This window comes from Candidatus Binataceae bacterium (assembly GCA_035500095.1).
Lineage (GTDB): Bacteria > Desulfobacterota > Binatia > Binatales > Binataceae > JAKAVN01.
In genome coordinates this window covers 1-114103 of the sequence record DATJXN010000145.1, presented here as the reverse complement: position 1 = coordinate 114103, position 114103 = coordinate 1, and the positions used below count along the sequence as shown (strand labels likewise).

At 65.2% G+C, this 114103-nt stretch carries 109 protein-coding genes and 1 riboswitch (1 of these 110 cut by a window edge); of the genes, 61 read left to right on the top strand and 48 right to left on the bottom strand.

Annotation, left to right across the window (positions count from 1 at the left end; translation table 11 throughout):
- Both glmU and VMI09_16300 read right to left on the bottom strand, forming a co-directional pair.
- A protein-coding gene (gene glmU / locus VMI09_16305; GenBank protein ID HTQ26251.1) for a bifunctional UDP-N-acetylglucosamine diphosphorylase/glucosamine-1-phosphate N-acetyltransferase GlmU crosses the window boundary here: on the bottom strand, window positions 1-649 show its 5' portion. Its footprint begins 779 nt before the window's first position; only the first 649 of its 1428 coding nucleotides appear in the window; its start codon is at window positions 647-649; its stop codon lies off the left edge, out of view.
- Window positions 646-954 (bottom strand): hypothetical protein, encoded by a 309-nt coding sequence (locus VMI09_16300; GenBank protein ID HTQ26250.1) that lies wholly within the window; start codon window positions 952-954, stop codon window positions 646-648. The genes glmU and VMI09_16300 overlap by 4 nt, the downstream gene beginning before the upstream one ends.
- A gap of 83 nt (window positions 955-1037) precedes the next feature.
- Here VMI09_16300 and VMI09_16295 point away from each other — a divergent pair, with 83 nt between their 5' ends.
- The 12 genes from VMI09_16295 to dapA all read left to right on the top strand — a co-directional run bounded on the left by VMI09_16295 (window position 1038) and on the right by dapA (window position 13864).
- Window positions 1038-1940, top strand: a complete 903-nt coding sequence (locus tag VMI09_16295) for a tyrosine-type recombinase/integrase (GenBank protein HTQ26249.1) — start codon at window positions 1038-1040, stop codon at window positions 1938-1940.
- On the top strand, window positions 1927-2481 hold the full coding sequence (gene hslV / locus VMI09_16290) for an ATP-dependent protease subunit HslV (protein HTQ26248.1): 555 nt from the start codon (window positions 1927-1929) through the stop codon (window positions 2479-2481). The genes VMI09_16295 and hslV overlap by 14 nt, the downstream gene beginning before the upstream one ends.
- Window positions 2482-2552: 71 nt before the next feature.
- Complete coding sequence (gene hslU, locus VMI09_16285; GenBank protein HTQ26247.1) at window positions 2553-3917, top strand: ATP-dependent protease ATPase subunit HslU; 1365 nt, start codon at window positions 2553-2555, stop codon at window positions 3915-3917.
- Between the two features lie 106 nt (window positions 3918-4023).
- On the top strand, window positions 4024-4905 hold the full coding sequence (gene argB, locus VMI09_16280; GenBank protein ID HTQ26246.1) for an acetylglutamate kinase: 882 nt from the start codon (window positions 4024-4026) through the stop codon (window positions 4903-4905).
- A 126-nt stretch (window positions 4906-5031) separates the two neighbouring features.
- On the top strand, window positions 5032-6237 hold the full coding sequence (locus VMI09_16275) for an acetylornithine transaminase (protein ID HTQ26245.1): 1206 nt from the start codon (window positions 5032-5034) through the stop codon (window positions 6235-6237).
- A gap of 2 nt (window positions 6238-6239) precedes the next feature.
- Window positions 6240-7250: an ornithine carbamoyltransferase gene (gene argF, locus VMI09_16270; GenBank protein HTQ26244.1), complete on the top strand. Its 1011-nt coding sequence runs from the start codon at window positions 6240-6242 to the stop codon at window positions 7248-7250.
- 31 nt (window positions 7251-7281) lie between these two features.
- Window positions 7282-8514: an argininosuccinate synthase gene (locus VMI09_16265; GenBank protein HTQ26243.1), complete on the top strand. Its 1233-nt coding sequence runs from the start codon at window positions 7282-7284 to the stop codon at window positions 8512-8514.
- 223 nt (window positions 8515-8737) lie between these two features.
- Window positions 8738-10186 (top strand): argininosuccinate lyase, encoded by a 1449-nt coding sequence (argH, locus tag VMI09_16260; protein HTQ26242.1) that lies wholly within the window; start codon window positions 8738-8740, stop codon window positions 10184-10186.
- The gene (locus VMI09_16255; protein ID HTQ26241.1) at window positions 10186-10701 is read left to right on the top strand and encodes a hypothetical protein; all 516 of its coding nucleotides are present in this window, start codon (window positions 10186-10188) and stop codon (window positions 10699-10701) included. Before argH ends, VMI09_16255 begins: the two co-directional genes overlap by 1 nt.
- A gap of 112 nt (window positions 10702-10813) precedes the next feature.
- Window positions 10814-12082 (top strand): diaminopimelate decarboxylase, encoded by a 1269-nt coding sequence (gene lysA / locus VMI09_16250; protein ID HTQ26240.1) that lies wholly within the window; start codon window positions 10814-10816, stop codon window positions 12080-12082.
- Window positions 12082-12975 carry a diaminopimelate epimerase gene (gene dapF, locus VMI09_16245; protein HTQ26239.1) on the top strand — a complete coding sequence of 298 codons (894 nt, stop codon included), beginning with the start codon at window positions 12082-12084 and terminating at the stop codon, window positions 12973-12975. The genes lysA and dapF overlap by 1 nt, the downstream gene beginning before the upstream one ends.
- 16 nt (window positions 12976-12991) lie before the next feature.
- On the top strand, window positions 12992-13864 hold the full coding sequence (gene dapA / locus VMI09_16240; protein HTQ26238.1) for a 4-hydroxy-tetrahydrodipicolinate synthase: 873 nt from the start codon (window positions 12992-12994) through the stop codon (window positions 13862-13864).
- A gap of 25 nt (window positions 13865-13889) precedes the next feature.
- On the opposite strand, the gene VMI09_16235 is transcribed toward dapA, so the two are convergent.
- The 5 genes from VMI09_16235 to VMI09_16215 all read right to left on the bottom strand — a co-directional run bounded on the left by VMI09_16235 (window position 13890) and on the right by VMI09_16215 (window position 19259).
- Window positions 13890-14741: a hypothetical protein gene (locus tag VMI09_16235; protein HTQ26237.1), complete on the bottom strand. Its 852-nt coding sequence runs from the start codon at window positions 14739-14741 to the stop codon at window positions 13890-13892.
- Window positions 14742-14930: 189 nt separating this feature from the next.
- Complete coding sequence (locus VMI09_16230) at window positions 14931-16016, bottom strand: Zn-dependent alcohol dehydrogenase (GenBank protein HTQ26236.1); 1086 nt, start codon at window positions 16014-16016, stop codon at window positions 14931-14933.
- A 22-nt stretch (window positions 16017-16038) separates the two neighbouring features.
- Window positions 16039-17169: a Zn-dependent alcohol dehydrogenase gene (locus VMI09_16225; GenBank protein HTQ26235.1), complete on the bottom strand. Its 1131-nt coding sequence runs from the start codon at window positions 17167-17169 to the stop codon at window positions 16039-16041.
- A gap of 248 nt (window positions 17170-17417) precedes the next feature.
- Window positions 17418-17933, bottom strand: coding sequence for a hypothetical protein (locus VMI09_16220; protein ID HTQ26234.1), 516 nt, complete (start codon window positions 17931-17933; stop codon window positions 17418-17420).
- Window positions 17934-18092: 159 nt separating this feature from the next.
- Window positions 18093-19259, bottom strand: coding sequence for a redoxin family protein (locus tag VMI09_16215; GenBank protein ID HTQ26233.1), 1167 nt, complete (start codon window positions 19257-19259; stop codon window positions 18093-18095).
- Between the two features lie 170 nt (window positions 19260-19429).
- Between VMI09_16215 and trxA the strand changes: the two genes are divergently transcribed.
- On the top strand, window positions 19430-19762 hold the full coding sequence (gene trxA, locus VMI09_16210; GenBank protein HTQ26232.1) for a thioredoxin: 333 nt from the start codon (window positions 19430-19432) through the stop codon (window positions 19760-19762).
- Window positions 19763-19802: 40 nt separating this feature from the next.
- Here trxA and VMI09_16205 read toward each other — a convergent pair whose 3' ends face one another.
- Window positions 19803-20375 carry a CvpA family protein gene (locus VMI09_16205; protein ID HTQ26231.1) on the bottom strand — a complete coding sequence of 191 codons (573 nt, stop codon included), beginning with the start codon at window positions 20373-20375 and terminating at the stop codon, window positions 19803-19805.
- Window positions 20376-20485: 110 nt separating this feature from the next.
- Between VMI09_16205 and asnS the strand changes: the two genes are divergently transcribed.
- Window positions 20486-21784 carry an asparagine--tRNA ligase gene (asnS, locus tag VMI09_16200; GenBank protein HTQ26230.1) on the top strand — a complete coding sequence of 433 codons (1299 nt, stop codon included), beginning with the start codon at window positions 20486-20488 and terminating at the stop codon, window positions 21782-21784.
- Window positions 21785-22318: 534 nt separating this feature from the next.
- Here the strand turns inward: asnS and VMI09_16195 are convergent.
- Window positions 22319-22447: a hypothetical protein gene (locus VMI09_16195; protein HTQ26229.1), complete on the bottom strand. Its 129-nt coding sequence runs from the start codon at window positions 22445-22447 to the stop codon at window positions 22319-22321.
- Between the two features lie 296 nt (window positions 22448-22743).
- On the opposite strand from VMI09_16195, the gene VMI09_16190 reads away from it, so the two are divergent.
- On the top strand, window positions 22744-23454 hold the full coding sequence (locus tag VMI09_16190; protein HTQ26228.1) for a hypothetical protein: 711 nt from the start codon (window positions 22744-22746) through the stop codon (window positions 23452-23454).
- Between the two features lie 92 nt (window positions 23455-23546).
- Here VMI09_16190 and rpsU read toward each other — a convergent pair whose 3' ends face one another.
- A complete protein-coding gene (gene rpsU / locus VMI09_16185) occupies window positions 23547-23744 on the bottom strand; it encodes a 30S ribosomal protein S21 (protein ID HTQ26227.1) in 198 nt (65 codons plus the stop codon).
- A 464-nt stretch (window positions 23745-24208) separates the two neighbouring features.
- Between rpsU and VMI09_16180 the strand changes: the two genes are divergently transcribed.
- Window positions 24209-24979, top strand: coding sequence for an SDR family NAD(P)-dependent oxidoreductase (locus VMI09_16180; protein HTQ26226.1), 771 nt, complete (start codon window positions 24209-24211; stop codon window positions 24977-24979).
- A gap of 5 nt (window positions 24980-24984) precedes the next feature.
- On the opposite strand, the gene miaB is transcribed toward VMI09_16180, so the two are convergent.
- Window positions 24985-26337 (bottom strand): tRNA (N6-isopentenyl adenosine(37)-C2)-methylthiotransferase MiaB, encoded by a 1353-nt coding sequence (gene miaB, locus VMI09_16175; protein ID HTQ26225.1) that lies wholly within the window; start codon window positions 26335-26337, stop codon window positions 24985-24987.
- 167 nt (window positions 26338-26504) lie between these two features.
- On the opposite strand from miaB, the gene VMI09_16170 reads away from it, so the two are divergent.
- Window positions 26505-27242, top strand: a complete 738-nt coding sequence (locus VMI09_16170) for a 2OG-Fe(II) oxygenase (GenBank protein HTQ26224.1) — start codon at window positions 26505-26507, stop codon at window positions 27240-27242.
- Between the two features lie 58 nt (window positions 27243-27300).
- Window positions 27301-27513, top strand: a complete 213-nt coding sequence (locus VMI09_16165) for a hypothetical protein (protein ID HTQ26223.1) — start codon at window positions 27301-27303, stop codon at window positions 27511-27513.
- 123 nt (window positions 27514-27636) lie between these two features.
- On the opposite strand, the gene VMI09_16160 is transcribed toward VMI09_16165, so the two are convergent.
- Window positions 27637-28038 carry a PPOX class F420-dependent oxidoreductase gene (locus VMI09_16160; GenBank protein ID HTQ26222.1) on the bottom strand — a complete coding sequence of 134 codons (402 nt, stop codon included), beginning with the start codon at window positions 28036-28038 and terminating at the stop codon, window positions 27637-27639.
- A gap of 317 nt (window positions 28039-28355) precedes the next feature.
- Between VMI09_16160 and VMI09_16155 the strand changes: the two genes are divergently transcribed.
- From VMI09_16155 to atpC, 8 genes are all read left to right on the top strand, one after another.
- Window positions 28356-28910, top strand: a complete 555-nt coding sequence (locus VMI09_16155; GenBank protein ID HTQ26221.1) for a polymer-forming cytoskeletal protein — start codon at window positions 28356-28358, stop codon at window positions 28908-28910.
- A gap of 162 nt (window positions 28911-29072) precedes the next feature.
- A complete protein-coding gene (locus tag VMI09_16150) occupies window positions 29073-29525 on the top strand; it encodes an ATP synthase F0 subunit B (protein HTQ26220.1) in 453 nt (150 codons plus the stop codon).
- Between the two features lie 27 nt (window positions 29526-29552).
- On the top strand, window positions 29553-30215 hold the full coding sequence (locus VMI09_16145; GenBank protein HTQ26219.1) for a hypothetical protein: 663 nt from the start codon (window positions 29553-29555) through the stop codon (window positions 30213-30215).
- Window positions 30212-30748 carry an ATP synthase F1 subunit delta gene (gene atpH / locus VMI09_16140; protein ID HTQ26218.1) on the top strand — a complete coding sequence of 179 codons (537 nt, stop codon included), beginning with the start codon at window positions 30212-30214 and terminating at the stop codon, window positions 30746-30748. Before VMI09_16145 ends, atpH begins: the two co-directional genes overlap by 4 nt.
- Window positions 30749-30772: 24 nt before the next feature.
- Complete coding sequence (gene atpA, locus VMI09_16135) at window positions 30773-32311, top strand: F0F1 ATP synthase subunit alpha (GenBank protein HTQ26217.1); 1539 nt, start codon at window positions 30773-30775, stop codon at window positions 32309-32311.
- A 31-nt stretch (window positions 32312-32342) separates the two neighbouring features.
- Window positions 32343-33215 (top strand): ATP synthase F1 subunit gamma, encoded by an 873-nt coding sequence (atpG, locus tag VMI09_16130; GenBank protein ID HTQ26216.1) that lies wholly within the window; start codon window positions 32343-32345, stop codon window positions 33213-33215.
- Window positions 33216-33262: 47 nt separating this feature from the next.
- Window positions 33263-34690: a F0F1 ATP synthase subunit beta gene (gene atpD, locus VMI09_16125; protein ID HTQ26215.1), complete on the top strand. Its 1428-nt coding sequence runs from the start codon at window positions 33263-33265 to the stop codon at window positions 34688-34690.
- 15 nt (window positions 34691-34705) lie between these two features.
- Window positions 34706-35128, top strand: a complete 423-nt coding sequence (atpC, locus tag VMI09_16120; protein HTQ26214.1) for an ATP synthase F1 subunit epsilon — start codon at window positions 34706-34708, stop codon at window positions 35126-35128.
- A gap of 99 nt (window positions 35129-35227) precedes the next feature.
- Here atpC and aroA read toward each other — a convergent pair whose 3' ends face one another.
- Entirely contained in the window at window positions 35228-36520 is a 1293-nt protein-coding gene (aroA, locus tag VMI09_16115) for a 3-phosphoshikimate 1-carboxyvinyltransferase (protein HTQ26213.1), read from the bottom strand.
- Between the two features lie 375 nt (window positions 36521-36895).
- Here aroA and VMI09_16110 point away from each other — a divergent pair, with 375 nt between their 5' ends.
- Window positions 36896-37966 (top strand): lytic transglycosylase domain-containing protein, encoded by a 1071-nt coding sequence (locus tag VMI09_16110; GenBank protein ID HTQ26212.1) that lies wholly within the window; start codon window positions 36896-36898, stop codon window positions 37964-37966.
- 35 nt (window positions 37967-38001) lie between these two features.
- On the opposite strand, the gene VMI09_16105 is transcribed toward VMI09_16110, so the two are convergent.
- Window positions 38002-38676, bottom strand: a complete 675-nt coding sequence (locus VMI09_16105) for a glutathione S-transferase family protein (GenBank protein ID HTQ26211.1) — start codon at window positions 38674-38676, stop codon at window positions 38002-38004.
- 155 nt (window positions 38677-38831) lie between these two features.
- On the opposite strand from VMI09_16105, the gene glnE reads away from it, so the two are divergent.
- Window positions 38832-41795, top strand: coding sequence for a bifunctional [glutamate--ammonia ligase]-adenylyl-L-tyrosine phosphorylase/[glutamate--ammonia-ligase] adenylyltransferase (glnE, locus tag VMI09_16100; protein HTQ26210.1), 2964 nt, complete (start codon window positions 38832-38834; stop codon window positions 41793-41795).
- 12 nt (window positions 41796-41807) lie between these two features.
- Here the strand turns inward: glnE and VMI09_16095 are convergent, their stop codons facing one another.
- Window positions 41808-43889 (bottom strand): TonB-dependent receptor, encoded by a 2082-nt coding sequence (locus tag VMI09_16095; GenBank protein HTQ26209.1) that lies wholly within the window; start codon window positions 43887-43889, stop codon window positions 41808-41810.
- Window positions 43890-44004: 115 nt separating this feature from the next.
- A riboswitch (cobalamin riboswitch) is annotated at window positions 44005-44169 on the bottom strand.
- A gap of 76 nt (window positions 44170-44245) precedes the next feature.
- Between VMI09_16095 and cobU the strand changes: the two genes are divergently transcribed.
- Window positions 44246-44767, top strand: coding sequence for a bifunctional adenosylcobinamide kinase/adenosylcobinamide-phosphate guanylyltransferase (cobU, locus tag VMI09_16090; GenBank protein ID HTQ26208.1), 522 nt, complete (start codon window positions 44246-44248; stop codon window positions 44765-44767).
- Here the strand turns inward: cobU and cobS are convergent.
- The 8 genes from cobS to VMI09_16050 form a co-directional block, all read right to left on the bottom strand.
- Window positions 44760-45569 (bottom strand): adenosylcobinamide-GDP ribazoletransferase, encoded by an 810-nt coding sequence (cobS, locus tag VMI09_16085; protein HTQ26207.1) that lies wholly within the window; start codon window positions 45567-45569, stop codon window positions 44760-44762. The genes cobU and cobS overlap by 8 nt on opposite strands.
- Window positions 45566-46642 (bottom strand): nicotinate-nucleotide--dimethylbenzimidazole phosphoribosyltransferase, encoded by a 1077-nt coding sequence (cobT, locus tag VMI09_16080; GenBank protein HTQ26206.1) that lies wholly within the window; start codon window positions 46640-46642, stop codon window positions 45566-45568. Before cobT ends, cobS begins: the two co-directional genes overlap by 4 nt.
- Before the next feature lie 207 nt (window positions 46643-46849).
- Entirely contained in the window at window positions 46850-47371 is a 522-nt protein-coding gene (tpx, locus tag VMI09_16075) for a thiol peroxidase (GenBank protein ID HTQ26205.1), read from the bottom strand.
- 60 nt (window positions 47372-47431) lie between these two features.
- Window positions 47432-47818: a hypothetical protein gene (locus tag VMI09_16070; GenBank protein ID HTQ26204.1), complete on the bottom strand. Its 387-nt coding sequence runs from the start codon at window positions 47816-47818 to the stop codon at window positions 47432-47434.
- 3 nt (window positions 47819-47821) lie between these two features.
- A complete protein-coding gene (locus VMI09_16065; protein ID HTQ26203.1) occupies window positions 47822-48319 on the bottom strand; it encodes a glycine/sarcosine/betaine reductase selenoprotein B family protein in 498 nt (165 codons plus the stop codon).
- Window positions 48320-48337: 18 nt separating this feature from the next.
- The gene (locus VMI09_16060; protein ID HTQ26202.1) at window positions 48338-49108 is read right to left on the bottom strand and encodes a glutathione S-transferase family protein; all 771 of its coding nucleotides are present in this window, start codon (window positions 49106-49108) and stop codon (window positions 48338-48340) included.
- 21 nt (window positions 49109-49129) lie between these two features.
- Window positions 49130-49909, bottom strand: coding sequence for an SDR family oxidoreductase (locus tag VMI09_16055; GenBank protein ID HTQ26201.1), 780 nt, complete (start codon window positions 49907-49909; stop codon window positions 49130-49132).
- Between the two features lie 49 nt (window positions 49910-49958).
- A complete protein-coding gene (locus VMI09_16050) occupies window positions 49959-50813 on the bottom strand; it encodes an LLM class F420-dependent oxidoreductase (GenBank protein HTQ26200.1) in 855 nt (284 codons plus the stop codon).
- 188 nt (window positions 50814-51001) lie between these two features.
- On the opposite strand from VMI09_16050, the gene VMI09_16045 reads away from it, so the two are divergent.
- Window positions 51002-52678 (top strand): amidohydrolase family protein, encoded by a 1677-nt coding sequence (locus VMI09_16045; protein ID HTQ26199.1) that lies wholly within the window; start codon window positions 51002-51004, stop codon window positions 52676-52678.
- A gap of 21 nt (window positions 52679-52699) precedes the next feature.
- On the opposite strand, the gene VMI09_16040 is transcribed toward VMI09_16045, so the two are convergent.
- A complete protein-coding gene (locus tag VMI09_16040) occupies window positions 52700-53455 on the bottom strand; it encodes an SDR family NAD(P)-dependent oxidoreductase (protein HTQ26198.1) in 756 nt (251 codons plus the stop codon).
- A gap of 193 nt (window positions 53456-53648) precedes the next feature.
- Entirely contained in the window at window positions 53649-53945 is a 297-nt protein-coding gene (locus tag VMI09_16035) for a hypothetical protein (protein HTQ26197.1), read from the bottom strand.
- A gap of 168 nt (window positions 53946-54113) precedes the next feature.
- Here VMI09_16035 and VMI09_16030 point away from each other — a divergent pair, with 168 nt between their 5' ends.
- Window positions 54114-54890, top strand: coding sequence for a hypothetical protein (locus VMI09_16030; GenBank protein HTQ26196.1), 777 nt, complete (start codon window positions 54114-54116; stop codon window positions 54888-54890).
- A 4-nt stretch (window positions 54891-54894) separates the two neighbouring features.
- On the opposite strand, the gene VMI09_16025 is transcribed toward VMI09_16030, so the two are convergent.
- From VMI09_16025 to VMI09_16015, 3 genes are all read right to left on the bottom strand, one after another.
- The gene (locus VMI09_16025) at window positions 54895-55680 is read right to left on the bottom strand and encodes a CoA-transferase (GenBank protein HTQ26195.1); all 786 of its coding nucleotides are present in this window, start codon (window positions 55678-55680) and stop codon (window positions 54895-54897) included.
- Window positions 55681-55749: 69 nt separating this feature from the next.
- Window positions 55750-56373, bottom strand: a complete 624-nt coding sequence (locus VMI09_16020; protein ID HTQ26194.1) for a hypothetical protein — start codon at window positions 56371-56373, stop codon at window positions 55750-55752.
- Window positions 56374-56420: 47 nt separating this feature from the next.
- Window positions 56421-57299, bottom strand: a complete 879-nt coding sequence (locus VMI09_16015) for a CoA-transferase (protein ID HTQ26193.1) — start codon at window positions 57297-57299, stop codon at window positions 56421-56423.
- Window positions 57300-57482: 183 nt separating this feature from the next.
- On the opposite strand from VMI09_16015, the gene VMI09_16010 reads away from it, so the two are divergent.
- The 5 genes from VMI09_16010 to VMI09_15990 are packed head-to-tail and all read left to right on the top strand — an operon-like array spanning window position 57483 to window position 61494.
- Entirely contained in the window at window positions 57483-58307 is an 825-nt protein-coding gene (locus tag VMI09_16010) for an enoyl-CoA hydratase/isomerase family protein (GenBank protein HTQ26192.1), read from the top strand.
- Between the two features lie 38 nt (window positions 58308-58345).
- A complete protein-coding gene (locus VMI09_16005) occupies window positions 58346-58660 on the top strand; it encodes an NIPSNAP family protein (protein ID HTQ26191.1) in 315 nt (104 codons plus the stop codon).
- 34 nt (window positions 58661-58694) lie between these two features.
- Window positions 58695-59810 (top strand): LLM class flavin-dependent oxidoreductase, encoded by a 1116-nt coding sequence (locus VMI09_16000; protein ID HTQ26190.1) that lies wholly within the window; start codon window positions 58695-58697, stop codon window positions 59808-59810.
- 16 nt (window positions 59811-59826) lie between these two features.
- The gene (locus tag VMI09_15995; protein ID HTQ26189.1) at window positions 59827-60996 is read left to right on the top strand and encodes a hypothetical protein; all 1170 of its coding nucleotides are present in this window, start codon (window positions 59827-59829) and stop codon (window positions 60994-60996) included.
- 54 nt (window positions 60997-61050) lie between these two features.
- Complete coding sequence (locus tag VMI09_15990) at window positions 61051-61494, top strand: OB-fold domain-containing protein (protein ID HTQ26188.1); 444 nt, start codon at window positions 61051-61053, stop codon at window positions 61492-61494.
- Window positions 61495-61708: 214 nt separating this feature from the next.
- Here VMI09_15990 and VMI09_15985 read toward each other — a convergent pair whose 3' ends face one another.
- The 4 genes from VMI09_15985 to VMI09_15970 all read right to left on the bottom strand — a co-directional run bounded on the left by VMI09_15985 (window position 61709) and on the right by VMI09_15970 (window position 64707).
- A complete protein-coding gene (locus VMI09_15985) occupies window positions 61709-61831 on the bottom strand; it encodes a hypothetical protein (GenBank protein ID HTQ26187.1) in 123 nt (40 codons plus the stop codon).
- Window positions 61832-62220: 389 nt separating this feature from the next.
- Window positions 62221-62997, bottom strand: a complete 777-nt coding sequence (gene gloB, locus VMI09_15980; GenBank protein HTQ26186.1) for a hydroxyacylglutathione hydrolase — start codon at window positions 62995-62997, stop codon at window positions 62221-62223.
- A 54-nt stretch (window positions 62998-63051) separates the two neighbouring features.
- Window positions 63052-63825, bottom strand: coding sequence for an enoyl-ACP reductase (locus VMI09_15975; protein HTQ26185.1), 774 nt, complete (start codon window positions 63823-63825; stop codon window positions 63052-63054).
- A gap of 135 nt (window positions 63826-63960) precedes the next feature.
- Window positions 63961-64707, bottom strand: coding sequence for an MBL fold metallo-hydrolase (locus tag VMI09_15970; GenBank protein HTQ26184.1), 747 nt, complete (start codon window positions 64705-64707; stop codon window positions 63961-63963).
- A gap of 85 nt (window positions 64708-64792) precedes the next feature.
- Between VMI09_15970 and VMI09_15965 the strand changes: the two genes are divergently transcribed.
- From VMI09_15965 to VMI09_15945, 5 genes are all read left to right on the top strand, one after another.
- Complete coding sequence (locus VMI09_15965) at window positions 64793-65755, top strand: LLM class flavin-dependent oxidoreductase (protein ID HTQ26183.1); 963 nt, start codon at window positions 64793-64795, stop codon at window positions 65753-65755.
- A gap of 71 nt (window positions 65756-65826) precedes the next feature.
- On the top strand, window positions 65827-66375 hold the full coding sequence (locus VMI09_15960) for a helix-turn-helix domain-containing protein (protein ID HTQ26182.1): 549 nt from the start codon (window positions 65827-65829) through the stop codon (window positions 66373-66375).
- A 100-nt stretch (window positions 66376-66475) separates the two neighbouring features.
- Window positions 66476-66943: a MaoC family dehydratase gene (locus VMI09_15955; GenBank protein ID HTQ26181.1), complete on the top strand. Its 468-nt coding sequence runs from the start codon at window positions 66476-66478 to the stop codon at window positions 66941-66943.
- A 100-nt stretch (window positions 66944-67043) separates the two neighbouring features.
- Window positions 67044-67796: a glucose 1-dehydrogenase gene (locus tag VMI09_15950; protein HTQ26180.1), complete on the top strand. Its 753-nt coding sequence runs from the start codon at window positions 67044-67046 to the stop codon at window positions 67794-67796.
- A gap of 70 nt (window positions 67797-67866) precedes the next feature.
- Complete coding sequence (locus VMI09_15945) at window positions 67867-68376, top strand: hypothetical protein (protein ID HTQ26179.1); 510 nt, start codon at window positions 67867-67869, stop codon at window positions 68374-68376.
- Between the two features lie 32 nt (window positions 68377-68408).
- On the opposite strand, the gene VMI09_15940 is transcribed toward VMI09_15945, so the two are convergent.
- Window positions 68409-70439, bottom strand: a complete 2031-nt coding sequence (locus VMI09_15940) for an ATP-dependent helicase (GenBank protein HTQ26178.1) — start codon at window positions 70437-70439, stop codon at window positions 68409-68411.
- Between the two features lie 150 nt (window positions 70440-70589).
- On the opposite strand from VMI09_15940, the gene VMI09_15935 reads away from it, so the two are divergent.
- From VMI09_15935 to VMI09_15920, 4 genes are all read left to right on the top strand, one after another.
- Window positions 70590-70931, top strand: a complete 342-nt coding sequence (locus tag VMI09_15935) for a hypothetical protein (GenBank protein ID HTQ26177.1) — start codon at window positions 70590-70592, stop codon at window positions 70929-70931.
- A 96-nt stretch (window positions 70932-71027) separates the two neighbouring features.
- Window positions 71028-74162 carry an efflux RND transporter permease subunit gene (locus VMI09_15930; GenBank protein HTQ26176.1) on the top strand — a complete coding sequence of 1045 codons (3135 nt, stop codon included), beginning with the start codon at window positions 71028-71030 and terminating at the stop codon, window positions 74160-74162.
- Between the two features lie 17 nt (window positions 74163-74179).
- Window positions 74180-75337 (top strand): efflux RND transporter periplasmic adaptor subunit, encoded by a 1158-nt coding sequence (locus VMI09_15925; protein ID HTQ26175.1) that lies wholly within the window; start codon window positions 74180-74182, stop codon window positions 75335-75337.
- 15 nt (window positions 75338-75352) lie between these two features.
- Window positions 75353-76717 carry a TolC family protein gene (locus VMI09_15920; GenBank protein HTQ26174.1) on the top strand — a complete coding sequence of 455 codons (1365 nt, stop codon included), beginning with the start codon at window positions 75353-75355 and terminating at the stop codon, window positions 76715-76717.
- Between the two features lie 33 nt (window positions 76718-76750).
- Here VMI09_15920 and VMI09_15915 read toward each other — a convergent pair whose 3' ends face one another.
- The 5 genes from VMI09_15915 to VMI09_15895 all read right to left on the bottom strand — a co-directional run bounded on the left by VMI09_15915 (window position 76751) and on the right by VMI09_15895 (window position 81457).
- Window positions 76751-77185 (bottom strand): hypothetical protein, encoded by a 435-nt coding sequence (locus VMI09_15915; protein HTQ26173.1) that lies wholly within the window; start codon window positions 77183-77185, stop codon window positions 76751-76753.
- A 29-nt stretch (window positions 77186-77214) separates the two neighbouring features.
- Entirely contained in the window at window positions 77215-78276 is a 1062-nt protein-coding gene (gene pstS, locus VMI09_15910; protein ID HTQ26172.1) for a phosphate ABC transporter substrate-binding protein PstS, read from the bottom strand.
- Between the two features lie 213 nt (window positions 78277-78489).
- On the bottom strand, window positions 78490-80250 hold the full coding sequence (locus tag VMI09_15905; protein HTQ26171.1) for a hypothetical protein: 1761 nt from the start codon (window positions 80248-80250) through the stop codon (window positions 78490-78492).
- A gap of 142 nt (window positions 80251-80392) precedes the next feature.
- Window positions 80393-80740, bottom strand: coding sequence for a hypothetical protein (locus tag VMI09_15900; protein ID HTQ26170.1), 348 nt, complete (start codon window positions 80738-80740; stop codon window positions 80393-80395).
- 93 nt (window positions 80741-80833) lie between these two features.
- A complete protein-coding gene (locus VMI09_15895) occupies window positions 80834-81457 on the bottom strand; it encodes an OmpA family protein (protein HTQ26169.1) in 624 nt (207 codons plus the stop codon).
- Between the two features lie 433 nt (window positions 81458-81890).
- Here VMI09_15895 and VMI09_15890 point away from each other — a divergent pair, with 433 nt between their 5' ends.
- The 3 genes from VMI09_15890 to VMI09_15880 all read left to right on the top strand — a co-directional run bounded on the left by VMI09_15890 (window position 81891) and on the right by VMI09_15880 (window position 85972).
- Window positions 81891-84206, top strand: coding sequence for a CoA transferase (locus VMI09_15890; protein ID HTQ26168.1), 2316 nt, complete (start codon window positions 81891-81893; stop codon window positions 84204-84206).
- Between the two features lie 129 nt (window positions 84207-84335).
- Window positions 84336-85724, top strand: a complete 1389-nt coding sequence (locus VMI09_15885) for an amidase (GenBank protein HTQ26167.1) — start codon at window positions 84336-84338, stop codon at window positions 85722-85724.
- 32 nt (window positions 85725-85756) lie between these two features.
- Window positions 85757-85972: a hypothetical protein gene (locus VMI09_15880; protein ID HTQ26166.1), complete on the top strand. Its 216-nt coding sequence runs from the start codon at window positions 85757-85759 to the stop codon at window positions 85970-85972.
- 36 nt (window positions 85973-86008) lie between these two features.
- On the opposite strand, the gene VMI09_15875 is transcribed toward VMI09_15880, so the two are convergent.
- Window positions 86009-86950 carry a hypothetical protein gene (locus tag VMI09_15875; protein ID HTQ26165.1) on the bottom strand — a complete coding sequence of 314 codons (942 nt, stop codon included), beginning with the start codon at window positions 86948-86950 and terminating at the stop codon, window positions 86009-86011.
- Window positions 86947-89031, bottom strand: a complete 2085-nt coding sequence (locus tag VMI09_15870; protein ID HTQ26164.1) for a thioredoxin domain-containing protein — start codon at window positions 89029-89031, stop codon at window positions 86947-86949. Before VMI09_15870 ends, VMI09_15875 begins: the two co-directional genes overlap by 4 nt.
- Window positions 89032-89388: 357 nt before the next feature.
- Here VMI09_15870 and VMI09_15865 point away from each other — a divergent pair, with 357 nt between their 5' ends.
- The 4 genes from VMI09_15865 (at window position 89389) to VMI09_15850 (ending at window position 95012) form a co-directional block, all read left to right on the top strand.
- Window positions 89389-90768 (top strand): DUF1254 domain-containing protein, encoded by a 1380-nt coding sequence (locus VMI09_15865; GenBank protein ID HTQ26163.1) that lies wholly within the window; start codon window positions 89389-89391, stop codon window positions 90766-90768.
- 196 nt (window positions 90769-90964) lie between these two features.
- On the top strand, window positions 90965-92074 hold the full coding sequence (locus VMI09_15860; GenBank protein ID HTQ26162.1) for a 3-keto-5-aminohexanoate cleavage protein: 1110 nt from the start codon (window positions 90965-90967) through the stop codon (window positions 92072-92074).
- A gap of 103 nt (window positions 92075-92177) precedes the next feature.
- A complete protein-coding gene (locus VMI09_15855; protein ID HTQ26161.1) occupies window positions 92178-92921 on the top strand; it encodes a carboxymuconolactone decarboxylase family protein in 744 nt (247 codons plus the stop codon).
- A 156-nt stretch (window positions 92922-93077) separates the two neighbouring features.
- Complete coding sequence (locus VMI09_15850) at window positions 93078-95012, top strand: glycosyltransferase family 39 protein (protein HTQ26160.1); 1935 nt, start codon at window positions 93078-93080, stop codon at window positions 95010-95012.
- Between the two features lie 70 nt (window positions 95013-95082).
- Here VMI09_15850 and dnaN read toward each other — a convergent pair whose 3' ends face one another.
- Together dnaN and dnaA are read right to left on the bottom strand one after the other, a co-directional pair.
- Window positions 95083-96225 (bottom strand): DNA polymerase III subunit beta, encoded by a 1143-nt coding sequence (gene dnaN / locus VMI09_15845; protein HTQ26159.1) that lies wholly within the window; start codon window positions 96223-96225, stop codon window positions 95083-95085.
- Between the two features lie 247 nt (window positions 96226-96472).
- Window positions 96473-97825: a chromosomal replication initiator protein DnaA gene (gene dnaA, locus VMI09_15840; protein ID HTQ26158.1), complete on the bottom strand. Its 1353-nt coding sequence runs from the start codon at window positions 97823-97825 to the stop codon at window positions 96473-96475.
- Between the two features lie 580 nt (window positions 97826-98405).
- Here dnaA and hemL point away from each other — a divergent pair.
- From hemL to atpE, 5 genes are all read left to right on the top strand, one after another.
- Window positions 98406-99701, top strand: a complete 1296-nt coding sequence (hemL, locus tag VMI09_15835) for a glutamate-1-semialdehyde 2,1-aminomutase (protein HTQ26157.1) — start codon at window positions 98406-98408, stop codon at window positions 99699-99701.
- Between the two features lie 21 nt (window positions 99702-99722).
- Window positions 99723-99968 (top strand): AtpZ/AtpI family protein, encoded by a 246-nt coding sequence (locus VMI09_15830; protein HTQ26156.1) that lies wholly within the window; start codon window positions 99723-99725, stop codon window positions 99966-99968.
- 55 nt (window positions 99969-100023) lie between these two features.
- On the top strand, window positions 100024-100434 hold the full coding sequence (locus VMI09_15825; protein HTQ26155.1) for a hypothetical protein: 411 nt from the start codon (window positions 100024-100026) through the stop codon (window positions 100432-100434).
- A complete protein-coding gene (gene atpB, locus VMI09_15820) occupies window positions 100431-101126 on the top strand; it encodes a F0F1 ATP synthase subunit A (protein ID HTQ26154.1) in 696 nt (231 codons plus the stop codon). The genes VMI09_15825 and atpB overlap by 4 nt, the downstream gene beginning before the upstream one ends.
- A gap of 175 nt (window positions 101127-101301) precedes the next feature.
- Entirely contained in the window at window positions 101302-101634 is a 333-nt protein-coding gene (atpE, locus tag VMI09_15815; protein ID HTQ26153.1) for an ATP synthase F0 subunit C, read from the top strand.
- A 130-nt stretch (window positions 101635-101764) separates the two neighbouring features.
- Here atpE and VMI09_15810 read toward each other — a convergent pair whose 3' ends face one another.
- A complete protein-coding gene (locus VMI09_15810) occupies window positions 101765-102259 on the bottom strand; it encodes a Smr/MutS family protein (protein HTQ26152.1) in 495 nt (164 codons plus the stop codon).
- Between the two features lie 76 nt (window positions 102260-102335).
- On the opposite strand from VMI09_15810, the gene VMI09_15805 reads away from it, so the two are divergent.
- On the top strand, window positions 102336-102593 hold the full coding sequence (locus VMI09_15805; protein HTQ26151.1) for a hypothetical protein: 258 nt from the start codon (window positions 102336-102338) through the stop codon (window positions 102591-102593).
- Between the two features lie 144 nt (window positions 102594-102737).
- Window positions 102738-105242, top strand: a complete 2505-nt coding sequence (locus VMI09_15800; GenBank protein ID HTQ26150.1) for an AsmA family protein — start codon at window positions 102738-102740, stop codon at window positions 105240-105242.
- A 156-nt stretch (window positions 105243-105398) separates the two neighbouring features.
- On the opposite strand, the gene VMI09_15795 is transcribed toward VMI09_15800, so the two are convergent.
- The gene (locus tag VMI09_15795) at window positions 105399-107765 is read right to left on the bottom strand and encodes a Smr/MutS family protein (GenBank protein HTQ26149.1); all 2367 of its coding nucleotides are present in this window, start codon (window positions 107763-107765) and stop codon (window positions 105399-105401) included.
- A 220-nt stretch (window positions 107766-107985) separates the two neighbouring features.
- Between VMI09_15795 and VMI09_15790 the strand changes: the two genes are divergently transcribed.
- Window positions 107986-109602 (top strand): carboxyl transferase domain-containing protein, encoded by a 1617-nt coding sequence (locus tag VMI09_15790; protein HTQ26148.1) that lies wholly within the window; start codon window positions 107986-107988, stop codon window positions 109600-109602.
- 17 nt (window positions 109603-109619) lie between these two features.
- On the opposite strand, the gene VMI09_15785 is transcribed toward VMI09_15790, so the two are convergent.
- The 4 genes from VMI09_15785 to VMI09_15770 all read right to left on the bottom strand — a co-directional run bounded on the left by VMI09_15785 (window position 109620) and on the right by VMI09_15770 (window position 113459).
- Window positions 109620-110762 (bottom strand): hypothetical protein, encoded by a 1143-nt coding sequence (locus VMI09_15785; protein HTQ26147.1) that lies wholly within the window; start codon window positions 110760-110762, stop codon window positions 109620-109622.
- Window positions 110763-110788: 26 nt separating this feature from the next.
- Window positions 110789-111334: a MaoC family dehydratase gene (locus VMI09_15780; protein ID HTQ26146.1), complete on the bottom strand. Its 546-nt coding sequence runs from the start codon at window positions 111332-111334 to the stop codon at window positions 110789-110791.
- A 91-nt stretch (window positions 111335-111425) separates the two neighbouring features.
- Entirely contained in the window at window positions 111426-112829 is a 1404-nt protein-coding gene (gene fumC, locus VMI09_15775; protein ID HTQ26145.1) for a class II fumarate hydratase, read from the bottom strand.
- 210 nt (window positions 112830-113039) lie between these two features.
- The gene (locus VMI09_15770) at window positions 113040-113459 is read right to left on the bottom strand and encodes a VOC family protein (GenBank protein HTQ26144.1); all 420 of its coding nucleotides are present in this window, start codon (window positions 113457-113459) and stop codon (window positions 113040-113042) included.
- Between the two features lie 207 nt (window positions 113460-113666).
- Between VMI09_15770 and VMI09_15765 the strand changes: the two genes are divergently transcribed.
- Window positions 113667-114026 carry a ferredoxin family protein gene (locus VMI09_15765; GenBank protein ID HTQ26143.1) on the top strand — a complete coding sequence of 120 codons (360 nt, stop codon included), beginning with the start codon at window positions 113667-113669 and terminating at the stop codon, window positions 114024-114026.
- The last annotated feature ends 77 nt before the right edge of the window (window positions 114027-114103 follow it).

The window sequence follows — 114103 nt, the reverse complement described above, 5'->3', positions numbered from 1 at the left end:
CGCCGCGGCGCGCAATTCCCACCAGGTCGGTAAGATAGTATTCGCCCTGCGCATTGTTTGGGCGCAACTCGCTCAGCGCGGCGCGCAGCGCGGCAGCCCGCGCGAGATAAACGCCCGTGTTGATCTCCCGAATCGCAAGCTCGGCGGGCGACGCGTCGCGCGCCTCCACTATCGCCGCGACCGCACCAGTATCGTCGCGCACGACGCGGCCGTAAGCACCCGCGTCGTCCATCGTCGCGCTGATGAACGATACGGCGGCGCCCGAGCGGCGATGCTCGGCGATAAACGCCTGCAGCGTGGGCGGCCGGATCATCGGCATGTCGCCGTAAAGAATCAGCACGTCGCCGACGAAATCCGGCGCGAAAGCCTCAAGGCCGCAGCGCGCCGCGTCGCCCGTGCCGCGCTGCGCGGGCTGGAGCGCAGTCTCGACGCGCAGACCCCTAATAGAATCGCGCGCGGCCGCCGCGACCGCGTCGCCCTGATGGCCGACGACGACCACCAGCGGCGAAGCGCCCAGCGGCGCAAGCGAGCGCATCACCCGCGTAATCATCGGCTCGCCGCCAAGCTCATGCAGGACCTTGGCCCGCGCCGAGCGCATGCGAGTGCCGAGCCCGGCGGCGAGCACGATCGCTCCCGGAGCGTCCGTCATGATTTCTTCTTTTTGAAGAGCGCGTCGAGCTCGGCACGCGCGTCACGCTCGGGCGGGCGCGGCGCGGCGGCGGCGGCGCGCTTCTCGCCCCCGGCAGCGGCGGGCCCGAAGTATTCGCAGAAGTTCGACCGTTCCTTCTCCACTACCCGCTCCGCCATCGTCTCGCGGCACTGATTGTTGTAGCCGGGGTCGTAAAACAAGCAATTGCGGCATGCGTGCAGTGGCCGGTCGCATCGCTCGCAATGCGCGTGGAATCCGACCCGCTCGACGGTCTCGATCCGATGTCCGCAACTCCAGCAGTTCATCGCCCGGCAGCCCGTGGTTTTTGCGTGCGCTTTTGCGCTTTGCGCCTGCTTGATAGCATAGCGTTTGAATTGGACGCGAGTCGATGCAGGCAGAAATAGAGTCATTCGCGGCGGCGCTGGGCAAAGCCGCGCGCGCGGCCGTCAACACGGTCTCGAGCTACCGCCGGGACTTGTGCGACTTCCGTCGATTTCTGCTCGAACGCGGGGCCGCGCTCGATTCTGGCGGCGCGGAAGTCGACCCCGACGCGATCACCACCGATCATATTCGCGGCTATCTTTCCGAAGCGATGAAGACGCTCGGCCGCGCCACCGTCCAGCGCCGCCTCTTCGCGATCAAGGCGTTCTTCCGCTGGCGCGAAACGATGGCCGGGGCGGCGAGTCCCGCGCGCTCGCTCCGCTCGCCGCGCACTCAGCGCCGGCTGCCGGCGATCCTGCCCGAAGACGACGTCCGCCGGCTCATCGAAGCCGACGCCGAGGAATCGTCGCCGGCGGCGCTCCGTGACCGCGCGATCCTGGAGACGCTCTACTCCTCGGGCCTGCGCGTGAGCGAACTGGTCGGCCTCAACTGGCGCGATATCGACGACGACGTCGGGATGGTGCTGGTGCGCTCGGGCAAGGGCAACAAGGATCGGATGGTGCCGATCGGCGAGCCCGCGCTTGACGCGCTCAAGGCGTGGCGGCGCGCGATGCCGGTGGCGTGGGAACTCGACGGGCCCGTGATCACCAATTTGCGCGGCGGGCGGCTGACGACGCGCGCGGTCGAAAACATCCTCGCGCAGCGCATCGTGGCGGCGGGCCTTGGCGCGTCAATCACGCCGCACGGATTGCGTCATTGCTTCGCCACCCACATGCTTAATTCGGGCGCCGACCTGCGCTCGATCCAGGAGATGCTCGGCCACGCGAGCCTCGCCACCACGCAGCGCTACACCCACGTCAGCGTCAATCGTTTGCGAGAGGTTTACCGCCGTGCCCATCCGCGCGCCTGAATACGACACCGCCATCCACGGCACGACCATCCTATGCGTGCGCAACGCGGGCCACGTTGTGGTTGCGGGCGACGGCCAGGTCAGCGTCGGCCAGACCATCATGAAGCACGGGGCGCGCAAGGTACGCCGGCTGCACGACGACAAGGTGCTGTCGGGCTTCGCCGGCTCGACCGCCGACGCGCTGACGCTGTTCGAGAAATTCGAGGGCAAGCTTCAGGCGTTCAACGGCAACCTGCGCCGCGCTGCGGTCGAGATGGCCAAGGACTGGCGCACCGACCGCGTGTTGCGGCGGCTGGAGGCGATGCTGATCGTCGCCGACCGCGAAAGCTCGCTTTTGCTCTCGGGGCTGGGCGACGTGATCGAGCCGGACGACGGGATCCTGGCGATCGGATCGGGCGGCAACTATGCGCTCGCGGCGGCGCGCGCGCTGGTGCGCCACGCCCCGGCGATGAGCGCGCGTGAAATTGCCGAGGGCGCGATGCGCGTGGCCGCGGAGATCTGCGTGTACACCAACGATCGGTTTATAATTGAAGAGCTGTAGAGAGCCGGCGCCGCCGGCGCGGCCCAGCCGGAGCTGCGCGCGGAGAAGGCGGCGGCCATGTTGAAGGAGCAATGGCAAGTTCGCACGTGATGACGCCGCGGGAAATCGTCTCCGAGCTCGACCGCTATATCGTCGGCCAGCACGACGCCAAGCGCGCCGTCGCGATCGCCCTGCGCAACCGCTGGCGGCGACAAAATGTTGCGCCCGAGCTGCGCGACGAAATCGCGCCCAAGAATATCCTGATGATCGGCCCAACCGGCGTCGGCAAGACCGAGATCGCGCGCCGCCTCGCGCGTCTCGCGCAAGCCCCGTTCGTCAAGGTCGAGGCCTCGCGCTACACCGAGGTCGGCTACGTCGGGCGTGACGTCGAATCGATGATCCGTGACCTCGCCGAAATCGCGGTCAAGATGGTCCGCGAGGAGGAGCGCGCGAGGGTCGCGATCCAGGCCCGCGACGCCGCCGAGGAGCGCCTGCTCGACATCCTTTATCCGCCGCCCGCCAAGGTTCGCCGCGCGGTCGGGATCGCACCCGACGCCGGCGACGCCGCCGGCGATTCGCACGCCGATACACGCGAGAAACTCCGCAAACTCCTGCGCCAGGGCAATCTCGACGATCGCGAGGTCGAGGTCGAAACCAGCGCGCAGGCCTCGCCGATGGTCGAAGTGCTCGCACCGCAGGGGATGGAGGAGATGGGCACGAACATGCGCGAGCTGCTGGGCCAGTTCATGCCCAAGAAGTCCAAGCGGCAGAAGGTCAAGGTGCCGCAGGCGCTCGAGCTGCTGACCCAGGAGGAGGCCGCGCGCCTGGTTGACATGGAGAAGGTCGCGCAGGAAGCGATCAACCGCGCCGAGCAGTCGGGGATCGTCTTTATCGACGAGATCGACAAGATTGCCGGCCGCGAGGCCCACGGCCCCGACGTCTCGCGCGAAGGAGTGCAGCGCGACCTCCTGCCGATCGTCGAGGGCTCGACCGTCAATACCAAGTACGGCGCGATTCGCACCGACCACGTCCTGTTCGTCGCCTCGGGCGCCTTCCATACCTCCAAGCCCTCCGACCTGATTCCCGAGTTCCAGGGCCGGTTTCCGATTCGGGTCGAGCTGCGCGCGCTCACCCGCGACGACTTCATCCGCATCCTGACCGAGCCCGAGAACGCGCTGACCCGCCAGTACGTGGCCTTGATGGCGACCGAGAACGTGCATCTGACCTTCACCGCCGACGCGGTGGCGGCGCTGGCCGAGATCGCGGCCGAGGTCAACTCGCGCTCGGAGAATATCGGCGCGCGCCGCCTCCATACCGTGCTCGAACGCCTGCTCGAGGAGTTGTCGTTCAGTGCGCCCGAGCTGAACGAGCGCACGGTCACGGTTGACAGCGACTACGTTCATCGGCGGCTCGACCCGATCGTCAAAAACGAGGACCTGTCGCGCTACATTTTGTAGCGCCGTCGTATAGCATTGACGGCTCAGCCGGTGCGCGGGCGGGCGCGGCGATGCGCCGCCCGACGCGGCGCGATGCGCCGGCTGTCCGGCGGCGGAGAAGGAGACGGTGCAGGATCCAATCACAAGTGCGTCGGTACTGGTCGAGGCGCTGCCCTACATCCAGCGCTTTCGCGGCAAGACCCTGGTAATCAAATACGGCGGCCACGCGATGGAAGCGGCCGATCTGCGTGAGAGCTTCGCCCAGGACGTCGTGCTGCTGAAGGCGGTCGGTATTAATCCCATCGTGGTCCACGGCGGCGGCCCGCAAATCAACCATCTCATCGAACGCCTCGGGCTCACCTCGAAATTCGTGCGCGGGATGCGGGTGACCGATGAGCCGACGATGGAAGCGGTCGAGATGGTGCTGCAGCGGCTCAACAAGGAGATCGTCGCTCTCATCTCGCGCCACGGCTGCCGCGCGGTCGGGCTTTCGGGCAAGGACGGCGACCTGATCGTCGCGCGCCGGCTCGAGATGACCGTCGCCGATGAAACCGGCGCGCCGGCCAAGGTCGATATCGGCCTGGTGGGCGAAGTCGCGGAAGTCAATCCGCAGGTGCTGCGTACACTCGAGACCGCCGGCTTCGTCCCGGTGATCGCGCCGGTCGGCCACGGCCGCGACGGCCTGACCTACAACATCAACGCCGACGTAGCCGCCGGCGACCTCGCGGCCGCGCTCGGCGCGGAAAAGCTCATCCTGCTGACCGACGTCGAGGGCGTGAAGGGCAAGGACGGCAAACTCATCCCGACGCTTACGGTTTCCGAGGCCAAGAAACTGATCGCGGCGGGCGCGATAAGCGACGGCATGATCCCCAAGGTTGAATGCTGCGTCGCGGCGCTTAAGGGCGGCGTCGGCAAGACCCACGTGCTCGACGGGCGCACGCGCCATGCGATCCTGCTCGAGATTTTCACCGAGGCGGGGGTCGGTACCGAGGTCGTGGCGGACAGGTAAAACCGGCGCGGGGCGAGCATTCTGCGCCGCCATGTGGCATACAGCTTGGATGGCCCCCGGCGCGATCCGCGCGCCCGACGTGCGGCCGCGGCGTCGCGGGGCCCTTTTTGGACAGGAAGGATCACGATGAACAACGCTGAAATCGTCGACCTCGCCCATCAGAATCTCATGAACACTTACGGGTGCGTGCCGCTCGCTTTCGTGCGCGGCACCGGCGCCTATCTCTACGACGCCGACGGCAACCGCTACCTCGATTTTTTCTGCGGTCTCGCCGTAACTTCGCTCGGCCACTCGCATCCGCGTGTCGTGCGCGCGATCAAAGAACAGGCCGAAAAGCTGACCCACGTCTCCAACGTGTTCCACACCGAACCGATGGCGCGGCTGGCGGCGCGGCTGTGCGGCCATTTCGGCGACGGGCGGGTGTTCTTTTGCAATTCGGGCGCGGAGGCGAACGAAGCCGCGCTCAAGCTCGCGCGCCGCTGGGGTCACGATCGCGGCGCCGGCCGCTTCGAGGTGGTTTCCACGCTCGGCTCGTTTCACGGCCGCACCTTCGGCACGCTCAGCGCAACCGGCCAGGAGAAATACCATATCGGCTTCCAGCCGCTGCTGCCGGGCTTCCGCCTCGTCCCCTACGATGACGTGGACGCTCTGGACAAGGCCATCCGCGACGAAACGGTCGCGATCCTGCTCGAGCCGATCCAGGGCGAGGGCGGCGTGGTCACGCCGCGCCCCGACTATCTGAAGCGCGTGCGCGACCTCTGCGACCGGCGCAAAATTCTCTTGATCCTCGACGAGGTGCAGACCGGGATCGGACGCACAGGCAAGCTCTTTGCCTGGCAGCATGCCGGGGTAAAGCCGGACATCATGACGCTGGCCAAGGCGCTCGGCGGTGGGTTGCCGATCGGCGCGATGATCGCAAAAAGCCTGGTCGCGCAGAGCCTCACCCCCGGCAGTCACGGCTCGACCTTCGGCGGCAATCCGGTCTCCTGCGCCGCGGCGGGCGCCGTGCTGGACACGCTCGAGCAGGACGGCGCGCTCGAGAACGCGGCCGGCGTCGGCAGCTACATGCTCGAACGCCTGCGCGCGTTCGCCAAAGGCTGCCCGCGAGTGGCCGAAGTGCGCGGGCTCGGCATGATGATCGGTATCGTGCTTCGCGGCGAGGCCAAGAGCGCGGCCGAGGCGTGCATACGCGAGCGGCTGCTGGTCAACGCCACGGCGGAGAACGTGCTGCGGCTTTTGCCGCCGCTCATGCTTACGCGCGACGAGGCCGACGCCGGGCTCAAGATAATCGAGCGCGCGCTCTCGGCCGCGGCGCCTGGGGCCGCGCAATGAACGTGGCCAGGGCATCGCGCCAGTCCGCGCGCTCCCCCGTCGCGCCGCGCAATCGGAGCCCGCAGCGCACCAAGCGCGACCTGCTTGACCTCGCCTCGCTTAGCCCCGACGAACTGGCGCGGGTGCTGGCGCTGGCGGGGCGGCTCAAGGCCGAACTCCGCGCGGGCCTCGAGCATCCTTATCTCCGCGGCCGCACGCTCGCGATGATCTTCCAGAAGCCCTCGCTGCGCACGCGGATCACCTTCGAGACCGGGATGGCGCAGCTCGGCGGCCACGCTATCTATCTTGCCCCGCAGGACATCGGGATCGGCGAGCGCGAGTCGGTCAAGGACGTGGCGCGCAATCTGTCGCGCTGGGTCGATCTCATCATGATTCGTACCTTCGCCCACGAGATATGCGTCGAGCTCGCTCTGGAAGCCACCGTGCCGGTGATCAACGGGCTCACCGACCTGCTCCATCCCTGCCAGCTGCTGGCCGATCTGCTGACCCTGCGCGAACGCTTCGGCGATCTGGGCAAGCTTGCCGTCGCCTACATCGGCGACGGCTTCAATCTCGCGCAGAGCTGGATCGAGGCGGCTGCGCTCGCCGGCTTCGAGCTGCGCCTGGGATGCCCGCGCGGCTATGAACCGCAGCGCGAATTCGTCGAGCGGATGCTCCGCGGCAAGTTCGGCATCCTTACACACGATCCGGTCGAGGCGGTCCGCGGCGCCGACGTCGTCTATACCGACACTTGGACGTCGATGGGCCAGGAGAAAGAGGCGGCGCAGCGCCGGCGCGATTTCAAGGCCTTCCAGGTCAATCGCGATCTCATGGCGCACGCGCGCCGCGGCGCGTTCGTGATGCATTGTCTGCCGGCCCATCGCGGCGAGGAGATCACCGACGACGTGCTCGACGGTCCGCGCTCGCTCGTGCTCGACCAGGCCGAAAACCGCCTGCACGCGCAAAAGGCCGTGATGGTCTGGCTGCTGCGGCCTGCGATAATCGGCGCCGTCGCCGTCCCCGGCGCTACTTAAGGCGCGGGCGCGAATGCCTTAAGATGGCGGCGTGGCTACCGCGGAAATAAAAAAACTGGTGCTCGCCTATTCGGGCGGCCTCGACACCTCGGTCATCCTGCGCTGGGTACGCGATTTCTACGGCTGCGAGGTTGTCGCCTACTGCGCCGACGTCGGCCAGGCCGAGGAGACCACCGGCCTGGAGCAGAAAGCGCTCGCGACCGGCGCGAGCAAGCTCTACCTCGAGGACCTGCGCGAAGAGTTCGCCCGCGACTTCGTCTTTCCGATGATGCGCGCCAATGCAGTCTACGAAAGCTACTACTTGCTCGGCACGTCGATCGCGCGTCCGGTGATCGCCAAGCGCCAGGTCGAAATCGCGCGCACCGAGGGGGCCGACGCCGTCGGCCACGGCGCCACCGGCAAAGGCAACGACCAGGTGCGCTTCGAGTTCACCTTCGCGCGCCTCGCGCCCGACCTGAAAGTGGTCGCGCCGTGGCGCCATCCGCAATGGCCGTTTCGCGGCCGCGCCGACATGCTCGCCTACGCCGCCGAGAAAAAAATTCCCGTTCCGGTCACCGCCGAGAACCCCTACTCGATGGACCGCAACCTCGTGCACATCAGCTACGAGGGCGGCATCCTCGAAGACCCATGGCGTGAACCCTACGACGACATGTTCCGGCTCACCGTCGCGCCGCAGAGTGCGCCCGACGCGCCCGAGTACGTCGAGATCGAATATGCGGGCGGCGACCCTGTCGCGATAAACGCCAAGCGGCTTTCGCCGGCCGCGCTGATCGAGCAGGCCAACGCGATCGCGGGAAAACACGGGATCGGCCGCGTTGACCTGGTCGAAAACCGTTACGTCGGCATTAAATCGCGCGGGGTTTACGAAAGCCCGGGCACCACGATACTGCTCCACGCCCATCGCGCGGTCGAACAACTCGCGCTCGACCGCGAGACCCTCCATCTGCGCGACTCGCTGGTGCCGCGCTACGCCGAGATGGTGTACAACGGCCAGTGGTTCGCGCCCGAACGCGAGGCGATGCAGGCGCTGGTCGATCGCGCGCAGCAGAGCGTGACCGGCGTCGCCCGGCTAAAGCTGTTCAAGGGCAGTGTCTCGATCGCCGGGCGCAAGTCGCCCAACTCTCTGTATGACCCGACGCTAGCGAGTTTCGACGAGGCCGGCGGCTACCGGCAGGCCGACGCCGACGGTTTTATCCGGCTCAACTCGATGCGCCTGCGCGCACTGGCGCGCCTGGGCCGCCGCAAAGCCGAGGGCAGCCAGTAACCCGCGCGATGCCATGGGCAAGGTGATTCAGTTCAGGCCCTCGCGGCCGACGCCCCGGCTGGTACCGCGTCCGGGCCAGAAGTGCCCCAGGTGCAATCACAAGATGGACGTTCACATCACCCATCCCAACGGCGTGACGAGTTGCGCGGCGCGCGGATGCTTCTGCCGGATCGCCGCCCCGCGAACCTGACCCGCATCGTGCATCGGGATCTCCGCACTGAAAGTGAAAAAAACCAGCCGACCAAAGCCTATCGCCGCCAGGCTATCCAATAGGGCTACCGCCGGCGTCGCCGCCAAAACGCCGCGGGGCTCCGGCGGGCTGATTCGCGGCCGGTTCGCGCGCGCGCGCCTGCCTGAGGTCGAAGCCTTCACCGCCTCGCTGCCGTTTGACCGCCGCCTGTATCGCCATGATGTCCGCGGATCGATCGCGCACGCGCGGATGCTCGCGCGGACGGGCCTGTTGCGGCGCGCCGAGGCCGCGAAGATCGTCGCGGGGCTCCGCGCGATCGAACGCGAGATCGATTCCGGCCGCTTCCACTTCGCGCTGGCGGATGAGGACATTCATCTCGCGATCGAGCGCCGCCTGACCGAGCGCATCGGCGCGCCGGCGCGCAAGCTCCATACCGCGCGCTCGCGCAACGACCAGGTCGCGCTCGACTTGAGGCTCTATCTCCGCGACGAACTGGCCGAGATGATCGAGCTTGTCGGTGGACTGCGCCGCACATTGATCGCGCTCGCCCGCCGCCATCTCGGCACCGTGATGCCCGGCTACACCCATCTGCAGCGCGCGCAGCCGGTCACGCTCGCGCATCACCTCGCCGCCTACGTCGAGATGCTTGGGCGCGACCGCGAGCGTTTCGCCCAGGCGCTCGAGCGCACTGCGGTGATGCCGCTTGGGGCGGGTGCGCTCGCCGGCACGACGCTGCCGATCGACCGCCATCTGGCCGCGCGCGAGCTCGGCTTCGAGCGAATCAGCGAGAACAGCCTCGATGCGGTCTCGGACCGCGACTTCGTGGTCGATTTTCTCGCCGCCGCTGCGCTCGCGGCCGTGCATCTGTCGCGGATGGCCGAGGAGATTATCCTCTGGAGCAGCGCCGAGTTCGGCTTCGTTGCCCTGCCCGACGAATTTTCCACCGGCAGCTCGATGATGCCGCACAAGAAGAATCCCGACCTGCTCGAGCTGATCCGCGCAAAGAGCGGCCGCGTGATCGGCGACCTGATGGCGATGCTGACGGTGCTAAAGGGCCTGCCGCTCGCGTATAATTCCGATCTGCAGGAAGACAAGGAGCGCGTCTTTGACGCGCTCGATACGTTGAAGCCGGCGCTGCGGCTGCTCGCGCTGCTGTGGCCGCGGCTGCGCTTCGATGCGGCGGCAATGCATGCGGCAGCTGGCGGCTTTGCGCTCGCGACCGACCTTGCCGAGTACCTGGTGCGCCGTGGCGTGGCTTTCCGCCGCGCGCACGAGATCGTCGGCGCGCTGGTGCGCGAGGCGTCCGCCGCTGGCCACACGCTCGAGGAGTACACGCTCGCGGACTTGCGGCGCCACGCCTCCGCGTTCGGCGCCGACGCTTTGCGCGGCCTGAGCGCTGCGGGCAGCGTTAACGCGCGCAACCTGCCCGGCGGCCCTGCGGCGGCGGCGATGCGCCGATATTTGAGGAGAGTCGAAGACTGATGAAGCGGTGGCGGATTCTGACCGCGGCGGTAATCGCGATTGCACTAGCGTCCGGATGCGGGGCGAAGAGCCGCCCGGTCGCGCCTGAGCTGGTCCATCCGGATCGCGTCAACGATCTTTCGGCCAAATCCGATCCCAAGGGTATCAAGCTGACCTGGAGCCGGCCGATGAAATATAGCGGCGGCAAGGCGCTGAAGGATCTCGCGGGCTTCCGCCTGCTGCGCTCGGAAGGCGACGGCTCGCTCACCGACCTCGCCGAGTTGCCGATTACCGACCAGGAACGCTTTCAAAAAGTGCGCCGCTTCGCATATATCGACACCACCGCGCAAATCGGCCACAGCTATCGCTACACGATGATCGCCGAGACCGCCGACGGCTACCAGAGCGACCCCTCCAACGTCGCCATGGGTACGCGCACGACGCCCACGCCGCCGGTCACGCCCGAGAATTTTAAATTGCCGGCGCCCGCGCCGCTCCCCGGCATGACGGCGCCGCCGGCGGCGACGACGCACTAAACCGCCGCGCCGAAGAGCCGCGCGCCTCGTTTATCGATTCGGTGCGGCTGTGATAGAAACGATGGCTGCCCCGGCCGCGCGCGCATTAGGCCCCGCGGCCCGGGCCTCACACATGAATTACTTCGCCTACAAGGATAATCGGCTGTTCGCCGAAGAGGTCGCAATTTCCGATCTCGCGGCGCGCTTCGGCACCCCGTTTTACGTCTACAGCACGCGCACGCTCCGTCGTCACTACCGGGTCATGGACGAGGCCTTTGCCGGCACCGACCACCTGATCTGCTACGCGATGAAAGCGCTCTCCAATCTGAGCGTGCTCAAGCTTTTCGCCGCGATGGGATCGGGCTTCGACATCGTCTCGGTGGGCGAACTGATGCGCTGCATCAGGGCCGGGGCCGATCCGGGCAAGATCGTTTTCTCCGGCGTGGGCAAGACCGACGAAGAACTGAAGGCCGCGATCGAGGCGGGCATCCTGATGATCAACGTCGAGTCCGCTCCCGAACTGCATCGCGTGGCCGCCGTCGGCGCGCGGATGCGCCGGCGCGCGCCGGTCAGCCTGCGGGTCAATCCCGACCTCGATCCGGGAACCCACCCGCACATCTCGACCGGCCATCGCGACAGCAAGTTCGGCATACCGCTCGCCCAGGTGCACGAATACTACGCCGAGGCGCGCGCGCTCCCCGATCTCGACCTGGTCGGGCTCAGTACGCATATCGGCTCGCAGATAACCGACACCTCGCCCTTCAGCGAAGCGGCCAACAAGGTGGCGGCTATCGTCAAGGCGCTCCGCGAAAGCGGCCTGGCGCTGCGCTATCTCGACCTCGGCGGCGGCCTCGGTATTCCCTACCAGGAAGAACCGCCGCCGCCGGCGGAGTACGCGGCCGCGCTGCTGGGGCCGCTGCGCGGACTCGGACTTAAGTTGATCATCGAGCCGGGCCGCGTGATGGTCGGCAACGCCGGCGCGCTGGTGACGCGCGTGCTCTACGTCAAGGAGACCGACGTCAAGCGCTTCATCGTGGTCGACGGCGCGATGAACGATCTCATCCGGCCCGTGCTTTACGAGGCTTACCATCAGATACTTCCGGTTGAGCGGCGGACGGGCGACCCGATCGTTACCGCCGACGTCGTGGGCCCGGTGTGCGAGAGCGGAGATTTCTTCGCCCGCGAGCGCGAGCTCAGCGCGCCGCGCGACGGCGACCTGCTGGCCGTGATGAGCGCGGGCGCGTATGGCTTCGTGATGGCGTCGAACTACAACAGCCGCCCGCGCGCACCCGAGATAATGGTTGACGGCGCCGAGACGTACGTCGTGCGCGAGCGCGAGAGCTTCGAGGATCTGGTGCGCGGCGAAAAACTCGTCAGCCTGCCGCCCGGAGGAGCCGCCTGATGGCGAAGCTCGCCTTCACCAAGATGCACGGTTGCGGCAACGACTACATCTACCTCGTTGCCGATCGCGTGCGTCCGGCGGACCCGGCCGCCTTGGCGCGCCGGCTCTCCGATCGCCGCTTCGGCATCGGTGGCGACGGAATTATCATGCTCGCGCCGTCGAAAAGCGCCGACGTGCGGATGGAGATGTACAACGCGGACGGCAGCCGCGGCGAGATGTGCGGCAACGGCATCCGCTGCGTCGCGCGCCTGCACTACGAGCGCGCCACGCGCCCGCGCAACCCCATGCTGATCGAGACCGACTGCGGGCTCAAGACGGTGGAGCTGAGGCTCGAAGGCGGACGCCCCGTCGAGGCGACGGTCGATATGGGCGAGCCGATTCTCGAAAGCCGTGAAATCCCGGTCGCCGCCGACGGCCGCGTCATCGACCATCCGCTCGAGGTCGGCGGGCGCCTATGGCGCATCACCGCGGTCTCGATGGGCAATCCGCACTGCGTCGTATTCGTCGACGACGAGGCGATCTTCGCGCTTGAGGATTCCGAATTCGCCCGCGTCGGACGCCAGTTCGAGCACCATCCGTTCTTTCCCCGCCGCGTCAACACCGAGTTCATCCTGCCGATCGCGCGCGACCGGCTGCGGATGCGGGTGTGGGAGCGCGGCTCGGGCGAAACGCTCGCCTGCGGTACCGGCGCCTGCGCGTCGCTGGTCGCCGCGGTGTTGACCGGGCGCGCCGAGCGCCGTGCAACCCTGGAATTGCGCGGCGGCAAACTCGGAATCGAATGGCGCGAGCGGGGCGAGGGCGCCAATCACGTGATGATGACGGGCGAAGCGGTCGAGGTGTTCAGCGGCGAAGTCGAAGTGGGCGACGCCGAACTGACGCCGGTCGTAGCGTAAATCTGGAGGCGAAGCGATGTTCAACGGCGCACTGACGGCTTTGGTGACCCCTTTTCGCGACGGCGAAGTTGACGAGCAGGCGCTGCGTGAAGCGGTCGAGTTCCAGATTCAGAGCGGCATCGACGGCCTCGTGCCCTGCGGCTCGACGGGAGAGTCGGCCACGCTCACCCACTCTGAGCACGAGCAGGTGATCCGGATCGTCGTCAATCAGACGCGCAAGCGCGTGCCCGTGGTGGCCGGCACCGGCTCGAACTCGACCGCCGAGGCGATCCGTCTGACCGCCTCCGCGCGCGAAGCCGGCGTCGACGGCGCGCTGATGATCTCGCCCTACTACAACAAGCCCACCCAGGACGGTATCTTCAGGCACTACAAGATGGTCGCGGCGGCGGTCGATCTGCCGCTCATCGTTTACAACATCCCCGGACGCACGGCCTCCAATATCGCGCCCGAAACTTTCGCGCGGCTGTGCGAAATCCGCAACGTGGTGGCGATCAAGGAAGCCTCGGGTTCGATGGACCAGGTCTCCGACATCCGGCGCCTGTGCGGCGACCGTCTGACGATCCTGTCGGGCGACGACGCGCTGACGCTGCCGATGATGGCGCTCGGCGGCAAGGGCGTGGTCGCGACCGTCAGCAACCTGATGCCGCGCGAGACGCACGAGCTGGCGGCGGCCGCGCTGGCGGGCGACTACCCGCGGGCGCGCGAGCTGCACTACAAGCTTCTGCCGCTGGTGCGCGCGATCTTCGTCGAGACAAATCCGATCCCGGTCAAGCAAGCGCTCGCCTTCATGGGCAAGTGCACGGCCGAGATGCGGATGCCGCTCACGCCGATGTCGCCCGGCCCGGCGGAAAAGCTCCACGCGCTGATGAAGGAGATGCGCCTCATCTGAGGCGCTGGGACGCGCGGCCGGTTCTTCAGCGCACGGCAAGAGGACCGAAACGCGCGGCACGCGGGTCCTGAGCAGGGCTGCCGACGCTTATTTTGTCCATGTCGTCCATGCGCGACAACGCGTACTCCAGCGGCTGCGCGGACACCACGACCGTTCCCTGGTACGGATGCGCGAGCTCGAGAATCGCAAGTATGGTCAGGCCCAGCAGAGTGGAGAAAATCGCGCACATCAGCGCCTGCGAAGCGAACGCCTCGAGACCGAAGAAGTAGCTGAAGCCGATCGTGATCAGCAGTCCGGCGTAAATCACCAGCCACACGACCGACGGCAGATCTTCTCTCGAATACAGGTAGCGCAGGTTGCCCTCTTCGGTGAGCTTCGAAAGCTGATCGAAACTCTTGTCGACCAGCAGGGTCTGGCGCGGATCGTCGGGCCTGTACGTCATGACGATTTGCCATAGCGGTTGCGTGCCGAGGGAATCATCGATGCCGGCGAAATTCGCGTGCTCCATGGCCGGCCATTCGACGTCGATCAGGTGATGGGTGTACGCGCGGATCGCATGCTGCATTTCGCCGGCGGCAGGCGCGGGGAAGCCCTTGGAGAGCCGATAGAGGGAGACCAGCGCCACTCCTTCTTCCTGAACATTGGCGCTTGCGCGATCGAAGCGCTCCCATGCCGCCACGATCACGAACGCCAGCAGCAGCCCGTAGAAGGCGCCGAGCACTCCAAAAGTGAACCCGGCCACCTCGTGGTTTTTCTTTAAGGCCTCGACCGGCACCAGCTTCCGCACGGTGTAAAGCCCGAGAACGCTCAGTCCGGAGAAAATCACCGTGACGATGATTATCTGCTCGAGCGTCGAAAGGTAGAGCAGCTGTTCCATTCGCGTCCCCCTGATTGGTTTCAGGCACCGCGGAAATTATACGCGGTTGGGGGAGCAAAAAAGCTGCATGACAGCGGGGAGAAACCCCGCAGGCATCCGGATCCGGTTGCGCGGCTCGAGACCTGCAAAACCCTCCCGGAAACGGGCATTTCCTGTCGCCTGCCTGCCGTTGGCAGAAGGCGCTCGCGGCTACTCGAATGTCAATACCGTCCGGGACACCTCGCCCGCCTTCATCGCGCGGAACGCCTCGTTCACGTCCTCGAGCCGGCCGCGGCGCGAGATCATGTCGTCGAGGTTGAGCCGTCCCTGGAGGTAGAAATCGATGTACCGCGGCATGTCGATGCGGAAGCGGTTCGAACCCATCAGCGAGCCCATGATCCGCCGCTCGGTGAGCAGCTTGGGCCCGTCGATCTCGACCTTCTGCCCGACCGGGATCATCCCGATCACGGTTGCGGTGCCGCCCGGCGCGAGCGCTTCGAAACACTGCTCGGCGGCCTTCTTGAGCCCGATCGCCTCGAACGCATAGTCCACGCCGCCGTCGGTCATCTTCTGGATCGCCTCAACCGGATCGGCCGACGACGCGTCCACCGTGTGGGTGGCGCCCAGGCGCTTGGCGGTCGCGAGCTTGTGCTCGAACATGTCCACCGCGATGATCATCGCGGCGCCGGCGATGCGCGCGCCCTGGATCGCGGAAAGCCCGATCCCGCCGGCGCCGAAGACCGCCACCGTCGAGCCCGGCTCGACCTTCGCCGTGTTGAGCGCGGCGCCGACACCGGTGGTCACGCCGCACCCGATGAGCGCGGCGCGGTCGAGCGGCATGTCGTCGCGAATCTTCACCAGCGCGTTCTCATGCACCAGCATCTTCTCAGCGTACGTCGAAAGATCGCTGAACTGGCGGATCATCGCGCCGTCCTTGGACAGGCGCGGCTGGTCGCCCTTGGGGCGGCGGACCGCCGGGCGGTTGGTGCATCGGTACGGATGGCCGGAGTTGCATTGCTTGCAGCGCCCGCAGAACACCGACGGACACGAGATCACGTGATCGCCCGCCTTGAGGTAGGTCACCGCCGAACCGACGCGTTCGACGATGCCGGCGGCCTCGTGGCCGAGCACGGCGGGTGCGGGATGGGGCCACAGCCCTTCGACGAAGTGGAGGTCGCTATGGCAGACGCCGGTGGCAACCGTGCGCACGAGCACCTCGTGCTCGCGCGGTTCGTCAACCTGGATTTCCTCGATGCTGAGCGGTTTGCCGGGTCCATGGAAAATTGCGGCTTTCATCTCGTCTCTCTCCTGTCCGAAGTCAGTCGAACATCAGAACGGTGCGGGCGACCTCGCCGGCCTTCATCGCGCGGAACGCCTCGTTGACGTCGGCGAGCTTGCCGCGCCGCGTGATCATGTCGTCGAGATTGAGGCGGCCCTGCTGGTAAAAATCGATATACCGCAGCATGTCGATGCGGAAGCGGTTGGAACCCATGTTGGTGCCCTGGATCTTGCGCTCGGTGAGGAACTTGGGCCCGTCGAGTTCGACCTTCTGACCTACCGGGATCATGCCGATGATCGTCGCGGTGCCGCCGGGCTTGATGCAATCGAAGCAGTCCTCGGCGAGTTTCTTGAGTCCCACCGCCTCGAACGAGTAATCGACGCCGCCGCTCACCCCGAGACCCGCAACCACTGGCTCCGACGGCTGGCCGGGGCTCGCCAGCTCGCGGATCGCCTTGACCGCGTCGGTGTGGGAGGAATCGACGGTGTGGGTGGCGCCGAGCCGCCGCGCGAGGGCGAGCTTCGACTCGTACTGATCGACGGCGATGATCATCCGGGCGCCCGCGATACGCGCGCCCTGGATCGCCGCGAGGCCCACGCCGCCGCATCCGAAGACCGCGACTGTGCTTCCGGGCTCGATCCGCGCAGTGTTGAGCACCGCGCCGACGCCGGTCGTGACGCCGCATCCGATGAGCGCAGCGCGGTCGAGCGGCATGTCGTTGCCGATCTTCACCAGCGCATTCTCGTGCACCAGCATCTTCTCGGCGTAGGTCGAAAGGTCGGCAAACTGGCGCATCGGCTGGCCCTTGAGCGCAAGGCGCGGTTTGTCGGTCTTGCGCCGCTGGGTGGCCGCGCGATTGGTGCATCGGTTGGGATGGCCCGCCATGCAGTCGTCGCAGTAGCCGCAGAAGACCGAGAGGCAAGCGATGACGTGGTCGCCGGGTTTCACGTAATCGACGGCCTTGCCGACCGCCTCGACGATGCCGGCGGCTTCATGGCCCAGTACCGCGGGCGCCGGGAAGCTGTAAAAGCCATCGACGAAGTGCAGATCGCTGTGGCAGACGCCGCTCGCCACGGTGCGCACCAGGACCTCGCGATCCATCGGCTGGTCGATCTCGACGTCTTCGACAACGAGCGGCTGCTTGGGACCATAAAATACGGCGGCTTTCATCGTCGCAATCCTCCTCAGAATTTTAGCGGCGAAGCCTCAACTCGCGGCCCCGCGCTCCCCGGACCGCCGGCAGTCTGACTCGACTAGGTTGCTGGTTATCGGCTGTCTGGGTTGTGCCGGACTCGATTATTACGCGGGTTCGATTTCGCGCACTCGATTTCCGATAGACCACGGCGCCGCCGCGGCTGTCAAGTTCGCGCGTCGCGCCCGCGCAGCGCGCACTTGGTTCCGACCGTGTGCGCGCCGGCCTAAATCTGATCTTCGTAAGGTTTGGGCGCACCGCCCACGAAAGCTGCCAAGGTTACATAGCACACGAATATCCAGTCCTGAGGGTCTGCCGGCAGCCGCGTCGGCGGCGCCACCAAAGCCACGGCGCAAGCTACTGCCAGAGCCAGCAGATAGAGCGCGATCGCCGGCAGGACACCGGCGAGGTATCGCACCGCCAGGATGACAGCCACGGCTATAGCGCCGAAGATGAACGGCGCCTCGCGCGCCCACGGCGGAAAGGCCTCAAGGAAGGGAAAGAACGGCAGCCATTCGCGGAGGAATCGCTCCACCGCGTCGCGCTCCATCAGCAACCGTCCGACGGTGCCGCTCAGCAATAGCACGAGCATCGCGGTCAGGAGTGCCGCGGGCAGCGAAGGATAGACCAGTTCTTCTCCGACTTCTCGAGAGGCCATGGCCGTGTGATGCGTATACTGCATCAGCGGGAAATTAGAGTCTATAGATTCGTAAATAGATAATTTTACGCCAGAAATCGCCATCTACGAGCCAATTCGGCAAGTTGTCAGCGGATAGACCGTCGGAAACGAAAATTGCAAACGCGCGGCGCCGCCACATCACAAGTGCTCGCGCGCGGTCAAAACGTCGGGGCCTTGAAATTTTATGTCCGGCGAGAGGAGCCGTGAATTAATGGCGACGATTCAGCGGTGCGCGAACTTGTTCTCACAGTTATTGCCGAACGTGAACGAATAGAGGGAGAGACCGGGCTCGAGCGCGTAGAGTTGCAGCAGATGGCCGCCGAACTCGTCGTTGTTGACGACGTAGTACATCCGCTTGGCGCCGAGCTCCAGGTAGGTCCGGCCGTCGCTTGCGGCGCGCACGTCGACGCCCCAGGCCGGCTTGGGTAGCGGCTTGCCGTCCTGTTCGACACAGAGCCGATGCGGTTTCGCGTCGTCAGAGCCGGCCACCAGGTAAACCGACTTGGCGCGGTAGTGCAGCGCGATCGAATCCCCCGGCGGCTTGGCCTCGACCGCATGACGCACGTATTCGTCGGCCGCGAGCCATCGGCCATTGAGCGCGAACTCGTCCAGCGGGACGTCGGCCGGCGCCGCGTACACGATCTGACGCGTGCGATCCTCGCCGCCCGGATTCGCGATATTCATCGTGTGCGCGAAGCCGAGATAGGTTTCCGGCGTCGCACGCATACAGACGCCGCCGTTCAAGTCGACGTTCTCGTCTTGCGGAATTCTGTATTTGGTCTGGTTGAAGTCGAGCGCGGGATTGGCCTGTTTGAGCAATTCCTGAATCTTCTGTTCGAAGTAGCCGTACTCGCCCTCGCCCAGGTGTGTGTAGGCGATGTTGCCGTTCTTGTCGATCAGGTAGTCGGCGGGCCAGCCCTCGTTATGAAACGCGTACCAGATTTTGTAGTCGCTATCGATCGCGACCGGAAAATCGAAGCCGAAGCGTTTGGTGGCGTCCGCGACTCGCTCGGGATTCTTGCCGAACTCGAACTCGGGCGTATGCACGCCGACGATCACCAGGCCCAGCGGACGATAAAGCCGATCCCAGCGGCGCAGATAGGGAAAAGTGCGGATGCAGTTGATGCAGGTGTATTCCCAGAAATCGACCAGCACCACCTTGCCGCGCAAATCGCTCAGCTTGAACGGCGCATGGTTGAGGCATCGTTCGCAGCTGAAGTCGGGCGCGGGCGCGCCGACGTGTTCGATCGCGGCGCGCACCGATCCCGTCCCGCCGAGAAAGCCCGCTACAGCGGCCGCTATACCAATCGCGGCCACGGTCAGGCATAGGCGCCGAACCGTGGTCGTCGAAAGCGGGCCAATCGGCGAAGTGCGCACATAGCGTTCCATCGTGCGATGATTCAATGCCCGGCGATCCCGAGGTGTCAACCCGAGGTCGCGGCCGCCGCGCGCTTTTGATCGAACGGTCGCGCGTTTGACCGCTTCCGGACCCGCCTTGACTGCCCGGCTGGGCGTCCTTACGTTTAAAGTCTAACGTAGCGGCAAGGAGTAAAGTTCCGATGGCCAGCGAGCTAGTTAACCACGTAACCGACGCGAACTTCGACCAGGAAGTTCTGAAATCCGACAAGGCGGTTTTGATCGACTTCTGGGCGCCGTGGTGCGCGCCCTGCCGGGCCATCGCTCCGATCATCGACGAACTAGCGGGCGAATACGCCGGCCGGCTCAAGGTGGTGAAGATTAACGTTGACGACAATCCCGAAACGCCGGCGCGTTACGGCGTCCGCGGAATTCCGAACCTGCTGATCATCAAGAGCGGTCAGGTCAAGGAGCAGATCGTCGGCGCCGTGCCGAAGAGCCATCTCGTGAAAGCGGTCGATAGCGCGCTCGTCTGATTCGCCCTACCTTACAATCCGTCCGTACAAATCCGATTCTTTACGGCGCCGCCGCGGGTCCCGATGCGGACTCGGGCGGCGCCGTTTTATGCTGGTTCCAGTACGTGATGACCTGGGCTTCGCGGTAGTAGTAGGCGTCGCGCATCTGTACGGGGACGAAGCCCGCCAGGTCGTGGCTATAGTCGAGCACGCGCGGCGCAAGCTGTGAATCGCGGATCACCGCCGTGTCTGCCGGCAGCGTCGCGGTCGCGATCACCACGACCAGCGCCGATACCAGCGCGCCCATCGCGGCGCCGACGACCGCGCCGCCGAGCCGGTCGGCCCAGCTCATGTGCACGGCGCGAATTAGCTGGGCGAGCTTCGAGCCGCCCCACGCCACGACAATCATCACGGTGAGAAAGATGACGATATAACCCAGCGTCGCGCCAGTCGCGGGCTTCAGCGAAAACGCGCGCGCAAGTTGATCGCCGGCCGGCTTGTCGTAAACCGCGGCCAGGTAAAAGGCCGACACCAGCGCGATGAGCGACGAGGCGATGCGCAGGATTCCGCGTCCCGCGCCCATCAATGCGCCGAGTCCGATCGCCGCCAGGATCAGATAGTCGAGACCGTTCATCGCGCCTCACTCCACGTCGTCGATCAACCTATCCCAACGGGGCGCTGCGAACGAGCGACGGCCGTCGCGCTCGCGCTCGCCAAACCGCGCCAATCTGCTTAAATAGCTCCATGGCGTGGGTTTATATCGAGGAACTGGGCCGCCACGTGGGCGAGGAAATCACGCTCAAGGGATGGCTTTACAATCGCCGCTCAAGCGGCAAAATCCATTTCCTGCTGCTGCGCGACGGCACCGGGGTGTGCCAGTGCGTCGCCCTGCTCAATGAAATCGGCGCCGAGGCGTTCTCCGCCGCCGACCACCTCGGTCAGGAAAGCTCGCTCGAGGTGACTGGTGCGGTGCGCGAGGACAAGCGCGCGCCGGGCGGTTTCGAGCTGACGGTCAAGCACTTCAAGGTTTACGCGCCGGCGGCCGACTATCCGATCACGCCCAAGGAGCACGGCGTCGCCTTCCTGCTCGACCTGCGCCACTTGTGGGTGCGCTCGGCGCGCCAGCACGCGATCCTGCGCGTGCGCGACGAGGTCGCCGCGGCGGCGCGCCAGTTCTTTCATGATCGCGGCTTCGTGCTGTTCGACGCACCGATCCTGACCCCGACCTCGTGCGAGGGCACTACCAATCTCTTCGAAATCGACTACTTCGGGGAACGCAAGGCCTATCTCACGCAAAGCGGCCAGCTCTATGCCGAGGCGGGCGCGCTCGCGCTGGGCAAGGTGTATTGTTTCGGCCCCACATTCCGCGCGGAAAAGTCAAAGACGCGGCGCCATCTGACGGAGTTCTGGATGGTCGAGCCGGAGGTCGCATACTACACGCTCGCCGAAGACATGCAGCTCGCCGAGGACTTCGTGGCCTATATCGTTGGCCGCGTGCTCGAACGGCGCGCGGCCGACCTGGCCACGCTCGAGCGCGACCGCGAGCCGCTAAAGCGCGCGGCCCAGACGCCCTATCCGCGAATCACCTACGACGAGGCGATCAAACGGCTGCACGCCAAGGGCCTCGCGGTCAAATGGGGCGACGACCTCGGCGGCGACGAGGAAACGGCGCTCTCGGCGGAGTTCGACCGGCCCGTGATGGTCCATCGCTACCCGGCCGAGTGCAAGGCCTTTTACATGAAGCGCGACCCTGACCGACCGGAAGTGGCGCTCTGCGTCGATATGCTGGCGCCCGAGGGCTACGGCGAGATTATCGGCGGCGGCCAGCGCGAGGACGATTACGAGACGCTGCGCGCGCGCATCGTCGCCCACGGCCTGCCAATCGAGCCGCTCAACTGGTACCTCGACCTGAGACGCTACGGATCGGTGCCGCACGCGGGGTTCGGGATGGGTATCGAGCGGGTGGTCGCATGGCTCTGCGGACTGCATCATATTCGCGAGACGATCCCGTTCCCGCGGATGATGGAGCGCCTGGAGCCCTAAGCAGGCCGTTAGGCTTCAAAGTCAGCCGGTAACAGGCCGCTGGCTCCACAAAAAAAATTCGGCCTCGGAGAGGCTGCTGGCGAGCGAGTTTTCGCGGCGAGGGATTCGCTCCTTTAATCCGTGGGGCGATCGTTGGCGTCCGCAGCCGAGCGCCGGCCCCTGGCGCATCTGCGTGACGCGGCCGAGGCCGCATGTGCGGCAAACGCTTTCCCTGCTTGGGGCGCTGCGCCTTCAGTCGGGCTGCATCCCCACGGCGGATTGCGGATGCACCGGTCGAGCATCATTAGGCTGGCTCATATATCGAGCCCAGCCGTGCGGCCGGGTATCCCGAAGCGGCTCACGCGTGCCGTTCAATGTCAAGTTCGTGATCACAGATCGATCTCTTGCATCCTCGTTGCCCAAGCCACGTTCGCGCGCTAAACAGTTTCCTGTCCGGCGCAATTTTAACGTGATGGTCGCCGTACAGCCTGTAGCAGCACACGGCTTTGGCAAATTTGGCCTTTGTGTGGCTCCGGTTGGCCAAAGCCGCGGAAACTACCACGAGTCGCCGCTCGGCAGGATGATGGGGAGAGGACGGGCGGGGGCAGTTGCGGGGATGTCGAGCGGGCTGGTGGTGATGATGAAAAGGGCCTCGTCGTATGACGCGAGTCGTCGCTTTTCCACTATCGGACCCCGCGGTCCCGTTGGAGGCTAATTCCGCAAGCCGCTCGCAAGCGGCAGCGCGATGCTTCCGGCGGCTCTCGGCAGGTATTCCGGGCTCGCACGACGCTCGCTCCGCAAGATCGGTTCTCACCCAACTTTCCATATTTTCCGCAACATCGTCGTCGTTGGATTTTCAGTGGCTGGAACAATGGCCGTGGGTCAGCTTTGCCCGGTCTCCGTACCTGGGTCGGCCGCCGTCGATCCTCGGGTTCCCGGCGCTACAGTCATAGGAGGTTGCTACCTTGCGGAGCGCACCTTTGGGACGTAGAGAGGCATACATCTCGCGATTCATCGAAGGCTCACTGTCCGGCTTCATCCGGCCGGCCTTTACCGATCCCTTGGGAACCGAGCCAGTTCTCAACCGCCGCGCCCGACCCGCCAGACTTCGCAACTCTACCCGCAATTCGCCGCCCGAATCACCGCCGCTCAATCTGCAATGTGCCCTGCCGATTAACCTGCGCGAATTCCTCGCCGAACAGTTCGGCGCGGACCGGCTCGGCGACGGATTGCGTATCGACGAGGACGGCGTCTTCACGCTCGGACCGGGCGCGGGCGAGGACGCGCTCAGCCGCGTTGCGCGGGCGATCCGCCGCTACTCTACCGAACGCGCGCACGAGCGATGGGATGAATGTGCGACGGCGCTCACCCGTCTATCCGACGATCTCGACCGCGCCGCGGAATCCGGCGAGCGAGTGGTGCTCTGCCTGGGATGCGCGGCGCTCGAGACGGGCGATGACGCCCCCGGACGCCATCGCGAGGCCGGATGCGTGGCGGTTGAGCTGAGCGCTATGCTGCACGCAGAGACCGGCCAAGCCGAGGCGGAATCGCGGGAGCTGCCCGAGAGGCTGCGGCGCACGATCGAAGGCTTCCGGTTGGGCCGGGCAGCGCTCGGTCTGACGCACTACGATCTCGACTGTTACGTCGCCCGCGGTCAGGTGATCTTCACCTGGCGGCCCGTATCAGGCTGAACGGCGACGGAGCACGCACGGCGCGGACATGTGGCCGCGACGCGCCAGGCCTTTGCCGGCGTTACACGGGTTAGCGGTGCTCGGTTGAGCGCTTAGAGGGCAGAGGCGCGGCGGCGGCGCTGTTCCTTGCGGCGGCGGCGTTGGGCTTCGGAGCGCTTGCGTTTGCGGCGGACACTGGGCTTTTCGTAAAAAGCCCGCTTCTTCATTTCCTTGAACACTCCCTCCTTGGCGAGCTTGCGCTTGAGCACCCGCATCGCCTGGTCGAGAGAGCCTTCAACTCGGATTTCCATAGACCTCCCTGTATCTCTCAAAGCAAGACTTTGCAGCTTAAGTCCGCCTCTTGGGCGTGTCAACCGCGGCTCGACGGCCCCGGCCGGCATCGCGCCGCGCCTCGCAGGCCCCGTAAACGCATGTAAATCGCGGGCTCCTTTGCTAGATGGTACCCCATCGCGGCCGGGGGCAGGCGTCTTGCCGCACGGGCTGCCGCGATGTCTGGGCTTTTTTAAGGAAGGGCGGCGGCGCGCGAGCTGCAATCCGCAAAAAGAGGGTTAATGCTAAAGCGGTGTCTGGAAATAAGTTTTCATCCCAAAGATCTGAAGGCTGTCCTTCCGAGCGCAGCGAGGAATCCCGGGTTCCACGAAAAATCGAATAAAGACCCGGGATTCCTCGGTCGCTGACTCCCTCGGAATGACACCTTGAGGCTTTTCCGGATAGTAAGTTATTTGCGGGACATCACACTAAAGGAGAGTTACCGATGGACCTGGGTCTCGCGAACAAGGTCGTGATGATAACCGGCGCGAGCCGTGGGTTGGGGCGGGCAATGGCCGAGGCGTTGGGCGCCGAGGGTGCGCGCCTTTGTCTCTGCGCGCGCGGAGCTGGGGCGCTGGAGAAGGCGGCGGCCGAGTTGCGTACGCGGGGCTACGAGGTTGACGCCGAGGCGGTCGACGTTGCCGACCCGGTTGCCGCCGCGCGATGGGTCGAAGGCGCCGCTGCGCGGATGGGCGCGGTTGACGTGCTGGTCAACAATGCGGGAGGCGCGCGGATGGGCGCGCTGGCGGACCTGGACGAGGCGGCGTGGCAGGCCGCGTTCCAGCTTAATTTCTTTTCGGCAGTGCGGCTTTCGCGGATGTGCGCGCCGCTGATGGAGCAGCGCGGCGGCGGCTCGATCATCAACATCAGTTCGATCTACGGCCGCGAGGCGGGTGGCCCGCTGACCTACAACTCATCGAAGGCCGCGATGATCTCGTTCACCAAGATGCTTTCGCGCGAGCTGGCGCCCAAAGGAATCCGGGTCAACACCGTCGCGCCCGGATCGATCCTTTACCCGGGAGGCAACTGGGAGAAAGCGTTCAAGGCCAATCCGGCTTTCGAGAAGGACTTCATAAGCCACGAGTTTCCCGCCGGCCGCCTGGGCCGTCCCGAAGAAGTCGCCTATGCCGTGGTGTGCCTGGCCTCGCCGCGGGCAAGCTGGATCACCGGGGCCTGCCTGCCGGTGGACGGCGCTCAGGGGAGATCGCTGATCTGACGAGATTACGCGAGCACGCAGTGGAGCGTATGCGCGCTCGCCGACTCCACGCGCGCCGCCACGGTATCGCCGGGAGCGATCGACGCGGCGGCCGGGAACACCGCCGTCTTGAATTGCGGCGTCTTGCCGGCGAGCATCCCTTGGCCCCGCCGCGCCGGCCCCTCGACCAGTACCGCGACCTGTTCGCCTATGAGGACGCGGTTGCGCTCGGCCGAGATGCGCTCCTGTAGTGCGATAACTTCGGCCAGCCGGCGGCCCTTTTCTTCTTCGCTGACGGTGTCGCCGAGCCTGAACGCGCGAGTGTTCTCGCGCAGCGAATATTTGAAGCTGAACGCCGAGTCGTAGCGCACCGCTGCCATCAACTCGAGCGTCGCGCGAAACTCCGCTTCCTCCTCGCCGTGAAAGCCCACGATGATGTCGGTCGAGAGCGCAATTGCCGGTACCGCCCCGCGAATCCGCTCGACCAGGCGCAGGTATTCGGCGGCCGTGTATCCGCGTTCCATCGCGGACAGTACCCGGTCCGATCCCGATTGCACCGGCAGATGGAGCGACGGCTGCACTTTCGACTCGATCGCCATCGCCTCGATAACAGACTCGCTCATGTCCGAGGGATGCGGGGACGTGAAGCGGATTCGCTCGACGCCTTCGACTGCGGCGACCAGGTGAAGCAGGCGGCCGAAGTCGGTATCGCCGAAGCGGTAGGCATTGACGGTCTGTCCGAGCAGCACGATTTCGCGCGCGCCGCGCGCGGCGAGTCCGCGAATGTCGTCCAGAATAGCCTCGGGCGGGACGCTGCGCTCGCGGCCGCGCACGTACGGAACCACGCAAAACGCGCAAAACCGATCGCATCCGCGCATCGCGGTCACGTACGCGCGCACGCCGCCTTCGTGCGCCGGGACAATATCGGCATAGGTTTCCAGGCGATCCAGGCGCACGTCGATCTGCGCCGCGTGCCGCGTTGCGCTGCCGGAACGCGCGCGGCCGAGCAATTCCGGCAGCCGCCGGTAGCTGTCCGGCCCCGCGACTAAATCCAGCCACGGCGCCTTCTCGATCAGCGCGGCGCGGTTGTGCGTCGCCATGCATCCGAGCAATCCCAGCCGCAATCCGGGGCGCATACGCCGCAAGCGCGCCAGATGGCCGAGGCGCTGCAGCACGCGTGCTTCGGCATGCTCGCGAATCGCGCAGGTGTTAAGCAGGATAACGTCGGCTTCTTCGGCGGCGGCGGCGAACACGTAGCCGGCGCGGCGCAGCACTGCGCCGACCAACTCGGAATCGGCGATGTTCATCTGGCAGCCGTAGGTCTCGATAAAGACCCTCGGCTGAGATGATGCGCTCCTGGGCTGTTCCGAATCTTCCATCGCGGCTAATCAGAATATCAGGGGCCCGGCGCTGTTGTCAGCTTGGCGAATATTCAACCAGGCGGGCGGCTGGTTCACGCGGGCGCGGATGCGGGGTTGAAGTCTGTAAGATGATCGTACGAACCTCGTCGTATGCTGAGTTCGTGAAAGAAAAACTCCCAACCGCAATGACCGGGGAGGCAGTTCCGGCGCTGACCGCCGAGTTCGAACGCCGCCTGAACGCGCTCGACTGGGCCGCGCTCGAGCGCACGCTCGACGAGCGCGGCTACGTGACCATCCCCGCGATGCTTGCGCCGGCACGATGCGCCAGGCTTGCCGCGATGTACGACGAGCGCGAGCGCTTTCGTTCGCGGGTCGTGATGGAACGGGTGCGCTTCGGCGTGGGCGAATACAAGTATTTCGCGCCGCCGCTGCCGCCGCTGGTGGCCGCCATCCGGACCGCGATTTACCCGCATCTTGCGCCGATCGCGAACCGATGGCGCCGCGCGATGGGCCGCGACGCAATGTATCCACCGCAACTCGAGCGCTTCCTCGATATCTGCCGGCGCGCCGGGCAAATCAAACCGACCCCGCTCCTGCTCCGCTACGACGCCGGCGGCTACAACTGCCTCCACCAGGACCTTTACGGCGAGGTCGCCTTTCCGCTCCAGCTGACCTGCCTGCTGAGTCAGCCCGGCGTCGATTTCAGCGGCGGCGAATTCCTGCTGATCGAGAACCGCCCGCGCGCGCAGAGCCGCGGCGAAGCGATCGCGCTCAGCCATGGCGAAGCGATCATCTTCGCGACCAGCGAGCGGCCGGTCGCCGGCAGCCGCGGCCACTACCGGGTGATGATGCGCCACGGGGTGAGCCGGATGCGCGAGGGGCGGCGGTTCAGTCTCGGGGTAATTTTTCACGACGCCAGATGAAGCGGCATCGCGCGCGGCGGTTGCCGCCTTGCCCGCCGCCTCGCTATTCTGGTTGGCGATGCAAGGGAACAGAGACCCTCGCCGGCCCGCGTTCGAGCGGATGGAAGCCTCGCTGCTCGCCTGTCCCAGGTGCAACCGCGCGGTCAAAGTCCGAAAGCGTCTGCTGCTGATTCTGCCCGAGGGCGACAAGTACGAGTACGTCTGTCCGCATTGCGGCTCGACCTGCGGCAGCACGATTCAGCAGGAAAGCAGACCCCGCAGCCTTCACTGAGCTGACGCTCGCACGCGTCGCGCCCGGCCATGACGGGCCGGCGGCAAGTTACCGCCGACCCGGCCTTCATATACCACTCGGTCCGAATTTTCCCGAATTTTCGAACCGAACTGCGAAGCCGCCCTAGTTCATCCCCTGACCGGAAAGCGGTTCGATATAATAAATCACGCGCTTCTCGGTGGGCGTGCGGTAGGGGTACGAATCGACGCCCATGTACTTTTTGGCCAGCGAATCGATATGTGCGTCGGCGCCCTGCTCGCTTTCCTTCGCCACCTTGCCGCGAATCTGCACGTAGCGGTAGGGGTTATCGGGATCCGATATCGAGAGCGCGACCTTGGCGCCAACCTTGAGGTTGCGGTCTTTCACCCGGCCGCGCGCCGTGTTCACGCGAATCATCCCGTCGGTATAGTCCAGCCATACGGGCGTCACCTGGGGTGAGCCGTCCTTCATCGTCGTCGCAAGGTGCGCGAAGGATTTCTTGTTCGCCGAGACGAGATCGAGATACTTCTCCGGAATTGCTCCCATGGCTTCCTCGTTTTGTTGGAGTGATGTCAGATCCAAATCCGATTACTGGCGCCAGCATAGCATCGAGACAATCGTAGCGATAAGAGCTGCGTAGCGATAAGAGCTGTGAATGACCTGAAGCGGCGTTTATCCGGGATGCTTGCGGCGCCCCGAAAAGGAAGAGGTTGCGAGCCTAAGCCCGCTATGAGCTATTCTTTGACCGATCAGGGAGCCCGGGCCCGTCAGGCAAATTGACTCTCTCATTTGTATTGGCTATGAGCGAAGCCTACACTGTCCGTCGTGCGGCCGGTGCCCGGGCCTCTGAGGAGACTTTATAAATGGCGCTTTTCAATAAAGAACCGGAAAAGAACATTCGAACCGACGCGTCCGTGAGGCCGCAGACGGGGCAGGCCGTGCCGGTGCCGCCGCCGGCGCCCCCGCTCGAGAACCGCAGCGTTCCGCCGCCGCGCCAGACCGCGTCCGCTCCGATGGAGGCGCGCGCCTACCTCGACCAGGGCTCGAAGGTGAGCGGTAAGCTCAGTTTCGATGGACCTGCCCGGATCGACGGTCAGGTCGATGGCGAAATCACCGCCAAGGACACCGTGATGATCGGCGAGAGCGCGGTCGTAACCGCCCAGATCAAGGCCGCGTCGATAGTCGTGGCCGGCAAGATAAGCGGCGATATCACGGCCAGTCAGCGGATCGAGATTCGTCCCTCGGCCAAAGTGGTGGGCAATCTCACCGCGCCGGTGCTGGTGGTACACGAGGGCGCCGTCTTCGAAGGACATTGCGCGATGCAGCCTGAAGGCGCGCGCGAGGAGCGCAAGCTCACCACCGTGTATCCGAAGGAAGAGCGCATGGTGGCGCAGGCCGGAGGTCAAAAGCAGGCCTGACCACCAAAGTCCGGCCGAAGCCCGGTCAATCTGGCACGGCGCGGGTCAGCCTGTTCGATCCGCCTCCGACACCAGCCTCCGGCGCCCGGACGATCCGCCCCGGGCGGACGCCGCTCACGCCGGCAACAACCGCAATCCATCCCGCACGGGAGACGCCGAAAAATGCACATTCCGCCCGACTGGGGAATCTTTTTCACCCTGATTGTGTCGTTCCTCGTTTTCTGGTTTATATTCGATCGAATTTTTTTCGGCCCTTTCCTCAAGCTGCTCGGCGACCGCGAAAGCAAGCTCAAGGATTTGAGCGCGCGCGCCGAGCAACTGCTCAAAGAGGAGAAAGCTGCTGCGGAGGAGCGCGACCGCCAATTGACCGAATTGCGGCGTGAGGCGCTGGCCGTGCGCGAGGCCGAACGGCGCAAGGCCGAGGCGGAGGCCGCACGCATGATCGATGAGGCCAAGGCCGAAGCGCATAAAGCCCTGGAACGTGTCAGGACCGAAATTGAAAATGAATTGCGTGCCGGCGAGCGGGAACTCGAACAACTGGGCCGCACGCTCGCGGTCGAGCTTGCGGGCCGCGTCCTCGGCCGCCCGGTGAACGGCGCCGCGCAAGGCTCATAGGGAACTTCGAACAGTCATCGATCAAGCATGCTGCGTAACGTGATTTCCATGGGGCGCGTGCCGATAGCCCGAGTACGGAGCTCAGCCGAAGGGAGCCCGATCGTATCGATCGTCCTAGTCGGCGCGGCCCTGCTGATCGGCGCGGCCCTGTTCGCGCCCATATCCGGATGGTGCGCAGAGGCGGGCGGCGCCGAGGCCGAAGGCGGCTCATGGCTGTCGCTGCTCCCCTACGTCATCAACTTCGGCCTGTTCGTCTGGATCCTGATGCGCTTCGCGGCGCCGATGGCGCGCAAATTCTTTGGCGATCGCGCCGGCAGTATCAGGGAGACTTTCGCGCGCGCCGAGACCGCGCTCAAGGAAGCGCAGGACCTCGCCAATCGGACGGCCGAGCGGATGTCGCGGCTGGAGACCGAAAAGCAGCAGCTCCGCGCCGACCTCGACGCCGAAACCGCTTACATCGCCAACCGGATCCGCGAGCTCGCGCGTGAAACTGCGGACCGAATCGTCCGCGATACCAAGCTCACCGGCGAGGCGATATCGGAGGCCGCCCAGCGCCAGGTGCGCGCGCAGCTCGCCGAAGCGACCGGGCGCCTCGCGCGAGATCTGGTGGCGAGGAACTTCAACGATGACGACCAGACGCGCCTGCTTCGCGGCTTCGAGGAGCGGCTTGCACAGGAGGCGCGTCGATGAAGAGTTCGCGAGTCGCCAAGCGCTACGCGCGCGCGCTGCTCGGACTCTCCGACGATCGCGCGCTGCTCGAAACCTGGGGCGCCGAACTCGAACGCCTCGCGCGCATCGCGGACGCTCCTGAAGTTGCCCACGGTCTCGCCTCGCCCGAGGTCTCGCACGAGGCGCGCATCTCCGCGATGGCGAAGATCGCCGAGCGGCTGGAATTGAGCTACCCGCTGCGCTCGCTCGCGGTGGTGGTCGCGCGCCACGGCCGGATCGCCGATCTGGCCGCGGTCTCGCAGTCTTACCAGGACCAGCTCGACCTGCTGCTTGGGCGCGCGCGCGCCACCCTGACATTCGCCCGCGAGCCGGGCGTGCAGGATACCGAGGCGGTGGTGCGGGGGCTCGAAGCGATGATACGCAAGACCGTGATCGCGACGGTCAAGGTTGACCAATCATTGCTCGGCGGCGTCGTCGCCGAGCTGGAGGGAAAAATCTACGACGGCAGCCTGGCCACGCGGCTGGGCGAAGCCGCCCGCCGGCTGGCGGGCTGAGGCGGCCGGGAAAAAACAACTGCCATGGCGGAAATCAGACCATCCGAAATCAGCGACATTCTGCGCAACGAGATCAAGGGCTTCGAGGGCTCGATCACCGTAAGCGAAACCGGCCGCGTGCTCTCATGCGGCGACGGCATCGCGCGCATCTACGGCCTGCAAAACGCGGCGCTCGGCGAGCTGCTGGAATTTCCCCACGGGATCTTCGGCATGGTGCTCAACCTCGAAGAGGACAACGTCGGCGCGGCCCTGTTCGGCGATCCACAGGCGATTCGCGAGGGCGATGAGGTCAAACGCACCAGCCGGATCGCCGAGGTTCCGGTCGGCGAAGCCCTGCTCGGGCGCGTCGTCAATTCACTCGGCCAGCCGATCGACGGCAAGGGGCCGATCAAAGCCGCCGAACAGCGCCGGATCGAAATCAAGGCGCCGGGCATCATCCGCCGCCAGCCGGTAAAGGAGCCGCTGCAGACCGGCATCAAGGCGATCGACTCGATGCTGCAGATCGGACGCGGGCAGCGCGAGCTGATCATCGGCGACCGCCAGACCGGCAAGACCGCGATCGCGCTCGACGCGATCATCAATCAGCGCGGCCAGAACGTACAGTGCTTTTACGTCGCGATCGGGCAGAAGCGCTCGACCGTCGCGCAGGTGGTGGACAAGCTCAACCGCTACGGCGCGATGGAGTACACGACGGTGGTCGCGGCGACCGCTTCGGAAGCCGCCCCGCTGCAGTTCATCGCGCCCTATAGCGGCTGCACGATGGGCGAGTACTTCCGCGATACGGGCCGCCACGCGCTGCTCGTTTACGATGATCTCTCCAAGCACGCGCAAGCCTATCGCCAGCTCTCGCTGCTGCTGCGCCGCCCGCCCGGCCGCGAGGCCTATCCGGGCGACGTCTTCTACCTGCACTCGCGCCTGCTCGAGCGCGCGGCTAAGATGGGCGACGCCGACGGCGCCGGCTCCCTGACCGCGCTTCCGGTTATCGAGACCCAGGCCGGCGACGTCTCGGCTTACGTCCCGACCAACGTCATCTCGATCACCGACGGTCAGATCGTGCTCGACAGCGACCTCTTCTACTCGGGCATCCGGCCCGCCGTAAACGTCGGCCTTTCGGTTTCGCGGGTCGGCTTCTCGGCCGCCGTAAAAGCGATGAAGCAGGTCGGTGGCACGCTCAAACTCGACCTCGCGCAGTATCGCGAGATGGCGGCCTTCGCTCAGTTCGGCTCGGACCTCGACCAGGCCAGCCAGCGCCTGCTGCATCGCGGCGAGCGGCTGACCGAGATGCTCAAGCAGAACCAGTACGAGCCGCTCTCGATCGAAAAGGAAGTGCTGATCATCTTCGCCGCCAACGAGGGCTACTTCGACAAGCTCGAAGTCTCGCAGATCAAGGCCTTCGAGACTGGGCTCTACGCGTTTTTCGATTCGCGCCAGAAAGACCTCCTCGACGAGATCAAGACCAAGCGCGAGCTTAGCGACGATCTGCGCAAGCGCCTGCGCGCCGCGATGGATCAGTACCAGCAGACCTTCGGCTCCGCGCAGGGCAATGGCGCCGCGAAAGCCTGACCGCGCGGCGGTGCAGGCAGCTTAGGCAACGATGGCGTCGCTCAAGGCAATCCGCCGGCGGATTTCGTCGGTCAAATCAACCCAGCAGATCACGCGCGCGATGAAGCTGGTCGCCGCGGCGCGTCTGCGCCGCGCGCAGGAAGCGCTGCAGAACGCGACCCCGTACCATGAGGCGCTCGAGCGGGTGGCGGACTCGCTGTTCGCGACTGAGCGGGCCGCGCTGGCTCCGGCGGAAGACGCCAGGCGCGAGACGCTGATCGTGGTGATCGGCTCGGACCGCGGGCTTTGCGGCGGTTACAACGCCAACGTGATGCGCGCGGCGGAAGATGAAGCGCGGCGCGTCGAACGCGACGGGAACAAGGTCAAGTTCTATGCCGTCGGGCGCAAGGCGCTGGATCATCTGCGCCGCGCCGGCCACACGATCGCTCATCAGAGCGTCAACAACCCGCGCCTCGCGACCTTCGGATTGGCGCAGGACCTGGCCTCTCGAATGCTCGCCGATTATCGCGGCGGCGGCGTGGTCGAGACCGGGCTCGTGTTCAGCGAATTCCGCTCGGCGCTCTCGCAGCGGCCAACCTACGAACGGCTCCTGCCGGTGAGCGAGCTCAAGCCCGAGCAGGGCGCGGGCGAAATCGCCGCGCCCGTCGATTACCTGGTCGAGCCCAGCCGCGCCGAATTGGTGCCGGTGGTGCTGCGCAGCTATCTCGAGGATTCGATTTTTCACGCGCTGCTCGAGGCCGAAGCGAGCGAGCAGGGCGCGCGGATGACCGCGATGGACAGCGCGACCAACAACGCCTCGGATATGATCGGGCGACTGACGCTCGAGATGAACCGCGCGCGCCAGGCCGCGATCACAACCGAATTGATGGACATAGTCGGCGGCGCCGAGGCTCTCAGAGCCTGACCGGCGCGCGCCGCGATGGACGAATCCGCCAGGAAAATTTTGAAGCTATGAGTGAAACAGCAACAGGCCGCATCAGCCAGGTTCTGGGCAACGTCGTTGACGTCGAGTTCCGCAACGGCGCGCTGCCGTCCATCTTCAACGCCTTGCGCGTCTCCAACCCCGCGCTGGGCACGCGCGAGGGCAATCTCGTGCTCGAGGTCGCGCAGCACCTGGGCGAAAACACCGTGCGCTGCATCGCGATGGACGCGACCGAGGGACTGGTGCGCGGGATGGCGGTCAGCGACACCGGCAATCCCATCACCGTCCCGGTCGGCCCGGAAACGCTCGGCCGCCTCATCAACGTGATCGGCGAGCCGGTCGACGAAGGCGCGGCGCTCAGCGCCCCGCACCAGATGCCGATCCATCGCGACCCTCCGACCTTTGCCGACCAGGCGACCGAAGCCGAGATCCTCGAAACCGGAATCAAGGTCATCGATCTCATTTGCCCGTACGCGCGCGGCGGAAAGATCGGGTTGTTCGGCGGCGCGGGCGTGGGCAAGACCGTCACCATCATGGAGCTCATCAACAACGTCGCCAAGCAGCACGGCGGCGTGTCGGTCTTCGCCGGCGTGGGCGAGCGCTCGCGCGAAGGCAACGACCTCTACCGCGAACTGCAGGAATCCGGCGTGCTCTCGAAGACCGCGCTGGTCTATGGCCAGATGAACGAGCCGCCCGGTGCACGCGCCCGCGTGGCGCTGACCGGCGTCACCGTGGCCGAATACTTCCGCGACGAAGAGGGCCGCGACGTGCTGTTCTTCGTCGACAACATTTTCCGCTTCGTGCAGGCCAACTCGGAAGTCTCGGCGCTGCTCGGCCGCATGCCCAGCGCCGTCGGCTATCAGCCGACCCTGGGCACCGATCTCGGCGAACTCGAGGAACGCATCACCACGACCAAGAAAGGCGCGATCACTTCGGTACAGGCGATCTTCGTCCCGGCCGACGACTATACCGATCCTGCGCCCGCGACCACGTTCACTCATCTGGACGCGACCACCGCGCTCGACCGCAAGATTTTCGAAAAGGGCATTTTCCCCGCGGTGGACCCGCTGGCCTCGACCTCGCGCATCCTGGATCCGCAGGTCGTCGGCCAGGAGCACTACGACGTCGCGCGCCGGGTGCAGCAGATTCTGCAGCGCTACAAGGACCTGCAGGACATCATCGCGATCCTCGGGATGGACGAGTTGTCGGCGGACGACAAGCTGGTGGTCGCGCGCGCGCGCCGCGTCGAGCGCTTCCTCTCGCAGGCGATGCACGTCGCGGAGCCGTTCACCAGCATCCCGGGCGCCTACGTCACGCGCAAGGAGACCGTGCGCGGCTTCGCCGAAATTCTCGACGGCAAGTGCGACGACCTGCCCGAGCAGGCCTTCTATCTCGTCGGCACGATCGACGACGCACGCGCCAAGGCCGAACGGCTGGCGCGCGGCGAGGCGCGCTAGCGTATCCGCATCGCGATGGCCACGAATTTCGCATTCAAGCTCGTCACGCCGACCGGCGTGCTGTTCGACGGTGAGGCTGAGCAGGTAAACGCGTTCAACCCGCTCGGTGAGTTCGGCGTGCTTGCCGAGCACGTCAACTACATCACCTCGCTCGTGCCTGGCCTGCTGACGATCCGGACGGCCGCGGGCGAGACGCTTCAGTACCTGGTCACCGGCGGGCTGGTCGAGGTCAAGGACGGCGCGATGACGGCGCTCGCGCAAAGCGCCGAAGTGCCCAAGAAGGTCGCCCCAACCGACGAGACCGAACTGCGCGCGGCCGAGGAACGGCTCTCGCAGATGAGCATGTTCGATGCGAACTACGACGAAGAGAAGCAGGCGGTGATGGTGATGCGGGCGCGCCGCGACGTCGCCGAGTCGCGCCGCACCGCCGAGCACTAACGCCCGCACCAATTACCGCAGCGGCGCAACGACACAGAGATCGGAATCCCTGAGGGCCGTTCAGAACGGCCCTCTTTATTTAACCGTGACGCGGCTGAGCTACGCCCGCCCGTTCGACAGCCGGGCGAGGTCGCGGAAAAAATCCGGATAGGTCTTGGAAACGCATCCGGGATTTTTGATCCGGATACCCGCGGTCTTCAGTCCCGTAACCGCGAACGCCATCGCAATTCGATGGTCGTCGTAGGTTTCGATCGCCGCCGCGCCAATCCGCGACGGCCCGATCAGAATCCCATCCTCGCTTTCATTGACCGCCGCGCCGAGGCGGCGAAGCTCGGTCGTGAGGGCGCGCAGGCGATCACTCTCGTGATGGCGGATGAAAGCGACGCCGCGTATCCGCGTGGGCGATGAGCAGAACGGCGCAATCGCGGCGAGCGTCGGCACGAGGTCGGGCATTCCGCCCATCTGGACATCGACGCCGTTAAGCGCCGTTTCGCTGCCGCTGACCCTGACGCCGTCGGGGCGCCACTCGATGCGCGCGCCCATCCGTTCCAGCAGTGCCATGAACGCGATATCGCCCTGCACCGAGCAGGCGTGGAGTCCTTCCAGCACGACGCTGCCGCCGGCCAGCGCGGCCGCGGCGGCAAAATAGCTCGCGCTCGAAGCGTCGGGCTCGACCGCGAAGTCCTTTTGCGGCGCGTAGCGCTGGCCGCCCGGCACGACGATTTCGCCGTCGCGCATCGTCGCGCCCACGCCCCATCGTTCCATCATTCGCAACGTCATCGCGATAAACGGGCGGCCGGCTTCGCCGATCACGGTGAGTTCGACCCCGCGCGGCCAGAGCGCCGCGGGCATCAGCAGCGCCGAGACAAATTGCGAGGAGACCGCGGCGTCGATTCGCGCCGCGCCGCCGCTCACGCCGCCCTCGCCGATTTCGATCAGCACCGGCGGGCATCCGTTGTTCCGCTCGGCGCGCACCGATACACCAAGAGCGGCGAGCGCTTCGAGCAGCGGACCGATCGGGCGTTCACGCATCCGTTGATTCCCGTCGATCCGGAAGCGTCCGCGCCCGAGTGTCAGGAAGCCCAGCAAAAAGCGCATCGCCGTGCCCGCACCGCCGACGTCCAATTGTGCGCCGCGGACGGGAATGGCGCCGCCGCGGCCATCGACGACGATTCGCGCCGCCGCTTCGTCGAGGACCATAGTAAAGCCGAGCGCGCCCAGCGCGGCCGCCATCCGGCGCGTATCGTCACTGAAGCCCGCACCGGAGACCGTCGAGCGGCCGTCGGCCATCGCGGCTAGCACCAGCGCGCGGTTGGTGATGCTCTTGGAACCGGGGACCCTGATGGATGCGGCTATCGGATGCGTGAGCGGAGCTATTTCGATTTCGTCCACTTTGATGCTTCAGGGGTTACGCTTAAGGGGCGAGCTTAGCTGCGCGCGCGAACCCTGCTCAAGCTGCTGTTTCGACGATGCAATCTGCGGATTTGTTGATCCTTGTCTCCTGTGACCAGCATAGCTCACCAAATCACAGAATTTCACAGATGATTCGCTTTGAAATATAAGGACGTTTAGTTGACTGCGATAGCTAATAGGCATATTCGATACATGTTGTGTTCGGCGCCGAGCGGGGGACTGCCGCTGCGCCAGGTTTGTTGTGCTCACAGAGGGGTGGCGGCAGGAGCGGAAATGCCGAGAACGACGACGTCCGCAACCGCAACGGTATACAAGCGATTGATCCACGCGGCACTGTCCGCAGCCGTGGCTTTGATGCTGTGCGGTTTGTTTGCGGCGACGGGGTGGGCTGGCAGCGAAGTCACCATCCTCAAGAGCAGCGTTGACCACTCTCCGTTTCCCCGTCCCGCGGCGCTCGAGCCCAATATCAATTTCTGGGTCAGAGCCTTTACCTACTGGAGCGAGCGCGACTTCGTCATCCACGATCGCGACAATGTTTCGCTGATCTACCAGAAATTTCATATGCCGGGCGATGGCCCTCCAACCGGCGAAGAGGTCGAGTGGGCCAACGCTTACCTGAAGGCCAAGTACGGCGACATCCTGAACCGGCTGGCCACGGGACAGCAGCCGATCGGATGGGAGGAGCAGCGCGTCGCCGCGATGTTTAAAGGGCAGCCGCCGGCGGCTTACGCTCGCGCCGCGCAGAATTTGCGCGTACAGGAGGGTCTGAGCGAACAGTTCCACGATTCGCTGCTGCGCAGTCGCTACTATCGTCCCAGGATGGAGCAGGTATTTGTGCGGGCAGGGCTGCCGCCCGAACTGGTGGCGCTGGTGTCGGTTGAGTCAGGCTTTTCGGCGCGCGCCCGCTCCAGCGCCGGGGCGCTCGGGATTTGGCAGTTCACGCGCTCGACCGGCCGCGAGTTTCTCAAGATCACGCGCTATCGCGACGACCGGCTCGATCCGGTGCGTTCCACGCAGGCGGCGGCGGAACTGTTGCAGTCAAACTACCAGGCGCTCGGCAGTTGGCCGCTCGCGATCACCGCCTACAATTATGGGACCGGTGGAATGGAGCGCGCTGCCGCCGAATTCGGCAGCGACTACATCAAGATCATCCAGAACTACAGCGGCGCGCACTTTGGATTCGCGGTCAAGAATTATTACGCCGAGTTCCTCGCGGCCGACCAGGTCCATCGCTACGAGGACAAATACTTTCCCGGAATCGAAAGCGAAGAAGCGCCGCCGCCGCCGACCTCCTCGCCGATCCTCCACTTGCGGCGGATCATCCATCACTTTCACGTCCGTCATCATCACGCTCACGTAAGGCAGGTATCCGACTCGCACCGGCACTCCGCGTCGGCCGCCGGGCGTGGCCGCAACGAATCCTGATCATCGCGTCGCGCGCGGCATGCCGGGGTTCGCGCTCAGCGCAATTCGCTCGCCTCGGCCACCCTGGTACGCGGGCTTATCGCCCGGTAACTCGGGCGCTGGCGCAATTCCCTCAGATAGCGTTCGACGCGGGGAAACTCCTCCAGCGCAAGCTGGTCGACCTCGAGCACCATCGCCAGCACCATCATCGGCACGTCCGCCATCGAAAAACCCCCGTGCAGATATCCGCCGGACGGCGCTGCCCCGAGGGTCTTTTCGATAAACGGAAGATCGCGCTGGCGCAGGCCCTCGCGCCCCTTCTCCATGCGCTCGGCGTCGCGCTTCTCGGGATCGCTCCAGTAGGCCATCCAGATGAGCGGCAGGTCTCCGCCGAGCAGCGCCTCATCGGCAAACTGTTCGAGTTCCCGCACTTGCGCGCGCGCTAGCGGATCGTCGGGCAACAGGCGCGGCGGACCGTAGCGATCGTCGAGATATTCGTCGATCACGGTCGAATCGAAAATCGTCACACCCTCGTCCTCGATATACGGCACCTTGCCGAGCGGATGGCGCGCCAGCATCGCGGGCGGCTTCTTCCAGAGGTCGCCGGGGCGCAGATTTTCGATCCGGTAGCGGAGGCGCTTTTCTTCGAGCACCACCTTGGTCTTGCTCCCATGCGTGGAGCGCAGTGTGCCCCATGGGTAATCGCGCTCGGTCGTGTAGAGGATGATCATTGGGAGCGCCTCCGGGCGGAAATTCCGACGGAGTGTACCACCGACTCGGGCGAGGCCGTCAACGCCGGCGCTTTGCTCCCGCGAGCGCCATCGGCATCGGCGCGCCGACCCGTGCCGCTCTGCTAATCTTATCAGCGATGACCGGAACGTCGGCGATGACCGCGACGGATTTGCTCGCGCCCGAGCTTCGCGACCTGGCGGCGCAGCTTGCGCGCCTGCTCGGCGACCAGCGTCTTGCCGCGGCCGCAACGGCAGCGGTGGCGCAACGCGCCCCCGACGAACGCCTGGCGCTCGCGGCCCTGCTCAAGCTCGTCGAGGACTCGCCGCAGGAGCTCAAGGAGGCGCTCGCCGACGAAGCGTTTGCCGGCGATCTGGCGCTCTGTGTCGGCGGATCGGAGATCGTCGCGCAGGGGCTCGGCGCGATGGGTTCGCGATGGCTCGACTTCTTCCGCGCCGCACGCGGCGCCAGCGCCGAATCGATCGACCGCGCGCTGCGTTTCAGCGCCGATCCCGTCGGCGAGCGGCGCGAAGCCGCGCGCCGCCTTGCCGAATTCAAGCAGCGTCTGTTCCTGCGGATCGCGATCGCCGACCTTACCGGCCGATTCGACGTGGCGGCGACGATGCACGCGATGTCGCGGCTCGCCGAAGAATGTATATGTGCCGCTATTGCCTCCGCGCGCCTCATCGTCGGCCGCGATGTACCGGCTGCCGGAGGGTTGTGCGTGCTTGGGATGGGCAAGCTGGGCGCACGGGAGCTCAACCTCAGTTCCGACATCGATCTGATCTACCTCTTTGACGGGCCGCAGCACGACGCCGAAGTCGTAAGGCGGCTCGGCGAAACGCTGATCGAGCTTTTGTCGCCCGGATGTTTCCGGGTGGATATGCGGCTCCGTCCGGGTGGCAGAAACGCGCCGCTGGTGACTCCCTTCGAGGGCGCGCTGAGCTTCTACCAGAGCTTCGGCGAAACCTGGGAGCGCGCCGCTCTGCTGCGCGCGCGGCCGGTCGCCGGCGTGATCGAGGTCGGCGAGCGATTGCTCGGCGACCTCGCCCATTTCGTCTATCGCCGCTTTCTCGACTTCGACACGCTGCGGCAGTTGCGGGCGATGAAGCAGCAGATCGAGCGCGAGCTGCGCTCGCCCGACCTGGTCGCGCGCAACATCAAACTCGGCTACGGCGGAATTCGCGAGCTCGAGTTCATCGTGCAGGCGCTGATCCTGGTCTATGGCGGGCGCGATCCGCGCCTGCGCCTGGCGGGGACGCTCGAGGCGCTGGAGCGTCTGGGCGCGCTCGGCTACCTCGACGCCGGCCGCGCGCGCGAACTCGCCGCGGCCTACCTTTTTCTGCGCGATGTCGAACACAAGCTGCAGGTCGTCGCCGCGCTTCAGACCCATGTGCTGCCGGCCGGGGACGCGGGGCGCCGCGCGCTCGCGGCGCGGATGCGGCGCGGCAAGGACGATGCCGAGCGCGCCCGTTTCGAAACCGAACTGATAAACCATCGCGCGCTGGTTGCGGCGCAATTTCGCGAGATGCTGGGCGCCGCCGAGGATCGCGGAGGACGCGCGGCTTCCGCGGCCGCCGACGAGGCGTGGCGCGCGGCGCTCGACCCGCATCAATCGGCGCCGATGCTCGGGGCGCTGGGCTTTGCGCGGCCCGAAGAAAGCGCCGGGCATCTGCTGGTATTGGCGCGCGGACCGGAACATGCAATCGCGGCGGTGGCGCCGCGCCGGCGCGAACTTCTCGAGCGGCTCGGCCCCCTGCTGCTCGACGAAATTCGCGAGCTTGCCGACCCCGACCTCGCACTGATGAATCTTGCCTCGTTCATCTCGGCGATCGGCGCGCGCAGCTCCTTTCTCGAACTGCTCGAGCAGCATCCCGCAACCCGCCGCGTGGTACTGAGCCTGTTCGCCTCGAGCGCCTATCTGTCGACCATTTTCATTCGCCATCCGGACATGATCGACACCCTGGTGCGCTCCGATCTCGCGCGGCCGCGGCGCGCGCAGGCGGACCTCAACGAGGAGCTACGAGCGCTCATCGCGGCGAGTCCCGATCTCGAAAGCCGCCTCGACGCGATCCGCTCCTTTCGCCACCAGGAGTTCCTGCGCGTCGCGATCGCCGATCTCGCGGGCCACCTGGACGCCGACGCCGTGCAGGCCGAGCTTGGACTGCTCGCCGAAGTAGTGCTGCGCTGCGCGCTGGATCTCGCGCGGGCCGAAGTTGCCGCGCGCATCGCCATTCCGCCGACGCTCGAGCTGGTCGCGGTGGCGATGGGCCGGCTGGGCGCCGCCGAGATGTCCTATAACTCGGACCTCGATCTCATTTTCGTCTATCACGATCGCGGCGAGGTCGCGGAGGACAGCCGTGTCGCCGCGTCCAGGATCGTGCAGAAGCTGATCGCCGTGCTCGAGGCGCGCACCCGCGAAGGCTATGCCTACAAGATAGACCTGCGCCTGCGCCCCTCGGGCAACGCGGGACCGCTGGTGGCCTCGCTCGAGGGCTTCCGCGAATACCATCGCACCAGCTCCTCGGCGGTTTGGGAGCGCCAGGCGCTGGTGCGCGCCCGCGTCATCGCGGGCACACCGGCGCTGGAGGCTGAGGTCGAAGCGGCGCGGCGCGAATTCGTATTCGGCCGCGGGCTTGATCGCGCGGGGGTGGGCGAGATAGCCGCGATGCGCCAGCGCATCGAGCGCGAACTCGGCGCGGACGGGCGCGGCCGCCTCAATATCAAGCAGGGGCGCGGCGGACTGGTCGACGTGGAATTCCTGACCCAGATGATGGCGCTGCGCCGCGGCCACGCCTTTCCGCAATTGACCAGCCGCTCCACGGTCGCGCTGGTGCGCGGGATCGGAGAGTGCGGATTGCTTGGGCGCGATGCGGCCGCGCAACTGGAAGCGGACTATCGCTTCCTCTCGCGCCTGGAGAACCGCCTGCGCATCGAAACCGACCAGGCCGCGTGGGCGCTTCCGACGGCGGCCGAAGGCCTTGGTCCGCTCGCACGCCGGATGGGCTACCGCGAGGCCGACGGCGCGGCGCGCCTGCTCGCCGAGGTCGAAGCCTGCCGCTTGCGTATCCGCACGACGTTCGACGAATGTTTCCGGATGGAAATGTCGCGCGAGGAATGAACCCGTGCGCGCCTAAAAGTCGACTTTCACTCCCCCGATAAAGTTAACCCGCGGCGAAGGAAATCCGATTATTTCGTTGTAACGGCGGTCGAGCAGGTTCTGTACGCGCACGTAAACCTGCTCGCCGCGAATCCGCCCCAGGCTCAGCCCGGCGTCATAGGACGCCGTCAGATCGAAGCGATTGTATGCGGGATTGTTCTGAATCGTCGCCGTCGTCTGGTTGATGTCGTCGCGGTCGCCGACGAAATAGTATGCGAGGTTGGCCGAGACTGCGTCGTGCTCGCGCCACAGCGCCTTGTGCGCCCAGGTCAGCAGCGCGAAGGCCGCGTACTTGGGCACGCGCAGCGGGCGGATTTCGGGCGACGAGGAGACGTGGGTTTCATCGATCACGGTCAGGTTGCCGCTGAACGCGAACCCGCGCGTCAGTTGGACCGCCGGCACAATCTCGACGCCTTGGACATCGACGCGTCCGGCGTTCTCCGCCTCGACGCATCCGGGAAACGTCGTGCACGGCGCGGCCACGATCAGGTTGTGCACCCGGCGCGAAAAATAAGTCGAGGTAAACGACAGTGTCTCACCGAAGGTCTTGGTGATTCCGCCGTCGTATTCGCTGGAAATCTCCGGGCTCAGATTTGGATTGCCGAAGTCGGGAAAATACAGCTCGTTGAAGCTGGGTGCGCGAAACCCCTCGCTGTAGCTGCCGCGCAGTGTCACCCCCCAGCGCTCAAGCGGTATCGCGACCGTCCACGACGGGCTTACTTCGATACCGAACTGGCTGTTGCCGTCCACGCGCAAGCCGCCGGTCAGCAGCAGCATGCCGTCCAGCAGCCGTCCCTCCTGCTCGAGATAGCCCGCATACTCCTGGCGCCGCGCATGGAACGCGGTGAACGATTGGGTCGGCGGATCGATCGTGTCGAATAGATCCGCCGAGCGCACCCAGCGATCCTTGAAGTCGAAGCCGACGAGCGAGCGAAAACCCTCGCCCCACCGATAGTGCAGCTCGATGTTGGTGCCGCGCGTTTCGTCCGGAATGCGGTCGCGCTGGAAGGTCTCATTGGCCGGGAACGGGGTATCGTTGATGCGCTGATCGTTGCGCACGAAAAACGTGCTCATCCGGCTCTCGAGCCGATCGGTGAAGTGATGGGTGACGACCCCGTTGTAAAGCATGAACTCGTTGCGCTGATGCGCGTTGGGATCGACAGGCGTGATAAAGTTGGAGAAGTTGACCAGGCTCACGTTGGCGCGGATGTACCGCGCGAAGCCGGTGAAGGTCGTATCGGGGCTCAGATGGTAGTCGATGCGGCCGACGCCCGAGAGGTTGTCGGCGCTGGCATTGCGCGGACGAAACGCGGTGGTCGAAAAATATGACAGCGCGCCCGAGTAGGCGAGCCGACCCTCGGCGCCATCGAAAAGCACCGCTTGGCGTTGGGTCGCGCGATTGCCGCCCTCGCCGTCGTAGCTGATCTCGAACGGCCCGCTGCCCTCGCGCGTGATCAGGTTGACTACCCCGCCGATCGCCGACGAGCCGTAGAGCGCACCACCAGCGCCGCGCACCACCTCGATACGCGAGAGATTGTCGCTGGTCACGTCGGAGATATCGAAGCCGCCGGTCGCGCCGCTGTTGACGTCAACGCCGTCGAGCAGGATCAGCGTCTGGGCCGCGGTCGAGCCGCGAATCGAAACATCGGTCTGCGTGCCTGCCGATCCGCTCTGCTCAATCACGACCCCTGGCACCTGGCGCAAAACTTCGCCCGAAGCATGGATCTGCTGCTCGTCGATCTGGTGAGATTCGACCACGCTCACTGTCGTGCCGACAGAGTCGAGCGGCTGTTCCATCCGCGTCGGAGTTACCACGAACGTCATCTTCGGCAGCTTGCTATGGCGCTTGGCGGACGTTCCGGGCTTGTTTGATCCGGCAGGCTTGTTGGACTTGGCCCGCTTGTTTGACTTGGCCTGCTGGTTCGACACCGGTTGCGCGACTGGCGGCGTAGCGGACGCCGGCGTCGTCTGGGCGCACACGCCGCGCGGAGCAATCGGCGATCCGGGAAAAATGAGAAATGTCAGGACGGCGGCAACAGCGACCGATCTTTTCATAGCCTCCCTCGAGCTATGCGTCGGCCGCGCAGGGATTCGTTGACTCAGGCGCTCGGGCAGGCTCCCGGCGAAGAGAGCGGCGAGGAACCTAAGCCTCCTTCCCCACGGAAGGCCAACGGCTTAATAGTCGCCCGGCCGGTCTCCTGGCTTGGGGATCATCCTCGGGCCCGCCTTCCCGCTGGCTAGCGGTGGCCTGGAAGGGCCGTTGTCCCCCCGTACAGTTGCGGGGCAGCGCCGGACTCTAACCGGCTTCCCGTACACCGGGCGCACAAGACTGATATGATTTTCACGCGCGATGGTCAACCGTCGCAGCGGGGCAACGCGGTCAGGACGGGCGGAACGACAGGACCGGGGGAATGGGCAGCGTAACGCTGATAACAGGAGCGGCACGGAGCGGCAAAAGCGCGCATGCCCTGGCGCTGGCCGAGCAGGCCGCGGGCGCTCGGCGATTCTTCATCGCCACGGCGGAGGCGCTCGATGACGAGATGCGCGAACGCATCGCGCACCATCGCGCGTCCCGCTCCGCCGGCTTCGCGACGATCGAAGAACCGATCGCCATCGCCGATGCGCTCACAAAGCTTGCGCACCGCGCCGACGTCGTGGTCGTCGATTGCCTGACGCTCTGGATCTCGAACCTCCTGATGGCCGGGCTGAGCGATGAAGAGATCCTGGCCGAGGCGCGCGGCCTCGCCGGCGCGATGGAGTCCGCGCCGTTTGCGTGCTTCGTGGTGACCGGCGAAGTCGGGGCTGGAATCGTGCCGGAAAACGCGATCGCGCGGCGCTTCCGCGATCTTCTCGGATGGACCAACCAGGCAGTGGCGCGTGCGGCCGAGCGCGTGGAGCTGATGGTCGCGGGCTACCCGATGCGGGTCAAATAGCCGCCATCGCGAGCAGCACAGCCACCTCCACCAGTTCGCCCGCGGCGCCGAGAAGATCTCCCGTCACGCCGCCGAGCCATCGCCGGTATGCCGCGCGGAGCAGCGCCGCGCCGGCGGCGGCAACGGCATAGGCCCAAAGCGCCCGCCACGAGAGCACCGGCACGACCGCGAGCGCGGCGAGCGCGCTCGCGCGAGAGAGATTGCGATCGCCGCCGGACCCTACCAGCAAGGTCCCCGCGCCTTCAGGCCGCAGATAACCGATTCGCCAGCTCGCGGCCACCATCGCCCAGCGCGCAAGGCCCGGCGCAAGCCACAACGCCGCGGCGCGGCGCGCCTCGCCCATCGTCGCCAGCGCCACGCACTCGAGCGCGAGAAAGAAGAAAATTGCGGCTGTGCCGAAACTGCCGATCCGGCTGTCGCGCATGATGTCGAGCGCGCGTCGCCGATCCGTTCCCGCGCCCAGCGCGTCGGCAGTGTCGGCAAGGGCGTCAAGATGGACCGCGCCGGTCAGCACGGTGAGCGTCAACACCAACAGGACCGCGGCGAGCGCGTCGCCGAAGAGCCGAGTCAGCAGCAGGTTCCCGGCCGCGAGCATCGCGCCGAGCGCAAATCCGACGAGCGGAAACCATCCGAACGAAGCCACAACCGTCTCGGGCTCGGCATCAGCCCTCGGAAGCACCGGCAGGATAGTGAGGAAACCCGCGGCCAGGCGGATCTGAGCGAGCGCTCCGCCGCGCGCGGCGTGCGCCGCAGAGTGCGTCGCGTTCGCCTGGTTCTCCGCGCCGGGACGCTCCTCGCTCATTCGGCTTTCCCGGCGACCTTCTCCGAGACGCCAGCGCTTTCGAACGTCGCCATCTCGTGAAATAGCGCGAGCGCTGCTTCGACGAGACTCATCGCAAGCGCGGCGCCCGTGCCCTCTCCCAATCGCATCTCGAGATCGACTATCGGCCGGACGCCGAGTTTCGCAAGGCCGAGCGCGTGGCCGCCCTCGGAAGAGCGATGGCCGAAGAACAGGTGTGCGAAGAGACCGGGGCTCAGCCGCTCTGCGGCGACTGCCGCGGCCGTGGCGATAAATCCGTCAACCATCACCGGAACGTTCAGCGCCGCCCCGCCGAGGCACACGCCGGCCATCGCCGCGATCTCGAAACCGCCGAGCGCAGCAAGCGTCGCCATCGGATCCTTCAGTTTCGCCCGATGAAGCTTGAGCGCGCGTTCGATAGTCGCGACCTTATGCGGCATCGCGGCGTCGTCGAGGCCGGCGCCGCGCCCGGCGAGGCGCGCCGGCCGAATCCGCGTGAACGCCGCGAGCAGCGCGGCCGCCGAAGTGCTGTTGGCGATTCCCATCTCGCCGATTCCAAGCAGCGTAGCGCCCGCCGCGACCGCCGCGCGCGCGACTTCAATGCCGACCTCGAGCGCCGCCCGCGCCTCCCCGGCAGACATCGCTGCCTCGCGCGACAGGTTACACGTGCCTGCGCCGACACGCCGATAGACCACGCCGGGCAGCGCGGCAGCGCTGGTGTCGGCGGCCACCCCAACGTCCGTGATCCACAGCCGATAGCCGAGACGGCGCGCGAGCACGCTTATCGCCGCGCCGCCGCCGGCGATATTGCGCAACATCTCGGCCGTGACCGCCTGCGGGTAGGCGCTTACGCCTTCCGCCGCCACTCCGTGGTCGGCCACGAATACGCACAAGGCGCCGCCTCCGAACCCGGCGCTCGCGTCGCGCCGCACCGCGGCGTAGCGGCGCACGATCTCCTCCAGGTGACCGAGGCTGCCGCGCGGCTTCGTCAGCGAGTCGAGCCTGCGGCTCGCTTCAGCGGCCGCCGCCGCGTCGGGCGAGGTTATCGCCTCGAGCGTTTCTTCAAGCAAACCCACCGCAGCGCTCCTGGTCCGGTTAATCGGCATGCGAGGCATGCGCGCCGCGCGCCTGTCGCGGTCGCGGTCGTCGAATTCGAACTGATTGTTTGCGAGCGGACGCGCGATGCGGATTGCACCGTCAGGCCGCTTTCTTCGCGAGGCGAGCGCGGCGGCTCTGCCGCCGTCGGAATCGACGGTCGCACGAGCCGCCGCGCCGTCCGGCGCCTAGGCTGCCGCCTTGCGCGCCGCTTCCAGAGCGGCCTCGAAGTTGGGCTGTTCGGCGACTTCCTTGACGTATTCGGCGTGAACGACGTTGTCGTTCTTGTCGAGCACGAAGACCGCGCGGGCGAGCAGATGCAGTTCCTTGATGAGTGCGCCGTATTTCTGACCGAACTCGGCCGCCCGCCAGTCGCTGGCCGTCGTGATCTTGTCCACGCCGGCCGCGCCGCACCAGCGTGCCTGCGCGAACGGCAGGTCCATCGAGATGGTCAGAATTTGCACGTCGCCGGGCAGCCTGGAAGCTTCCTCGTTGAAGCGGCGAGTCTCCGCGTCGCACACGGGCGTATCGATCGACGGGATCGCGGCGATGATTTTGACCTTGCCCTTGAACTGGTCGAGCGTCACCGGGGCCATTCCCTTGCCCACGGCGGTAAAGGCGGGCGCCTTCTGTCCGACCTTGAGTTCCGGCCCCACCAGCGTCAGCGGATTTCCGCGCATCGTGACCGCGCCCTTGCGTTCTTCAGCCATCGTCATTCTCCCTGTCAAGATTACCGGTCGCAGCGACCCTGCGCGGCGGCGGGCTACGGTTTATTCCGGATTGGCCGTCGTGTAGCGGCGGCGGCGCTCCTGCTCGACTCGATCGGCGTCGGCCTTTTTCGGCCGCGGCGGCATGAACCCGGGCGTATAGTCGGTCTCCTCCCAACGGCGATCGTTTGCGTCCCATACGTAGGGCAATTCGATGATCGTGCCAGGCCTGTTTATCGTTTCAAATGCTCTCAGCGCGTCGCCGACGATCGCGCGCTGGTTTTCCCGGTCGTCCGGCTTGCCCGTCTGATGGCCGAGCGGGTAGTTGAGAAACACCGCGCGCGGCGGATTGACGGCTTGCGTGATGTCCAGCGCCGAGGTCATGCACAGCGTCGGGATACCGGCGGCTTCGACTTCGCGGGCGATCAGTCCAACGGACTGATGGCACACGGGTCAAGCGGGCACCAGGTAAAACGCCTCCACGTTACGGCTCCGAAGCTCTTCAACAACTTTCGGCGCCAGTTCCTCGCACACCTTGCGCGCCGAGTAAATCCCGCCCATGAAAGTGAACGCCGGATCGCAGAGCTCGCCGATGCGCCCCTCGGCCTCAAACTCGCGCATCCGTTCGAGCGGAAAAACGCAGTTGGGATCCTTTTCCGCGTCTTTGGTCGGGTAGCCGAAATGCCATACGCTAAGCTCGTCGCGCCGCGCGTTCCTCGGGATCAGCCGGTAGCTCGCGTCCTCGCGATGGAACCGCGACTGATCGCGGTAGAGCACGCCGCCCGAGCTCATCAGCGCAACCTTGCATTGCGCAAGCGGCTTCTTAAGCGGCGTCCACGGCGGCGGCTCGCTGTTCACGACCCATCGATAGGGCTCGTAGGCGCTGTATAGCCCGCGCGTCCGAGGAATGTAGGCAACGGGCATTTCGATACGCTCCTTGCGGGCTTTCATCCGGCGCGCCGCCGCATCCTACGAGGCGTCGGGTGGAAACATCATCTTACCCGCATGGAATTCGCGCGCAATGAAGTCGACGAAGCCGTGCCGCACCGGCCATTCCAGCCGGCTGTCGCGCCAGTGGATACGGCCGTCGGGGCCTTCGAACTCTTCCGCGAGACTGCCCGCGGCCATCGCCGCACGCGCACGCTCGAGGTCGGCGGCAACCAGCGGGATCCCGCGCATCCGCTTCTCCCACGCCGCCAGGCGCGGAAATTCGTCCATCCGAAGGCGCATCATGTGCGCGACCGGCAGATGGCAGATCGCGGCGAGGTCGGCGAGCGAGAGCGCGCCGCCGCAAAAGAAGTCGCGGCCCTCGAGCTCGTGCTCAAGCCGCGCGAGCAACGCCGCGAACTCGGCGCGTCCCGCGTCCTGCATCGCCCTGGACTCGGGCACGCCCGAGCGCACTACGCCGAGGAAATAGCCAAAGACGGTCGCGTCGAAAGTGCGGTCGCACAGATCGTCGATCGCGCGCATCCGCACGCGCTCGAACGGATCGGTGGGAAAGATCGGCGGCCGCGGATAGGCGTCCTCGAGATATTCGCAGATGATTGTGGAGTCCGCGATCGTGCGGCCGTCGTCGAGCACCAGCACCGGAACTTCCGCGCGTTCGCTCGCCTCGCGCAGATCCGGCTTGCGATCGAGCGAGTAGCATCGCTCGACCATCTCGCACTCGATTCCCTTGTACTCGAGCGCCATCCGGACCTTGCGCGCGTAGGGGCTGGTCGCAAAGGTGAAAAGTTTCATCGGGATGCCTCGCTTTGCCGCCTAGCGCGCGCTCAGGCCGCCGTCGACGATCAGCTCGGTGCCGGTGATGTACGACGCGTCCTCGGAGAGCAGGAATACGATCGCTTTCGCGATCTCCCACGGTGTGCCCTGGCGGCGCATCGGAATGCGTGGCGCGACGCGCGCCTCGCGGTCGCCGACCAGCCGGCGCACCATCGAAGAGTTGATCAATCCCGGCAGAATCGTGTTGACGCGAATCCGGTCGCGCGCGTGCGTGACCGCCGCCGAGCGCGTCAGTCCGAGCAGCGCGGCCTTGGTCGTCTCGTAGGGCAGGCCCGAGCCGGTGCGCAACGCGGCCAGCGAAGAGACGTTGACGATCGCGCCGCCGCCGGCCCGCGCCATCTCGGGCACCGCGTATTTCATCATGAAGAACTGGCCGCGCACGTTGACGTTAGACATCGTGTCGAACTGCTCGGTGGTGGTTTCGAGCAGGCGGCCGCCGATCGCGATGCCGACGTTGTTGACCAGCAAATCGAGCCTGCCGAACGCGCCGACCGCAGCCTCGCACGCGCGGCGGCAATCGTCCTCGCGCGTGACGTCGGCGGCGACCGAATCGGCGCGGCCGCCCTCGGCGCGAATCGCCGCGGCGCTCTCGGCGGCGAGCGCCGCGGAGCGGTCGGCGACCATCACGGCGGCGCCCTCGCGCGCGCACAGGATCGCGGTAGCGCGGCCGTTGCCGATCGAAAGCGTCTCGCCCGGGTTGGGCGGACCGTCGGCGCCGCCGCCGACGATCAGGGCGACTTTTCCATCGAGGCGTCCCATCGCGGGAAACCCTCCGTCAACGCGTCGAGCGCGGCCGGCGCGGCGCCGGCTACGCGCCGAGTTTGCGCTTGATCGCCGCGTAGCCGTCGAGCATCGGCAGCACCTTGTCCGCGGGCGCCGGCGGCAGCGCGAAAATAATTTCCGTAAACCCGATCTCGATAAGCTTCTTCACTTCGTCCTCGCGCGGCGGAACACCGAACACGGAAAGCGCAAACGACTCGAAGCGGCGGCCGGCACGGCTTGCGGCCTCGCGCAACTGTTTCACGCCGTCGGCGAGCGTGTGATTGCGCCGGTAGATAGGCATCCAGCCGTCGCAGTAATCGGCCACCCGCTCGAAGCATCGCTTGGCCTCCGATCCGAGCAGCACCGGCGGCCCGCCCTTTTGCACCGGTTTGGGAAACGCGCGCATCGGCGGAAAGTTCACGAATTCGCCATGATACTCTGGCGCGTCCTTGGTCCAGATTTCGCGCATCGCCAGAATCCGCTCGCGCAAGAGCGCCCATCGCGTACGGAAGTTAGTGCCGTGATCTTCCATCTCTTCGGCGTTCCATCCGCCGCCGATTCCCAACACGAAGCGTCCGCCTGAAATCATGTCGAGCGAGGCACACTCCTTGGCGAGCACGATCGGATCGCGTTCGATCACCAGGCACACGCCCGTGCCGAGTTTGATGCGCGTGGTCGCCGCCGCGGCCGCTCCCAGCGCCACGAACGGATCATGGGTGTGCCAGTACTCCTCGGGCAGATCGCCGCCACCAGGCCAGGGGCTGCGGCGGCTCGTAGGAATGTGCGTATGTTCGGGGAAGTAGAGCGCATCGAGACCGCGTTCCTCGATCGCGCGCGCGAGTTCGATCGGCTGAATCGCATAATCGGTCGGAAACATCATCGCGCCAAAAGTCGTCGACATCGTGGCCTCCGCCAAAGTGCAGGTTGCTTCGCGAGCGGGTGACTCCGGATCGAATACCACGGCGGCAGCCGTTCACCAAAGGGAGAGACCGGCCCCGCGTTTCGCGGGTGTTGCGGCTTGCCCATGAGGGCGCGCGCCCGATACAAAGGAGATAGGCCTTCACTTCGCGCGAGGGAGGGACTTCGGCGATGGCATACGATCTCCTGATCAAGAACGGAACCGTGGTTGACGGCACCGGCGCGCCGCGCGTGCGCGCCGACGTCGCGATCAAGGACGGCGCGATCGCGGAAATCGGCAAGGTGAGCGGCGGCGCCGCGCGCACCATCGACGCCGGCGAGCTTATCGTCGCGCCGGGCTTCGTCGATCCGCACACCCACTACGACGCGCAGATTTGCTGGGACCCGCTGCTCACCTGCACCTCGTGGCACGGCGTGACCTCGGTTGTGATGGGCAATTGCGGCGTCGGGATCGCGCCCTGCAAGCCCGAGGTACACGAGGTCGCGGCGTGGGACCTGGTCAACGTCGAGGCGATTCCGTTCGCCGCGCTGAGCAAGGGCATCACCTGGGACTGGGTGAGCTTCCCCGAATTCATGGACGCGGCCGAGCGCCGGGGCGTCGGAATCAACGTCGGCTTTCTCGCGCCGCTTACGCCGTTTCGCCATTTCGTGATGGGCGCGGAATCGATGGAGCGGGCGGCGTCCCCCAACGAGACTCAGCGCATCGCGGCGCTGCTCCACGAAGCGATGACAGCGGGTGCGATGGGCTTTTCTACCACCACGCTCGCACAGCACATCGGCTTTCGCGGCCAGCCCCTCGCCTGCCGGCTCGCCAGCCGCGACGAGCTCAAGGCCTGCGCCAACGTACTCAAGGAACTCGGCAAGGGCGCGATCGAAATCGCGCTCACGCGGCGCGCGGGCCAGGTCCTCGAGGACGAATATCAACTCCTCGACTTCCTCCTCGGCGAGAGCGCGCGGCCGGTGACCTGGCTCGCGATGGCGTCGCGGCCGGACAAGCCCGAATACGCGGAACAGACGCTCAAGCGGCTGGAACCGCTGATTCGGCGCGGCGGCGTGCCGCAGGTGCTGTGCAAGCCGTTCGTGGTGCAGATCGATCTGCGCAACCCTTTCAGCTTCGCCGACATGGAGGCGTGGAACCACGTCTTCAACCAGCCGGCAGAAGCGCAGAAGCGAATCTACGCCGACCCCGCGTTTCGCGATTCCTTCCGCAAGGAGCTGACGCGGCCGCATCTGTTCACCGGCAAGTGGCATCGCGTCGAAGTGCTCGAAGTCGCAAACCCCGCGCTCAAGCCGCTTGAGCGCAAGAACGTCGCGGAAATCGCCGCCGAGCGCGGCCGCGATCCGCTCGATACTTTCCTCGACCTCGCGCTCGAGGACGACCTCAACATCCAGTACACGATGGCGCAGTACCACGAGGAGGGCATCGCGCGGATGATCGGCGACCCGCGCACGATGCTCGGACTCTCCGACGGCGGCGCGCACGTCGATATGCTGTGTGACGCCGGCTATTGCACCTACCTGCTCGGCAAGTGGGTGCGCGAGCGCCAGGCGCTGACGCTCGAGCATGCGGTCAAGCGCATCACGTCAGAGCCTGCCGACTTCTTCGGCATACGCAAGCGCGGCCGTCTCGCTCGCGGACTCGCCGCCGACGTTACGATCTTCGACTACAACACGGTTGGCTCGGCCAAGCGCGCGCACATGCAGTACGATCTCCCGGGCGGCGGACGGCGCCTGGTGATGCCCGCCGAAGGCGTCGAGTACACGATCGTCAACGGGCGCCTGCTCTACGAGCACGGGCGCGCGAGCGGCGCGATGCCGGGGCAGGTGCTGCGCTCGGGACAGTGCTGAGCGGGTGCCGCGCGGCGGCGATCAGGTTACCGTCCAGCCCGCGTCGATCACGAACGGCGCGCCGGTTGCAAATGACGCGTCGTCGCTCGCCAGGAAGAGCGCGGCCTTGGCGATCTCCTCGGGCAGACCCATCCGGTTGAACAGCGAAATCCGCTTGACCGAGCTCGGCCGCGGCGGTTCGCCATGCCTTATCCGCTCGGCCATCGGCGTCTCGATCGCGCCCGGGCAAATGCAGTTGACGCGGATGTTGTAGCGGGCGTACTCGAACGCGGCGACGCGCGTCATCGCGATCACGCCGGCCTTGGACGCGCAGTACGCAACGCTGCCGCGAATCGCGACCATCCCAGCGATCGAGGCCTGGTTGATGACCGAGCCGGAGCCGAGCTTGACCATGTGCGGCAGCACGTACTTCATTCCGAGAAACACGCCGCGCAGATTGATCGCGATGACCTTGTCGAAGGCTTCCTCGCTGGTCTGGGCGATGAAGTTCGTCTCGCCCTCGATGCCGGCGTTGTTGTAGAGCACGTTGGGCGGTCCCAGACGCTCGACCGTCGTCGCGGCCATCCGCTGCACGTCCTCGGCTTTTGCGACGTCGGCGCCGATCGCGATCGCCTCGCCGCCGGCCTCGCGGATTTCGCGCGCGACCTTTTCGACCGCGGCCTCGCTGATATCTGCCGCCGCGACTTTAGCTCCCTCGCGTGCAAAGAGCAGCGCGGTCGCCTTGCCCATTCCCGATCCGGCGCCGGTTATGAGAGCCACTTTCCCTTGAAGCTTCATCCCTGTCGATCCTCCTTGCGATCGCGGCCGGTCGACTAAACGAACGCGGTCCGCGTGACATTCCAGCGGCTCGAACCAAGCCTCTAGCCAAGGCAAGGTTCTAGCCAAGCCTCTAACATTGAAAGTCGAGAGCGGGAAAGTCCTGCCGAAGGCGCACGCCTCCGCTCGGCCCGTGCCGACTCGCGCCGGCGCGTTACATCGCCATCGGCGGCTTCTTGCCGAGATGACCGCCCTGGGCCGCGCAGGATTTGGCGTCGATCGTGACGATGAAGCCCTTGCCCTTGCACGAATTCTGGCCCTTGCAGCTGTTGTTCGCGTTCTTGCACGCGCTCTGACCTTTGCATGCGTTCGCGCCGAGACATTTGAGCTGCGCCTGCTGGGCTGACGCGCCCGGCGCGTCGGCGGCCATAAGCGCGCTCCCGGTGAACGCCATCGCAACCGCAGTGGCAAGGATCGCACCCGCTACCTTCGTCGTTCTCGCCGTCTTCATCGCAGAACTCCTTGTAGTTTCGTGCCAGTTCGTGGCACTCCCGCAAGCTCGATCGCAGATTTGAATCGACGGTGTCTGCGGGAGAGCAATGGGCCAGCGCTCGGATTTTAGTGATAGAATTGCGATCGGGAAAGCGTCGTTGCAGGCGGTCAAAACGGCGCAGTCAAGATGGGGCGGCGAACACCGGGGTTGACACTGCTCGCGGCGATGGCGCTGATGCTGGCGCCGACCGCGCCGCACGCGCAGGAACCGCTGGAAGTACAGCCGCCGGCGCCGCAATCGCAGCCGAGCTTCCGCCCGCGGCCTGTGCCGACCGCGCGGCCGCCGTTGCCGCCTTCCAATCAGCTCCAGGAAATTCCGTCCGTAATTCCTCCGACGCCGCAGCCGCCGGCCCCGGCGCCACAGCTGCCGCCGCCGCCACTTCCACCTCCGCCGCTTCCGCCGCCTCCTCCCCCGCCGCCGGCCTCGATGTTACACGCGCAGCCAATCCTGCCGGCGATATTCCGCGGATGCTGGGACGGTCGCGTCGAATTTCTCGATTCGATCGAGCGGATGCCGGGAGCGCCGAGAGTCGGCGTGTGGACGCCGAAGACGTACCGCATCTGCTACCAGCGGATCGGAAGCGGACCGTTCGAGCTGACGTTCAGCCAGGTCGGCGTCGATCCGAACATGAAGATCGTCAATCCGGCCGGGCGCATGGATTTGATTTCGACCGACGGCCGCGACGCGGCGCGGATGCGCGCACAACTGCACTTCGACGAATTTTACCTCCATCGCCGCGGCCAAACCTTCGCGGTGGACGAGGAAACGATTCTCGACTGCGCGATCCAGGGCAACGGCGCGATGCTGGTGCGCGGGCAGGTATTCGGCCGGCGCGACGGCGTCCCGTGGTTTCGCGCGAGCTGGCACGCGGTGTTCTCGCGCGTCGGCAATCTGCCGGAATAAAAAGCTAACGCAGACGGCCCGCGCTATCGACGCGCGTGCGGAGCGCCTCAAGCTCCTCTGCGGTGGGCGGCGCGGTGGTCGGCACCGACGGCGGAATCACCAGTTCGAATCCGGTGCTCTCGCGCACCGTCGCAGCGCTGACGCCCGGATGGAGCGAGCGCAGGCGCATCCGCCGTGTCTCCTCCTCGAAGTCCATCACGCAAAGCGGCGTCACGACGTACCTGGGGCCGCCGCCGGGAAGCCCCAGTTTGCGGCGCGCATCGGCGCCGCCGCTGCCCCATCCGCAGGCGCTGATATAGTCGCAGCGTTCGACCAGCAGGCGCGGGCTGTGGCTGTTGAGCACGATGTAGTAGCGGCCGACATGGGTGCTGAGCGTGGGCGTGCCGACCGAACCGGGGCCGCGAAACTTCAGGCGCCGGTAATCGGGGCCGATGCCGATCAGGTTGGTATTGCCGAAGCGATCGACCTGGACGCCGCCGATGAAGAAAACGTGTTTGCTCCAATCCTTCAGCCGGTCGAAACGATGGCCGGTGTCGCTGTATGACTCGGTCCATCGCACCACCCGCCGGTCCCATCCGAACGCAGGCATCGGGATGGTTTCGAGATCGTGGACGTTCATCCGCCCGCCGAGAAACACCAGTTCGATGTTGGGGCCGTGCATCAGATGGGCGAGGCGCACCGCCGCTTCCGCGACCGGCATCGCCACGCCGACGCGCAAAAGTTCGCCATCTTTGAGGTCACGCGCCAAAAACACCGCCATCAGTTCCTGCACGCTGTATTCGCTCGTCATGCTGTCCTCATGCTGGTCAACGGATACTTCGGCCAGATGCCCGGGGGCCCGGGCCCGATCCATCGCGCGCTAGGCCGTTGACTTGCTGTTGGCGGCCTCCGCCGCAGCGCCGCCGGCGTTGACGCGCGCCACGTAGCGAATCGGGAAGCGTGCGCTGAAGTAAAAGCCATAGATGAGCAATCCCGTCGGGATGAGAAATCCGGGAACCCGCCGGCCGAGGTTGCCGCCAACCAGCACCGCGATCGCGCCAAACCCGACGTTGACGCTGAACAGGCCGCACCAGAAGAGCGTCATGATCCAGTTCAGGCGATGGAAGATCGGCAGGTCCCAGACCTCGGGCGGCTGCTCCTCGCGCGCGTAGGCGGCGGTGAACGGGCGGCGCAGCACGACCGACGCCCACGCGGCGACGGCATAGAACGACCAGATGATCATCACCTGGTAGGTGACGAGCACGTTGGAGCGGAGCCCCATCGTCAACACCATCGCGCTCAAGAAGAACGCGAGGGTCGTCCAGTCCATCAGTTTGATCGTCGCCTGCCGGCTGAGCACCGAGAGATAGACCAGGCACATGATCATGCCGCCTGCGGTCGCGACGTCCCAGCGCCCCGCAGCGGAGGCCAAGACGTACACCAGCCAAGGCAAAAACGCGAAAAGCGCGATTACCTTGCCCGAGTATTTTTTCCCTTCCGCCACGCGCGCAGCTCTCCTTTGAACCGGAGTTTCGGATCGTGCTTCGTTGATCAGTATTCGTGCAGTTCGAGCAGCCGTTTGATGCCGATTGCTTCGAGGTACTCGGCAAGCCCCGCGGACCTGCGGCAATGACGGTCGAGGTACTCCTCGAGCGCCGCGCGATCGCCGGCGGCGGCTTTGTCGGCGGCCTGCAGGTAGGCGCGCAGATGCGGCCCATCGGTGATGTAGAAGCCGCGGCTGTAGAACGGATGGGCGCCGAAGGGCGCGCGCACGATCGCGTCGGCGTCGGCGATCGTGGTCGCCCACGGATCGGCCCGGATTTCTTCGTTCGAGACCACCTGCTCGACCTGCACGATAGTGCGGTCGGCGGCGCGATGCTGAAACAAATCGAGCCATCCGGGTCCGCCAAGATGGCGCACGTTGCCGTGGGCGTCGGCAGCGGCGGCGTGCAGCAATGTCACGTCGGGCTTTATCGGCGGCACTGCGATCAATTCCTCGCCGCGAAGAGGATCGCGGAAGAGCTTGAGATCGGGATTTATCTCCGGCAGCGAGGTGCCGACGCCGCCGCGCCACGGCATGAACGGCAGCATCTGCGCCGCCGCCTGCAATCCTGCGCACAGGATGCCCTCCTCGCACTCCCAGACTTCGATTTCACCGCGTTCGGCCGCGCGCCGGAACGACGGCAGGACGGGGATGCCTGGGCCGCCGCCGGCGTAGTAGCTCACGGTCTTGCGCACGCATCCGGCAGCGATCAGCATGTCGAGCGCAAAGCCGCTCGCGACGACGGAGAGATTGCGCACGCCGCGCCGTACTATTCCGCGCACGAGCGCCATCGGCGCAGGCTCGCCGATCGCGACGGTCATCCCGTCCTCGATCCAGCTGACGGCCTGATGCTCGTCGATGATGCGTTCGCGGCGTCCGGTGTTCATGGCGGGTCTTCTCATCTAAACAGGCGTTGACTCAAATGCGTTCCTACTCTGCTGCCAACCGATGGCGTTCGGCAAGGGCGGCAAACTGCTAACCGTCGCGCCCCGCTCTTTAGTAGGATGCCAAAATCAGCTTCGGAACCGATTCGCATCACGCCCAGCGCGGGCAACAGGAGAAAGGCCGGGATGAGTAAGTTCGAGGAATATCAGAACAAGTACAAGCACGTCACGATGGAGAGGCGCGACGGGATAATCCAGATGACGCTGCACAGCGAGGACGGGCCGCTTCGATGGGGCGGGCCGCCGCACGAGGAGTTGTCGTACGCATTTACCGACGTCGGGCGCGACCACGGCAATCGCTGCGTCATCATCACCGGCACCGGCGACGCGTTCTGCGCCGAGGTCGACCACGGCGCCGGCCGCGGCGCAACGGTAGGCAAACTCCCAAGCGGCGAGCCCGCGCCCCCGCCGCACGCGGGTGTGCGCACCACCACCTGGGATCACATCTACAACGATGCGAAGTACCTACTGATGAACCATCTCAACATCGAGGTACCGATGATCGCGGCGGTCAACGGTCCGGCGCTGATCCATGCCGAGCTGGCCGTGCTGTGCGATATCGTGATCGCCTCGGAGAACGCGGCGTTTCAGGACGCGCCGCACTTTCCCAACGGGATCGTGCCGGGCGACGGCGTGCATATAGTGTGGCCGCTGGTGCTGGGCCCCAATCGCGGCCGTTATTTCCTGCTCACCGGGCAAAAGCTCTCGGCGCGCGAGGCGCTGGAGCTGGGCGTGGTGAGCGAGGTCGTGCCGCGCGATCGCCTGGTGGCGCGCGCCTGGGAGCTGGCAGAGCTGATCGTCGCCAAGCCGGCGCTCACCGTCCGCTATGCGCGCGTCGCCATCACTCAGCAGCTCAAGCGCCTGATGCTCGACGACCTCGGCTACGGGCTCGCGCTGGAGGGCCTGGCGGCGGCGACGTCGTGGCCGGGAGCCAGGGGCTCCAAGGGCTGATATAAGGGAGCAGCGCAAAAAAAGGAGACGCGGACGCGATGATCTACGAACTTCGGACTTACACGCTGGTGTTGGGCGGAGCGCCGCAGTACATCCAGATCACCAAGGATGAGCTGCTGCCGCTGCTGGCCGAGCACGGCCTCAAACCGCTCGGCTACTGGTCAACCGACATCGGGCCGCTCAACGAGCTGGTTCACCTGTGGGCCTTCAACGATCTGAACGAACGCCAGCAGAAGTGGACCGCGTGGGGACGCGACCCGCGCCGCGCGGCGATCGTGCCCAAGCTGCGATCGCTGGTGGTCAGCCAAAGCAACAAGATCATGACGCCGGCGGAATTCTCGCAACTGAAATAGCGCGGCGCGTAACAACGCGAATACAGGAGGCCGTATGAAGCTGGGACTCTTTCTGATGCCGTCGCATCCGCCCGAGCGCGGACTGCTCGCCGGACAGCAATGGGACCTCGCCGTGCTGCGCGAGGCCGACCGCCTCGGCTACAGCGAGGCATGGATCGGCGAGCACTTCACTTCGCGCTGGGAACCCAATCCGGCGCCCGACCTGCTCATCGCGCAGGCCCTCATGCAGACGCGCCAGATCAAACTTGCGCCCGGCGCCCATCTGCTGCCGTATCATCATCCGGCCGAACTCGCCTGCCGTATCGCTTTCATGGACCATCTGGCCGAGGGCCGCTACATGCTCGGCATCGGCGCAAGCGGCCTGCCGAGCGACTGGCAGCTGTTCTGCGTTGACGGCATGAAGGGCGTTAATCGCGACATGACCCGCGAAGCGCTCGACATCATGCTCAAGGTCTGGGCAAGCGACGGCGGCGTCGAGTACAAGGGCAAGTTCTGGAGCGTGAACGTGCCGGGTCCGATGCTGCGCACGCTGGGCCATCATCTGCGCCCGCTGCAAAAGCCGCATCCGCCGATCGGAATCGCCGGGCTCAATCCGGGATCGGAAACGCTCAAGCTCGCCGGCGAGCACGGCTTCATGCCGCTCAGTCTCAATATGAGTCCGAGCTACGTCGCGACGCACTGGGACGCGGTGCTCGAGGGTGCGCGGCGCAGCCACGCGCGGCCCAACCGGCAGGACTGGCGCATCGTGCGCGAGATCTTCGTTGCCGATACCGACGAGGAGGCGCATCGCCACTGCGTCCAGGGCATGATGGGCCGCATGATGCGCGAGTACTTGCTGCCGCTGATGGCCGATTTCCAGTTCACCAAATATCTCAAGGACGACCCGTCGGTGCCCGACGACGCGGTGACGCCCGAGTACCTGTCCGATCACGGATGGCTCGTGGGGTCGCCGCGCACCGTGCGCGACAAGCTTGCGGAGATGTATAAGGCGCTCGGCGGCTTCGGGACGCTGCTGCTCTTCACCTTCGACTACGCCGACGATCGCGAGGCGTGGTTCAAGTCGATGCGGCTGATGGCGGAAGAGGTGCTGCCGCATTTTCTGGACCTCGATGCCGATCGTCACGCGCACGCAAACGCGGCGAGCGCGTAGGCTCCGGCGCGCGCCGATGGGCGAGTACAGCATCAAGGACAAGGTCGCGATCGTCGGCCTCGGCGAGACCCGCTACTACAAACGCGGCCAGGCGCCGGTCAGCGAATTCCAGCTCGCCTGCGAAGCGATCCTGAACGCGGTCGCGGACGCCGGAATCAAGGTTGCCGACCTCGACGGCTTCGCCTCTTACAGCAACGATCGCAACGACGCCGCGCGCCTCGCCACCGCGCTTGGCCTGCCGCACTACGCGTGGGCGAGCATGGTCTGGGGCGGAGGCGGGGGCGGCGGCTCAGGCGCGGTGGCCCAAGCCGCGGCGGCGGTCGCCGCGGGCTACGCCAAGTACGTGGTGGTGTTCCGCGCCCTCGCGCAGGGGCAGTTCGGCCGCTTCGGCCAGGCCGCTCCGGTCCAAACCGTCTCGGGACCCGCCGCTTACGCATGGCCTTACGGGCTGTTCGTGCCCGCGCAGTGGGTCGCGCTGCGCGTGCGCCGTTTCATGTACGAGCATCGCGTCACCCAGGATGCGCTCGCAGCGGTGGTGCTCGCCGACTACCACCATGCGCAACTTAATCCGCGCGCCGTGATGTACGGACGGCCGCTCACGCGCGAGCAGTACGACCGCTCGCGATGGATCGTCGAGCCGTTTCATCTCTATGACTGCTGCATGGAAAACGATGGCGCCGCCGCGCTGATCCTCACCAGCGCCGAGCGCGCGCGGGACCTCAAGCAGAAACCGGTGTACGTGATGGCGGCGGCGCAGGGCGCGCCGTATCGGGCGGCGGCGGCGGCCGAGAACTCGCCCGACTACGCGTCCTCGCATTTCAGAAGCCTGGCCCCGCGGCTCTACCAGATGGCGGAGATCGGTCCCGCCGACGTCGACGTGGTGCAAATCTACGAGCACTTCAGCGGCGCCGTGCCCATAAGCCTGGTCGAGCACGGCTTCTGCGAGCCCGACGGCGTGATGGATCTGTGCCGGTTCGAAAATCTGATCGCGCCGCACGGCAAGCTCCCGCTCAACACGAGCGGCGGCAATATCGCCGAGTGTTACATGCACGGCCTCGAACTCGTCAACGAAGCGGTCCGGCAGTGCCGCGGAACCTCGACCGCGCAAGTGCCCGATGCGAAGATCGCGCTGGTGGCCTCGGGCCCGATGGTCTCGCCGGTGAGCAACCTTATCGTGCGCGGATGATGCGCAGTCGGAACATCGCGCGCGCAATCGCATAGACGAAGCAGGAAAACTCGCATGGCTCAGAACCCGCCCTACTATCTGCCCGAGGGATTGCCCGCGCCAAAGGCGCAGCGCGACGGGATGGACGCCGGTTTCTGGGAGGCCGCGCGCCGACACGAGCTGGTCGTGCAACGATGCCGCCGTTGCGAGACGTTCCAGTTCGGCCCCGAATGGATTTGCCACAAATGTCTTAGCGGCGAACTCGGATGGCATCGCCTGTCAGGCCGCGGGAGGCTCTACACCTGGGTCCGATCCTGGAACCCGGTGCATCCGGCACTCAAAGACGCCGGACCGTTCATTATCGCGGTGATCGAACTCCCGGATGCCGGCAATGTTCGGATGGCCGGCAATCTGCTCGGCAACCCGATGCTGGATGCGCCGTTCGATGCCGAGGTCGAAGCGGTCTTCGAGGATCATCCGGGAGCGACGCTGGTTCAATGGAGATTGGTTAACGGATGAGCGAGCGTCTTGGTGATTAAATCGCACATCGTGCGTGCGACGTCGAAATGAACGGATTTAACAGCGAAATCGTTTCATTTTGACGGCGCTATGAAAGCAAAAACCCGCCCTGCCGGGCGGGTTCTCAACTCGTGTAGAAGACGGACGCGCCGCGTCGGGTTCTAAAGACATCCCGGCAGCGCGACACGATCCGTCGCGTTCGCTGGCGGCGATCCTACGCGGTGGTCAAATCCGAATCGATGCCGCTCGCCATCGTTCCGACGCTGTGGCCCATTACGTTATAAGCGCCCCACGCTACGACCCCGATGGACGCGATGATCAGGGCATACTCGACCATAGTCTGTGCCCGAAAACGACGGACCAATGTCTCCCGCGCGCGGACGAAAAGTACCTCAACAGACGCCATAGCACACCTCTTAGAGGTTGAGGATCTGGAATTTCCGGAACTGACTTTTGGAGAATAGATAACAGGACGTGTTCTGTCAAATGGATTTAATCGACCTTATTGGACTCAAACTGTGCTCCATTCTTCAAATGTCGGCAATGATGAGCACGTGACGTATTCGCCTATTGTTTGCTTTGCCCGATCGCGACGATTTTCAGCGGTATTCCTTGCTCGACGAAAGCCCAAAATGCGGGAGCGAAGACAAAACTGTCTAGCGCAAATTCCTACTGGATGTAGAACCGATTCAGTTAGCGGCCCGCCGGACTCGGAACCGATTTTACTCAGAACCGATCTTTAAGTTCGCGAGTCTTGGCGAAGACGGCGACCGGTTCGTCGCCGACCGACGGATCGATCTTGCGAAGGCTTGCGCGCAGTTCGGCGCTATCGGTGCGCAGGAACGGATTGAAGCGCTTCTCGTCGCCGACGGTCGACGGAACCGTGAACTTCCCCTCCGCGCGCGCCTTCCGCGTCCACTCGTACTTGGACTTGAGCGCCGCGTTGTTGGGCTCCAGCGTCAGCGCGAATTGCAGGTTTTTTTCGGTGTACTCGTGACCGCAATAGACCTGGGTATCGTCGGGCAGCGCGGCGAGCCGGGCGAGCGACGCCACCATCGTATCGGCCTTGCCCTCGAACACGCGCCCGCATCCCGCAATGAACAGAGTGTCGCCGGTAAACACGGCCTTGAGCGTCGGGAAATAGTAGGCGATATGGCCGCTCGTATGCGCGGGGATCCCGATCACGCGCCCGCGAATCGGCCCCACTACCACTTCGTCGCCGTTATCTATCTCGTCGGTCATCGCCGGAATTCGCCCGCTCTCGCCGCGCGCTCCGTAAACGCGCAACTCCGGCACCGCACGCACCAAGTCCACGTTGCCGCCGACGTGGTCCGGATGCCAATGGGTGGGCAGGACCGTCGTCAGCTTGAGTCCGCGCCGCTTCACCTCGTCGAGCACCTTGTCGGCCTCGGAACAGTCGACCACGCCGCACTGCTTGCTCGCGTCGTCGATCACGAGATAGGCATAGTTGTCCTTGAGCTGGGGCACCGCAACGATAGCCATCGCCCTGTACTCCTTGCCGAAGATTCCTGTTCGCGCCGGCACGTCCGGCGGCGTTTACAATCCGACGATACTGTAGCCGACGTCAACGTAGACGGTCTGGCCGGTGACGCCGCTTGAGAGATCGCTCAGCATCGCCGCGGCCATCTTGCCCACGTCTTCGGTCCTCATCGCGCGGCGCATCGGCGAGCGCTCCTCGACCTCGTGCGCCATGGTGAAGAAGTCGCGGATGGCCGAGGACGAAAGCGTGCGGGCGGGCGCCGCGCTGATCGCATTGACGCGGATGTTTTTCGCACCGAGATCGACTGCGAGATAACGCACGCAGGCTTCCAGAGCTGCCTTGGCGACCCCCATCACGTTGTAGTTGGGCACCGCGCGCACCGCGCCCAGGTAACTGAGGGTCAGGATCGAGCCGCCGCCGCGCGCTTCCATCAACGGTTCGGCCGCGCGCGCCAGCGCGACCAGCGAGTAGGCGCTGATCTCGAGCGCCTTGGCGAAATTGGCGCGGCTGACGGTCAGAAAGCGATCGCGCAGATCTTCGCGCTCGGCAAAAGCCACGGCGTGGACCAGCATGTCGATTCCGCCCCACAGCTCGCGCAACTCCGACATCACCAGGCCGATCTGAATGTCGTTGGTGACGTCGAGCTCGCCGACCACGAGCGCGCCGATCGACTCGGCGAGCGGGCGCACGCGCTTCTCGAGCACCTCGCCCTGGTAGGTGAGCGCGACTTCCGCGCCCTGCGCCTTGAGTTCCTGCGCGATTCCCCAGGCGAGGCTCTTTTCGTTCGCGACGCCGACCACCAGCGCGCGCTTGCCGTCCGCTATACCCATCCGGCAGGCTCCTTTGTTCTTTTTTCTGTTGCTGATGCGCCGGCCGCGCGTGCATCGAATCCGAAAGAAAATTCGGCACCCGCGCCGGCGGTTCTCCCAGAGCATAGCCAGCCCGGGGGCGCGGCACAAAACCCGTCAGGCGGTGATTTTCATCAGGTCGTCCGCCGTCTCCATCCCGACGTCGTTCATGCGCTCGAGGACTTCGCGGCCGAGATGAGTAAGAACGACCCGCCTGGCCGTGAAGCGGCCGCGGTTGCGCTCGATCGTCGGATAGTTGAGATGGAAGTCCAGGTGGTTGCTGCCGAAGTAGGTGCACTCGCACAAAAACAGGTCCGCGCCCGCGCTGAGTCCCACCAGCTCCTCCGTCCACCCGCTGTCGCCGGAAAACGCGAGCGACCTGCCGCCGGCGGTCACCCGGAAGCCGAGCGAGACGTCGGGCTTGGTGTGCGGGGTGCGGATGGTGGCCACGCGGGCCGGCCCCACGCGCGTGGTTCGTCCGGCCTCGAGCTCGACGAACCTGACCTTGCGCATCAGCGGATGCGTATTCATGCCCGGATACATGTTATGAAAAAGAGTGCGTGTGCGCTGCTCGAGGCGGCGCGGGCCGGCGATGGTGAGCATGCGCTTGCGCGGGCTCTCCCACATATACTGCAGCATCAGGAAGGGCAGCCCGGCGAAATGGTCGCCATGCAGATGGCTGATAAGGACAAAATCGATGTCGGCGGGATTGATCTGTGCGCGCTTGAGTCCCGCAAGGAGCGTCGGCCCGGCTTCCATCAGGATCAGCGCGCCACCGGCGTCGATGACATAGCCGGACTGCATCCGTCCTCCGCTGGCGAAGGCGTCGCCGGTCCCCAGCATGGTTACTCCAAGCTCGCTCACCGGCGACAGATTAGCCGATCCGACAAGCGTCCGCTATGGTACTATCCGGCTAAGCGAGAGCGGTCATAGTTAAGGAGAGATGGTTATGAAGCAGGTCAAAATTGGGGTCGGGTTCGGTCTTTGGCGGCTCGGGATGCCGACTCCGGAGACCATCGTGCACGTCGCCGAAAAGGCCGAGGACTGGGGGCTCGATTCGTTCTGGCTCTCCGACCATCTGCTCTCGCCCTCGCCCGAGCTTGACGTGGTGGCGACGCTCGCGGTGCTGGCCTCGCGCACCTCGCGCATCAAGCTCGGCCCGAGCGTCCTGCTGCTCAACTTGCGCCATCCGTTGACCGTGGCGAAATCGTTCGCCACGCTCGACTACTATTCGCACGGGCGGATGGTGATGGCGGTCGGCACCGGCGCAAACCTTGCCGACTACGCAGCGACCGGAATTCCGCTGGAGACGCGCGGGCGGCGCCTCGACGAAGGGGTCGAGGTCCTGCGCAAGGTGTGGACTCAATCCAACGTGTGCCATCACGGCCGCTTCTTCAATTTCGACAATGTCACGCTCGAGCCGCATCCGACGCGGCGCACCAACAACGACTCGGGCACGATCGACATCTGGGTCGGCGGCAAGTCGGAGTCGGCGCTGCGGCGCACGGCGCGGATGGCCGACGGGTACTTCGCGTCCTTTCTGACGCCCGACGAATTCTCACGCAACATGACGTCGATCCGCGGCTACGCGGCCGAGTACGGCCGCGCGGACGCGCGAATCGAATCGGGCCTGATCCTGCTCTGTCGGCTCGGCCCCTCGCGCGACCGCGCGCGGGCCGAACTGGAGCCGGTGGTGCGCTCGCTCGACCGCGGCGGCGAGGAGTTTTTCAGCCGCACGGTGTTCGGCACCGCCGAGGACATCATCAAGCGCGTCGACGAGTACATCACGCGCGGCCTCGACAAGTTCGTGCTGTGGCCGGTGGCCGAACCGGAGGCCTGGGCCGGTCAGGTCGAGACAATCGGGCGCGAGATCGCGGCCCACTACGCGCGGCTCGCGCAGGCAGCGGCGTAGGCGCGCGCGCCGACGCACGGTCGAGCGGCGGCGCGCGCCGTCGGATATCAGTTGCATCATGAAACGCGAGCGTGTTAGCCTCGCGCTCGATGCGCCGCAAGACCTTCGCCCATATGAACTGCTCGATCGCGCGCGCGCTCGAGCAAATCGGCGAATGGTGGACCTTCCTCATCGTGCGCGAGGCGCTGATGGGCACGCGGCGCTTCGATCAGTTCCGGGACAATCTCGGGATCGCGCGCAACATTCTCGCCGCGCGGCTCAAGAAACTGGTCGCGCGCGGAATTCTCGAACGCTCGGTCGCGCCCGGCGACGCGCGCCGCGTCGAATACCGGCTGACTGAAAAGGGGCGCGCCCTGTTTCCGGTTCTGATGGCGCTGCGCGAATGGGGCGATTCATGGGTGGTCGGACCCGGGCGCGTCCCCGTAATCGTCGTTGACCGCGTCAACTCGCAGCCGATCGAGGTCCGCGTCAGCAGCCTAGACGGACGGACGATCGAATGGCTCGACGCCAGGATGATTCCCGGGCCGGGCGCGCAGGCCGCGCTGCGGGCGCGCCTCAACCGCCCACGCAAACCCGCGGCTTCGCCCGCCAGGACCGCGCAGGGCGGAGCGCAGGAGTGACGCGCGCACGGGCCACAAATCCGCGCTTTGCGTTATTCGCGCCCGCGAAGCTAGAACAACCGCATGGCAAGGCGCTCATACCGCCACCGGAGGAAGGCCCATGGAAAGCATCCGCTTTGACGACATTGAAAAGCTGCGCTCGAAGATCAGCGCGGAATTCAGCGCGTGGAGCAAACCGATCGACGTGACACAGGAAAAGATCAATCAGTTCGCCGAGGTCACCGGCGACCATCAGTGGATCCACGTCGATGTCGAACGCGCCAAGCGCGAAAGCCCATTCAAGACGCCGGTCGCACACGGCTTTCTGACGCTAAGCCTCGTCCCGGCCTTCGAGATCCCCCGGGACTGGAACGTCACGGGTTTCCGCAACGTGGTCAACTACGGCGCGAATAAGCTGCGTTTCATATCGCCGGTTCCCGCCGGGGCCAAGGTCCAGGCGCGCTCGCGCGTAGTCGCGGTCGAAGCCAAGCCGCAGTGGACGCAGGTGACGACGGAGACCCAGGTGCAGGTGGTGGGACAGGAAAAGCCGGCGCTCATCTACGAGGGAATTTTTCTCTACGTAAAGTGAGCCGCCGCCGCGCCGCGCGTGCGTCGTTGCGGATGCTCGGCGATCGATCTATTAGGGTGACTGTGTCGCCGCCGGCCGGGGCGTCAGAGGACTTTCATCTATGGATCGTCTCAAAGGCAAAGTGGCGCTCATCTCGGGCGGCGCGCGCGGACAGGGTGCGGCCGAAACGCGGCTCTTCGTCAAAGAAGGCGCGCGCGTCGCGATCGGCGACGTGCTGGACGCCGAGACGCGCGAGCTCTCGGAAGAGGTTAATCGCGAGGCCGGTGCCCGCGTCACGCTGCCAGTCCGCCTCGACGTCACCCGCGCGGCCGACTGGCGCGCCGCGGTCGAAGCCTGCGAACGCGAGTTCGGCGGCCTCGATATCCTCGTCAACAACGCCGGGATTCTCAACGTCAAAGGCGTCGGCGATACCAGCGAGGAGGAATGGGACGCGGTCATCAATGTGAACCAGAAAGGCGTGTGGCTGGGCACCAAGGCCGCGGCGCCGGCGATGAAGAAGCGCGGCGCCGGCTCGATCATCAACATCTCGTCGATCTACGGACTCATCGGCTCGGGCGGTTCCGCCGCCTATCACGCGAGCAAGGGCGCGGTGAGACTGCTGACCAAAACCGCGGCGGTCGAGTACGCGCCGTTCAACATCCGGGTCAATTCGGTGCATCCGGGCGTGATCAAAACGCCGATGACGGACATCTTCGCCGAGAAGGACCTTGACGCGATCGCGGCGCTCGCGCCGATGAAGCGCGCGGCCCGCCCCGAAGAAGTGGGTTACGTGGTGCTGTTTCTCGCGACCGACGAGGCCTCGTTCGTGACCGGCGCCGAATACGTCGTTGACGGTGGCTACACCGCGGTCTAGCCTCGCGATTTGAGCCACCCCTGTCCGGACCGGCGAACGCTCTACAATCCGAAAACGGAGCAGGACCAACATGAATCGCAACGAGTATCTGAACGCAGTGAACGAATTCATGTATCAGGGCGAAGTGTTCGGAGAAGCGATCCTCGCAAGCTACCTCGCGCTCGAGACAGACGCGGAGCGCCGCTACAAGTGGGCCACGCTCATGCAGCTCGAGACCGAGACCAAGGCGCGGCTGCGGCCATTCCTTGCCCGGCTCGGCCTGAGCGTCGCCCAGGACGACGTGAGCGACAAGGTCGCCGGATTCGCCAAAGCGTATGCGTTGAAATCCTGGCAGCAGCACATGCAGGAAATCGGCGAGATTACCGACTTCTACATCGCAAAATTCCGCGAGATCGACGCCGCCGCGCCCGCGGAGGAGCGCGAGGTGACGCACTCGATGGTGGTGCATGAAGCGGCGATCGGCCGCTTTGCTCAACTGGAACTCGCGGGCCAGGCCGACAGTTCGCTCGAGGAAGTGATCGCGCAGCTCAAGTATCCGCTGCCCGCACCGGGCGAGGCGAAATTCGCGCGCGCGAGTTAAGACGCGGCACGATCGCGGCGCGCGTCCCGCGATTAGGACGGCTCTTCATCGGACTCCTGGAGCGACGCGGTCGGCAGGAATTCCGCCGAAACGTCCTCGAGGAAACGCGACACGCGGCCGAGCGTGTATCCCAGCGCGCGATCGAACATGTAAATCGGGTACGAGATGTACAGTTCGTCGCGCGCGCGCGTGCCGGCGACGTACATCAGGCGGCGCTCCTCCTCCAGTTCCTCCGCGCCGACACTCTGCGGCCCGGGAAAGCGTCCGTCGGCGGCCCAGATCAGAAAAACGACCCGCCATTCCAGTCCTTTGGCCGAATGAATAGTGCTGAGCGTGAGATAGCCCTCGTCCTCTTCGACCGCGAGCACGTCGCCGAGCGAATCGCTAGGGGGTTCGAGCGCCACGTCGGCCAGCATCGATTCGAGGCTGCGATAGCGCTCGGTGATGGTCTGGAAATGTTCGAGGTCGCGCTCGCGCTTGGGATAGTCGTCCGGATAGCTCTCGCGCATCAGCGGCAGGTAGTACTCCAGCGTCCGCGCGATCTGGTCGGCGGGCCGCGCGCCGCTATCGCGCCGCAACTCGGCCAGCAGCGCGGCGAGCCGCCCGGCGGCCGCCGCCGCAGCTCCACTCCCGGTCGGGCGCGCGGCGGATCCTATCGACTCGGCCGCGCGCATCAGCGCCCGCTCGGGCTCGGGTGCGGCGACGATTTCCTCGATCAGACGCTCGGCGCGGCGATGGCCGACTCCGGGCACCAGCATCAGCGCGCGCAGCCACGAGACGGCGTCGGCGGGATTGAGGACTACGCGCAGGTGCGCGAGCACGTCTTTTATGTGCGCGGTCTCGATGAACTTGAAGCCGCCGCGCTTGATGAACGGGATGTCGCGCCGCTGCAGCTCGAGCTCAAGGTCGAACGAGTGAAAGCCGGAGCGGAAGAGCACCGCGATTTCGCCCAGTTCGACACCCTGCTCGCGCAGTTCGAGGACGCGCTCGGCGACGAAGCGCGATTGCATGTGCTCGTCCTGCGCGCGAATCAGGAGTGGACGGAACTCGCCGCGGCGCTCGGCGCTGAGCACCTTGGTGTATTTGTCGGCCGCGCGCGAGATCACCTCGTTGGCGACGTCGAGGATGCCCTGCAGCGAGCGGTAGTTCTGTTCGAGCTTGACCACGCGCGCGCCGGGAAAGATCTGGGGAAAGTCCATGATGTTGCGGAAGTTGGCGCCGCGGAACGAATAGATCGACTGCGCGTCGTCGCCCACCGCCATCACGTTGCGATGGGTCGAAGCGAGCAGCCGCACCAGCTCGGCCTGGATAAGGTTGGTGTCCTGGTACTCGTCGATCATGATATAGCGGTAGGTGTCGCCGAGGCGGCGGCGCACGCCTTCATGCTGCTCGAGCAGCTCGGCCAACCGGTAGAGCAAATCGTCGTAGTCGAGTAATCCGCGCTCGCGCTTGTAGCCGTCGTAGGCGGCGGCGAGCCGCACCAGGTCGTCGCGATGCTCGGCGAGATGCGGAAAATCGAGTTCGATCTCCTCACCGAGCTCGCGGCGTTTGTTGCGCGCCATGCTGATCGCCTCCGTGATCGTGCCCTTCTTGGGAAAGCGCCGATCGCGCGAGCCGAGGCCCATTCGCGTCCGCAGCAGGTTGACCACGTCTTCCATGTCGGAGCGGTCGAGAATCGTAAAGTTGGGCTTAAGCCCGATCGCCGAGCCGAACTGGCGCAGCGTCAGGTTGGCGAACGAGTGAAAGGTGCCGCCGGCGACCGCGCGCGTGCGATCTCCCACCAGCGACTCGACCCGCCGCAGCATCTCCTGCGCCGCGCGCCGGGTGAAGGTCAGCAGCAGGATTGCGCCCGGCGGCACGCCGCTCTCGATAAGCCGGGCGACGCGGTAGATGAGCGTTCGCGTCTTGCCCGAGCCGGCGCCCGCGATCACCAGGATCGGGCCGTCGCGATGGGTCACCGCGGCGAGCTGCGAGGGATTGAGCAGCTCGGCGTACTTGATGCGGAAGGTCGACTCGTCGGTTTGTTTGCGCGCCGAGCGCAAGACGATCACTTTGTCGGCCACAACGCAACGATCCTAGCACGGCGCATCGTGCAACGCCGATGCGTTACCCGGATGTTAACCGCGCCGGTTGCCGCACAGACAGTCGCCTAATACAATCTCGCCCCGATGACGGGTTTCTCCAGCAGCCGCGATGCCCGAGTCTTCTGGCTTGTGGGGGTGGCGCTCGCGCTCAGCCTGGCGGTGGTGGTGCCGATCCATCTGAACCATCGACTCCTACCGGCGTGCGGCGCCGAGCACACGGGGCTGCGCGCCTCGCATCACACGCTCGTCGAGCGGATCGGGCGCGCGGTGGAAGCTCAAATCGACCATTCCGGGCGCGCGCCGGCACCGGACAACCTCGCCGTACCGGCTCTCGTGGCGGCGCTGCCAAAGCTTTTTCCGCGCGCGGCGACCGCCCCTTCGCAAACACCCAGGTTACGGCGTCTCCGAATCGCTCCGACCGATGCGGACGGCGGAGATCCGTTCAGCCACACCGTATTCTTGCGCGTCTGATTCGCGCCGCGCCGGCTCAGGTCCGCCGCGGCATGAGATAGACCGCGGCCCTCGCGCGCGCGACGCGAGGACGCCCAGGCCGGCTGAGGTTGTGCGATGCCATCCTTCTCGCTGCGCAATCCCCACACGATAATCGTGGGCGCGCTGATCATTACCATTCTCGGTTTGAACGCGTTCGCCCGGATGCCGGTGGACGTATTTCCGCCGCTCCATATTCCGGCGGTCGTCGTCGCCACGTTTTATCCCGGCATGCCGCCGCAGGAGATGGAACGGGACATCACGACCCGTTTCGAGCGCTTTTTCACCCTCGGCAGCGAGATCGAACATATCGAGTCGCGCTCGCTGCCCGGCGTCAGCATCATCAAGGTCTTCTTCCACACCGGGGTGAACCTGGGCGCGGCGGCGGCGGGTCTGGGCGACCTCGCGATGGCCGATCTGCGCCATCTGCCGCCGGGCACCTTGCCGCCCCTGGTGTTGCCCTCGGGCGCGTCGTCGTTGCCCGTGGTGCTGGTGACGGTCTCGGGCAAGGGCTTCAGCGAAGCCGAGCTGCGCGACCAGGCCCAGTACAACATCCGCAACTTTCTCGCCACGGTCGAGGGCGCCTCGGTACCGCCGCCGTTCGGCGGCAAGTATCGCCAGATCATGGTCTATCTTGACCGCGACTCGCTGCAGGCGCGCGGGCTGACCCCGATGGACGTGGTGCACGCGCTCAACCGCGCCAACCTGATCATCCCGGCGGGCGACGCCAAGATCGGCACCGAGGATTACTTCGTTTACACCAACTCGATGATCGACAACCCGGCCAACATCAACGACGTGCCGGTCAAGGTCGGGCGGGGACAGGAGCCGGTTTACGTGCGCGACATCGGGCACGCCGAGGACGCCGCCCAGATCCAGCAGAATATCGTGCGCATCAACGGCCAGCGCTCAGTTTACATCCCGGTGCTCAAGCAAAGCGGCTCGAACACCATCTCGATCGTCAACGGCATCGACCAGGTGCTGCCGAAAGTAACCGGGATGCCCAAGGGCATGAAGCTGCAGGCGATTTTCAGCCAGTCGACCTACATTCTTAACGCGATCGACGCGCTCGAACACGAGGCCGTGTCCGGCGCGGTGCTGGCCTCGCTGATGATCCTGATCTTCCTCGGCAGCTTCCGCTCGACCTTCGCGATTTTTCTCTCGATCCCGCTGTCGATCCTTGCGGGCGCTTTCGGCCTCATGATGGGCGGAGCGACGATCAACATCATGACGCTCGGCGGCTTCGCGCTCGCGATCGGGCGCCTGGTCGACGACTCGACCGTGGTGCTGGAAAACATCAATCGCCATCTGGCCGAGGGCAAGGAGCCGAAAATCGCGGCCCGCGAAGGCGCGGAAGAAGTCGCGTTGCCGGTGCTGGCGTCGACCATCACGACCATCATCGTGTTCTTCCCGGTGATGTTCCTGTTCGGCGTGGCCAAGTACCTGTTCAGCGCGCTGGCGGTGACGGTGGTGCTGTCGATGATCGCGTCGTACCTGGTGGCGATGACCGTCATCCCGATTTACTGCGCGCGCTTTCTGACCGCGGAGTCGGCTCGCGAAGCCGAGGAGGGCGCGACCCACGGTCCGTTCGGCGCGTTCATGCGGGTTTACGAGCGGTTCGCCGCGCGCTACGAACGGATCCTGGACCGCGCGCTCAATCACAAGCTCCTGGTGATCGGGGCGGTCGCGATGGTGTTTGTGCTGAGCATCTCGATCTACCCGTTGATCGGCACCGAGCTTTTCCCGCAGACGGACGCTGGCCAGTTCATCATCGACTACCGCGCGCCCGTCGGCACGCGTATCGAACTCACCGAGCAGCTGACCGAGCGGATGGAGAATGCGGTGCGCCAGGTCATCCCGCCCGCCGAGCTTTCAACCATCGTCTCCAACCTCGGCCTCGCTCCCGGCTTCTCTTCGATCTATTCCTCGAACGCCGCGCCGGATTCGGGCTTCATGATGGTGGCGCTCAACCCCGCGCACAAGGTCTCGACTTTCGTGTACATGCATCGCCTGAAAGAGCTTCTGCCAAAAGCGGTGCCCGAGGTGCGGACCTTCTTCAGCTCCGGCAGCATCATCGATTCCGTGCTTAACTTTGGGCTCGCAGCGCCGATCGACGTGCAGCTCACCGCGCCGACGTACCGCGCGCTGTTTCCGGTCGCGCGCGCGGTCGAGGAGGCGCTGCGCAGCGTGCCGGAGATAGCCGACACTTTCATCCCACAGGAGGCGGACTATCCGACGCTGAGGGTCAAGGTCGATCGGGTCAAGGCGGCGCGCCTCGGCCTCAACCAGTATGACGTGGTGGCAAACGTGATCACGGCGCTGACCTCCAACGAAATGATCGCCCCGTCGATCTGGATCGATCCGAAGTCCGGCAATGACTACTTCCTCACCGCGCAATATTTCGAGCAGGACATCAAATCGTTCGAGACGCTGCTGAATATTCCCGTTTCGGTCGCGCCCTCGCCGCGCGCACGTCTCGACGCGCTGACCCTGCGCGACGTCGCGACCATCGTCCCCGAACGCCATCCCGCCGAGGCCGACCACTACAACATCCAGCGCGTGGTCGACGTGCTGGTTGCACCGCGCACCCAGGACCTGGGCGGCACGCAGAGCGCGGTGATCAAGGCGCTCACGCGCATCAAGATGCCGGAGGACATGAGCTACCAACTGCGCGGCTCGGTGGCTTCGATGGAAAAATCGTTCTCGAGCTTCGGTTTCGGCCTGGCGATGGCGGTAATCCTGCTGTACCTGGTGATGGTCGCGCAGTTCCGCTCCTTCCTCGACCCGGTGATAATCATGTTCGCCGTTCCGATGGGCCTGATCGGCGTCATCTGGACGCTGTACCTGACCGGCACCACGCTCAACATCGAATCCTTCATGGGCATCATCGTGATGGTGGGAATCGTGGTTTCGAATTCGATCCTGCTGGTCGATTTCGCCAACCAGCGCCGCCGCGAAGGCCATCCGCTGCGCCGCGCCGTGGTCGAATCGGCGCGCATCCGCATGCGGCCCATCCTGATGACCGCGCTCGCGACCATCGTAGGGCTGATGCCGCTCGCGCTCGAGCTGGGCGCCGGGTCCGAGGCGTCGGCGCCGCTGGCGCGTGCGGCGGTCGGCGGGCTGGCGGTTTCGACCGTGTTCACCCTGATCCTCGTGCCCTCGGTCTATGAGGCCTTCTATTCGCGGCGCGCCGCGAAGGAGGCGGCGCGATGAGGAGGCGGTGGGTCACGATGAATCGATCACGTGCGATGACGACCACGGCGGCGATCCTGCTTGCCGGGGCCGCGCTGCTCGCCGGATGCCATCATGAGGACGCCGAAGCTCCCGCGGCAGCGCCGCAGGTGGTCGTCATCAGACCGCAGCGCGGCGAAGCGATCCGCTCGATAACGCTCCCCGGCGACGCGGTCGGCTACTACCAGTCGGCGCTCTACGCCAAGGTCACCGGTTATTTGAAGGATATCCAGGTCGACAAGGGCGACCCGGTGAAGAAGGGCGAGGTGCTGGCGAACATCGAGGTTCCCGAGTTGCGCCAGCGGCTGGACCGCGCGCGCTCGAACCTGGAGATCCAGCGGCTCACCTACGATCGGCTCGACAAGGTGTGGAAGGAGGATCCGCGGCTCGTCGCGCGCCAGGACGTCGATATGGCCTTCAGCAAGTTCCAGCAGGCGCAGGCCGAGTACAATGAGCTTGCGGCGATGGTCGCGTATACGCAAATCGTGGCGCCCTTCGACGGGATCGTGACCGAGCGCTTCGTCGATCCCGGCGCGCTAATCAGGGCCGGCGGCCAGGACAGCGCAACGGCGCCGATGGAAGGCACGGCGAACGCGGGCGGGAGCGCGGCGCCGGTGGTGAGCGTGGCCGACATCTCGAAGCTGCGGGTGTACGTTTACGTTCCGCAGGATGCGGTCGGCTACGTGCGGGTGGGGATGCCGGTGCGGCTTGAGTTTCGCGAGCTGCCCGGACACACCTACATGGCCAGCGTCGCACGCTTCGCCCATTCGCTGGACTTCTCCACGCGCACGATGCTCACCGAGATCGACCTCGACAACTCGCGACGAGAAATCTACCCCGGCATGTATGCCAACGCCACGCTCGAACTCGAGCGCCACGGCGACGCGATCAAGCTGCCTGACAGCGCCGTCGCCGACAGCCCGAACGGCGGCCATTTCGTCCTGGTCGCGCGCGGCGGCCGGCTCGAGGAGGTCCCGGTGACCATCGGGATCAACACCGGCATCTACATGGAGATCACCTCGGGGCTTAGCGGCAGCGAGAAAGTGGTGCGCTCGCTCACCGCGGCGCTCAGCAGCGGCGAGCAGGTGCGCACGGTGCTCGACAATCACTACCAACTGGGATTCCAACCCGAACTGGTCAAAGCAAACCGCAACTGAGCGGAGGGAAAGACTATGCTGATCACGCCTGGGCGCGCCCTCGCCGTCGCGCTGTCTTGCCTGGTCCTCGCACCGACGCCCACGTTGTGGGCACTTTCGATGCCCACGCCGGGCCAGCGTCTCACGCTGGGCGAGGCTATCGGCTTCACTCTGGAAAACCATCCACGGCGCATGGTCGCGAGCTCAGAGGCGGGTGCGGCCGAGGAGCAGGTCGGCGAGGCGAAGTCAGCGATGCTGCCCCAACTCTACGGCGCCGCCAGCTACCTCGGCGCGACCCAGAACGGCATCGGAGAGGCCGGCTACCTCAACCCCGGCTTCATCCCGCGCCACAACGGCGCAGCCGGCGAGCCGCAGGCCTGGTCGCTCGAAAACAACTATCTGGGCGCGATCGGCGCCTCGCAATACCTGTTCGATTTCGGCCGCGTACGGGGCTTCGTAACCGAGCGCCGCGCGCAAGCAGACGCCGCCGCTGCCCAACTCAAGCTCACCGAGCTTGACCTGATTTTTGAAACCTCGCAGCGCTATTTTGCGCTGCTCGCGGCCCGGCAACTGGTCACCGTTTACGAAGAAGCGATCACCCAGCGCCAGGAACAGGTGCACGAAGCGAAGGTCAGGGCGGCGGCCGCGCTGGCTCCGCAGATCGACGTCTATACCGCCGAGGCGCAGTTCGCGCGCGCCGAAACCCAGCTCCTCGCCGAGCGCAACGCGGTTCTCACGGCCAAGGCGGCGCTGGACAATGCGATGGGCCTCGGCGCCGAAGCGCCCGACTACGAGCTCTCGCAGACGCTCAGCTCCACTGAGATAGTCGGCACGGCCGAGGTTTACGTCGGCGCCGCGATGAAGCTGCGTCCCGACCTCTTGGCGCTCGAAGACCAGGCGCGCGCTGCCGGCGCAAGGATCAGCGAATACCGCAGCGACCTGTTCCCGACGGTGAACGCGGCGGCGAGCTATAATGCGGTCGGGACCGGGCTCCCGGCGGTCAACAACTACAACATCGGACTGGTGATTAGCTGGCCGATCTTCAACGGTTTGCTGACGACGCATCAGATGGAGGAGGCGCGGCTCAGACGCGACGCGATCGAACATTCGATCGCCGATTTGCGCCAGCGCATCCTGCTCGAGGTCAAAACCGCGTTCCTCGACTGGCAGAACGCGCATCAGGAGATCCAGGAAGCGCTGGTCACGCTCGACGCTTCGCGCGTCGAACTCACGCTCGCCCGCAAGCGCTACGCCGCCGGTCTCGGCAACATCATCGAGCTGACCGACGCCGAGCGCGACTTCATCCAGGACAAGGCCGGCTACGTCAACACGCTGTACGCGTTCGCGGTGGCGAAGGCGGGACTGGAACGGGCCGCCGGCCAGTCGCTCGAAGGGCGCTGAGCGCCGCCGGGCGGGCGAGCCCGCGCGGCGCGATCAATACATGATGAACGGTCCCGGCCACAGCATCATGTTCATCTGCTCCTGCTCGACCGCGTCTTCATTCATCCGTGCCGCCGCTTCCTCCTGCTGCGCGGCCTGCTGGCTCAGCCTTATCCGCTCGTACTGCTGGTAGTTCTTCTCGCCGCCGACATAGACGCAGTGGCAGCTCACCGGATCGTTGAACCAGTAGCGCGGCTTGCCGTTGTCGAGGTAATAGCGAACCTTGAGCGGCGTCAGCCGCTGGGTTTCGGCGACTCGCTCGGGCGTGTCGGCGGCCAGCATGTGGAACCCGGCCGCCGCAAGCATCGGTTCGATCCGCTGGGCGCGCTGCTGCGGAGTTTCCTGCAGCATCGAGCATCCGGCGACGACCAGCGCCGCGGCGACGGCGAGCGCAAGAGCCCCTGCGACGCGGCGCGATACCGGTGGCACTCCTGGAAAACGCGGTCGCAGCGCGCCGCCTACTGAATAAGCGATATGCTATTTAGCTCCTTGTCCACCACGCTCTTGGGCAGCGGCGCATAGGACAGCTTTGAGCTCATACTCTGGCCGTCGGTCAGCACCCAGGTCAACAGCTGCGTGATGGCCGTCTTCTTGGCCGGGTCGGAAATCTTTTCGGGAATGAGCAGCCAGGTGAAGCTCGCGATCGGATAGGCGTCGGGCGCGGCCGAATTGGTTATCGATACCCTGAAGTCGTCGGGCATTGCGACGCCCGCCGCCGCGGCGCTCGCGCCGGCGAGCGAGCCCTTCATGAACTTGCCCGCGGCGTTGCGCACTTCGCCGAAGGGCATGTCGCTTCTCAGCGCATAGATAAGTTCCACGTAGCCGATCGAGTTCGGCGTGTTCTTGATAACCGCCGCAACCCCTTCATTACCCTTGCCGCCGAGCCCCACCGGCCACTTGACGGCGGTGCCCTTGCCTACGCTCTTGCCCCAATCGCCACTGACCTTGCTCAGGTAATCGGTCCACACGTAGGTCGTGCCGCTGCCGTCGGCACGGTGCGCGACCACGATGCCGGAGTCGGGAAGGCTGACGCCGGGGTTGATCTTGGCCAGCTCCGGGTCATTCCACTTCGTGATCCTGCCCAGGAAAATTCCGGCCAGCGTCTCGGGGGTAAACTTGAGCGGTTCCTTGATGCCGGCGACGTTGTAGGCAGGAACGACAGCGCCGATCACGGTCGGAAAATGCAGGATGCCGAAGTGATGCTTGTCCTTGTAGGCCTTGATCTGCTCGTCGGTCATCGGCCCGTCGGTCGCGCCGAAGTCCACCGTGCCATCGGTTACCTGCCTGATTCCGCCGCCCGATCCGATCGACTGGTAGTTGACCTCGATGTCCGGATGCAGCTTGTGATACTCGTCGAACCATTTCGAATAAATCGGGTAGGGAAAAGTCGCGCCGGCGCCGGTCACGCGGAGCGCGGCGTTGGAGATTCGCGCCGTGGCCAGGAGAACCATAACGGCGCCGGCGAGCAGCGCCGACGATGCGATTACGTGGGCAGCAAGACTGCGTATCGGTTTTTTCAATGTCGTGGTCCCTTGTTCCGTGGATTTGCGATTGTACCAACCCGACCGCTGGGGCGCGACGAAACTTTAACCGCTCCACGCGCCCCGGATCCGGCGAATCTTGAGGTCAAAAAGCTTGACGGCGCGCGCCGCCGGAAAGTGCGGCGGCGGCCGCGGATGAGCCGGGGAGGACTCATCCAGCGCCGCCGCCGCGGTTGAGGTATGGAGACTACCTCAGTAGCTGAACTCCACGTTGGCGAAGATGGAGTGCGTATCGCGCTGCACCATCTCCGGAATGGCGCCGGTCTTGGGCAACGTCCAACCGTTGAACGTCCCGCCGGGCGAGTAGCCGAGCGGCTTCAGCACGGAAATCGGAATCGTCTGCTGGTTGTGGTAGTACGAGATGTTCTGCGAATCGATCGCGAATCGCACGTACTCGTTGTACTGATAGCTCAGGCCGAAGATCCAGCGCTGAAAGTCAAGTGGGTTAGTGGCGAAGTTGGTATTCGGCATGAACCACTGGAACATCCCGAACAGCGTGAGCGGCGTCTGCGGGATGTGGAAGTGGCCGAAGAAGTCGAAGCCCTGCTGATCCGCCTGGCCGTTGTTCAGAATCGCCGTCTGCGCCGACGCTTGCGGTCCGTAGGTGTTAAACAGCGGATAGCAAGGGTTGAGAACCGTCGGTTTGCCACCGACAATGGTAGTGGTCTTTCCGTCGCCGCAGGAATTGCCGGCGAACGTGCCCGAGGTGATCGGCTTACCGGTCGGGAATCCGAATGCGTCAGCCGGTCCGCTGCCCGACCACAGGTTAGACGCCTGGAACGCGTTGCGGCCCCAGTCGTACTCGCCCGCAATACCCCAGTTATAGGCAGTGTAGTGCACGAGCGCCGCGAGCCTCTGTATTTGCGCGTCACCGCCCTTCAGTGCCGTCGGCAGATCGGCGGTGTCAGGCGCGGTGTTGCCGTAGCCATAGTTATAGAAACCGGTGAAACCCAATCCATCGAAACGCCATTTCGCGCCGAACGGGTACACGGTGCCACGGACCATGGCCTGCTTTGTGTCTGACTGCTCGAAAGCGTGGAAGCTCGAGTTGTCATAAGCGCCGAACGCGTAGTCGAAATAGGTCTTTTCGCCAAACTTGACGGGACCCGCCATGCCCACGCCGACCTGCGTCGAGGACAGGCTCAGGTAGTTCCACGGCGTCAGGTTGACGTAACGGAATCCATAAAGCTGCTCTTCCCAGTCGACCAGCGGATTGGGTTGCTCGCCGAGCATAACCACTCCGCCCTTGAGCATCGGAATCGAATTGAGCAGCCCGTTGTAGGTGAGCACGGCGTACTTCATCCGCACTCCGAGATTCCCGTCGAGGTTGCTGCCGAAGCCCGTCGTCTGGCCGACCTTGTCGTTCGAGGAGCCGATAGTCTTGTACATATTGGGCGTCAGCCGCAGCTCCCAGTCCTTGGTCGGAAAGAAGAAGAAATTGAGATAGGTGCGGGTGACGTCGAACGAGTTGTAGTCGTTGTTACCCGGACCCGGGTTGGTGAGCTGGGTCATCTCCTGCGGCTGGAAACCCGTGTTGGTATAGAAGCGGTAGTCGCCGTAGAAGACTGCACCTAGCCGGAACTTGTCGTGGAAGTCGTCCATGTAGCTCTTCCACGCCGGCTGCATCTGCGCGACCTGCGTCGCCAGCGCCTGGTTCTGCTCCTGCAGCTGCGCCGCGCTCTGCTCGACCTGGGCCTTTATCTGAGCATTGGTATTGGCCTGGACCTTCTGCTCGACCTGCTGCTCGATCGCGTTCGCGTCTTCCGTAGTTATCGAAAGCGGAACGCGGCCCTTGCCCGGCCGCACGAAGACCTGGCCGGTGCTTTGGTCGACCCAGAGTTTCATCGCGCCGCTGCTGGAACTTTGCGCGAACGCACGTTGCGCCCCAGCGGCAACGACTCCGCCCACGATTACGATCGCGAGCGCGACAGCTAGCAACCTGTTACCTTTCATTGACCCTCTCTCCTCGGCTTTTCGGCTTTTTTGCCGAATACCCCCGTCACCGGTGACCTGCCTTCTATCGCCGCGCGCTTGCGGCAGTCCCATGCTGCGTTGATCCGTTTGCTGCGTTGATCCGTCCGTTGCCATTAGCCCGTCAGTTGGCCGAGCGGGAATCGTAGAGTTCGGTGCCGGTGTAGACCCTTCCGTCCGGGCAGGCGTAGCGGCTCGGCGTCGAGATCGCGACGATCGCGCAGTCCTGCACCCGTATCCATGACGGCACTTTCACGGACTCGTCCTTCTGAGTGAGCTTCATCCCGGTCGTCTGGGACATTGCTGGAGCGCCCTGCTGCGCCGCGACCGGTGCGCCGCCGCTCGGCGGAGGCGGACCCCATCCTCTTTGCGACGAAGTGAGCTCGCTGAAGGATGAGCATCCGGCAGCCGATCCCAGGACGGCGGCGATGATCGCCGCGAGCCCGAATCGGCGCACTACTTCTGACCTCATTCGATCCCCCGCGGCAGAGCCGCTTTGCTTGCGTGCAAGCTTCATATTCCCCCGATAGCCCGCGTTCCGGTTTTCGCGATGCCCGCGTTGTCTTTAGCGACTGCCCGGGGTTCCCATGATGAAGACCTTGCCGGTCGAGTTCGGGACCATTTCGACGCGGCGATTCTGCCCCCGGCCTTCGTCGGTGCTGTTGCTCGCAATGAAGTCTGTCTTGCCGTAGCCGTGCGGACTAAGCCGGCCCTCCGCTACGCCGTGATCGGCCAGGTAGTGCACGACCGCGTCGGCGCGGCGCTGCGAGAGGCCGAGGTTGTATCTGACGCCGCCGATCGAATCGCAATAACCGTTCACGTTCACCGCGACATCCGGATGCGACTTCAGAGTTCCCGCAGCCTCATCCAGCACCGCAGCATCCTGCGGACGGATGTCCGCTTTGTTGAAGTCAAAGTGCACGCCGCGCAGGATAATTTTTTCCGTCGACGACGCAGCCGCTACCTCAGGCAGCGGAGTGACCACGATCGGCGCCGGCGGCGGCAGCGGTGGCAGCACGTATTCACCGGTCCGCGCGCGAGCCAGGTCAAACGAGGTGTAAACCTTGCCGTCCGGGCAGGCCCAACGGTCAGGCGTAGAAATAGCCACGATCGAGCAGTCCTGAACCCGTACCCACGGCGGTACCATGACCTCGCCCTCCTTCTCGTGAAGCCGCATCCCGGTCGTCATGACCATGGGCGGAGCGCCGTGTGCTCCGCTCGGGGCGCCGGTGTTGGCTGGCGCCGGGCCCCATCCGGCCGTCGAGCATCCTGTCGCGATCGCCAGCGCGGCGCCGGCAACCAATCCCACCCCGAATCGACGTACTCCTCCCAGCTTCATTGGACCCCCTGAGTCGTCGCGTCTCGCAACTCGAGCGCGAACATCTGCTTCCTGTTTTGGACGAAATGGCACCGGTCCCGCGTAGGGATACTTTCAACGAGGGGTGTTTTAAAGAGCAAAAGTTACGCGCTGGTTACGCGCGAGTTATGCGCGATTGAATTCATCCGCGCGGAGCCGCTCACGGCCGCGAAACCAGCAGTTTTTGAGCGCTTGCGCGTCGCGCCCGCCCCGTGAGAATTTCGAGCCTTGCGCACAAGCGCCCCTTTTCGCACCGAGCCTACCGATGAATAAGGCCCTCGACGGCATCAACCTGGTTGAATTCGACTCCAACCTAGGCGCCGCTTACGCCGCGATGCTGCTTGCCGAGCACGGCGCGCATGCCATCAAGGTCGAACCCCCGGCCGGCGCCCGCGCGCGCGGCTCGGCGCATTTCCACGCGCTCAATCGCAGCAAACGCGCGCTCTTTTTCGACGTTAAGGCCGAACGTGCGCAGGTCGAGCGGCTGCTGCGATGGGCCGGCGTCGCGGTGATCGGATGGACCGGCGCGCGGATGCGCGAGCTTAAGCTTGATTATGCGGAACTTTGCCGCATCAATCCGGATTTGATCGTGCTGCACGTTCCGCCGCTCGGAAACCGCGGGCCGCTCGCCGATTTCGACGCCAGCGACGAATTGGCCTCCGCGCTCGGCGGCATCTACGGCAGCCAGTGGGCGCTCAGCGGAAATCCCGTGGCGCTGCACTTTCCCGCCGCCAGCTACGCGGCCGGCGTGCTCGGCGCGACCGCCGTGGCCGCTGCGCTCAGCGCGCGCGAGTCGGGCGGCGGCGGGCAACTGGTGGAAGTCTCCCTGCTGGCTGGGGCGTTTTCGCTGCAGACCGGCGGCATCATGCGCCATGAGAAGATGACGCGGATGTACGAAGGACCGCTGGATCCGCTCGGCCCGATTCCTTGCTACCGGCTGTTTCGCGCCGCCGACGGCGAATACCTCTTCGTCGCCTGCGGCAACGTGACCTTTTGGAACAAGCTCGCGCTCGCGCTCGAGCGGCCCGAACTGGTATCTGACGCGCGCTTCGAGGGCGCGCCGTGGGGCGTCGCGAGCGCGCATCGCCAGGCTCTCAAAGATCTGCTGCAGGAAATATTCGCGACGCGGCCACGCGCAGAGTGGCTCCTCATCCTGCGCGAAAACGACATCCCCTGCGCGCCCGTGCTCTCGCGCACGGACTTCATCGGCCACCCGCAGGTCGAGGCGCTCGCGATGCGCCGCGCGCTCCAGGATCCCGCGCTGGGCGCGACGATCCAGGCGGGCATCGCCGTCGGCCTCGAGCGCACGCCGGGCGCGATCGCCGGACCGGCGCCAGCTATCGAAAGCGACCGCGACGCGGAACGATGGCTCCTGGAGCCAGTGCCGAACGTCCGCGCCGCCGCGCCGCAGAACGGCAACTTCGCTCGCGGCCCGCTCGACGGCGTCCTCATCCTTGATTTCTGCAGCTACATCGCGGGCTCGTACGGTCCGATGATCCTCGGTCAGATGGGCGCCGACGTGATCAAGATCGAAAGCCTCGAGGGCGACGCTTTCCGCCACTTTGGCTTCGGCTTCCTCGGCTGGAATCAGGGCAAGCGCGGGCTCTCGCTCGACCTCGCCTCCAGCGAGGGGCGCGAGATAATTCACGGCCTGGTGCGCTGCGCCGACGTCGTGGTCGAAAACCTCCGCCCGGGCAGGATGCGCCGCTTCGGGCTCGACTACGAGGCTTTGGCGGCGATCAATCCGCGCCTCATTTATATGTCGGTCAATGGTTTCGGCAACCGCGGCCCCGAGCATGACCAGCCCGGTTTCGATCCCCTGCTGCAGGCGCGCTCGGGCCTGATGGCGGCCGAGGGCGGCCGCGGCCATCCGCCGCTCTACCTGACCTGCGCCGTCTGCGATTACGGGGCGGCGATGCTGTCGGCATTCGGATGCGCGCTCGCGCTGCGCGCGCGCGCGCGGCTCGGCCGCGGCCAACTATGCGAGACCTCGCTTTTGCAGTCCGCGATGGCGTTCCAGCAGGGCGAATTCATCTTTTACGACGGCCGCCCCGACATGGAAAACGGCCGCCCCGAATCGCGCGGACGCTCGGCGCTCTGCCGCGCCTACCAGTGCCGCGACGCACGATGGATTTTCGTCCACGCCGCCGAGCCCACGCAGTGGAAAGCGATGCGCCGCGTGTGCAATCTCGGCGCCGGCACGCCGTATGAGGAGGCCGCGCGCGCGCCCGAGGACAGCCCGCTTGCCGAAACGATCGCCGCGGCGCTCAAGGCCGTCGATCGCGCCGACGCCCTGGCGTCGCTCGGCGCCGCCGGCGTTCCGGCACTCGCCACGCATCGCACCGCCGAGCTCTTCGACGATCCGCAGGTCCAGGCGAATCAGCTGCTCGCCGAATTGCGCCATTCGCAATGGGGCAGCGTCGTGCAAACGGGCACGCTGGCGAAGTTCTCGGCGACGCCCGGCAAGGCGGAGCATGCCGCGCCGCTTTTGGGCGAGCACACCGACGAGATTCTCGCGCGCCATCTCGGCTACGGCCGCGACCGGATCGCCGACCTCCGCCGCCGCGGGATCGTGAAGTAATCGGCGGCGCGAGCGCTCACGCTCGCGCCGAAAATTGCGCTAGGCTGGCGCGCGTGGACGGGCTCCGCCGGCGCACCTCGGCATCCGGCCCGTCCGCGATAGAGCAACTCCACACGCGCGAGGTGACCGATGGCAAATCCAAGCCCGCTGCTCGATTTCGACGTCGCCACGCTGGCGCAAAAGCTGCGCGCGCAGGAAATTTCGCCGGTCGAACTGACCGAGGCCTATCTCGATCGCATCGAAGCGGTCGACGAGCGCATCGCCTCCTACATCACCGTGACCGCCGACGCCGCGCGTACGATGGCACGCACCGCGGAGAAAGAGATCGCGGCGGGAAAATGGCGCGGGCCGTTTCACGGCGTGCCGATCGGGCTCAAGGACCTCTGCTACACCAAGGGCATCCTGACCACCGGCGGCTCGAAAATCCTGGGCGAGTTCGTTCCGAATCACGACTCGACCGTGTGGACGCGCCTTGGCGCGGCGGGCGCGGTGCTGCTCGGCAAGCTCAACCTGCATGAATTCGCCTATGGCGCGACCACCAACAATCCGCATTGGGGCGCCTGCCACAATCCTTACGACCTCGAACGCATTCCGGGCGGCTCCAGCGGCGGCTCGGGCGCGGCGATCGTCGCGCGCACCGCGGCGGCGACGATCGGGACCGACACCGGCGGCTCGATCCGGATCCCGGCGGCGTGTTGCGGATGCGTCGGACTGAAACAGACCTGGAGCCGCGTCAGCCGCTATGGCGTAATGCCGCTTTCCGACTCGCTCGACCATACCGGTCCGATCACGCGCACGGCGCGCGACGCGGCGCTGATGCTGAACGTCATCGCGGGTCACGATCCCAACGACGCGACTTCCAGCCGCGAGCCGGTGCCCGACTACACGAGCCGCCTCGGCGGCGACCTCAAGGGCATACGCGTCGGCGTGATCCGCGAGCTCAACACCGGGGTCTCGGAGCCCGTGGCGGGGGCCTTCACGGCGGCGCAGAAGCAACTGGCCTCGCTGGGCGCCGCGGTCGAAGAGGTTTCGGTTCCCTCGTTCGTCGAAGGCGCGCTGGTCACGATGGTCGTGCTGATGGCGGAAGCGCTCGAGTTCCACGAACAATGGATACGGGAACGACCCGGCGATTACGGCGCCGACGTCCGCTCGCTCATCGAAACGTCGATGACGATTACGGCGGTCAATTACGTCCGCGCGCAGCGCGAGCGCAACCTGATGCTGGCCGAGGCGCTCAACGCGCTGCAGGACCACGCCGTGCTGCTCGCCCCGTCGCAGGCGACGGTCGCGCCGAAAATCGGCGACCGCGCCTACGACATGATCGCCAACATGGTGCGCTTCACCGGACCGTTCAACGCGACCGGCCAGCCGGTGGTGTCGATTCCGACCGGGCTCTCGAACGAGGGCCTGCCGCTGTCGATGCAGATCATCGGCAAACCCTTCGACGAGGTCGCCGTGCTGCAGGTGGCCGACGCGTACGAACGCGCGCGCGGCCCGCTGCCGCTGCCGAAGATCTGACAGGCTATGGAGTATCTGAAGGAGGACCCGCGATGGCGAAGCTGACGGCGAACACCGCCAAGGCGATGGCGCGCGAGCTTTACGGATATGAACTGAGCGAGGAGTCCGCGGCGGAAGTTGCCGCAGCCGCGGGCGCGATGATCACGCGCTCGCGCAAGCTCGGCAATCTGGATTTAAGCGGCGTTCAGCCCTCGTTCGGCTATCCGACGCTGATTGCGGAGGCCGAACGTATCCGCAAGCGGTGCTGACCTGGAGCAGCGGAGCACGGCTCCGGGGTTGCGTTTTCACAAGCCGAATTCGCACAGCACGAAATCGTGATCTGAGACCCGCCGCCCGAGGACCGAAGTCCGCGCCGCCACCACGGCGGCAGATCCCTCTTTCGGCGCGACTCCGCGCGCCGCGATCCAGTCGAGCTTCGGCCGCCAGCGCATCGGCACTGCCCGGCTCAAGGTGAACGTCGGGGCATGCGCCACGTTCGCCCCTTTGATCGACAGTCCGTGCTCGTTCATTCTGTCGAAGAGCGGCTCGTAGGGCTGCGGCTCGCGAAACCGCCGCGGAGAGGCGACGATCTTCGCCGCCGCGCGCAACAGCGACCATCGCCGATCCATGTCCAGCGTGCTCGTGTTGAAATCGCCGCCGATGATGACGCGCGCTTCGTCGCCGATCGCCCGCAAAAAGTCCTCCATCTGACGGGCGCGCCCCGCGGGATCCCATCGGCGCTCCAGATGCACCACGCCCATCGTGACCCGCCCGACGCCGGTCCTGACACTGGCCAGGATTCCCTGGTGAGCGCCGATCAGCGGATGCCGATAGAAGCGAAACGGCGGCCGGGTCAGCGGGATGGCGCGAAAATCCTCGATCGGCTGCGCACACAGGATCGCGTTGCCGAGCGCGCGCACTGCCCCGCTCGCGCCGACGCGCCCGAACGACGGCACAAAGACGAAGCTCATCCTGAGCGCCGCCGCGAGACTCGGCGCAAATTCGACCATCGCGTGCCGCGGCACCCGCCAGCTTGCCTCGCATAGCAGCAGGGTGCCCGCGTCGGCGAGCGGCGGACGCATGAAACAACGGCGGATCGCATCGAGGTCCGCGCCACCCGCGACATTGAAAACCGCGACTTTGAGCACCGAACGTCCGGCCACCGCCGGCCGGTCCAGCGCCATCGGCGCGAGCGGCAGCACGGCGGCGCCGGCGGCTGCGGTTCGTCGCGCGGCGTTCCCACTCAACCCCTGAGCTCTCCCCTAAGCGCCTCGAACGAGGTGATCGGCGCCGTGCACGTCCGCTCGCGGCAGACGTAGGCCGTAAGTTTGCCGTTAATCTGCGTTTTGCCGCGCACGGCCTCCGGCACGAAGCCGCCTGTCGCGGCGCGCGGGTCGGTCAGAAACAGCGCGCGGTTAGGCAGATAGAGCAGGCCGAGCCGCGCGATCCACTCCTCGAGCTCATCCGCCGCGCAGTCGCCGACGATCACGATCTCGCTCGCGCCGCGCTGGTAAAGATCGATTGCTTCGAGCATGTGCGAAAACGCGAACGGCTGGCGCTCGACGAAGCTCGCGAGCAGATTGAGCGTGCGCCGCGCCTCGGCGAAGTAGCGCTCCTCGCCAGTGTAGGCGTGAAGCCTGAGCAGCGCGAGCACGGCCGCGCTGTTGCCCGAGGGCGTCGAGCCGTCGAAGACCGCCTTCGATCGCGCGATCAGCCGTTCGTGGTCAGCCGAGGTAAAAAAGAAGCCGCCGTTGTCCGCGTCGAGAAAGCGCCCGAGGATCGCGTCGGCCATCGTGCGCGCGAGTTCGAGATAGCGGCCGTCGAGCGAGGCCTCGTACAGGTCGATGAGCCCGCCCGCGAAGAGCGCGTAATCCTCGAGATAGCCGTTGAAGCGGGCGACGCCGTCCTTGTACGAACGCTTGAGGGCGTGGCCGTCCCACAGGCGCGTCATCACGAACTCCGCACCGCGCGCGGCGGCGTTGAGATAGCGCTCATCGCCGAGCGCGCGAAAGCCCTCGGCCAGCGTGCCGATCATCATGCCGTTCCATGCGGCGAGGATCTTTTCGTCGCGCGCCGGCTTGACTCGGCGCTCGCGCGCCTCGAACATACGGTGGCGAATCTCGCCCAGCGCGCGTTCCATCTCCTCCGGACTTCGCTTGAACAGCCGCGCCGCGTCGTCCACGCCGATCGTGCGATGAAGGATGTTGGCGCCCTCGAAATTCCCCTCCGCGGTGATGTCGAAGTAGCGCTCCGCGATCACGCTCAGCTCCTCGCCCAGCACCGCGCGAGCCTCGGCCGGCGTCCAGACGAAGAACCTGCCCTCCTCGCCCTCGCTGTCGGCGTCCTGGGTCGAGTAGAAGCCGCCCTCCGGACTGCTCATCTCGCGCAGCGCGTAATCGAGAATCTCGCGCGCAACGCCCACGAACTCGGGCTCGCCGAGCGCGCGGCCGGCGTCGAGATAAAGCCGTGCCAGCAGCGCGTTGTCGTAGAGCATCTTTTCGAAGTGTGGCACCAGCCATCGATCGTCCACGCTGTAGCGATGGAATCCGCCGCCAAGCTGATCGTAGATGCCGCCCTTGGCCATTTTGGTCAGCGTCTCGCGCACCATGTGCCCGAATTCGAGGTCGCCGGTCGCCTGATGCGTCCGCAGAAACAGCGAGAACACGAACGTGTTGGGAAATTTCGGCGCATGCCCGAGGCCGCCGTTTATCCGATCGTAGTGCTCGGCGAGAGCGCGCGCGCCGCTCTCCGCCAGGTCGGGTTTCAATTCGCCGCCGTCGGGCGTGAACTCCGCTAGTCCGGAAAGTCCCTTGCCCAGCCGCTCGACGTTCTGGCGAATGTCGTCCGGCTTCGTCTGATAGGCGTTGGCGATCGCGGTCAGCACGCGCGGAAACCCGGGCATCCCCTGCCGATCTTCGGGCGGAAAATAGGTGCCGCCGTAAAACGGCTCGCCGGCGGGCGTCAGGAACACGGTGAGCGGCCATCCGCCGCGCCCGGTCAGCAGTTGGACCGCGTCCATGTAAATCTGGTCGAGGTCGGGACGCTCCTCGCGATCGACCTTGATCGGAACAAAATTCTCGTTCATCAACTGCGCGATCTGTTCGTTCTCGAACGACTCGCGCTCCATCACGTGGCACCAGTGGCACGCCGAGTAGCCGATCGAGAGCAGGATGGGCTTGTTTTCGGCGCGCGCCCGCTCGAGCGCCTCGTCGCCCCATGCGTACCAATCCACCGGATTGTGAGCGTGCTGGCGCAGGTACGGACTCTGCTCGTTGATGAGGCGGTTGGGCTTGCGTCCGGAGGCCGCCTGGCCGTGCTCGTCGCTCATAGTGATCGTTAATCTCCCGGGGAGCTTCCCGGCGGCGCGAACCGGGTATCTTTGACGGTAGCACGCGCCGAAGCGGTGTTTCTATCGCTTGCATGCGCGGAGCGCTCGCCGCGATGTACGGGAGCCAGAATCGCCTTGCCCATGCAGTGTCCAGCGCAAGTGCGCGGGTTTCGATCGGACCAAGGTCCGATAGCCGCCCGGCGTGGACTTCTCGCAGGATATCTGGTGAGAAGAGGTCCGCCGAAAGCAGGACCGCTAGAGAATCACTGCTGCCTGAAGGCTTTCACTTACCGAAAGAGAGTTGGTCCAAGAATGAATCCTGCCGCTGCAAGACCGAAACGGGCTCGTTGGCATTCGATGGCTGCATCGCTGATAGCCGCGATCATCCTCAGCACTGGCGGCCATCGTGCCTATGCCGAGGACGTGATGGACATCGCCACCCAGGCCTACATCTACGGATACCCGTTGGTGACCATGGACATGACGCGTCGAGCGCTGACCAACGTCGCCGAGCCCGACTCCAGCCGTGCTCCCATGGGTCAGCTGCTCAAGCTGCGGACTTATCCGGCGGTCGATGACCACAGCGTCACCGCACCGAACGCGGACACCCTCTATACGATCGTCTGGCTCGACGTTTCCAAGGAGCCGTGGATTATCAGCGTGCCCGACATGGGCGATCGCTACTATCTGTTGCCGATGCTCGACGGGTGGACCGATGTTTTCGCGGTCCCGGGCAAGCGCACCAGCGGCGGCGGAGCTCAGCGGTACGCGATCACGGGGCCCGGGTGGACGGGAAAGCTTCCTGACGGAGTGAAAGAACTCAAATCGCCGACCGGAATTGTCTGGTTGCTCGGACGCATCTATTGCACCGGCACGCCGGAAGACTATCAAGCCGTTCACGAGCTGCAGGACAAGTTCTCGGTTGTTCCATTGAGTTCCTATGGCAAGGCCTACACGCCCCCGGCGGGGCAAGTCGATCCAGCCTTCGATATGAAGAAGGCGGTCCGCGACCAGGTCGATTCGTTGGACACCTACGCCTACTTCAACTACCTGGCGAAGCTGATGAAAGACAATCCGCCGGCGGCGGCGGATGCTCCGATGCTGGCCAAGATGGCCAGGATTGGTCTTGTCCCGGGACAGAAGTTCGACTCGAGCAAGCTTGGCCTGCTCGACGAGGAGCTGGTTAAAGCCGTGCCGAAGTTCGCGATGGTCAAGATCCTCGAGTACTTCAAACACATGAAACCGATAAACGGCTGGGTCGTGACAACCAAGACGGGAATCTATGGCACGGACTATCTCCAGCGCGCCCTGATAACGGCTATCGGCTTGGGGGCGAATCGTCCGCAGGACGCGATCTACCCGACCTCAAGGGCGGATGTGCACGGCAAGCACTATGACGGCGCGTCGAAGAAGTACGTGATGCATTTCGCCAAGGGCGCACTACCGCCCGTCAACGGATTCTGGTCACTGACGATGTACGATAGCCACTACTTCTTCGTTCCGAACCCGTTAAACCGCTACACGCTCAGCCAGCGGAACAAATTCGTGACCAACGCGGACGGGTCGGTGGATTTGTACCTTCAGGCCGATTCGCCCGGCGAAGCCAGGGAATCGAACTGGCTGCCTGCTCCCAAGGGCGAATTCATCCCCATGCTGCGTCTGTACTGGCCCAGAGAGCACTCGCCGTCGATCCTGGACGGTAGCTGGAAGCCTCCTGTGATCGAGGCCGTCCGCTAGCAGAATGGGGGCGCGGCGCTTCCCTCACCAGCATCCGCAGGCTGCTCGCGGGTGAGCAGGATTCGTCGGCAAAGCCGCTTTTGGCAAAACGATCTCGAGCAGAAGTGCGCTCGACAAGACCAAGGTCTGACGGCAAGAAGAGCGTCTCGCAAGACATTTAGTACGCAGAAATCAGGACTTTCAGGAGGACTCCTTCATGTATTTCACGGACGATTCGTTATTCCCGGAGAATATGGCGCCGCTGATCATCACCGCGGCGCCCTTCGGACCGGAATGGCTGCCCGGCGACTGCGATATCCCGCTTACCTGGGACGAGCAGCTTCAGCGAGCGGTCGATTGTTACAACGCCGGTGCCACGATGCTGCACGTTCACATACGCGATCCCAAGACCGGTCAGGGCTCCGCGAACTTCGACGAGTACAACTACTTCATCGGGCGCCTCAAGGAAGCGGTGCCGAAGATGATTCTCCAGGTTGGCGGATCGATTTCGTTCGCCCCGCACACGGCGGAAGCCAAGGCCAAGTGGCTCGACTATGACACCCGCCACATGCTGACCGAGCTTAACCCGAAGCCCGAGTTCGTGACGGTGACGACCGGCACGACGCTTTGGGACATCACCAGCGCCTTCGTGCCGGGCGACGCCAAGGGAACGCACCTGGATGACCCCAAGGTGGCGGCCGCGTGGGCCAACATGGTCGTGGATTCGACGCCGGCCTTCTATGTTGAACATCTCAAGCGCCTTCGCGCCCACAAGATTCAACCGTATTTCGTGCCCGGCACCGTTCACCAGCTCGAGATCATCGAACGCCTAATCCGCACTGGCGTCTATATGGGGCCGCTCAACGTGGCCCTCTGCGGCTACGGCGGCGGCACGATGGGCCGCAATCCGTTCGACTGGATGGAGATGGTTCGGCGCACGCCGCACGGGTCGAGCAGCGCGACGTTCTGGAGCAGCATGCGCGGCAATATAGCTATCCAGAATCTTGCGCTGATCCTGGGCCTCCATATACGGGTCGGCAACGAGGACAATATCTGGGACGCGAAGAAACAGCGTTGGGATTCCGTGAAGCAGATCGAGTGGGCCGTGAAGCTCTGCGAGCAGTTTGGCCGCAGGGTGGCGACGGCTGAGGAAGCCCGCAAGATCATGAAAGTCGGCGTTTGGTACGACACCGTGGAAGAGACGCTGTTCAACCTCGGGCTGCCGCCAAATCGCGCTGAAGGCTACAATGGATTCCTGACCTACGAGACCGACGGGCGGATACCCAAGGCGGCGGCCGTCCCGTCGAACCCGACTCGCATTCTGTAGTACGACGACATCGACATAGAAGGTGTCCGGCCGGCTGCGTGCAGCTTCCGGAACGGAGCTGTACGCAGCCGCTGAACCGGCTTTTGTCTTTCAAGGCAGAGAAATGACGACTCCAAAACAAACCGGAATCGGCGGGCCTTGGGACGCTGCTTTGGAACAACTCCGCACGTGGGACCCTGACTGGGCCGAAGCCTGCGCGAGGATGACGACCAACCCGTGGACCTCAGGCATCCTGCCGCGCAAGACGATTGAACTGATAGGCGTCGCGCTCAACGCCGCCTGCACCAACCTGAATCCCGATGGCACTCGCCGCCATATTCGCGCCGCCTTGCAAGCCGGCGCTTCGCGCGAAGAAATCCTGATGGTGCTGAAGATGGCGTCGGTGATGGCGATTCATTCGTGCAGCCTCGGCGCTCCCATCCTGCTCGAGGAGGCGAAAGCGGCGGGCGCGCAACCCGTGCCGAAAGCCAAAGATCCAACGCCCGCGTGCGACCGGATGCGCGCGATGGGCCAATGGAACGACGCATGGGGTCCCTTCCTTGAACTGGACCCGGTCTGGACGGACGAATTCATGACTACCGGGGCGGGCATCTACGGCAGCGGCCTGATGAGTCCGCTAGTTGTCGAGCTTATAAGTATCGCGTTCGACGCTTCCTACACTCATATGTACGCCCCGGGCACGCGCCGCCATATCAAGGCCGCTCTCAAGCTGGGTGCCTCGATGGAAGAAATCATGGAGGTGCTCAAGTTGTGTGTCGTGCAAGGCGTCCAGGCGTGCAATCTTGGCGTGCCGATCCTGGCGGACGAGCTCGCCGCACTTTCAGCCGAGGAGGACAAGGCCCGCTGAAAGCCGGACCGATCGGAAACCACGAATGGCCTTTCCCGGCGCGCTTTGTTTCAGATCGGACTCGCTCGCCATGACGGTATCCCGAGGGCGGTATCCTTCCGCGAAGCCGCTCTCCCCCTTGAACGCGCGAGAACAGGCTGCGAACCTGATCGCGCAATGGAAAGTACCGCTCACCCGCGCCGCGCCGCCGAACGTCTTGCCGGATCGCCGGGTTCTGCCGCCGACGGACCGCCGGAGCCGCGGGATGCCGCGTGCAAGTCTTCAATAGAGGTCTTCGGATACGTCCTCTCGTGGCGCGCGGCCGCGGCCGCCGTCCTGACGCTGGCGGCGGTGATGTTTCTTACCCGCCTGGGCGCGCGAGCGCTCTGGTCTTCTGAATTTCGATGGGCCGAAATCGCGCGTGAGATGCAGCTCACCTCGCGCTATTTCTGGCCGACCATCAACGGCAAGGTCTATTTCGACAAGCCGCTCGGTTCATACTGGCTGGTGCTGGCCGCGAGCTGGCTGACCGGCGGACTCGACGAGACGTCGGCGCGGCTGCCATGCGCCATTGCGGGAGTGCTCGGCGTATGGCTGGTGATGATCGTCGGGCGGCGCCTCTACGACGGCCGCGTCGGGCTGCTTGCCGGCGTGATTCTCGCCACCAGTTTCAGCTTCGTGTTCTTTTCCCGCCATGCCTCGGCCGACGTTGAAACGGTCACCGGCGAGCTGGCCGCGTTCGCGCTTTTTCTGCGCAATGAAGGGCGTCAGGACGGATGGTGGGTGGTCGGGCTATGGCTGGTGATGGCGGCGACATCGCTCACCAAGGGACTGCTCGGCTTCGTGCTGCCGCTGATCGTGCTCGGAGTGTATTCGGGTCTGGCCGATGGATGGGCCGAGTTGGGACGCCGCCTTGCACGCGGCCCGCTGACTGACCGAATCGGATGGCTCTTCGAGCGCAGCCGATGGCTATTCAACTGGAAATCGGTGGTTGCGATCCCGCTTGGGGCGGCGGTTTACTACGTGCCGTTCGCGATCTCGGCCGCGCGCACCGGCTCCGAAAAAGGGCTGGAGATGGTTTATCGGGAAAACGTCGTGCGGTTTTTCCATCCGTTCGACCATCGCGGCCCCATCTATCTTTATTGCTACGTCATCTTCGCCCTGATGATGCCGTGGTCCGCGCTTCTGCCTGCCGCGCTCGCCCAGGCGCATCACCGGTCGGTTCATCGCGGGCCGGTTGACCTATCCCGGAGCGATTCCGGCGTTGAAGTGGAGCGCGGACATCGCTTCGCGCTGGTCTATTTCTGGGCGACCTTCGTCTTCTTCACGCTTTCCGGATCGCGCCGCAGCTACTACCTTCTGCCGATTCTTCCGGCCGCGGCACTGCTCGTCGCGCGAATGCTGGCGATGCCGGTCGAGTCTCTGTCGCCGCTGCCGCGCCGGCTCCTTCGGATTGGTTACGGAGTTATCGCGATAGCGGTCGCGGGCGGAGCGATCGTGATGCTCCCGCCTGCTTGGATATTCAAGGGCTCGATGGCGACGCTGCCGGCAGCTCCCGATCGCGTGATCTATGCGATTTGCTGGGCGGTCTCGCTGCTCTCGGTAATCTACGCGCTAAGAAAGTTCGACACTCCGCGAGTGGCGGTGTCAACGATGACCGTCGGCGCACTTTTCATAGCTTACCTGTTTATTTTTGCGATGCCGGCCGCCGATCGATGGCGCGGGGAAAAGCAATTCGCCCAGGATATCCGCCACCAGATGGGCGCGGCCACCACGGGCGTAGTGCTGTACAAGACCATCGGGCCGCTCTACTACCTCAATCTCCCGGATCCGCTGCCGTACTATGACGATCCGGCCAAATTGCGAGGCGACGTACTTGAAAACAGGGTCCGATGGATAATCGTGCGCCGGCGCGACCGTCAAACCCTGCAAGACCTATTGAATCAGCTCGGCGGCGCAGGCGGGGTGGCCGCCAGCGAACAAGCCTTTCCGTTCGAGGGGCGCCAGCACGTGCTCAACAAGGAACTCCTGGTGGCTGTAGAACCTCCCGGCGCTAACGCTCTACCATCCACGGTCGCGTCGCCAACCAACTCGCCCTCGACCGTTCCCTAACTGGCCGTTGCGCTCGGGGGCGCCAGGGGCGGGCCCTGGACCGGATGGCGGATGCGTTTGCGCGCCAGCCTCAAAGGCGCATCGGCATCACGACGTAAGTGAATTGCGAATCCGCCGCCGAGGTGATTACGCCGGGACTGACCTCGTCGCTAAGCCCTAGGCTCGCGTCGCTCTCGGCCGGCATCACGCCGAGCGCCTGGATCAGGTAGGCGGCGTTGAAGCCGATCGAAAACTCCTCGCCGTTGAAGTTGACGTCGAGGGTCTCGCTGGCTTCGCCCATCTCGGGGCTGGTCGAGGACACGGTGAGCGCGCCGCTCGAGAGTCCCAGCTTGACGCCGTGGTAGCGCTCATTAGAGAAAATCGCGGCCCGCTTGATCGCATTCAGCAAGCCGTCGCGGCCGACTGGGACCGAGTATTTGGAATGCTTGGGGATGACGCCGCGGTAGTCCGGAAATTCCCCTTCCACCAGGCGCATCGAGACTTCGGTCGCCCCGCGCTTAAGCCACGCGAGCTGCCCGTCGAGCATCAGTTGCACTCGCTCGTCGCCCTCCTGGTCGAGCAGCTTGCGCAGTTCGGCCAGTCCCTTTCGCGGGATGATAGCGCTGCCCTGCATCTCGAAGTCCGGGGCTTCGCGCTCGATCATCGCGAGCCGATGGCCGTCGGTCGCGACCATCCTGGCAACACCCGTGGCGGCAGCCTCGACCAGCACGCCGCCGAGGTTGTAGCGCGCCTCGTCGGGGCTGACCGCGAAGATCGTCTTGTCGATCATCTCCGCCAGGACGCGGGTCGGGAGTCCGAGGTCGCCCTTGGCCGCCTTGCGGGCAGCGTCGCCCTGCGGCTTGGCCTGCGCCTGCGCGGGCATCGCGGGGAAGCTTCGCGGATCGAGCCCCATCATTTTGAATTTCGCCCGCCCGCACTTGAGCTCGACCCAATCGTTGTCGAGCGACTTGAAGGCGACTTCGCCGCCCTCGGCCTCGCGCACGATCTCGAAGAGCTTGCGCGCGTTTAGCGTAAAGCTGCCTTTCTTCTCGACCCGGCAGGGAATTTCCGTGCGAATGCCGACTTCGAGGTCGGTCGCGGCCAGCCGCACATTGGCCCCGTCGGGCTCGAGCAGCACGTGCCCGAGTATCGGCACCGTGTTGCGGCGTTCCACGATGCCCTGAACCAGCGACAGGCTGCTCTGCAGCACCGCGCGCTCGATTGTCAGTTCCATTTATCCTCTCCCCGCTGCACTCTTCTGATCCTAAAGATCCGATCTAGATCTAAAGATCATAAGAGTAGCAGTAGGTCCTGTGAATTTGTTGATGGGCAGCGCAACCATTCGTAATTGTTGTGCGATCGGTTGTTGGCAAACAGTTGGCCGGATCCGGCCCGCGATCGCGCCCGCTGCGGCGCCCTCCGTCCCCTGTCGATACTGTGACTATTCTAAACGACTTTTCCACAGAGTTGTTAGCGCCGTTTCATGGCTGACGCTGATCGATCTTCAGCTCGCGCTCGATTTTTTCGATCGACATGCGAAACGCCGAATCGTTGCCCACCCGGCGCGCAATCAGGTTATAAGCGTGAATCACGGTCGAATGGTCGCGGCCGAAATGCTCCCCGATTACCGGAAACGAATTGTCGGTGAGCTTGCGACACAGGTACATCGCCACCTGGCGGCAAAACGCAATGTGCTGGGTGCGCTTCTTCGACTTCAGGTCGGCCAGGCGGATATGGAAAAAATCGGAGACCGTCTTCTGGATGCCGTCGATGCACGGGCGATGATCCTGCACGCGGATGAGATCGTGCAGAGCCTGGCGGGTGAAGTCCACCGTAATCGGCGTGCGGTCCATCGAGGCCAGCGCGGCGAGCCGGGTCAGGCAGCCCTCGAGCTCGCGCACGTTGGAGGAAACGTTCTGCGCAATGTAGAGCGCGACGTCGGAGGGCAGGCTCTGGTTATCGTGCGCCGCCTTCTTTTGCACGATTGCGACCCGCGTCTCGAGGTCGGGCGGCGCGACATCGGCGATCAACCCCGATTCGAACCGGTTGCGTAGCCGCTCTTCGAGTCCGGGGATTTCGCGCGGCACCTTGTCCGACGTCAGCACGATCTGGTGCCGTTCGGAATGGAGCGAGTTGAACGTATGGAAAAACTCTTCCTGGGTTCGCTCGCGCCCGGCGAGAAACTGGACGTCGTCGAGGATCAGCACGTCGACGCGACGGAATTTCTCCTTGAACTCGCCCATCCGGTCGCGTCTGAGCGAGGTGATCAGCTCGTTCATGAAGACTTCGGTCGGCAGGAACAGGATTTTGCGCTTGCCGGTGTTCCAGAGGTGATGACCGATCGCGGTCACCAAGTGCGTCTTGCCCAGGCCGACGCCGCCATAGATGAAAAGCGGATTGTATTTTTCGCCCGGCTGGTTGGCGACGGCGAGCGCCGCCGCATGGGCAAACTGGTTGGCCGAGCCGACCACGAACTCACCGAAGGTATAGCGCTCGTTGAGTTGCGGATGGCGGTCGCGGGGCGCGGCCTCGGCCGGCGCCGTGGGCGCCGGCGGCATCGGACGCCGCACACCCTCCTGAAGTGCCGCATTGCCGACCAGTCCCAAGGTCAGCTTGACGTCAACCGATTGTCCGGCCTCTGCTGATAGCGATTGGCGCAAAAGTTCGAGATAACGGTCGCTTACCCAGTCGCGAAAGAAACGGTTAGGGGCCTCAATGGTGGCGGTGCGCCCCTGCATCCCAAGAAAATTCAACGGTCCGATCCACGTTTCGTACCCTACCTGTCCCAGAGAGTCTCGTATCCGATCCGCAGCCCTCTGCCACAAACCTTCCATTTTTCCCCTCCCACGGAAGTCAGTGAGCCGTCACCCAAGGCACGCGATCCCCCTATCGAAACGAGCAGGTTGTCGGCTGAATTACGCACAAGCTTATCAACATCTGTTGATAAGCAACTTTTATCTCATCGGCAGACATCGAAGCGCGCGCGCACGAACCGCCTATCAACCTCGCGGGCCGCGACCCATTGCGATGGAATCGAGTTCAAGAAATCAAAAGAACGGATCGAGCGCCCTACGACCACATTGACCCTGACGCCGTTCGCCACGGCGAGTTGCGCGCGAGTCGCGCGTTCATGTGCTCTCTAAGTGTGTTGGCGAAGACAACGTGATAGACCCTTTGCACAGGCGGCTCAAGCAAAACGGATCGCAGATTCACAAGCGCGCGATTTTTTTCATGAATCGTGAAAATCGAAAACGCTTCGCGATCCCGCCGCGCGCCGCGGATTTTCATCGATCGCGCTTGCTGGCTCTGGGAGCCATTGTGTGGAAGCGATTTCTCGCCGCACGAGACGGTTACGCACGTTTGACCGGCATCCCGGCAAGTGTTAGCGAGCAAAGCGAAAGCCGAGTGCAAAAGATGATCGAAGCAAAAAATTCTTCCGCGCTCCTCGCCCGCGCCACCGTCGTCATCCCCGGCGGCGTCAACTCGCCCGTGCGCGCATGGAAAGCGGTCGGCGGCGCGACGCTTTTCATCGCGCGCGGCGACGGTCCGGCCGTGGTTGACGCCGACGGCAATCGCTTCATCGACTACGTCGGATCCTACGGCCCCGCGATTCTCGGTCACGCCCATCCCGAGGTCGTCGCCGCGATAGCAGAGGAGGCCGCGCGCGGCCTCGGCTACGGCGCCCCGACCGAACTCGAAGTGGCGCTCGCCGAAGGGATCGCCGCGGCGATCCCGATGGCGCGCAAAGTGCGCCTGGTCAGCTCCGGCACCGAGGCCGGGATGACGGCGATTCGCCTCGCGCGCGCTGCGACCGGGCGCCCGCGGATCGTCAAGTTTGACGGCTGTTATCACGGTCATAGCGATTCGCTCCTCGTTCGCGCAGGGTCGGGCGCGATGACGCTCGGCGTGCCCGACAGCGCCGGCGTGCCCGAGGCGCTGGCCGCGCTGACGCGGGTTGCGCGCTACAATTCGCTGGACGCGGTCGAGCACTATTTTCGCGCGGAACCCCGCGAAATTGCTGCGATCATCGTCGAACCGGTTGCGGCCAACATGGGCGTCGCCGCGCCCGTGCCCGGATTTCTCAAGGACCTGGGCGACCTTGCGCATCGCCATGGCGCCCTGCTCATCTGCGACGAAGTGATAACCGGGTTTCGCCTTCGCTACGGTACCGCGCACGAGATGTTCGGCGCCGAGCCTGACCTTATCATGCTGGGCAAAGTGATCGGTGGCGGGATGCCAATCGGTGCGGTCGCGGGACGAGCCGAGCTGATGGATCTTCTGGCGCCGACGGGGCCGGTTTACCAGGCCGGGACGCTCTCTGGTAATCCGGTGGCGGTACGGGCGGGACTAAAGACGCTGGAAATTCTTGCCCGACCGGGAACCTACGGGCGGCTGGAGGAAATGTCGGCGCGCCTTGGGAACGGCATTGCGGACGAGCTCCGCCGTTTGAATCTCAAGGGATGCGTTAACCGGGTCGGATCGCTCGTGACGCCGTTCCTTGGCGTCGAGGCCGTGCGCGATGCGGACCAGGCGCGTCGGGCGGATACGCAGATGTTCGCGCGCTTCTTTCATGCGATGCTCGAGCGCGGGATCTATCTGCCGCCCTCGCAATTCGAGGCGATGTTCGTTTCGCTTGCCCATCGCGAGGCCGAGATCGACCGCACGATCGAAGCTGCGCGCGAATCGCTCACTGAGCTCGCGCGGAATTAAGCGCCAAAGGGGTCATAAAAGATGGCAGGGCCGCCACCCGACGATTCCGGCGAGTCTTCCGCAGAAGAACGGCCGAACCTATGGCGCTATGCTGCGATAGGCGTTGAACTTTTTTCGCCCATTATCGGCGGCTCGGTCGCAGGATATTATATGGACGCCTACTTTCACTCCGGCTCGATCTGGACGCTGGTCGGATTGCTGGGCGGGGTGTTCCTTGGCTTCTATCGCCTTATCGTCGAGATGCGGTCGTTTCGCAAGAATCTTTGAGCGCGGGTAGAGTCTTTCGATTGCCGCAGAAATTCTTCATCGCAAGCGTGCTCCCATGACGTGGCAGGTTCCGACAATCGCCGGAATCCAGGGCGCGACGGCAGTGATGACCGCCGCGCTGAGCCTGCTTCTGCTCGCCACCGTCTCGCCGGCGGCGGCGCTCGGATGCGCGGTCGGCGGCGCGGTGATGATCGCGAACCTTTTTCTGCTCGCGTTCGTGGGACGATGGATAATCGCGATCGCGACGCAAAGCGGCGGCGCAAACCGGCTCGGAATTGTTGCGGCGCCGCTCAAATTGCTGTTTATTGTTACGGTCGTTGCCTGGCTCTTAAGCCGCACCACGATAAATGTTCCAGGATTTGTGCTCGGCCTTTTGACGCAGCTCGGCGCGATTTTTGTTGAAACTTGGCGCGTTTCGGCGCGGACCGCCCGGGGGGCCGAGCCGAGCGCGGAGGCGATAGTTTGAACCCGGTCAATTTCATCGACGGCATCGCGAGCTTCCTGCATCTTCCGCCGGTCGTGGTCGGCACCTGGATCGCGATGGGAATCCTGATCGTTTTCGGGCTCAAGGCCCGCAAGGCGCTGTTGGAATCGCCCGACCCGACGGTCCCCGAGAGCGCAATCACGGTTCGCTCGGTTGCCGAGGTGATGGCCGAATGGCTCGATGGCTTCGTCGCGGGCGTGCTCGAGAGCCACGGTGCGCGTAGCTACGTTCCATTCTTCGGCACGCTTTTCATGTTCATCCTGACCGCCAATTTCCTCGGGTTGATCCCGGGGATGGAGCCGCCGACCGCCGACACCGACCTGACCTTCGCGATCGCCATCATCTGCTTCGTCTATTACCTGTACCAGGGCTTCAAGCATCAGGGCATCGCCTACCTGCGGAGTTTTCTCGGCCCGCTGTGGTGGCTGGCGTGGTTTTTCGTGGTGATCGAGGTTGCCGACAACCTGTTTCGCCCGTTTTCGCTCGGCATCCGTCTCTTCGCCAATATGTTCGCCGACCACAAGGTGCTCGGGCTGTTCACCGGGCTGACCAAGCTCGTCATCCCGCTCGCCTTTTACGCGCTTGGTTCGATCGTCTGTATCGTTCAGGCCCTGGTCTTCGTGATCCTGGCGGTATCGTACGTGCGGATGGCGAGTCATTCGCATTACGAATAATTTTCGCTTCGGAGCGATCGCAGCGGTGCCGAAGGTTTCTGAGGGCTTTTGTTTAGATAAGCAAAATTCGCGACCATGCTCGGTCCGGTTCGCGGTGTGGAAGAGGATAGAGGGGAAGAAAAAAGAGCCATGGATTTGGCTGTTGGCCGCGAGCAAACCAAGGAGGAGACGTGAAATGATTGGACGGTTAGGCAAATGGCTCGGGATGGCAGCCGCGATGGTGATGGCGAGCCCGCTGCTCGCGATGGCGCAGACGCCCGGGGGTGGGGGTGGCGACGGGATGCGTGCAGGGCTGATCGGGCTCGGCGCGGGTCTGGGAATCGGGATCGCGGCGCTCGGATGCGGTATGGGTCAGGGCAAGCTTGCGGCCTCTGCGATGGAGTCGATCGGGCGCAACCCAAACAGCACCAACCAGCTCTTCGTGCCGATGATCATCGGACTCGCGTTCGTCGAGTCGCTGACCCTGTATTCGCTGGTCATCTCGTTCATCCTGCAAGGCAAAATCTGACCGCAGGGCGAAATCCTATCGAATAGGAGTCGCCTTTCGCGAATTGGAACTCAAACGGGGCCGCTCGAAGCGGCCCCGTTCTCTTTGAGATTGGCGATGTCCTGATTTCATCGCCCGCGTCTCGCTCGCATCAATCCCGCCGCTTCGCCCCCTGCAGCACGTCGAAGCGGGCGCGTCGGCGGTCGCGCCGGAGCAACACGTACATCGCACCCGCGCCGCCATCGGATGGCCGCGCGGTAGCGAACGCCAGCACATATCCGCCCATGTGTCCGTGCGAGAGCCATTGCGCCGACGCATGCTTGAGGACAGGCGTTCCGCCCGGCGAGCGCAGTCCGCGGCCGTGCACGACCAGCACCGAGCGCAGTCCCTTGCGCACCGAGTCCAGGATAAAAGCCTCGAGCGCAGGCTTGGCGTCCGCCTGGATCATCCCGTGAAGATCGATATGCGCCTGGACGGCAAACTCGCCGCGGCGAAGCTGGATGAGGAGGCGCGGGTCGAGCCCGAGCCGGGTTCCTTCGACATATTCCTCGGTCTCATTAAGCTCGAACTTTCCCGTCCCGGATACCAGGTCGGATAACTGCGCGAGGACCTCGGCGTCCTCGCTCACGATTTCGAGCGGCGCCACCTCCGGTCTTGGCACGACACGAACCGGGCCCTGGCCGCCGAGGCGGCGGACACCGTCAACCGCCCTTTGAAACATCGTGGCGTCGTCCAGCATCGGCTCCGGCTCGGCCAAAGCCATTGTCGCGGTCGTGGCCTTGACCGCCGGCGCAGGCTGCGGGACGGCCTTGGCATCGGTCTTGTTTGCGGCGCGGTTCGCGCCCGTTGATTTTTGCCGCTCGCCGAGCAGCTTCTTCAAGTCCTTGAATGGCGAGCTGAAGGCCGGCTTTTCCGGCTTCGATGCGGGGCGCTCGTCACGCCGCGAGGGGATTTTCCGCTTTTTCGCCATCGGGGATTAAAGCCTACCGATTGTGCCCGCGGCGCGCATCATGGCGACCCTCGCAACGGTTCGAGAAAGCTGGTTGGTACGTTGGCATAGCGCGGCGTTCGAGAGAGAATAGCGTTCGCTTCAGCCAGTTTTGGGGCGGAGAAGGGGGGCCGTGATGCGCAAGCTTATCCGGATAGTCATCATCGTGCTCGGCGTCATCGTGGTGTTGGTGGCCGGCGTCGGGTTTTACGCCGTGCTTAACCTTAACGGCATTATCCAGAAGCAGCGCGGCCTTATCCTCTCGAAGGCCAGCGACGCGGTCGGCCGTAAGGTTGACGTCCAGGATATCCACGCGAGTCTCGGATGGGGAGTGATCGCCGATCTTCGCGGCGTGACGATCGCCGACGACCCGGCATTCTCCAAGGATCCATTCGTTCAGGCGGCCGACATTTATGCGCGGGTCGCGCTGCTACCTCTTTTGAGCCATCGCATCGATGTCGACCAGGTTTCGCTCAAAGATCCCCAGGTACACATCATCCGCAACCAGCGAGGCGAGCTGAACGTCAGCACTATCGGAAAAAAACCCTCTGGTGGCGAGGCCGCGGCCCCATCGGCGGCTGCGCCGCCTCCGCCGGCCGGGACATCCCAATCCAAGGGGCCGCCGCTTAGCGAGGTGCAGCCGCAGGGACCGGCGCTGGGGGGTGCAGGAGCGGGAACGCTTGGCAGCGTCTCGGTCTCAAGCCTCACCGTCGAGAACGCGACGATCGTTTACGAGCAAAAAGGTGCGTCCACGCTCATCGTCCGCTCGGTCAACCTCGATGTCGATAATCTCTCCGTCAGCACGCCGGTCGGCATCAAGCTGAGCCTCGCCGCCCTCGGTCAGGACAAAAATCTGCAGCTTAGCGGCACGGTCGGGCCGCTGATGACCAACGGCGCGGTCGATCTCAGCGCGATTCCGCTCTCGCTAACCCTCGACGCCGGGCCGTTCACGATGGCGCAGCTAAGGATGGTGCCGCCGGTAGCCCAGGCCCTACCGCCGCAGCTCAAGCTCACCAATCCCTTCGCGGCCAGTATCAAGGTTGAAGGCACGACCGAGTCGGTCGCGTTCAATCTCGCGACCGACCTGACCGGCAACCAGGTCGTGTACAGCGGCGTGCTCGACAAGGCAGCCGGCGTACCGCTCAAGCTCTCGGCGGCCGGTTCGCGGAAAGCCGCAGGCGGGGCGGCGCAGGTCGAGATCCAGAGCGCCAACCTCGTGTTCGGCGACCTTAATCTCAAGGCCGGGCAGATCCAGCTTGGCCAGAACCTGAGCGCGCGGCTCGACAGCAATCGGTTCGACCTCGCCTCGATGGGCAAGATGCTGGTTCCACTGAGCAAATACGACGCCTCGGGCAAGGCCGAGATTCACGCCACCGTCAAAGTGGTAGAGAAGCAGCCCGAGGTAAACGGCGTCATCACGCTGGCCTCGGTCACGGTCACGCCACTAGGCAAGCGCTCGATAGTGGGAGGGCTAAGCGGCGACATCAAGATGGCGGGTAAGAGCGCGACCGCCGGTCCGCTCGCGTTCAACCTCGGCTCGGGGCATGCGCGGCTCACCGTCAACGCGCAATCGATTCAGCCGATCGACGCGAGCTACGATTTCAGCGCCGACGTAATAAAGCCGGCCGAGCTGACCGCTAATTCCAAGCCCGAGGCCGCGGCCGACCATCTGGACCAGGTAGCGGTCAAGGGCACGGTCAAGGGCAGCACTTCGGCGCCCACGGTGACCGCGACCGCGACCTCGCCCTCGGGCATGGCGCAGAATGTCGCGTACCGGAGCCTCGCGATGGACGCGATTTACGACGGGCACTCGGCGACGGTCAACTCGTTCAAGGTGGGCGTCTTCAACGGCACGGTTGACGGCAACGCCAGGGCGACGCTCGGCGCCGCCCCAGCCTTCAACGTGGGGGTGAATCTGCATGGAATCGACGTTCAGCAGGTGCTCATCTCGCAGAAATCCAAGGCGGCGGACACGGTGCGCGGCCAGTTGACCGGGCAGGTGCGCGTCGCGGGGCGCGGCGACACGTTCGATACGATAAAGCCCACGCTCGCGGGCAACGGGCAGATGGCGGTCGCCGACGGCAAGCTTATCGGAGTCAATATCGGCGCACAGGCGATGCGCAAGGTGCAGGGCGTCCCCGGGATCGACACGCTGCTTACGCCGACGGTCGTCGCGCGCCATCCGGCGCTGTTCAATTCACCCGACACCAGCTTCACCGCGCTGGGCCTGACCTTCGTGATCCAGGGCGCGCGAATCACCTCGCACGACATCAAGGCGGCGACGCCGGACTACAGCGCGCTCGCCGACGGATGGTTCGATCTCGACAAGAATATAGACATGAGCGCGCATCTGCTGCTGTCGCAGGAGCTGAGCCGCGAGCTGATGTCAGAAAAGAAGAACGTCGTTTATCTCGCGAACGACCAGAAGCAGGTCGATATTCCGGTGCGAATCACCGGACAGCTGCCCAAACCGTCGGTGCAGCCGGATATCCAGTATCTGGCGCAGCGCGCGGCCGGTCACCTGGTGCAAAAACAGGCGGACAAGTACCTCAACAAATTTCTCGGCGGCGGTAAGAACGGCAAGAACGGTTCGTCGGGGAGCAACCCGCTGGGCGGCGCCCTCAACAAGTTGTTCCACTGAGTCAGGGTGTCATTCCGAGACCGGGATTCCTCGCTGCGCTCGGAATGACAGCCTCGAGGTATCGTCAAGGTGTCATTCCGAGGGAGTCATCGACCGAGGAATCCCTGATCTTGATTCGTTTCTTCGCAGGAGCGGGTTCCCGCTGCGCTCGGAACGTCAGAGATTCAGCTGCACGACGGTGGCGCCGGCGCCGCCGCGATGGGGCTCGGCCTGGCGAAAACTCGCGCAATAGCGCGAATCGGCGAGATATTCGTGGACCGCCTTCTTGAGCGCCCCCGAGCCGATCCCATGCACGATCCGCACCTCGCTCCGGTTGGTGAGATAGGCCTGGTCGAGGAACTCCTCGAGCCGCCGGAGCGCCTCCGCCGTGCGCATCCCGATAAGGTTAAGCTCGCTATCGCCGCCGTCGGCGCCCGACGCCGCGCTTACGGTGACTTTGGGCACCCGTTCCTGACCGGCGCGTTCCTGTGCGGAGCCGGCGCGAAGTTGCGCGCGGCGGAGCCGCTCTGGCGCGACCTCAATCCTGAGTCCGCCGCGGCTCACGACCGCGCGTCCCGGTTCGAGCGCGATCAAGTCGCCCTGGATATCGCCGAACTCGACGCGGTCGCCGACCTTGAGCGGCTCGCGCGCGGCGCCCTCTTCTTCGGCGCCGGCCCGCGGCGCAATCGCGCTGATTCGTTCCGCCGCGCGCGCGAGCGTCGAGGCAAGCTCGCGCTGACTCTTACGCCCGGCCCTGACCTCCTCGGCGAGCGCCGCGCTTTCGCGCCTGATCTCCGCGATTAGCGCCTTGCCCTCGGCCACGACCCGTTCGCGCTCGGCGTCGATCCGTGCGCGCGCGCGGCGCGCGGTTTCTTCCGCTTCGGCAGCGCGTTCAGCAGCACGCCGTTCCTCCTCGCGCAGGCGCTCCGCCTCGGCGCGAATCTCTGCGCGCTCGGCGTCGAGCAGGCCGAGCACGCGCTCGACTTCGGCCGCCCCCGCCGGCATCGCCTCGCGCGCGGCCGCGACGATCTCGCCCGGCAATCCGAGGCGTTCGGCGACGGCAAGCCCGTAGCTCTGGCCGATCGTGTGCGGCTTGAGCCGATAGAGCGGCCGGAGATGCTCGGCGTCGAAGTCCACCGCCGAAGCCTCGAAGCCGGCGCGCGAATACGCATGGAGCTTGATCGCGGCCGAATGAGTAGCGATCGCGACCAGGCATTGCCGCCGGCCGAGATAGGTCATCAGGCCGATCGCGAGCGCTGCGCCCTCGACAGGGTCGGTGCCCTCGCCGGGTTCGTCGAGGATGACCAGCGCCGGCTCCTTGAGCGCGGCGGCCATCTCGCTCAGGTTGGCGATATGCGCGGCGAAACTGGAGAGGCTCGCTTCGATCGATTGTTCGTCGCCGATGTCGGCGAAAATACTGCGAAAGACGACGATGCGGCTGCCCTCGCGCGACGGGATAAGCAGACCCGCCTGCGCCATCAGCGCGAGCAGCCCCATGGTCTTGAGCGCGACGGTTTTGCCGCCCGTGTTGGGGCCGGAGATCACGATGCCATGCAGGCCGGCCGCGATGCGCACGTCGATTGGCACGGCATCGCGCCCGCCGGCGACGAGCAGCGGATGGCGCGCCTCGACCAGTTCGAGGCCGCTTTCGCCGAAGTTGCCGAGCACCGGCTCGACGCATCGAAGGCGCTCGGCGAAAATCGCGCGCGCGTTGAGCGCGTCGAGCGCGACCATCGCGTCGAAAGTCATTCTGAGCTCGACGCCGTAGCCGCGGATCATGGCCGTCAGATGGGTCAGGATGCGCCGTTCCTCGGCCTCGACCTCGCGTTCCAGCATCATCAGGCGGTTGTTGAGCTCGACCGCCCACATCGGTTCGACGAACAGCGTTTCGCCCGAGACCGAGCGGTCCTGCACGATACCCTCGAGGCGCTCGGAGTAGTTGAGTTTGAGCGGCAGAACGAAGCGATGGTTGCGGACGGTGACCAGGTAGTCGGAGACGAAAGAATCCATCCCCGGCGCATTGAGCGAGCGCGCAAGGCGCGCTTCGAGCTCGACCCGCTCGGCGCGAAGCCGGGTCCGGAGGCGCAAAAGCTGCGGGCTTGCCTCGTCCAGCAGACCGCCGTCGTCGGCGAGGGCGCCGAGCAGCGCGTCGGCGAGTTCCTTCGGCGCCGCCAGGTTCTGCGCCATGCCCGCGAGATTCGGATAGGGCTCGACCCGCGAGCGCATGAAGGCCGCGACGTGACGCGCGGCAAGCACGAAATCGCGCACGCTCAGCAGCGAGACGCCGTCGAGCACGGCGCCCTCGCGCGCGGCGGCGAGCAGGAGTTCGCGCTGGTCGGCGAACTCCTGCATCGGGAGCGCGCCGGCGTGCGCGCGCAGCGCGACCATCTCGGCCGTTACGCGAAGACGCGCGGCGGCCTCGGCAGGGTCGCCCGAGGGCCGGAGCATCTCCACCGCGCGGCGGCCGGGCCCGGAGGCCGCGAGCGCCGCGACCAGGCCGATCACTTTGTGGAACTCGAGCACTCTGAGGTCGCGATCGCGCACCCGCCTCGTTCCTTCCCGACCGCTTCGCGGTCCCGTTGTAAGACCGCTTTGCGGTCACGTTGTAAGACCGCTTCGCGGTCACGTTGTAAGACCGCTTCGCCGTCTGGTGTTGGGTCAAGCTAATATCTAGCCCAAACCGACCGCGGCAGGTATCAGGTCCTCGCCGCAGCGGATCGAACCGCGAGAGAGAAGACGGAGAGCGACGGAGAGAGGGGACGCGATGGAACGAATCGAGAGCCGCATCAACACCTCGAGCCCGGAATACCGGCAAAATTTCGCGCTGATGGAGACGGCGGTCAAACAGTTGCGCGCGGCGGTCGAGCGCGTGCGCGAGGGCGGCCCCGAGCAGGCGCGCCGCCGCCATCTCGAGCGCGGCAAGCTCCTGGCACGCGATCGCATTCGGAAACTCCTCGATCCGCAGAGCGCATTCATGGAGCTCTCGCCGCTCGCGGCGTGGGGGATGTACGACGACGAGGCGCCGGGTGCCGGGATCGTGACCGGGATCGGGCGCTTGCAGGGGCGCGAGATCGTGGTGGTCGCGAACGACGCGACCGTCAAGGGCGGCACCTACTATCCGATGACGGTCAAGAAGCATCTGCGCGCGCAGGAGATCGCGCTGCAGAACCATCTGCCGTGCGTGTACCTGGTCGATTCGGGAGGCGCCTTCCTGCCGCTGCAATCGGAGGTCTTCCCTGACCGCGAGCACTTCGGGCGCATCTTTTACAACATGGCGCGGATGTCGGCCGCGGGCATCCCGCAGGTGGCGGCGGTGATGGGTTCGTGCACGGCGGGCGGCGCGTACGTGCCGGCGATGTGCGACGAAAATATTATCGTGCGCGAGCAGGGCACGATTTTCCTCGCCGGGCCGCCGCTGGTGCGCGCGGCCACGGGCGAGGTGGTCAGCGCCGAAGAACTCGGCGGCGGCGACGTCCACACGCGCCTTAGCGGCGTGAGCGACCATCTGGCCGACGACGACGAACATGCGCTTTTGATAGCGCGGTCGATCTTCGAGAGCCTTGGCCCGCGGGTCGCCCCCGAGTACGCGCTGCAGCAGGAGGAGCCCGAGGATCCGTACTACGATCCGCGCGAGATCTATGGGGTCGTCTCGGGCGACACGCGCCGGCCCTACGAGGTGCGCGAGCTGATTGCACGCCTTGTCGACGGCAGCCGGATGCACGAGTTCAAGCCGCGTTACGGCGCGACGCTGGTGACCGGCTTCGCGCGCATCTACGGCTACCCGGTCGGAATCATCGCCAACAACGGCGTGCTGTTCAGCGAGTCGGCGCTCAAGGCGACGCACTTTATCGCGCTCTGCTGCGCGCGCCGCATCCCGCTCGTCTTTCTGCAGAACATCACCGGCTTCATGGTCGGCAAGCGCTACGAGCAGGGCGGAATCGCCAAGGACGGGGCCAAGATGGTCAACGCGGTCGCCAACGCGCAGGTGCCGAAGTTCACGGTGCTAATCGGCGCGTCCAACGGCGCCGGGAATTACGGGATGTGCGGGCGGGCGTATTCGCCGCGGATGCTTTTCATGTGGCCCAACGCGCGCATCTCGGTGATGGGCGGAGAGCAGGCGGCAAACACCCTGCTCACGGTCAAGCTCGACCAGTTGAAGGCGCAGGGGCAGACGATGACCGCGGCCGAGCAGGCCGAGTTCACGCGGCCGACGCTCGCGAAGTACGAGCACGAGTCGAGTTGCTACTACTCGAGCGCGCGGCTGTGGGACGACGGCGTGATCGATCCGCTGGAGACGCGCGCGATGCTGGCGCTCGGGATCGCGGCGTCGCTGAACGCGGGCGTCCCGCCGGCCACCGCGTTCGGCGTGTTCAGGATGTGATCAAGGCCGGAAAACGATCAGGCGAGGAAATGCACGATCAGGACGCAGTTGATCGCCACGAACGCGGCCGGCACCAGCCAGCGGGCGGTGTGCCTGATCCTGGCCGCCGCCTTGCGCCGGTCGCCGCGATAGGCGACGTGCACCGCGGTCAATTCAAGCATCGCCACGAACGCGAAAATGTAACAGGTCAGGAAAAACGCGTCGGCGAAGGTCAGGTACGGCACCCGCGGCAGGGTCAGCGAGATCGCGAGCGCGAACGCGATGATCGTCAGGATCGTCGTTACCGCGATCGTTACCTGGCTTGAGACCTCGGGCGGATCGAACCAGAACACCGACCACGACACGACCACCATCAGCAGCAGCGGCAGAAATACCTTCCACAGGTAAAACCCGTAGCGGCGGTCGACCGCGATCTCGAATTTCGCCTCGGCCACGGCCTGCTCGCCGTACTGGCTCGGCGCCCGCTTGAGCTCGTTGGTCAGCGATCTGAACTGCCATGACTCGAGCGAGGAGTAACTGCTGAACTCGGTCGCGGTCCATACCGGCAGGCTACTCGGCACGAAGTCGATGTACTGCTGCTGGTCGGTGAACGGATGGACGAGGACCTCGAGCTTTTGCTTGTCGAAAGGGAAAGGCTTGAGATGGAACGTCGAAGTCACGAGCGCGTCGAAGCGCTCGATGTAATACAGGGTCCCGTCCGGCGTGACACGCATCGAGGTTTCATAAGTCTGGCGCGGCTCGACCACGTTGATGATGACCAGTTTCGGCCGCCATACCGAGTCCGGCGTCAGCCTCCGAAAGCTGTCGCGGGGGCCGGCCGGCTGATACATTAGGCGCGGATCGCTCCATTGCGCCAGCAGGTAACCGGTCAGCTGGAAGCGTTCGGTAACCTCGTTGATGCTCGAGAGATTGAGCACGTGCAGCGCGACGCTCACCTTGGTCCGGCCGTTCGCGGTCGGCGGCGGCAACAGCAGCGAATTGGGATCGAGCCCGGCGGGGAAGCCGGCGATCGGCGCCGGCGCGGCCGCGGCGGGAGCCGCGAGAATTGCGATCGACGCGAGGCCTGCAGTGAGCGCGAAGCCGGCCATCAGAGCGGCCGCGAGCGCGCGCGGCAGCAAGCGGCCGAGCGTGCGTTCGCGCCGCGTCGCCCGCGCGGTCATCAGCCGCTCCACTGACGGCGAGGTGCTCAGTAGTTGGCCTTGCCGAGCGGCGAATGCTCGCGCTTGTAAACGAGGAACGTGCGATCGAATTCGATCACCACGGTTCCCGATTGCCCGGTTTGGCCGTCGGTTTTCATCCCGACCGTATGCACCGTGACCAGTCCCTGCGTGGGTCGGCTCTCCGACTCGCGCTTGGAGACGACCCTCGTCTCCGCGTAGAGCGTGTCGCCGGCGAAGACCGGGTTGACCAGCCGCACCTTGTCCCAGCCGAGATTGGCGACGGCGTTCTGGCTCGTGCTGTGCACGCTCATCCCGGTGACCACCGAGATGGTGACCAGCGAATTCATCAGCGGGCGCTTCCACTGTGTCGCGTTGGCGTAGGCAGAGTCGAAGTGCAGCGGATGCGTGTTCATCGCAAGCAGCGTCATATAGATGTTGTCGGTTTCGGTCAGCGTGCGGCCGGGGCGATGCTCGAAGACGTCGCCCGGCGTGAAGTCTTCATAAAAAAGCCCGTAGGCTTCGCGATAGCGGTTGGGTCCGACCTGCTTGTAGGCGGACGGCAGCTTTTCCATCGATCGTTTCCTCCGATGCGATTGTCGAATTGGCGGCGCCCAAGCGATTCGCACGCGTCGCTCAGCCGGCTGTCTTTCAGCCTTCGGGCTGTCAGCCTTCGGGCGCCAGCATCTTGTCCGCCTGCACGTAGCGGTCGAACTCCTCGGGCTTGAGGTAGCCGAGATCGATCGCGGCCTGGCGGAGCGTCGTGTTTTCCTGGTGTGCCTTTTTGGCGACCTTGGCGGCCTTGTCGTAGCCTATATGCGGGCTGAGCGCGGTGACCAGCATCAGCGAGTTCGCGACGTAGCCGGCGATGCGCTCGCGGTCGGGCTCGATGCCGAGCACGCAGAACTCGGTGAACGAGACGCAGGCGTTGGCGAGCAGGGTTACCGAGTGCAGCAGGTTGTGAATGATGAGCGGCTTGAAGACGTTAAGCTCGAAATTGCCCTGGGTGCCGGCCGCAGCGATCGCCGTGTCATTGCCGATCACCTGCAGACAGACCATCGTCATCGCTTCGGACTGGGTCGGGTTGACCTTGCCCGGCATGATCGACGATCCGGGCTCGTTCTCCGGCAGGCGCAATTCGCCGAGGCCGCAGCGCGGCCCGGAACCCATCCAGCGGATGTCGTTGGCGATCTTCATCAGCGAGCACGCGAGCGTCCTGAGCGCGCCGCTCGCCATCACCAGCGCGTCGTGCGCGGCGAGCGCCGCGAACTTGTTGGGCGCCGAGACGAACGGCAACCCGGTAAGCTCAGCGATCTTGGCCGCCGTGCGCTCGGCGAACTCGGGATGGGTATTGAGGCCGGTGCCGACGGCGGTGCCGCCGATCGCGAGTTCGAAGACGTCGGGCAGGACGGCGTCAATGCGCCTCAAGTCGGCGTCGAGCTGCGCGACATAGCCGGAGAATTCCTGGCCGAGGGTGAGCGGCACCGCGTCCATCAGATGGGTGCGGCCGATCTTGACGATGTCGGCGAACTGGCGGGCCTTGTCGTCGAGCGCGCCGCGCAGCTTTTTCAGCGCGGGGATCAGCCGATGGACGATTTCTTCGGCTGCCGCGACGTGCATCGCGGTCGGAAACGTGTCGTTGGAGGACTGCGACATGTTAACGTCGTCGTTGGGATGGATCGGCTTCTTGCTGCCCATCTTGCCGCCGGCAAGCTCGATCGCGCGGTTCGAGATGACCTCGTTGGCGTTCATGTTGGTCTGCGTGCCGCTGCCGGTCTGCCATACGCGCAGCGGAAATTCGGCGTCGAGCTTGCCCGAGGCGACCTCTTCGGCCGCCTGCACGATCAGCCGCGCCTTGTCGGCGGCGAGCTTGCCCAGGTCCTGGTTGACCTGGGCCGAGGCTTTCTTGAGCAGGCCGAAGGCGCGAATCAGCGGACGCGCCATCCGGTCGGGTCCGATGTTGAAGTGATGCAGCGAGCGCTCGGTCTGCGCGCCCCAGTAATGCTCGGCTGGGACTTCGATCGAGCCCATGCTGTCGCTTTCGGTGCGGACGTTGTGTTTGTCTGCCATGAGCTAGCCTTCCTCGAAACTTTTGCTGAAGGAATCTAAAGCCGCGATTGTAATCTGGTTTGAGATACCGCGCCAAGAACGCATACGCGCGCGCCGGCCGCGCGAAACACGCCGCATAATCGGAAATTCAACCATCATTCACGGGCCGCGCGTGTCCTACCTCTTCCGAGCGCCTGCCTCTGACAGCCTGCCTCTTCCGAGCGCGTGCGGCTATTCAGCCAGCAGCCCTTTGCCCGGGATATGATTGACCTCTATCCGGATGCCATCGGGATCCTCGAAGAGTACCGAGTAGTAGCCCTTGGCCCAGGCGCCCTCGTCGGGCGGATGAATGATGTTCGCGCCGATGCCGCGCAGAAACTCGTGGACCGCGTCGACGTCTTTGCGCTCGCGCGCGCGCAGGCAGACGTGATGCAACCCGGGGCGTCCCTGGGCAAAACGTTCGCCGCGATATTTTTCGTCGGCCTTGTGAATGCCGATTCCGGTACGGCCGCCGATGCAATAGAACTGGGAGGCGGTCCTGCGCACCACGAAGGTCAGGCCTAAAAAAGGCAGCAGCTTCTCGTAAAAGGGCAGGCAGGCCTCGTAGTTGCCGACCGTCAACATAACGTGGGCGACCCCATTTATCTCCATCGCGTCAACCCCTTTGTGTAACCGTCCGCGGGGCTCGCGCACGCCCGCGTGGACGCGTCGCGGTTCATTCTTGCCGCCGCTCAATCTATGCTATAGAAGTTGCGCCTGAACAAAAGCCAAGGCCGCGGGCGCGGCGCTTCTCAGCGAAACCGTCCGCCAGTTATAATTTGGAACGCGCCGCTGCCCGACAGGAGAGGATGACGGAACATGCCCTGGACCATAACCCGACTGTGCATTGACTGCGTTGACACCGGATGCGTCAGCGTGTGTCCGGTCGATTGCATTTACGAGTACGTGGGCGAGGACAAACAGCGCTTCCCCAACATGCTCTACATCAATCCGGACGAATGCATCGACTGCGGCGCGTGCGAGCCAGAGTGCCCGTGGCAGGCGATCTTCGAGGAGCCGGCGACCCCTGAAGTCTTCAAGGACGATATCGCGCTCAACCACGCCACGCTCGAACTGGCCGATCGGTTCAAGGTGAAGACCTTCACCCAGACCGAGCATCCGACCTCCGACCAGGTTGCCGAAAACAAGCGCAAATGGGGACTCGACCCTAACGCCTAGACTAGTGTGATGTCGCGCAAATAACCTAGGTATCCGGAAAGGCGTCAAGGTGTCATTCGGAGGGAGTCAGCGAACGA

Bases quoted from the DNA above. Each gene is read 5' to 3' on its own strand.
- VMI09_16300 (HTQ26250.1), bottom strand. From the start codon at position 954: ATGAACTGCTGGAGTTGCGGACATCGGATCGAGACCGTCGAGCGGGTC.
- VMI09_16295 (HTQ26249.1), top strand. From the start codon at position 1,038: ATGCAGGCAGAAATAGAGTCATTCGCGGCGGCGCTGGGCAAAGCCGCG.
- hslU (HTQ26247.1), top strand. From the start codon at position 2,553: ATGGCAAGTTCGCACGTGATGACGCCGCGGGAAATCGTCTCCGAGCTC.
- VMI09_16275 (HTQ26245.1), top strand. From the start codon at position 5,032: ATGAACAACGCTGAAATCGTCGACCTCGCCCATCAGAATCTCATGAAC.
- VMI09_16255 (HTQ26241.1), top strand. From the start codon at position 10,186: ATGAAGCGGTGGCGGATTCTGACCGCGGCGGTAATCGCGATTGCACTA.
- lysA (HTQ26240.1), top strand. From the start codon at position 10,814: ATGAATTACTTCGCCTACAAGGATAATCGGCTGTTCGCCGAAGAGGTC.
- dapF (HTQ26239.1), top strand. From the start codon at position 12,082: ATGGCGAAGCTCGCCTTCACCAAGATGCACGGTTGCGGCAACGACTAC.
- dapA (HTQ26238.1), top strand. From the start codon at position 12,992: ATGTTCAACGGCGCACTGACGGCTTTGGTGACCCCTTTTCGCGACGGC.
- VMI09_16235 (HTQ26237.1), bottom strand. From the start codon at position 14,741: ATGGAACAGCTGCTCTACCTTTCGACGCTCGAGCAGATAATCATCGTC.
- VMI09_16230 (HTQ26236.1), bottom strand. From the start codon at position 16,016: ATGAAAGCCGCAATTTTCCATGGACCCGGCAAACCGCTCAGCATCGAG.
- VMI09_16225 (HTQ26235.1), bottom strand. From the start codon at position 17,169: ATGAAAGCCGCCGTATTTTATGGTCCCAAGCAGCCGCTCGTTGTCGAA.
- VMI09_16220 (HTQ26234.1), bottom strand. From the start codon at position 17,933: ATGGCGATTTCTGGCGTAAAATTATCTATTTACGAATCTATAGACTCT.
- VMI09_16215 (HTQ26233.1), bottom strand. From the start codon at position 19,259: ATGGAACGCTATGTGCGCACTTCGCCGATTGGCCCGCTTTCGACGACC.
- trxA (HTQ26232.1), top strand. From the start codon at position 19,430: ATGGCCAGCGAGCTAGTTAACCACGTAACCGACGCGAACTTCGACCAG.
- VMI09_16205 (HTQ26231.1), bottom strand. From the start codon at position 20,375: ATGAACGGTCTCGACTATCTGATCCTGGCGGCGATCGGACTCGGCGCA.
- asnS (HTQ26230.1), top strand. From the start codon at position 20,486: ATGGCGTGGGTTTATATCGAGGAACTGGGCCGCCACGTGGGCGAGGAA.
- rpsU (HTQ26227.1), bottom strand. From the start codon at position 23,744: ATGGAAATCCGAGTTGAAGGCTCTCTCGACCAGGCGATGCGGGTGCTC.
- VMI09_16180 (HTQ26226.1), top strand. From the start codon at position 24,209: ATGGACCTGGGTCTCGCGAACAAGGTCGTGATGATAACCGGCGCGAGC.
- miaB (HTQ26225.1), bottom strand. From the start codon at position 26,337: ATGGAAGATTCGGAACAGCCCAGGAGCGCATCATCTCAGCCGAGGGTC.
- VMI09_16170 (HTQ26224.1), top strand. From the start codon at position 26,505: ATGACCGGGGAGGCAGTTCCGGCGCTGACCGCCGAGTTCGAACGCCGC.
- VMI09_16165 (HTQ26223.1), top strand. From the start codon at position 27,301: ATGCAAGGGAACAGAGACCCTCGCCGGCCCGCGTTCGAGCGGATGGAA.
- VMI09_16160 (HTQ26222.1), bottom strand. From the start codon at position 28,038: ATGGGAGCAATTCCGGAGAAGTATCTCGATCTCGTCTCGGCGAACAAG.
- VMI09_16155 (HTQ26221.1), top strand. From the start codon at position 28,356: ATGGCGCTTTTCAATAAAGAACCGGAAAAGAACATTCGAACCGACGCG.
- VMI09_16150 (HTQ26220.1), top strand. From the start codon at position 29,073: ATGCACATTCCGCCCGACTGGGGAATCTTTTTCACCCTGATTGTGTCG.
- VMI09_16145 (HTQ26219.1), top strand. From the start codon at position 29,553: ATGCTGCGTAACGTGATTTCCATGGGGCGCGTGCCGATAGCCCGAGTA.
- atpH (HTQ26218.1), top strand. From the start codon at position 30,212: ATGAAGAGTTCGCGAGTCGCCAAGCGCTACGCGCGCGCGCTGCTCGGA.
- atpA (HTQ26217.1), top strand. From the start codon at position 30,773: ATGGCGGAAATCAGACCATCCGAAATCAGCGACATTCTGCGCAACGAG.
- atpG (HTQ26216.1), top strand. From the start codon at position 32,343: ATGGCGTCGCTCAAGGCAATCCGCCGGCGGATTTCGTCGGTCAAATCA.
- atpD (HTQ26215.1), top strand. From the start codon at position 33,263: ATGAGTGAAACAGCAACAGGCCGCATCAGCCAGGTTCTGGGCAACGTC.
- atpC (HTQ26214.1), top strand. From the start codon at position 34,706: ATGGCCACGAATTTCGCATTCAAGCTCGTCACGCCGACCGGCGTGCTG.
- VMI09_16110 (HTQ26212.1), top strand. From the start codon at position 36,896: ATGCTGTGCGGTTTGTTTGCGGCGACGGGGTGGGCTGGCAGCGAAGTC.
- VMI09_16105 (HTQ26211.1), bottom strand. From the start codon at position 38,676: ATGATCATCCTCTACACGACCGAGCGCGATTACCCATGGGGCACACTG.
- glnE (HTQ26210.1), top strand. From the start codon at position 38,832: ATGACCGCGACGGATTTGCTCGCGCCCGAGCTTCGCGACCTGGCGGCG.
- VMI09_16095 (HTQ26209.1), bottom strand. From the start codon at position 43,889: ATGAAAAGATCGGTCGCTGTTGCCGCCGTCCTGACATTTCTCATTTTT.
- cobU (HTQ26208.1), top strand. From the start codon at position 44,246: ATGGGCAGCGTAACGCTGATAACAGGAGCGGCACGGAGCGGCAAAAGC.
- cobS (HTQ26207.1), bottom strand. From the start codon at position 45,569: ATGAGCGAGGAGCGTCCCGGCGCGGAGAACCAGGCGAACGCGACGCAC.
- tpx (HTQ26205.1), bottom strand. From the start codon at position 47,371: ATGGCTGAAGAACGCAAGGGCGCGGTCACGATGCGCGGAAATCCGCTG.
- VMI09_16065 (HTQ26203.1), bottom strand. From the start codon at position 48,319: ATGAAAGCCCGCAAGGAGCGTATCGAAATGCCCGTTGCCTACATTCCT.
- VMI09_16060 (HTQ26202.1), bottom strand. From the start codon at position 49,108: ATGAAACTTTTCACCTTTGCGACCAGCCCCTACGCGCGCAAGGTCCGG.
- VMI09_16055 (HTQ26201.1), bottom strand. From the start codon at position 49,909: ATGGGACGCCTCGATGGAAAAGTCGCCCTGATCGTCGGCGGCGGCGCC.
- VMI09_16050 (HTQ26200.1), bottom strand. From the start codon at position 50,813: ATGTCGACGACTTTTGGCGCGATGATGTTTCCGACCGATTATGCGATT.
- VMI09_16045 (HTQ26199.1), top strand. From the start codon at position 51,002: ATGGCATACGATCTCCTGATCAAGAACGGAACCGTGGTTGACGGCACC.
- VMI09_16040 (HTQ26198.1), bottom strand. From the start codon at position 53,455: ATGAAGCTTCAAGGGAAAGTGGCTCTCATAACCGGCGCCGGATCGGGA.
- VMI09_16035 (HTQ26197.1), bottom strand. From the start codon at position 53,945: ATGAAGACGGCGAGAACGACGAAGGTAGCGGGTGCGATCCTTGCCACT.
- VMI09_16030 (HTQ26196.1), top strand. From the start codon at position 54,114: ATGGGGCGGCGAACACCGGGGTTGACACTGCTCGCGGCGATGGCGCTG.
- VMI09_16025 (HTQ26195.1), bottom strand. From the start codon at position 55,680: ATGACGAGCGAATACAGCGTGCAGGAACTGATGGCGGTGTTTTTGGCG.
- VMI09_16015 (HTQ26193.1), bottom strand. From the start codon at position 57,299: ATGAACACCGGACGCCGCGAACGCATCATCGACGAGCATCAGGCCGTC.
- VMI09_16010 (HTQ26192.1), top strand. From the start codon at position 57,483: ATGAGTAAGTTCGAGGAATATCAGAACAAGTACAAGCACGTCACGATG.
- VMI09_16005 (HTQ26191.1), top strand. From the start codon at position 58,346: ATGATCTACGAACTTCGGACTTACACGCTGGTGTTGGGCGGAGCGCCG.
- VMI09_16000 (HTQ26190.1), top strand. From the start codon at position 58,695: ATGAAGCTGGGACTCTTTCTGATGCCGTCGCATCCGCCCGAGCGCGGA.
- VMI09_15995 (HTQ26189.1), top strand. From the start codon at position 59,827: ATGGGCGAGTACAGCATCAAGGACAAGGTCGCGATCGTCGGCCTCGGC.
- VMI09_15990 (HTQ26188.1), top strand. From the start codon at position 61,051: ATGGCTCAGAACCCGCCCTACTATCTGCCCGAGGGATTGCCCGCGCCA.
- VMI09_15985 (HTQ26187.1), bottom strand. From the start codon at position 61,831: ATGGTCGAGTATGCCCTGATCATCGCGTCCATCGGGGTCGTAGCGTGG.
- gloB (HTQ26186.1), bottom strand. From the start codon at position 62,997: ATGGCTATCGTTGCGGTGCCCCAGCTCAAGGACAACTATGCCTATCTC.
- VMI09_15975 (HTQ26185.1), bottom strand. From the start codon at position 63,825: ATGGGTATAGCGGACGGCAAGCGCGCGCTGGTGGTCGGCGTCGCGAAC.
- VMI09_15965 (HTQ26183.1), top strand. From the start codon at position 64,793: ATGAAGCAGGTCAAAATTGGGGTCGGGTTCGGTCTTTGGCGGCTCGGG.
- VMI09_15955 (HTQ26181.1), top strand. From the start codon at position 66,476: ATGGAAAGCATCCGCTTTGACGACATTGAAAAGCTGCGCTCGAAGATC.
- VMI09_15950 (HTQ26180.1), top strand. From the start codon at position 67,044: ATGGATCGTCTCAAAGGCAAAGTGGCGCTCATCTCGGGCGGCGCGCGC.
- VMI09_15945 (HTQ26179.1), top strand. From the start codon at position 67,867: ATGAATCGCAACGAGTATCTGAACGCAGTGAACGAATTCATGTATCAG.
- VMI09_15930 (HTQ26176.1), top strand. From the start codon at position 71,028: ATGCCATCCTTCTCGCTGCGCAATCCCCACACGATAATCGTGGGCGCG.
- VMI09_15925 (HTQ26175.1), top strand. From the start codon at position 74,180: ATGAATCGATCACGTGCGATGACGACCACGGCGGCGATCCTGCTTGCC.
- VMI09_15920 (HTQ26174.1), top strand. From the start codon at position 75,353: ATGCTGATCACGCCTGGGCGCGCCCTCGCCGTCGCGCTGTCTTGCCTG.
- VMI09_15905 (HTQ26171.1), bottom strand. From the start codon at position 80,250: ATGAAAGGTAACAGGTTGCTAGCTGTCGCGCTCGCGATCGTAATCGTG.
- VMI09_15900 (HTQ26170.1), bottom strand. From the start codon at position 80,740: ATGAGGTCAGAAGTAGTGCGCCGATTCGGGCTCGCGGCGATCATCGCC.
- VMI09_15895 (HTQ26169.1), bottom strand. From the start codon at position 81,457: ATGACGACCGGGATGCGGCTTCACGAGAAGGAGGGCGAGGTCATGGTA.
- VMI09_15890 (HTQ26168.1), top strand. From the start codon at position 81,891: ATGAATAAGGCCCTCGACGGCATCAACCTGGTTGAATTCGACTCCAAC.
- VMI09_15885 (HTQ26167.1), top strand. From the start codon at position 84,336: ATGGCAAATCCAAGCCCGCTGCTCGATTTCGACGTCGCCACGCTGGCG.
- VMI09_15880 (HTQ26166.1), top strand. From the start codon at position 85,757: ATGGCGAAGCTGACGGCGAACACCGCCAAGGCGATGGCGCGCGAGCTT.
- VMI09_15870 (HTQ26164.1), bottom strand. From the start codon at position 89,031: ATGAGCGACGAGCACGGCCAGGCGGCCTCCGGACGCAAGCCCAACCGC.
- VMI09_15865 (HTQ26163.1), top strand. From the start codon at position 89,389: ATGGCTGCATCGCTGATAGCCGCGATCATCCTCAGCACTGGCGGCCAT.
- VMI09_15860 (HTQ26162.1), top strand. From the start codon at position 90,965: ATGTATTTCACGGACGATTCGTTATTCCCGGAGAATATGGCGCCGCTG.
- VMI09_15855 (HTQ26161.1), top strand. From the start codon at position 92,178: ATGACGACTCCAAAACAAACCGGAATCGGCGGGCCTTGGGACGCTGCT.
- VMI09_15850 (HTQ26160.1), top strand. From the start codon at position 93,078: ATGGAAAGTACCGCTCACCCGCGCCGCGCCGCCGAACGTCTTGCCGGA.
- dnaN (HTQ26159.1), bottom strand. From the start codon at position 96,225: ATGGAACTGACAATCGAGCGCGCGGTGCTGCAGAGCAGCCTGTCGCTG.
- dnaA (HTQ26158.1), bottom strand. From the start codon at position 97,825: ATGGAAGGTTTGTGGCAGAGGGCTGCGGATCGGATACGAGACTCTCTG.
- hemL (HTQ26157.1), top strand. From the start codon at position 98,406: ATGATCGAAGCAAAAAATTCTTCCGCGCTCCTCGCCCGCGCCACCGTC.
- VMI09_15830 (HTQ26156.1), top strand. From the start codon at position 99,723: ATGGCAGGGCCGCCACCCGACGATTCCGGCGAGTCTTCCGCAGAAGAA.
- VMI09_15825 (HTQ26155.1), top strand. From the start codon at position 100,024: ATGACGTGGCAGGTTCCGACAATCGCCGGAATCCAGGGCGCGACGGCA.
- atpE (HTQ26153.1), top strand. From the start codon at position 101,302: ATGATTGGACGGTTAGGCAAATGGCTCGGGATGGCAGCCGCGATGGTG.
- VMI09_15800 (HTQ26150.1), top strand. From the start codon at position 102,738: ATGCGCAAGCTTATCCGGATAGTCATCATCGTGCTCGGCGTCATCGTG.
- VMI09_15790 (HTQ26148.1), top strand. From the start codon at position 107,986: ATGGAACGAATCGAGAGCCGCATCAACACCTCGAGCCCGGAATACCGG.
- VMI09_15785 (HTQ26147.1), bottom strand. From the start codon at position 110,762: ATGACCGCGCGGGCGACGCGGCGCGAACGCACGCTCGGCCGCTTGCTG.
- VMI09_15780 (HTQ26146.1), bottom strand. From the start codon at position 111,334: ATGGAAAAGCTGCCGTCCGCCTACAAGCAGGTCGGACCCAACCGCTAT.
- fumC (HTQ26145.1), bottom strand. From the start codon at position 112,829: ATGGCAGACAAACACAACGTCCGCACCGAAAGCGACAGCATGGGCTCG.
- VMI09_15770 (HTQ26144.1), bottom strand. From the start codon at position 113,459: ATGGAGATAAATGGGGTCGCCCACGTTATGTTGACGGTCGGCAACTAC.
- VMI09_15765 (HTQ26143.1), top strand. From the start codon at position 113,667: ATGCCCTGGACCATAACCCGACTGTGCATTGACTGCGTTGACACCGGA.